Source organism: Ruegeria sp. HKCCD9138, from assembly GCF_057220975.1.
The window spans coordinates 1-115,343 of record NZ_JBWVAZ010000006.1; the positions used below are offsets into that span (position 1 = coordinate 1).

General features: G+C 57.4%; 99 protein-coding genes and 1 tRNA gene (1 of these 100 running past the window's edge). 34 read left to right on the top strand and 66 right to left on the bottom strand.

The features are described 5' to 3' along the window. Positions 1 to 152 precede the first annotated feature (152 nt). From AC2TEL_RS11920 to AC2TEL_RS11950, 7 genes are all read right to left on the bottom strand, one after another. On the bottom strand, positions 153 to 1,889 hold the full coding sequence (locus tag AC2TEL_RS11920) for a SulP family inorganic anion transporter (RefSeq protein WP_480904179.1): 1,737 nt from the start codon (positions 1,887 to 1,889) through the stop codon (positions 153 to 155). Positions 1,890 to 1,973: 84 nt separating this feature from the next. After that, entirely contained in the window at positions 1,974 to 3,653 is a 1,680-nt protein-coding gene (locus AC2TEL_RS11925; RefSeq protein ID WP_480862218.1) for a bifunctional protein tyrosine phosphatase family protein/NAD(P)/FAD-dependent oxidoreductase, read from the bottom strand. 20 nt (positions 3,654 to 3,673) lie between these two features. Beyond that, on the bottom strand, positions 3,674 to 4,558 hold the full coding sequence (locus AC2TEL_RS11930; RefSeq protein WP_480904182.1) for an MBL fold metallo-hydrolase: 885 nt from the start codon (positions 4,556 to 4,558) through the stop codon (positions 3,674 to 3,676). Between the two features lie 23 nt (positions 4,559 to 4,581). Then, on the bottom strand, positions 4,582 to 5,019 hold the full coding sequence (locus AC2TEL_RS11935; RefSeq protein WP_480904185.1) for a DUF6691 family protein: 438 nt from the start codon (positions 5,017 to 5,019) through the stop codon (positions 4,582 to 4,584). A gap of 3 nt (positions 5,020 to 5,022) precedes the next feature. Continuing rightward, positions 5,023 to 5,457, bottom strand: coding sequence for a YeeE/YedE family protein (locus AC2TEL_RS11940; protein ID WP_480841723.1), 435 nt, complete (start codon positions 5,455 to 5,457; stop codon positions 5,023 to 5,025). After that, the gene (locus AC2TEL_RS11945; protein WP_480841725.1) at positions 5,457 to 5,666 is read right to left on the bottom strand and encodes a YgaP family membrane protein; all 210 of its coding nucleotides are present in this window, start codon (positions 5,664 to 5,666) and stop codon (positions 5,457 to 5,459) included. The genes AC2TEL_RS11940 and AC2TEL_RS11945 overlap by 1 nt, the downstream gene beginning before the upstream one ends. A 102-nt stretch (positions 5,667 to 5,768) precedes the next feature. Beyond that, positions 5,769 to 6,437, bottom strand: a complete 669-nt coding sequence (locus tag AC2TEL_RS11950; protein ID WP_480904188.1) for a Crp/Fnr family transcriptional regulator — start codon at positions 6,435 to 6,437, stop codon at positions 5,769 to 5,771. A 356-nt stretch (positions 6,438 to 6,793) separates the two neighbouring features. Here AC2TEL_RS11950 and AC2TEL_RS11955 point away from each other — a divergent pair, with 356 nt between their 5' ends. From AC2TEL_RS11955 to AC2TEL_RS11985, 7 genes are read left to right on the top strand one after another with little or no spacing between them, the layout of a single operon-like run. Continuing rightward, positions 6,794 to 7,783 (top strand): AAA family ATPase, encoded by a 990-nt coding sequence (locus AC2TEL_RS11955; protein ID WP_480904189.1) that lies wholly within the window; start codon positions 6,794 to 6,796, stop codon positions 7,781 to 7,783. A 7-nt stretch (positions 7,784 to 7,790) separates the two neighbouring features. After that, on the top strand, positions 7,791 to 8,771 hold the full coding sequence (locus AC2TEL_RS11960; protein WP_480904192.1) for a DUF58 domain-containing protein: 981 nt from the start codon (positions 7,791 to 7,793) through the stop codon (positions 8,769 to 8,771). Next, entirely contained in the window at positions 8,768 to 9,244 is a 477-nt protein-coding gene (locus tag AC2TEL_RS11965) for a DUF4381 domain-containing protein (RefSeq protein WP_480904194.1), read from the top strand. The genes AC2TEL_RS11960 and AC2TEL_RS11965 overlap by 4 nt, the downstream gene beginning before the upstream one ends. Before the next feature lies 1 nt (position 9,245). Further along, a complete protein-coding gene (locus AC2TEL_RS11970; RefSeq protein WP_480904197.1) occupies positions 9,246 to 10,229 on the top strand; it encodes a VWA domain-containing protein in 984 nt (327 codons plus the stop codon). After that, positions 10,229 to 11,764: a VWA domain-containing protein gene (locus tag AC2TEL_RS11975; protein WP_480904306.1), complete on the top strand. Its 1,536-nt coding sequence runs from the start codon at positions 10,229 to 10,231 to the stop codon at positions 11,762 to 11,764. The genes AC2TEL_RS11970 and AC2TEL_RS11975 overlap by 1 nt, the downstream gene beginning before the upstream one ends. Further along, the gene (locus AC2TEL_RS11980; protein ID WP_480904199.1) at positions 11,764 to 13,050 is read left to right on the top strand and encodes a hypothetical protein; all 1,287 of its coding nucleotides are present in this window, start codon (positions 11,764 to 11,766) and stop codon (positions 13,048 to 13,050) included. The genes AC2TEL_RS11975 and AC2TEL_RS11980 overlap by 1 nt, the downstream gene beginning before the upstream one ends. Further along, positions 13,047 to 14,975 (top strand): multiheme c-type cytochrome, encoded by a 1,929-nt coding sequence (locus tag AC2TEL_RS11985; RefSeq protein ID WP_480904202.1) that lies wholly within the window; start codon positions 13,047 to 13,049, stop codon positions 14,973 to 14,975. Before AC2TEL_RS11980 ends, AC2TEL_RS11985 begins: the two co-directional genes overlap by 4 nt. Positions 14,976 to 15,020: 45 nt before the next feature. On the opposite strand, the gene AC2TEL_RS11990 is transcribed toward AC2TEL_RS11985, so the two are convergent. The 5 genes from AC2TEL_RS11990 to AC2TEL_RS12010 all read right to left on the bottom strand — a co-directional run bounded on the left by AC2TEL_RS11990 (position 15,021) and on the right by AC2TEL_RS12010 (position 23,031). Further along, complete coding sequence (locus AC2TEL_RS11990) at positions 15,021 to 15,761, bottom strand: maleate cis-trans isomerase family protein (RefSeq protein ID WP_480904205.1); 741 nt, start codon at positions 15,759 to 15,761, stop codon at positions 15,021 to 15,023. Continuing rightward, a complete protein-coding gene (locus AC2TEL_RS11995) occupies positions 15,758 to 16,837 on the bottom strand; it encodes a pyridoxal phosphate-dependent aminotransferase (protein WP_480904208.1) in 1,080 nt (359 codons plus the stop codon). The genes AC2TEL_RS11990 and AC2TEL_RS11995 overlap by 4 nt, the downstream gene beginning before the upstream one ends. Beyond that, the gene (locus tag AC2TEL_RS12000; RefSeq protein ID WP_480862221.1) at positions 16,834 to 18,483 is read right to left on the bottom strand and encodes a hydantoinase B/oxoprolinase family protein; all 1,650 of its coding nucleotides are present in this window, start codon (positions 18,481 to 18,483) and stop codon (positions 16,834 to 16,836) included. The genes AC2TEL_RS11995 and AC2TEL_RS12000 overlap by 4 nt, the downstream gene beginning before the upstream one ends. Next, positions 18,480 to 20,579, bottom strand: coding sequence for a hydantoinase/oxoprolinase family protein (locus AC2TEL_RS12005; RefSeq protein WP_480904211.1), 2,100 nt, complete (start codon positions 20,577 to 20,579; stop codon positions 18,480 to 18,482). Before AC2TEL_RS12005 ends, AC2TEL_RS12000 begins: the two co-directional genes overlap by 4 nt. A 253-nt stretch (positions 20,580 to 20,832) precedes the next feature. Further along, on the bottom strand, positions 20,833 to 23,031 hold the full coding sequence (locus tag AC2TEL_RS12010; RefSeq protein ID WP_480904214.1) for a Tex family protein: 2,199 nt from the start codon (positions 23,029 to 23,031) through the stop codon (positions 20,833 to 20,835). A 172-nt stretch (positions 23,032 to 23,203) separates the two neighbouring features. Here AC2TEL_RS12010 and AC2TEL_RS12015 point away from each other — a divergent pair, with 172 nt between their 5' ends. The 4 genes from AC2TEL_RS12015 to AC2TEL_RS12030 all read left to right on the top strand — a co-directional run bounded on the left by AC2TEL_RS12015 (position 23,204) and on the right by AC2TEL_RS12030 (position 28,944). After that, the gene (locus AC2TEL_RS12015) at positions 23,204 to 24,670 is read left to right on the top strand and encodes a DUF4153 domain-containing protein (RefSeq protein ID WP_480862227.1); all 1,467 of its coding nucleotides are present in this window, start codon (positions 23,204 to 23,206) and stop codon (positions 24,668 to 24,670) included. Next, a complete protein-coding gene (locus AC2TEL_RS12020; protein ID WP_480862229.1) occupies positions 24,651 to 25,328 on the top strand; it encodes a response regulator transcription factor in 678 nt (225 codons plus the stop codon). Before AC2TEL_RS12015 ends, AC2TEL_RS12020 begins: the two co-directional genes overlap by 20 nt. Further along, positions 25,316 to 26,281, top strand: coding sequence for a sensor histidine kinase (locus AC2TEL_RS12025; RefSeq protein ID WP_480841753.1), 966 nt, complete (start codon positions 25,316 to 25,318; stop codon positions 26,279 to 26,281). The genes AC2TEL_RS12020 and AC2TEL_RS12025 overlap by 13 nt, the downstream gene beginning before the upstream one ends. Before the next feature lie 449 nt (positions 26,282 to 26,730). Continuing rightward, positions 26,731 to 28,944 (top strand): NADP-dependent isocitrate dehydrogenase, encoded by a 2,214-nt coding sequence (locus tag AC2TEL_RS12030; protein WP_480904217.1) that lies wholly within the window; start codon positions 26,731 to 26,733, stop codon positions 28,942 to 28,944. Between the two features lie 405 nt (positions 28,945 to 29,349). On the opposite strand, the gene AC2TEL_RS12035 is transcribed toward AC2TEL_RS12030, so the two are convergent. The 12 genes from AC2TEL_RS12035 to AC2TEL_RS12090 form a co-directional block, all read right to left on the bottom strand. Further along, positions 29,350 to 30,450 (bottom strand): peptidoglycan-binding protein LysM, encoded by a 1,101-nt coding sequence (locus tag AC2TEL_RS12035; protein ID WP_480904220.1) that lies wholly within the window; start codon positions 30,448 to 30,450, stop codon positions 29,350 to 29,352. A 46-nt stretch (positions 30,451 to 30,496) separates the two neighbouring features. After that, positions 30,497 to 31,759, bottom strand: coding sequence for a substrate-binding periplasmic protein (locus tag AC2TEL_RS12040; RefSeq protein ID WP_480904222.1), 1,263 nt, complete (start codon positions 31,757 to 31,759; stop codon positions 30,497 to 30,499). A gap of 20 nt (positions 31,760 to 31,779) precedes the next feature. Continuing rightward, positions 31,780 to 32,559, bottom strand: a complete 780-nt coding sequence (locus AC2TEL_RS12045) for a PP2C family protein-serine/threonine phosphatase (RefSeq protein WP_480904225.1) — start codon at positions 32,557 to 32,559, stop codon at positions 31,780 to 31,782. Next, entirely contained in the window at positions 32,559 to 33,581 is a 1,023-nt protein-coding gene (locus tag AC2TEL_RS12050) for an FHA domain-containing protein (RefSeq protein ID WP_480904227.1), read from the bottom strand. Before AC2TEL_RS12050 ends, AC2TEL_RS12045 begins: the two co-directional genes overlap by 1 nt. A gap of 202 nt (positions 33,582 to 33,783) precedes the next feature. Then, on the bottom strand, positions 33,784 to 35,955 hold the full coding sequence (locus tag AC2TEL_RS12055; protein ID WP_480904230.1) for a serine/threonine protein kinase: 2,172 nt from the start codon (positions 35,953 to 35,955) through the stop codon (positions 33,784 to 33,786). Between the two features lie 337 nt (positions 35,956 to 36,292). Next, complete coding sequence (locus AC2TEL_RS12060) at positions 36,293 to 37,588, bottom strand: dynamin family protein (protein ID WP_480862241.1); 1,296 nt, start codon at positions 37,586 to 37,588, stop codon at positions 36,293 to 36,295. Continuing rightward, positions 37,585 to 39,624 (bottom strand): dynamin family protein, encoded by a 2,040-nt coding sequence (locus AC2TEL_RS12065; protein ID WP_480862243.1) that lies wholly within the window; start codon positions 39,622 to 39,624, stop codon positions 37,585 to 37,587. The genes AC2TEL_RS12060 and AC2TEL_RS12065 overlap by 4 nt, the downstream gene beginning before the upstream one ends. 70 nt (positions 39,625 to 39,694) lie before the next feature. Beyond that, positions 39,695 to 40,561 (bottom strand): hypothetical protein, encoded by an 867-nt coding sequence (locus AC2TEL_RS12070; RefSeq protein WP_480862245.1) that lies wholly within the window; start codon positions 40,559 to 40,561, stop codon positions 39,695 to 39,697. A gap of 24 nt (positions 40,562 to 40,585) precedes the next feature. Next, positions 40,586 to 40,987 carry a hypothetical protein gene (locus AC2TEL_RS12075; RefSeq protein WP_480862247.1) on the bottom strand — a complete coding sequence of 134 codons (402 nt, stop codon included), beginning with the start codon at positions 40,985 to 40,987 and terminating at the stop codon, positions 40,586 to 40,588. Positions 40,988 to 41,039: 52 nt separating this feature from the next. After that, entirely contained in the window at positions 41,040 to 42,692 is a 1,653-nt protein-coding gene (locus AC2TEL_RS12080) for a dynamin family protein (protein WP_480862249.1), read from the bottom strand. An 8-nt stretch (positions 42,693 to 42,700) separates the two neighbouring features. After that, positions 42,701 to 44,713: a dynamin family protein gene (locus tag AC2TEL_RS12085; protein WP_480841777.1), complete on the bottom strand. Its 2,013-nt coding sequence runs from the start codon at positions 44,711 to 44,713 to the stop codon at positions 42,701 to 42,703. Positions 44,714 to 44,715: 2 nt separating this feature from the next. Next, positions 44,716 to 45,231, bottom strand: coding sequence for a hypothetical protein (locus tag AC2TEL_RS12090; protein WP_480841779.1), 516 nt, complete (start codon positions 45,229 to 45,231; stop codon positions 44,716 to 44,718). 640 nt (positions 45,232 to 45,871) lie between these two features. Here AC2TEL_RS12090 and AC2TEL_RS12095 point away from each other — a divergent pair. Further along, positions 45,872 to 45,956 (top strand) — tRNA-Leu (locus tag AC2TEL_RS12095). A gap of 16 nt (positions 45,957 to 45,972) precedes the next feature. Here the strand turns inward: AC2TEL_RS12095 and AC2TEL_RS12100 are convergent. Beyond that, positions 45,973 to 46,590, bottom strand: a complete 618-nt coding sequence (locus AC2TEL_RS12100; RefSeq protein ID WP_480841781.1) for a TetR/AcrR family transcriptional regulator — start codon at positions 46,588 to 46,590, stop codon at positions 45,973 to 45,975. Positions 46,591 to 46,767: 177 nt separating this feature from the next. On the opposite strand from AC2TEL_RS12100, the gene AC2TEL_RS12105 reads away from it, so the two are divergent. The 6 genes from AC2TEL_RS12105 to AC2TEL_RS12130 all read left to right on the top strand — a co-directional run bounded on the left by AC2TEL_RS12105 (position 46,768) and on the right by AC2TEL_RS12130 (position 53,924). After that, the gene (locus tag AC2TEL_RS12105) at positions 46,768 to 47,697 is read left to right on the top strand and encodes an AEC family transporter (RefSeq protein WP_480904233.1); all 930 of its coding nucleotides are present in this window, start codon (positions 46,768 to 46,770) and stop codon (positions 47,695 to 47,697) included. Positions 47,698 to 47,802: 105 nt separating this feature from the next. After that, positions 47,803 to 48,636, top strand: a complete 834-nt coding sequence (gene fghA / locus AC2TEL_RS12110; protein ID WP_480904235.1) for an S-formylglutathione hydrolase — start codon at positions 47,803 to 47,805, stop codon at positions 48,634 to 48,636. 3 nt (positions 48,637 to 48,639) lie between these two features. Beyond that, positions 48,640 to 50,097 carry a Si-specific NAD(P)(+) transhydrogenase gene (gene sthA / locus AC2TEL_RS12115; protein WP_480862253.1) on the top strand — a complete coding sequence of 486 codons (1,458 nt, stop codon included), beginning with the start codon at positions 48,640 to 48,642 and terminating at the stop codon, positions 50,095 to 50,097. Further along, positions 50,094 to 50,549 carry a YaiI/YqxD family protein gene (locus tag AC2TEL_RS12120; RefSeq protein ID WP_480841788.1) on the top strand — a complete coding sequence of 152 codons (456 nt, stop codon included), beginning with the start codon at positions 50,094 to 50,096 and terminating at the stop codon, positions 50,547 to 50,549. Before sthA ends, AC2TEL_RS12120 begins: the two co-directional genes overlap by 4 nt. Before the next feature lie 189 nt (positions 50,550 to 50,738). Next, positions 50,739 to 51,833 carry an S-methyl-5-thioribose-1-phosphate isomerase gene (gene mtnA, locus AC2TEL_RS12125; RefSeq protein WP_480841790.1) on the top strand — a complete coding sequence of 365 codons (1,095 nt, stop codon included), beginning with the start codon at positions 50,739 to 50,741 and terminating at the stop codon, positions 51,831 to 51,833. Positions 51,834 to 51,887: 54 nt separating this feature from the next. After that, positions 51,888 to 53,924 (top strand): bifunctional aldolase/short-chain dehydrogenase, encoded by a 2,037-nt coding sequence (locus AC2TEL_RS12130; protein ID WP_480862255.1) that lies wholly within the window; start codon positions 51,888 to 51,890, stop codon positions 53,922 to 53,924. Positions 53,925 to 53,974: 50 nt separating this feature from the next. Here the strand turns inward: AC2TEL_RS12130 and AC2TEL_RS12135 are convergent, their stop codons facing one another. Beyond that, the gene (locus tag AC2TEL_RS12135; protein ID WP_480862257.1) at positions 53,975 to 55,213 is read right to left on the bottom strand and encodes an MFS transporter; all 1,239 of its coding nucleotides are present in this window, start codon (positions 55,211 to 55,213) and stop codon (positions 53,975 to 53,977) included. A gap of 145 nt (positions 55,214 to 55,358) precedes the next feature. Between AC2TEL_RS12135 and zapE the strand changes: the two genes are divergently transcribed. Beyond that, positions 55,359 to 56,417 carry a cell division protein ZapE gene (gene zapE, locus AC2TEL_RS12140; RefSeq protein WP_480862259.1) on the top strand — a complete coding sequence of 353 codons (1,059 nt, stop codon included), beginning with the start codon at positions 55,359 to 55,361 and terminating at the stop codon, positions 56,415 to 56,417. A 60-nt stretch (positions 56,418 to 56,477) separates the two neighbouring features. On the opposite strand, the gene AC2TEL_RS12145 is transcribed toward zapE, so the two are convergent. The 4 genes from AC2TEL_RS12145 to AC2TEL_RS12160 are packed head-to-tail and all read right to left on the bottom strand — an operon-like array spanning position 56,478 to position 62,719. Next, the gene (locus tag AC2TEL_RS12145) at positions 56,478 to 57,752 is read right to left on the bottom strand and encodes a bifunctional folylpolyglutamate synthase/dihydrofolate synthase (protein ID WP_480862261.1); all 1,275 of its coding nucleotides are present in this window, start codon (positions 57,750 to 57,752) and stop codon (positions 56,478 to 56,480) included. Next, entirely contained in the window at positions 57,749 to 58,681 is a 933-nt protein-coding gene (gene accD, locus AC2TEL_RS12150; RefSeq protein WP_480862263.1) for an acetyl-CoA carboxylase, carboxyltransferase subunit beta, read from the bottom strand. Before accD ends, AC2TEL_RS12145 begins: the two co-directional genes overlap by 4 nt. A 59-nt stretch (positions 58,682 to 58,740) precedes the next feature. After that, a complete protein-coding gene (locus tag AC2TEL_RS12155; RefSeq protein WP_480862265.1) occupies positions 58,741 to 59,640 on the bottom strand; it encodes a CPBP family intramembrane glutamic endopeptidase in 900 nt (299 codons plus the stop codon). Then, positions 59,630 to 62,719 (bottom strand): ABC transporter transmembrane domain-containing protein, encoded by a 3,090-nt coding sequence (locus tag AC2TEL_RS12160; protein ID WP_480862267.1) that lies wholly within the window; start codon positions 62,717 to 62,719, stop codon positions 59,630 to 59,632. Before AC2TEL_RS12160 ends, AC2TEL_RS12155 begins: the two co-directional genes overlap by 11 nt. A gap of 244 nt (positions 62,720 to 62,963) precedes the next feature. Between AC2TEL_RS12160 and AC2TEL_RS12165 the strand changes: the two genes are divergently transcribed. The 3 genes from AC2TEL_RS12165 (at position 62,964) to AC2TEL_RS12175 (ending at position 65,721) form a co-directional block, all read left to right on the top strand. Further along, complete coding sequence (locus AC2TEL_RS12165; protein ID WP_480904238.1) at positions 62,964 to 63,725, top strand: DUF6478 family protein; 762 nt, start codon at positions 62,964 to 62,966, stop codon at positions 63,723 to 63,725. 11 nt (positions 63,726 to 63,736) lie between these two features. Beyond that, the gene (locus AC2TEL_RS12170) at positions 63,737 to 64,096 is read left to right on the top strand and encodes a hypothetical protein (protein WP_480904240.1); all 360 of its coding nucleotides are present in this window, start codon (positions 63,737 to 63,739) and stop codon (positions 64,094 to 64,096) included. Positions 64,097 to 64,194: 98 nt separating this feature from the next. Next, on the top strand, positions 64,195 to 65,721 hold the full coding sequence (locus AC2TEL_RS12175; protein ID WP_480862271.1) for an MFS transporter: 1,527 nt from the start codon (positions 64,195 to 64,197) through the stop codon (positions 65,719 to 65,721). A 52-nt stretch (positions 65,722 to 65,773) separates the two neighbouring features. Here the strand turns inward: AC2TEL_RS12175 and AC2TEL_RS12180 are convergent, their stop codons facing one another. The 5 genes from AC2TEL_RS12180 to AC2TEL_RS12200 form a co-directional block, all read right to left on the bottom strand. Further along, a complete protein-coding gene (locus tag AC2TEL_RS12180; protein ID WP_480841811.1) occupies positions 65,774 to 67,117 on the bottom strand; it encodes a S41 family peptidase in 1,344 nt (447 codons plus the stop codon). Positions 67,118 to 67,123: 6 nt separating this feature from the next. Then, entirely contained in the window at positions 67,124 to 68,257 is a 1,134-nt protein-coding gene (locus tag AC2TEL_RS12185) for a murein hydrolase activator EnvC family protein (protein WP_480841813.1), read from the bottom strand. After that, positions 68,254 to 69,771 carry a 2,3-bisphosphoglycerate-independent phosphoglycerate mutase gene (gene gpmI, locus AC2TEL_RS12190; protein ID WP_480904243.1) on the bottom strand — a complete coding sequence of 506 codons (1,518 nt, stop codon included), beginning with the start codon at positions 69,769 to 69,771 and terminating at the stop codon, positions 68,254 to 68,256. The genes AC2TEL_RS12185 and gpmI overlap by 4 nt, the downstream gene beginning before the upstream one ends. Before the next feature lie 112 nt (positions 69,772 to 69,883). Continuing rightward, entirely contained in the window at positions 69,884 to 70,114 is a 231-nt protein-coding gene (nqrM, locus tag AC2TEL_RS12195) for a (Na+)-NQR maturation NqrM (protein ID WP_480841817.1), read from the bottom strand. 15 nt (positions 70,115 to 70,129) lie between these two features. Then, complete coding sequence (locus AC2TEL_RS12200; RefSeq protein WP_480862279.1) at positions 70,130 to 71,155, bottom strand: FAD:protein FMN transferase; 1,026 nt, start codon at positions 71,153 to 71,155, stop codon at positions 70,130 to 70,132. Between the two features lie 375 nt (positions 71,156 to 71,530). On the opposite strand from AC2TEL_RS12200, the gene AC2TEL_RS12205 reads away from it, so the two are divergent. After that, complete coding sequence (locus AC2TEL_RS12205; RefSeq protein WP_480904246.1) at positions 71,531 to 72,055, top strand: CBS domain-containing protein; 525 nt, start codon at positions 71,531 to 71,533, stop codon at positions 72,053 to 72,055. A 365-nt stretch (positions 72,056 to 72,420) separates the two neighbouring features. Here the strand turns inward: AC2TEL_RS12205 and AC2TEL_RS12210 are convergent, their stop codons facing one another. Further along, positions 72,421 to 73,179, bottom strand: coding sequence for a metallophosphoesterase family protein (locus tag AC2TEL_RS12210; RefSeq protein ID WP_480904248.1), 759 nt, complete (start codon positions 73,177 to 73,179; stop codon positions 72,421 to 72,423). A 342-nt stretch (positions 73,180 to 73,521) separates the two neighbouring features. Here AC2TEL_RS12210 and AC2TEL_RS12215 point away from each other — a divergent pair, with 342 nt between their 5' ends. Then, entirely contained in the window at positions 73,522 to 74,535 is a 1,014-nt protein-coding gene (locus AC2TEL_RS12215; RefSeq protein WP_480862285.1) for an NAD-dependent epimerase/dehydratase family protein, read from the top strand. Positions 74,536 to 74,611: 76 nt separating this feature from the next. On the opposite strand, the gene nqrF is transcribed toward AC2TEL_RS12215, so the two are convergent. From nqrF to AC2TEL_RS12245, 6 genes are read right to left on the bottom strand one after another with little or no spacing between them, the layout of a single operon-like run. Continuing rightward, complete coding sequence (gene nqrF / locus AC2TEL_RS12220; RefSeq protein WP_480862287.1) at positions 74,612 to 75,835, bottom strand: NADH:ubiquinone reductase (Na(+)-transporting) subunit F; 1,224 nt, start codon at positions 75,833 to 75,835, stop codon at positions 74,612 to 74,614. A gap of 10 nt (positions 75,836 to 75,845) precedes the next feature. Further along, entirely contained in the window at positions 75,846 to 76,454 is a 609-nt protein-coding gene (gene nqrE, locus AC2TEL_RS12225) for an NADH:ubiquinone reductase (Na(+)-transporting) subunit E (RefSeq protein ID WP_170480069.1), read from the bottom strand. Then, the gene (locus tag AC2TEL_RS12230; protein WP_171615090.1) at positions 76,454 to 77,107 is read right to left on the bottom strand and encodes an NADH:ubiquinone reductase (Na(+)-transporting) subunit D; all 654 of its coding nucleotides are present in this window, start codon (positions 77,105 to 77,107) and stop codon (positions 76,454 to 76,456) included. The genes nqrE and AC2TEL_RS12230 overlap by 1 nt, the downstream gene beginning before the upstream one ends. Next, a complete protein-coding gene (locus AC2TEL_RS12235; RefSeq protein WP_480862289.1) occupies positions 77,107 to 77,922 on the bottom strand; it encodes a Na(+)-translocating NADH-quinone reductase subunit C in 816 nt (271 codons plus the stop codon). Before AC2TEL_RS12235 ends, AC2TEL_RS12230 begins: the two co-directional genes overlap by 1 nt. Then, entirely contained in the window at positions 77,915 to 79,123 is a 1,209-nt protein-coding gene (locus AC2TEL_RS12240) for an NADH:ubiquinone reductase (Na(+)-transporting) subunit B (RefSeq protein ID WP_480841830.1), read from the bottom strand. Before AC2TEL_RS12240 ends, AC2TEL_RS12235 begins: the two co-directional genes overlap by 8 nt. A gap of 5 nt (positions 79,124 to 79,128) precedes the next feature. Beyond that, positions 79,129 to 80,472: a Na(+)-translocating NADH-quinone reductase subunit A gene (locus AC2TEL_RS12245; RefSeq protein ID WP_480862291.1), complete on the bottom strand. Its 1,344-nt coding sequence runs from the start codon at positions 80,470 to 80,472 to the stop codon at positions 79,129 to 79,131. Positions 80,473 to 80,772: 300 nt separating this feature from the next. Here AC2TEL_RS12245 and AC2TEL_RS12250 point away from each other — a divergent pair, with 300 nt between their 5' ends. Then, positions 80,773 to 81,888: a THUMP domain-containing class I SAM-dependent RNA methyltransferase gene (locus AC2TEL_RS12250; RefSeq protein ID WP_480862293.1), complete on the top strand. Its 1,116-nt coding sequence runs from the start codon at positions 80,773 to 80,775 to the stop codon at positions 81,886 to 81,888. Between the two features lie 93 nt (positions 81,889 to 81,981). On the opposite strand, the gene iolB is transcribed toward AC2TEL_RS12250, so the two are convergent. From iolB to AC2TEL_RS12275, 5 genes are all read right to left on the bottom strand, one after another. After that, positions 81,982 to 82,806 carry a 5-deoxy-glucuronate isomerase gene (gene iolB, locus AC2TEL_RS12255; RefSeq protein ID WP_480841836.1) on the bottom strand — a complete coding sequence of 275 codons (825 nt, stop codon included), beginning with the start codon at positions 82,804 to 82,806 and terminating at the stop codon, positions 81,982 to 81,984. Then, on the bottom strand, positions 82,799 to 82,990 hold the full coding sequence (locus tag AC2TEL_RS12260; RefSeq protein ID WP_480841838.1) for a hypothetical protein: 192 nt from the start codon (positions 82,988 to 82,990) through the stop codon (positions 82,799 to 82,801). The genes iolB and AC2TEL_RS12260 overlap by 8 nt, the downstream gene beginning before the upstream one ends. 7 nt (positions 82,991 to 82,997) lie before the next feature. After that, complete coding sequence (locus tag AC2TEL_RS12265) at positions 82,998 to 83,582, bottom strand: IolE/MocC family protein (protein ID WP_480904250.1); 585 nt, start codon at positions 83,580 to 83,582, stop codon at positions 82,998 to 83,000. Positions 83,583 to 83,675: 93 nt separating this feature from the next. After that, positions 83,676 to 84,677, bottom strand: coding sequence for an inositol 2-dehydrogenase (iolG, locus tag AC2TEL_RS12270; protein WP_480841841.1), 1,002 nt, complete (start codon positions 84,675 to 84,677; stop codon positions 83,676 to 83,678). Positions 84,678 to 84,964: 287 nt separating this feature from the next. Further along, on the bottom strand, positions 84,965 to 85,885 hold the full coding sequence (locus tag AC2TEL_RS12275; RefSeq protein ID WP_480841843.1) for a LysR family transcriptional regulator: 921 nt from the start codon (positions 85,883 to 85,885) through the stop codon (positions 84,965 to 84,967). 148 nt (positions 85,886 to 86,033) lie between these two features. Here AC2TEL_RS12275 and AC2TEL_RS12280 point away from each other — a divergent pair, with 148 nt between their 5' ends. The 4 genes from AC2TEL_RS12280 to speB all read left to right on the top strand — a co-directional run bounded on the left by AC2TEL_RS12280 (position 86,034) and on the right by speB (position 89,993). Beyond that, positions 86,034 to 87,050 (top strand): TRAP transporter substrate-binding protein, encoded by a 1,017-nt coding sequence (locus AC2TEL_RS12280; RefSeq protein ID WP_480862295.1) that lies wholly within the window; start codon positions 86,034 to 86,036, stop codon positions 87,048 to 87,050. Positions 87,051 to 87,123: 73 nt separating this feature from the next. After that, a complete protein-coding gene (locus tag AC2TEL_RS12285; protein ID WP_480841846.1) occupies positions 87,124 to 87,729 on the top strand; it encodes a TRAP transporter small permease in 606 nt (201 codons plus the stop codon). Further along, positions 87,726 to 89,006 carry a TRAP transporter large permease gene (locus AC2TEL_RS12290; protein ID WP_480862296.1) on the top strand — a complete coding sequence of 427 codons (1,281 nt, stop codon included), beginning with the start codon at positions 87,726 to 87,728 and terminating at the stop codon, positions 89,004 to 89,006. The genes AC2TEL_RS12285 and AC2TEL_RS12290 overlap by 4 nt, the downstream gene beginning before the upstream one ends. 21 nt (positions 89,007 to 89,027) lie before the next feature. Continuing rightward, positions 89,028 to 89,993: an agmatinase gene (gene speB, locus AC2TEL_RS12295; protein WP_480841850.1), complete on the top strand. Its 966-nt coding sequence runs from the start codon at positions 89,028 to 89,030 to the stop codon at positions 89,991 to 89,993. A 68-nt stretch (positions 89,994 to 90,061) separates the two neighbouring features. Here speB and AC2TEL_RS12300 read toward each other — a convergent pair whose 3' ends face one another. The 3 genes from AC2TEL_RS12300 to AC2TEL_RS12310 all read right to left on the bottom strand — a co-directional run bounded on the left by AC2TEL_RS12300 (position 90,062) and on the right by AC2TEL_RS12310 (position 92,485). Beyond that, positions 90,062 to 91,804 (bottom strand): cobalamin-dependent protein, encoded by a 1,743-nt coding sequence (locus AC2TEL_RS12300; RefSeq protein ID WP_480862298.1) that lies wholly within the window; start codon positions 91,802 to 91,804, stop codon positions 90,062 to 90,064. A gap of 113 nt (positions 91,805 to 91,917) precedes the next feature. Further along, complete coding sequence (gene nrtS, locus AC2TEL_RS12305) at positions 91,918 to 92,181, bottom strand: nitrate/nitrite transporter NrtS (RefSeq protein ID WP_480862300.1); 264 nt, start codon at positions 92,179 to 92,181, stop codon at positions 91,918 to 91,920. Then, complete coding sequence (locus tag AC2TEL_RS12310) at positions 92,165 to 92,485, bottom strand: hypothetical protein (RefSeq protein ID WP_480862301.1); 321 nt, start codon at positions 92,483 to 92,485, stop codon at positions 92,165 to 92,167. Before AC2TEL_RS12310 ends, nrtS begins: the two co-directional genes overlap by 17 nt. Positions 92,486 to 92,523: 38 nt before the next feature. Here AC2TEL_RS12310 and AC2TEL_RS12315 point away from each other — a divergent pair, with 38 nt between their 5' ends. From AC2TEL_RS12315 to AC2TEL_RS12325, 3 genes are read left to right on the top strand one after another with little or no spacing between them, the layout of a single operon-like run. Further along, complete coding sequence (locus AC2TEL_RS12315) at positions 92,524 to 93,477, top strand: HlyD family secretion protein (RefSeq protein ID WP_480904309.1); 954 nt, start codon at positions 92,524 to 92,526, stop codon at positions 93,475 to 93,477. Further along, positions 93,474 to 94,400, top strand: a complete 927-nt coding sequence (locus tag AC2TEL_RS12320) for an ABC transporter ATP-binding protein (RefSeq protein ID WP_480841858.1) — start codon at positions 93,474 to 93,476, stop codon at positions 94,398 to 94,400. Before AC2TEL_RS12315 ends, AC2TEL_RS12320 begins: the two co-directional genes overlap by 4 nt. Then, positions 94,397 to 95,542, top strand: coding sequence for an ABC transporter permease (locus tag AC2TEL_RS12325; RefSeq protein WP_480841860.1), 1,146 nt, complete (start codon positions 94,397 to 94,399; stop codon positions 95,540 to 95,542). Before AC2TEL_RS12320 ends, AC2TEL_RS12325 begins: the two co-directional genes overlap by 4 nt. Before the next feature lie 25 nt (positions 95,543 to 95,567). Here the strand turns inward: AC2TEL_RS12325 and AC2TEL_RS12330 are convergent, their stop codons facing one another. From AC2TEL_RS12330 to leuB, 6 genes are read right to left on the bottom strand one after another with little or no spacing between them, the layout of a single operon-like run. Beyond that, positions 95,568 to 97,118: a trimethylamine methyltransferase family protein gene (locus AC2TEL_RS12330; protein WP_480862305.1), complete on the bottom strand. Its 1,551-nt coding sequence runs from the start codon at positions 97,116 to 97,118 to the stop codon at positions 95,568 to 95,570. Further along, the gene (locus tag AC2TEL_RS12335) at positions 97,115 to 98,452 is read right to left on the bottom strand and encodes an MmgE/PrpD family protein (RefSeq protein ID WP_480904252.1); all 1,338 of its coding nucleotides are present in this window, start codon (positions 98,450 to 98,452) and stop codon (positions 97,115 to 97,117) included. The genes AC2TEL_RS12330 and AC2TEL_RS12335 overlap by 4 nt, the downstream gene beginning before the upstream one ends. Beyond that, a complete protein-coding gene (locus AC2TEL_RS12340) occupies positions 98,449 to 99,285 on the bottom strand; it encodes a 3-methyl-2-oxobutanoate hydroxymethyltransferase (RefSeq protein ID WP_480862309.1) in 837 nt (278 codons plus the stop codon). Before AC2TEL_RS12340 ends, AC2TEL_RS12335 begins: the two co-directional genes overlap by 4 nt. Before the next feature lie 43 nt (positions 99,286 to 99,328). Continuing rightward, positions 99,329 to 100,810: an aldehyde dehydrogenase gene (locus tag AC2TEL_RS12345; protein ID WP_480862311.1), complete on the bottom strand. Its 1,482-nt coding sequence runs from the start codon at positions 100,808 to 100,810 to the stop codon at positions 99,329 to 99,331. Further along, positions 100,807 to 102,468, bottom strand: a complete 1,662-nt coding sequence (locus AC2TEL_RS12350; protein ID WP_480862313.1) for a GMC family oxidoreductase — start codon at positions 102,466 to 102,468, stop codon at positions 100,807 to 100,809. Before AC2TEL_RS12350 ends, AC2TEL_RS12345 begins: the two co-directional genes overlap by 4 nt. Beyond that, positions 102,465 to 103,550, bottom strand: a complete 1,086-nt coding sequence (gene leuB, locus AC2TEL_RS12355) for a 3-isopropylmalate dehydrogenase (RefSeq protein WP_480862315.1) — start codon at positions 103,548 to 103,550, stop codon at positions 102,465 to 102,467. The genes AC2TEL_RS12350 and leuB overlap by 4 nt, the downstream gene beginning before the upstream one ends. Before the next feature lie 99 nt (positions 103,551 to 103,649). On the opposite strand from leuB, the gene AC2TEL_RS12360 reads away from it, so the two are divergent. After that, complete coding sequence (locus tag AC2TEL_RS12360) at positions 103,650 to 104,534, top strand: LysR substrate-binding domain-containing protein (protein WP_480862317.1); 885 nt, start codon at positions 103,650 to 103,652, stop codon at positions 104,532 to 104,534. 105 nt (positions 104,535 to 104,639) lie between these two features. Here the strand turns inward: AC2TEL_RS12360 and AC2TEL_RS12365 are convergent, their stop codons facing one another. From AC2TEL_RS12365 to AC2TEL_RS12395, 7 genes are all read right to left on the bottom strand, one after another. Continuing rightward, positions 104,640 to 106,373 carry a thiamine pyrophosphate-binding protein gene (locus AC2TEL_RS12365; protein ID WP_480841876.1) on the bottom strand — a complete coding sequence of 578 codons (1,734 nt, stop codon included), beginning with the start codon at positions 106,371 to 106,373 and terminating at the stop codon, positions 104,640 to 104,642. A gap of 65 nt (positions 106,374 to 106,438) precedes the next feature. Next, positions 106,439 to 107,563: an enolase C-terminal domain-like protein gene (locus AC2TEL_RS12370; protein ID WP_480862319.1), complete on the bottom strand. Its 1,125-nt coding sequence runs from the start codon at positions 107,561 to 107,563 to the stop codon at positions 106,439 to 106,441. A 33-nt stretch (positions 107,564 to 107,596) separates the two neighbouring features. Further along, positions 107,597 to 108,031, bottom strand: coding sequence for a universal stress protein (locus AC2TEL_RS12375; protein ID WP_480862321.1), 435 nt, complete (start codon positions 108,029 to 108,031; stop codon positions 107,597 to 107,599). A gap of 47 nt (positions 108,032 to 108,078) precedes the next feature. After that, positions 108,079 to 109,392: a TRAP transporter large permease gene (locus tag AC2TEL_RS12380; RefSeq protein ID WP_480841882.1), complete on the bottom strand. Its 1,314-nt coding sequence runs from the start codon at positions 109,390 to 109,392 to the stop codon at positions 108,079 to 108,081. Positions 109,393 to 109,396: 4 nt separating this feature from the next. After that, entirely contained in the window at positions 109,397 to 109,924 is a 528-nt protein-coding gene (locus AC2TEL_RS12385) for a TRAP transporter small permease (RefSeq protein WP_480841884.1), read from the bottom strand. Between the two features lie 66 nt (positions 109,925 to 109,990). Next, positions 109,991 to 110,971 (bottom strand): TRAP transporter substrate-binding protein, encoded by a 981-nt coding sequence (locus tag AC2TEL_RS12390; protein ID WP_480841886.1) that lies wholly within the window; start codon positions 110,969 to 110,971, stop codon positions 109,991 to 109,993. 59 nt (positions 110,972 to 111,030) lie between these two features. After that, complete coding sequence (locus AC2TEL_RS12395; protein WP_480862323.1) at positions 111,031 to 112,281, bottom strand: NAD(P)/FAD-dependent oxidoreductase; 1,251 nt, start codon at positions 112,279 to 112,281, stop codon at positions 111,031 to 111,033. A gap of 142 nt (positions 112,282 to 112,423) precedes the next feature. Here AC2TEL_RS12395 and AC2TEL_RS12400 point away from each other — a divergent pair, with 142 nt between their 5' ends. Next, positions 112,424 to 113,122 (top strand): GntR family transcriptional regulator, encoded by a 699-nt coding sequence (locus tag AC2TEL_RS12400; protein WP_480841890.1) that lies wholly within the window; start codon positions 112,424 to 112,426, stop codon positions 113,120 to 113,122. A gap of 46 nt (positions 113,123 to 113,168) precedes the next feature. Here AC2TEL_RS12400 and AC2TEL_RS12405 read toward each other — a convergent pair whose 3' ends face one another. The 3 genes from AC2TEL_RS12405 to AC2TEL_RS12415 form a co-directional block, all read right to left on the bottom strand. Then, the gene (locus tag AC2TEL_RS12405) at positions 113,169 to 113,930 is read right to left on the bottom strand and encodes an aspartate/glutamate racemase family protein (RefSeq protein WP_480841892.1); all 762 of its coding nucleotides are present in this window, start codon (positions 113,928 to 113,930) and stop codon (positions 113,169 to 113,171) included. Positions 113,931 to 114,037: 107 nt separating this feature from the next. Then, positions 114,038 to 114,880 (bottom strand): Rossmann-like and DUF2520 domain-containing protein, encoded by an 843-nt coding sequence (locus AC2TEL_RS12410; protein ID WP_480862325.1) that lies wholly within the window; start codon positions 114,878 to 114,880, stop codon positions 114,038 to 114,040. A 120-nt stretch (positions 114,881 to 115,000) separates the two neighbouring features. Then, positions 115,001 to 115,343, bottom strand: the 3' portion of a protein-coding gene (locus tag AC2TEL_RS12415; RefSeq protein WP_480862327.1) for a RidA family protein. Its footprint extends 53 nt past the window's final position; 343 of the gene's 396 nt are visible here — the last part of the coding sequence; its start codon lies beyond the right edge, outside the window — the gene reads right to left on this strand; the stop codon is at positions 115,001 to 115,003.

Here is a 115,343-nt window from a genome sequence, read left to right on the forward strand (position 1 = left end):
CATCGAAGAAAGCCTCGGTGAGGTTGCGGAATACGCAGGCAAGGCGATCCTTCGCTAACCCTATCGGGGCTGTCTTTTTCCAAGCGTTTTTTCGACCAAGAAAGCGCTCTTTTCACTCACAGGTTCAATAAGCGGTTTCTCGCGCAGCTTTCTTACTCCGCAGCATCTGGCAACGGAGCGGAAATGAGGTCTGTCCAAGCATCGAACTGAGACAGAAATACCCTGCCATTTAGCTCCTGAAGAAAGCGTGACCTTCCCAGGCGATCCATGACGGGTCCCTTGACCTCGGACAGGTGAAGTCCGACGCCCAGATCTTTCAGCCGGTGATTGATCGCTTCCAGGCTTTCCAGCGCTGAAAAGTCGACTTCGTTGACTGCAGAAAACATAAGGATGACGTGGCGAACGCTGCGGTCCCCTGCCACGCGACATTGTATCAGGTCTTCCAAAAATCGTGCGTTCACGAAATACAGGCTCTCGTCGATGCGCAGCGTGACAACCGATGGGTCGGTTTCAACATAATGGCGCAGGACGTTCCTGAAATGCTGGGTGCCGGGAACCAGACCTATCTCGGCCACATGCGGTCGTGACGTTTTGTAGAGATGCAGCAGAACCGAGGTGGCAACACCGGATGCAACCCCTACTTCGACCCCAAGGCCAAGTGTCAGAAGAATTGTCGCCGCCACGGCAGTGAAGTCGGCCCGGGAATAGGCCCAGGTCTTTTTCAGGATCGACAGATCAACAAGGCTGAGCACCGCAACAATGATGGTTGCGGCCAACGTTGCATTTGGCAGAAAATAGACCAGGGGAGTCAGGGCGACGGCAGCGATTGCAAGGCCTATTGCCGTCAAAGCCCCGGCCGCTGGCGTTTCAGCGCCGGCATCGTAATTCACCACCGACCGGGCGAATCCACCGGTTACCGGGTAGCCGCCGGTGAATGCAGCACCGAGATTGGCCGCCCCGAGCCCGATCAACTCCTGATCCGGGTCGATCCGTTGCCGTTTTTTTGCGGCGAGCGTTTGTGCGACGGAAACGCTTTCTACGAACCCGATGATGGAAATCAGGATCGCCGGAACAAGAAGGGCGCCTAGGAGGTCGGAGGACAACCCCGGCAGCGTCAGTGGCGGCAGGCTTTGTGGCACCGCGCCGACAATTCTCACGCCTTGGTCCGCCAAATCCAAGCCCCACACCGCGACGGTCGTGGCAATCACTGCGGCGACCGGTCCGGCTTTGGTCAGAACATTTGCCAAAGTTGTGGGCACTCCAATCCGGTTGAGAGACGGATTAAGGTGTTTTCGCGCCCAGAACAAAAATCCTGTGGCAGTGATTCCGATGAGTACGGTGGTCCAATTGACCTCTGGCAGATGCGCAACGATTGAGCCCAATATCTCCGGCAGCGTGTGCCCATGCGCATCGACGCCCAGAATGTGTTTGAGCTGGCTGGTCGCGATCAGGATACCCGAGGCCGTGATGAAACCGGCAATGACCGGATGGCTGAGAAAGTTCGCCAAAAAGCCCAGGCGCAAAACGCCCATCAGCACCAGAAACCCGCCGGACAAAAACGCAAGGGTCAGGGCGGCAATTGCATAACCCGCTGTCCCTTGTTGGGCGACTTGTCCGATTGCGGATGCGGTCAGTAGCGAGACAACCGCAACCGGACCAACCGCCAAAGATCTGCTTGTCCCGAAAATGGCATATAAGACGATAGGCACGATGGAGGCATAAATACCTGCCTCGGGTGGCAGTCCTGCCAGCAACGCATAAGCCAGAGATTGCGGTATCAGCATGATCGTCACGATCACTGCCGCGATCAGATCATTCGAAAACGCAGCGCGAGAATAGGTCCGACCCCAATCAAGAATGGGAAAAAACTGGCGGAGCTTGTCGATCATTCTGTTGTCCGGAGGCGAGGCGCGCCCGACTTAGTCGGCGCTACCAATAAGTTGTTGTGACTGGAACCTGTTGCGGCCAATTGCCTATTTTGCTGCAACCTTCAGCTTTTCTGGCCTGGCCATCCATTCTTTTCCGCGCAGCATCGCTTTCCAGTAGATCGGCGGAAGCAAAACTTCCTTCAAAAACCATGCCGCCCGGCTGGGTCTTGTGCCATCGATCAGGAACCTTGGGAAACTTGGCTTAAGGGCGCCGCCGTAGCCGAACTCGGCCAGGACGATCTTGCCACGTTCAACGGTCAGGGGGCAGGATCCGTACCCATCATACTGTGCGACCGCTGATCGTCCGGCGATGTCGGCCACGATGTTATCCGCAACTGTCGGGGCTTGTTTGCGGGCTGCGGCAGCGGTTTTGGCGTTGGGCGCGTTCATCACGTCACCCAGCGACCATATGTTGTCATAGTTTTTGTGGCGCAATGTGGCCTGGTCCACATCGACCCAACCCGTGGCGTCGGCCAATGGGGAAACGCGAATGAAGTCCGGCGCAGTCTGAGGCGGGCAGACATGCATCATGTCAAACTCGATCTCGACCGTGTTGGGGTCGGTATCTGGTTTCCTGACCTCAAATACCGCCTTCTTTGCTGGCCCGTCGACCGAAACCAGGTTGTGAAAATAGTTGAGTGTCGTGCCATATTTCTCAACGTATTTTTCCAGCGCAGGCACGTAGTCCTTGACGCCAAACAGCACGCCGCCCGCGTTCATGAATTGAATGTCGATGTCTTTCAACACACCGCGCCGGAACCATGCATCGCCTGACAGGTACATCGCCTTTTGGGGCGCGCCCGCGCACTTGATCGGCATGGGTGGTTGAGTGAAAAGGGCCCGCCCTTCCTTCATCTCCTGAACAAGCTTCCAGGTATACGGGGCAAGGTCGTAGCGATAATTCGACGTCACTCCATTTCGGCCCAAAGTCTCTACCAGGCCCTCGACCTTGCCCCAATCAAGCTTCAAACCGGGACATACAACCAGACGGTCGTACTTTACCACCCGGCATCCATCGAGGATGACCGCGTTGTTTTCAGGCTCAAAGGCTGCGACGGCGGATTTGAGCCAATGCACCCCTTTTGGAATCAGGCTGCCCATCGTCTTGGCCGTTGTCTGGACGTCAAAAATACCACCGCCAACCATGGTCCAGCCGGGTTGATAGTAGTGAATGTCAGCCGGGTCGATGATGGCAACGTTCAGGTCCGGCTTTCGTGCCTTCAAACTTGCGGCGACAGAAATTCCGCCCGCACCGGCGCCGATGATCACGACTTCGAAATGGGCATCTCCGTCATCGGTCGGGGTTTTTCCTCCATTGGCAATGCGCCGCGCGACCCCGTTCATGTCATAGCCAACCGCCTTGGTCGCCATCAGGATTTCGGCCATCGGGCGCTTCTTTGCCTCGTGAAAGGACCACAGCGTGGCCGACCGCGTTCCGGTTCGGCAATAAGCCAGAACCGGGCGTTGCAGATCTTCAAGAACATCGCCGAATGCGATGACGTCTTCGTCTTTCACCATTCCGGATTGTATCGGGATATAACGGGCTTCGATCCCTGCTGAGCGGGCTGCGGCTTCGATTTCCTTGAACGAAGGCTGGTCTGCGCCTTCACCATCGGGGCGGTTGCAGATAATCGCGCGAAAGCCCTGCGCGGCGAGGGGTTCGACATCCTCAACCGCAATTTGTGGGCTGACGGCGAACTTCGACGATATTTTCCGGATCTCCATTTCTACCTCCTATGCTTGGATCAAAGCCCGTTGACCGGCACTTTGAGCATCGGATTCCCATCCGGGTCGGTCGGAATTTCGCCTGCTCGCATGTTCACCTGCAGGGATGGGATGATGAGGTTGGGCATAGACAGCGTGGCATCTCGTTCGGTGCGGTATTTTACGAATTCCCCTTTCGTCTTGCCGCCGCCGACATGAATGTTGTGCGCCTTCTCCTCGGCCACTGTGGTTTCCCAGGCGATATCGCGCCCGTTTGGCCCATAGTCATGGCACATGAACAGGCGGGTTTCGTCAGGCAGTGCCAAAACCTTCTGGATCGAGTCATAAAGAACACCCGCGTCGCCGCCGGGAAAATCGGCCCGCGCCGAACCGCCATCAGGCATGAAGAGCGTATCACCGACAAATGCAGCGTCGCCCATGACATGAACCATGCACGCAGGCGTATGACCTGGCGTGTACATGGCGAAGGCATGCATTGAGCCTATCTTGTAGGTGTCGCCGTCTTTGAACAATGCGTCGAATTGCGAGCCGTCCCTCTGAAACTCGGTTCCTTCGTTGAAGACCTTGCCGAACGTGTCCTGCACCACGGTGATCTGCGACCCGACACCAATCCTGCCGCCCAGTTTTTCCTGAATGAAAGGCGCAGCCGACAGGTGGTCGGCATGAACGTGGGTCTCGATGATCCACTCGAGCTTCAATCCCTGTTCGGTGATGGTGCGGATCAGTTCATCGGCATGATCAAATGTGATGCGTCCAGCCGCATAGTCGATGTCCATGACACTGTCGACGATGGCACAGGCGTTCGAGTTTGGGTCCTTCACGATATAGCTGATCGTGTTCGTGGCCTCATCAAAGAAGGCCTGCACTTCGGGTTTGATCGTCATATTCACGGGATAAGTCGTCATATCAGGTCTCCTCCGGATAGTGTTCAGGCCTTGGCCTGTCGTGATGGGGTGGCTGTAGGTTGCAAAAGCTTGGCAAGGACGATCCCGACCAGAAGCGCGCCAACGAAAGCGAAGACTTCCCACCGGCCGGTGCCGAGCGCAGGCAGCGCGCCGCCGGGGCAAAAGCCGGATACGCCCCAGCCGATCCCAAACACGGCCGATCCGCCGATGAGCCTTGCATCGATCGATCGCGAGGTCGGCAGGCTGAACCCGTCTTCGAAGACAGGCGCAGATCGTCCAAAAACCAGCTTGTAGCCGACGAAAGTCGTCACCAGAGCACCACCCATGACAAAGATCAGGGAGGGGTCCCAATGTCCGAATATGTCGAAGAAATTTAAAACCTTGGCGGGGTTTGCCATGCCCGAAATCGAAATTCCCACACCAAAGACAAGGCCGATCACGTAAGTTGCGATCAGTTTCATGACCTAGCCTCCGATCACGTGCCGAATGATGAATACGGTCGCGAACGTACACGCCATGAATGTCACGGTCGCCACAATGGATCGAGGGCTGAGTCGGGCCATACCGCAGACCCCATGCCCCGATGTGCATCCTGCGCCAAAAGTTACGCCCAAGCCGACAATGAAACCGCCCAGTACAAGCGCGGTGGTTGAATTCGGAACCTGGACAGCGGGCAAGTGCCCCGTCGTCAGCGCGATGACAAGAGGACCGGATACCATTCCGGCCACCAATGACGCGCGCCAGGCAAAGTCGTTTCCGGATCGAGGTTGCAGCAGGCCCGCAAGAATGCCCGTGGCGCCCATCACACGGCCCTGAAAAAACATCAGAAACGTCGCGGAGAGTCCGATCAGAACGCCACCCGCCAGCGACATCCACGGCGTAAACGAGGTTTCGATCATCAGCGGCCCCGACAGGTTTTCAGGCCAAAAATGGTATAAAGCGGGCAGTTGCCCACAAACGCCGTCAGCGCGAAGACACCTGCAACTGCCAAAGCCAGCCAGAACAAGAGGCCAGACCCGATCGCGGGTGTGCCGAAAGCTGCAAACAGAAGAACGGCTGCCAGCACCAGGCGCAGGCCCCGGTCAATTTTACCCATATTGATCGTCATATCTCACTCCATCGAGAATCGATGGATGCAGATTTGCACGGGTCAGAAGGGATCTTTGGTGACTTGATCACCAAACATACCCGTTTCGGTGTCGGTTATGCGCTAGCCGTCTACGCCCGCCGATCTGGCGAGCCGTTCAAGGCCTGCACGGCCCGTCAATCGCACCTCTCCACGAGATTGTTCAACCCAGCCTCGCCGCTGAAACTCTGACAGAGTACGCGAGATCACTTCTCGGGCCGTACCAAGCTCGGTTCCAAGAAATGCGTGCGTTGCGTGAACAGTTCCATCCTGGTCGGCGAGCGACAGTAGACGCGCGGCAAGGCGAACATCCATGCGCTGGAACACGATATCGTCGATCAGCGTGAACAGATCGGTGATCCGCCGCGAATATGCAGTCAGAACGAATTCCCTGAACACAGGCGAACGTGCCAACAGATCGTCAAAGGCCTCTCTGGGAATGGCAACGGCGGAAACATCCGTTTCGGCAATTCCATCGGCAGAATAATCCTCGAAGGCTAGCATGCAGGCCGTCGTCAGGACGCAACTTTCGCCGGTGTGAACACGGTAGAGAAAGACCTCTCGTCCGGTGTCAGATCTCTGCTGGACCCGGACAGTGCCTTCAAGCAGAAGCAGCAGGTTGTCTGCAGATTGACCCGGTGCGAAAACCTGAGTGCCCGCGGGAACCGAAACAATCTGGCTTCGGCTTTCGAGCTCGGCACGGATATCCTCCGGCAGACGGCTCAACCCTTTGAACGTCTCGATCCACGACACTGTTTTGCTTCCTCTTTGCCAAAGCAGGTGCTTGTTCGCTCCTAGATGACACGGCTGTTTCGTGGGCGAAAGGTATTCCTGTCGCAATCCGAACCATTCAAAAGAAAAAACACTATCGGTTGAACGTTGGGAGATCTTCAAGGCAAATCGAAACGATCCCTGGTCGCCCAAATTCTGTCGCTTGGCTGGCACGGTCACATTCCGGCATTGCAATTCAATGGGGCACCCGGTTCAATGTCGATGGAGTAATCGTCGTCGCCTCAACTCCTCCGGAAACCGATCTCGACGACTTGATATTGTCACGACAGGCCTGTGCCCGTGGGCGTGGGACTTTTTTAGTATGTTTTGGAATTCCCATGGCAACAGATGCACAACAGGCGGTCGACACTCTGATTTCCCGCATGGGCAAGTCCATAATTGGACAACGAGACGTGATCGAGAAACTGGTGATCGGTCTGTTGGCAAACGGCAATCTGCTGGTTGAAGGCCTGCCGGGATTGGCCAAGACGCGCGCGGTCAAGGCGTTGGCGAAGAACTTGGAAAGCCAGTTCAGCCGAATTCAGTTCACTCCCGATCTCCTGCCCTCCGATGTGACGGGGACAGAGGTTTACTATCAGACGGACAAGGGGTCCGAATTCCGGTTTGAACCCGGCCCGATCTTCGCCAATCTGGTTCTGGCGGACGAGATCAACCGGGCCCCGGCGAAAGTGCAGGCGGCATTGCTGGAAGCCATGGAAGAGCGGCAGGTCACGGTTGCCGGTACAACTCATAAAATGCCGTCGCTTTTCATGGTGATGGCAACCCAGAACCCGATCGAACAAGAGGGCACATACCCGTTGCCCGAAGCGCAGATGGATCGATTCCTGATGCATGTTTTGGTCGACTACCCACCCGCCGACGATGAAGTGCAAGTGATCCGGCTGGTGCGCGGCGAAGAAGCTGCGGCCAACAAACCGAAATCGCCCAAAGCCGAACCGGCAGAAACGATGTCGCAAGACACAGTATTTCAGGCCCGCAGCGAAATTGTGGAAATCCACGTCTCGGAAGCGATGGAGCGTTACATGGTGGATCTTGTGTATGCGACCCGCAACCCTGCTGACTATGGCGAGGATCTTGGGCGTTGGATCGAAGTGGGCGCAAGTCCTCGCGCGTCGTTGGCACTGGACAAATGCGGTCGCACGCATGCCTGGTTGAAGGGCCGCGACTATGTCGACCCGCAAGACGTCCGTGCCATAGCGGCCAACGTGTTCCGTCATCGTCTGGGGCTGAGCTACGAGGCTCTGGGCGAAGGCGTCACTCCAGATCATGTCGTGGAAGAAATGATCGCCCAGGTCGCGTTGACATGAGGCTGTTATGATCGACCGGGCTGCCCGCATACGAACCGGGATGACACCCATCCCATCCGCAGAAACCGAATTAGACACTCGGGTTTCTGTGGACTTGGCCCATCTGTGGCGATTGCAGGGACAGGCCCGATCCCTAAGTTTTCTGCCACGTCAGCCATCCGGCAGTGCGCTGAACGGCCGTCATTCCTCGCGGATGCGGGGGCGGGGGCTGGCATTCGAGGAGTTGCGTGGCTACCTGCCCTCCGATGACGTCCGGTCTATCGACTGGAAAGTGACGGCCCGCACCGGCAAACCCTATGTCCGGGTTTTTACCGAGGAACGGGACCGGCCTGCGCTGATTGTCGTTGATCAGCGGATGTCGATGTTCTTTGGCTCTTGTTTGAACATGAAATCGGTGACAGCGGCCGAATGCGCGGCGCTTGCGGCATTTCGAATTCTGGATCAGGGCGACAGGGTCGGGGGGATCGTCTTCGGCGATGAGGCGATTGCCGAAATCAAGCCACAGCGCAGTACTTCGGCGCTGACCCGATTTCTGACCGCAATCTCCGCCGCAAACGCATTGCTTCGTGCCGATGCGCCAAATGTCGCGCCGGTCAGCCTCAATCAGGTTCTGGCTTCGGTCAGTCGGATTGCTTCGCGGGACCATTTGATACTGGTCTTTTCCGATTTCGACGTCATTGACGATCAAACGCACAAGCTGATCCGGGGGCTGTCGCGTCACAACGATCTGATCCTTGGCTTTGTGACGGACCCGATTGCTGATGACTTGCCTGAAAACCTCCGTCTGGTCATTTCCGACGGGGAAATGCAGGCCGAGATCGATACCGGGCAAATAACCGTGCACCGGCGGCTGATGGAGATGTCACGTGGCCGTTTGGCCGAGGTCCTGGACTGGACCCGAACTCTGGGTGTGCCCGTTCTGCCCCTGTCCTCTGCGCAGGATAGTCTTGCGCAGATGCGAAGACTGATGGGATTGGTGCGGCGATGAACGAGCCTGATGAAACAGCCGCCGTCACTCTGGTCGATCTGATCAACCAGCTTGTTCCGCCGCCGGAGCCGCCAGCGGTTTCCATGGCTCCGCAGACCTGGGGTTGGGTTGCGTTGGCGCTTCTTCTTCTCGGCGTGATCGCATACGCAGTTTGGCGTTGGCACCGGAACTATGTAGCGAACGCGTATCGGCGAGATGCGCTGGCGGCCTTGAAAGCGGCGGGAGAAGATCCGGCGCTTGTTGCAGAAATCCTGCGGCGGTGCGCGCTGGCGGCATTTCCTCGCACGGATGTCGCAAATCTCTGCGGTTCGGATTGGCTGGCCTTTCTGGATCGTACAGGTGCGGGCAGCGCGTTTTGCAAGGGCGACGGTCAGGTCGTTTCAAAAGCCCCTTACGCCAAGCAATCAGCAACGACACCCGAACTTATGCGCATTGCGGAACGCTGGGTTCGCACGCACAGGGCGGAGGGATGACGTGCTTGCGCTCGGCTTTCCATACGCTTTGTTGCTCTTGCCGTTGCCCGTGATTGTCTGGCGTTACTTGCCTGCGCGGAAGGAAAAAGTTTCTGCGCTCAGATTCCCATTCTTCCGAAAAATCGTTGTAGCGGCCGAGGTTAAGCCCTCACCGGGGGCGGTGATCCTGCACCGGACACGTTTGCAGATGGTGACAGCGATGGCAATCTGGGTGCTTTTGGTCCTGGCCCTTGCGCGTCCGGAAAGATTGGGCGAGCCAATTGAAATAACACGATCCGCCCGCGACGTGGTATTGGCCCTCGATATTTCCGGATCGATGGACACCGTCGATTTCGAAACCCCGAACGGAGACCAGGTACAACGGCTTGCTGCGGTAAAGGATGTCGTTCAGGACTTCGTTGCCGAGCGCGACGGCGACCGCATCGCATTGATCGTCTTTGGCACCCGAGCCTTCCTTCAGGCGCCGCTGACCGAGGATCTGGCAACGATCAGCGACCTTGTGGAACTCACCGAGGTTGGCATGGCTGGTCCAAACACGGTCATTGGAGACGCCATAGGGTTGGGAATTCGGACATTCGAAACCAGTGATGTCGACCAGCGACTGATGATCTTGTTGTCCGACGGAAGTGACACCGGCAGCCGCATGAGTCCGTTGAATGCTGCAGAGATCGCGCGCAGCAAAGGCGTCGAAATCCACACGATTGCGGTCGGTGACCCCAACGCAACGGGCGAGAATCGTGTCGATACGCAAGCCTTGACGGACATAGCCGAACGGACGGGTGGCAGTTCCTTTTTTGCGTCCGATGCAGAGGCGCTGGCGGCAGTCTACGCACGGATCGACGAATTGTCGCCACGGCTGGTCGAGCAGGTTTCGTATCGTCCGCGCACCCAGCTGGCCCCGATTGCCTTGGCGTTGGCCGCGATTCTGGGCCTGTTCACTCTGGCCGTGCTGACAATTCGCCGCGTTGGGTGGAGGGCTGCGTGATGGATCTGCTCTTGTCAGGTCTCGCACTGTTTCTGGAAGCCTTTCACTTCCTGCGACCGCTCTGGTTGCTTCTGTTGATCCCTCTGCTGGGCCTTTGGTGGATCAACCGACGTGCTGCCACCCGCACAGAGCCGATGTCGAACCGGATCGCGCCGCATCTGCGAAAGGCCCTGACTGTCGGCAATGCAGGGCAGGGGTGGTATCTGCCGATCGACCACGCCGCGCTGATACTGACCCTTGCCTTACTCGGTGCGTCCGGCCCAACCTGGACACGGCAGGTCGATCCGTTCCTGGCCAAGACCGGCCCGCTGGTCATCGCACTGGAAGTGACCCCGTCGATGATATCGCCGGATCTGCCGCCAGACCGGCTGGAGCGGGCGAAATTCAAAATTCGCGACCTGCTGGATTTACGCGCTGGCGGACGTACCGCGTTGGTGGCTTACGCCGGAACCGCGCATCGTGTTCTTCCGTTCACCGAAGACCCTCAGGTCATGTTGCCCTATCTCGAGGGTCTGCTGCCCGAAGTCATGCCCGAGGACGGATCGAATGCTCTGACGGCTCTCGATCTTGCCAAGACGCTCCTGGAGGCCGAACAGGCGGGTGGTATCCTGTTCGTTCTCGACGGGCTGAGTACAACCGATGCAAATCAGATCGAAGCTGAAGGGGATGCTATGATCGCCGCCTTGGCAATGCTGCCGGATGGCGTTGGCGACCAGGGCCTCGACCTGCTGAGTTCTGTGCCCGTGATCCGCGCGACCGCTGACGGCTCGGATGTGGCGAGACTGGACCGATTGCTCAATACGGACTATCGCCGCGCCATCTTGCAGAATGGGGACCAACCCTGGGAGAATCGCGGTTGGTGGCTGGGCGTTCCGGCGGTTCTGCTGACCCTGATCTGGTTTCGGCAGGGTTGGACAATGCGATGGGCCGCCGCTCTTGTCGCGCTTGTGGCATCGACCATCGCTCCGTCTTCCGTGCGGGCCGATGGCATCACCGATTGGTTCTGGACGCCCGATCAGCAGGGTTATCGGGCCTTCCACCAAAACGATTTTTCAAACGCAGCCGACGCATTTGTGGACCCGCAATGGAAAGGCTACGCGCTCTATCGGGCGGGCCGTTACGACGAAGCGATTGAAGTTCTTGAGCGCCTTGATACACCTGAAGCAGCCTTCACGCAGGGTCTGGCACATATCAAGAACCGGCAATATCGCGACGGTGTACGCGCCTTCGAATCCACGTTGGAACGCGACCCAAATTTCCCGGGCGCCGAGGAAAACCTGCAAACCGCTCAGGAAATCGTCGAATACGTGGAAGCCACGCGCGAAGCCTCGGATACAGGAGAAGAAGCCGGGATTGGCGCAGATGATGTGGTCTTTGACAATGAGGCCGCGCGGGGGGCGGAAACTCAACTAGAAAACCAGCCTCAGGGGGAGGATACAGTCCTTAGCACCGAGCAGTGGATGAACACCGTCGACACAAGCACCGGAGATTTTCTGCGGATGCGGTTCCAGTTCGAAGCGAGTACGGGGCAATGATGCAACTGATCAAGCCCTGCACTGCCTTTCTTCTTTTCGCAAGCTCGGTCATGGCACAAGGTGACCTCGCACCGCGCGTGTCCGTTGAACTGTCGGCGGAAGAAGCGGTACCCGGGCAGTCGATAGATCTTCGCATCAAGGTTTTGGTGCCGACATGGATGCCGAAACCGGTTGTCTTTCCCAGCTTCGAGGCTGCAAACCTGAATGTTCGCCTGCCGGAACGATCTACAAACCCAGTCAGCGAAAGTGTCGGTGGCGACACATGGTCGGGTGTCACTCGCCGCTATCGCATCATGCCAATGGCCCCGGGCCGTTTCGAAATTCCGCCGCAGGACCTGATCGTGACCTGGGCAGACCCCGATACCAATGCCCCACGCGAAGATCGCGCGGGTATCGATGCCATCATCATCACCGGAACTCTGCCGGAAGGTGCTGAGGGCATGGACCCGTTCATTGGCGCCACAAAGCTGGAATTGACACAGGAGATGTCCGGCGAGCAATCGCCGCTTTCACCCGGCGACAGCATCACACGAACAGTTACCGCCGAGATCGAGGGCACCTCTCCCATGTTCATCCCAGCGCTTGTTCCAGCCCCACCGATTGAAGGGATTGCAACCTATCCATCTGAACCGGTTTTGACCGAAACCAATCAGCGCGGCGTGATCGGAGGAACCCGGGTGGAACAAGTAACGTATCTTGCGCAAAGCGGTGGCAACGGAATGGCCGACGCTGTCGTCGTGGACTGGTTCAATCTGGACACGGGTCAGATCGAAACGGCAACCATCGAAGGGATTCCGTTGACCGTGGATGCCCCAGTTGCGCGGCCTGTGTCAGAGCTGCCCCTGCGCAAATTGCTCTGGATCGGCGGCGGGCTTGTTGCGGCGCTGGGACTTCTTTGGATTGTGTGGAAGCCGGTTTGGTCATTGTGGACGCGCCATTATGCAGCGCGAAAGTCACGCTATCTGGCTTCTGTTGAATACGCGCGTGACACCTTGCTTGCCGCTATCAAGCGGCAGGAACTTGCCGCCAGCCTGGACGCGTTGAACCTATGGGGCGAAAGGGATCGCGACTACGATCCCAGACGGGATCCGTCAATCAAGGCTGCATTGGCGCAGATCGGAGCGGCGCGTTATGGCCCAGCCAACGAAGATACGGATGAGGCTGAGGCATGGACTCTTTTGCAGGCTGCAGTACGAGGGTTTCGTACCGGCCACACGAAGCCGGGCGTCAACCGGTCGCTTCCACCTTTAAACCCCGGTCATGCAACAGGCAGGAGCATCCCATGATCCGTTCAATGATCCTGACTGTTGTTGCCGGGTTTTGGTCGATTGCGACGGCTACCGCACAAACCACTGACGAAACGGTTGACTATGTCGGGTCCCAGCAATGCAAGACCTGTCATTCAGACGCCACTGAAGCTTGGGCCGGGTCTCACCACGCGCTGGCGTGGACCATGCCGTCGCCCGAAACAGTTCTGGCCGATTTTGATGGAACGAGCTTCGAACATGACGGTGTTCGATATGAATTCTCAATCGAAGATGAAATCTTTCGCATTCGCCTGTTCGAAGCTGACGGGACGACAAGCGATTATACCGTGCATTCGGTCGCGGGGGTCGCGCCACTTCAGCAATACCTGATCGAGACAGAACCGGGACGAGTTCAGAGCTTTGACGTTGTGTGGGATGTTGAAAAAGAGCGATGGTACCACCTCTATCCTGAACAGAAGTTGTCAGCAGATGATGGATTGCATTGGACTGGTCCTTACAAAAACTGGAATGCCCGGTGTGCAGAATGCCACGCGACCGGGTTCGAAAAACGATTTGATGAACACCGTCAGTCTTATTCATCGACCCAAGCCGAGATCGGTGTAGGTTGCGAGGCCTGCCATGGCCCCGGTTCGCGGCATGTTGAATGGGCTGAAACACCGCGCGCGACAGCGCCCGCCGGCTTTGGTTTTTCGATGGATTTTCGGGCGGCGGAACCCGAGGCAACGATACAGCAATGCGCCACCTGCCATTCCCGGCGTGAGCCGTTTGGGGACGGCAACCCGTTGCCCGGCACCCCATTTCATGACGCGTACAACCTGTCTTTGCTGCGTCCGGGACTGTATCACGCTGACGGACAGATTCTGGATGAGGTCTACGTGTACGGCTCTTTCCTGCAATCGAAGATGTATGACAAGGGTGTAAGCTGCCTGAATTGTCACGACGCACACACTGCGACCCTGAAAGCCGAAGGCAACACGGTTTGCACACAGTGCCACTCTCCGGCGGGAAACCCAGATTTCCCGTCGCTGCCATTGAAAACCTATGATGACTCTTCACATCACTTCCATGCCGAAGGATCCGATAGGGCGCTATGCAAAAACTGCCACATGATCGAGCGCGACTATATGGGTATCGATGGCCGGCGGGATCACAGCTTTCGTATTCCCCGGCCCGATCTGGCGGCAACAACCGGAGCGCCCGATGCATGTACGGATTGCCACTCGGACCAGACCGCAGAGTGGGCGGCCAAGGAGATTGCAAAGCGCTACCCGGATTCCGCCTCGCGCCCGCATTATGCAGTCGCATTGGCGGCCGGACGGGCCAACCCCACCGCTGCACTGCCGGATTTGAGCGAACTGGCGCTGGACAAAAGCCAACCCGGACTTATCCGCGCAACGTCCCTGTGGTTGCTGTCTCAAGGAGCCGATGCAAACACGGCTGATGACATGGCGCCTTTGCTTGCCGACGATGACCCTCTGGTCCGGGCAGCGGCGATATCGGTCCAGCAGGCTGCACCGCCACAGCTATTCGCGCAGCGTGTGAGTGGCTTGTTGGGTGATCCAAAGCGCATGGTGCGGATCGAGGCGGCAAAGGCGATGCTGACAGCCCCGAATACCGATCTTTCAAAACGGGCTGGCGCGGATATGCGGTTGGCGATGTCAGAATGGCAGCAAACATTGCAAGCGCGGATTGATTTTCCGGAAACGCATTTGGTTCTGGGCGGCATGGCGCTGACGTTGAGAAACTTCCCTGCCGCCCAGGGTGCCTTCCGAGAGGTCGTGCGCATGGACCCGCAGCGCGAAGAAGCGTGGGTCATGCTGGCCCGGATCACCGCTGCGGTCGACGGGCGCGAGGCCACTCTGGGCGTTCTGGATGAAGCGCTGAGCCAGTTGCCGGGCAGTCAGGCGCTGAATGACCTGAAGGTTTCGATCGAGTCCCCTTAGGTATTTTTGCCGAAGGAACGGTGCAGGACTTGACGTCACCCGCACTCAATCCCGGTTTGACAAAAGTTGCCCAAATCCCTTGATAGGGTCACGGAGCTCCAAGGCTTCAAGGGCCGCAAAAAGCATCGCCTGATTTGAACTGATTACCGGTTTACCGAGAGTTTCTTCGAGCCTCTCCAGTGCCTCGACGCTGCGCATGTCGGTGCAGGACAAGACAATAACGTCGGCATCGGGGTGATCCGCCTTGCGCCCAAGGTCGAACACCGCATCAGGATCAAGCGCGCCTTGTCCGGTATTGTCGAGCGTCTCGGTCACCTCGGAGCGCTGAACGGTTTCAAACCCCAACATCGCCAGAAAGTGCACTGCCATATCGTTGATCGCAGAGACATAGGGAGAGGCAAATCCGATGCGCTTTGCATCCAGTTTGGTGAGCGCGTTTGCAAGAGCCCCCGCGGCCGTAATGGTATGGGCACCGCAACTGGCAGTGATTTTCGCCGCAAGCGCGCGGTCGAATTCCGGGCCATGCGTCAACGTTGCCGAGGTGCAGCCGTACAGTATCACATCCGGTCTTGCGCCCAACAAAAGATGCAATGGCTCATCCAGATCGGCGGCTCCAAGTCCGTGCATCTGGTCTGCATCCGGGATTTCATCCCCGTCGTACCCACCCATTCGCCCAAAATGCAGTGACACACCATCGGGTCGCATCAGCACCATGTCGGGTTCGAGGTTGGTGTTTGTAAACGGCACCAGTATGCCCAACCGGGCCCGGCCTCTTGACGCTGTCATTGGGCAGTCTCCTTCCAGTGCTTCAGACCGTTGAGTGCGGCCTCCATCGCGGGCTTCCGGCCGATTGTCATGCGCAGGGTGTGCGGCAGGCCTGCGCCGGATTGGGCACGCAGGAAAATACCCTCTTGCCGAAGCGCCATGTCTGCCGCGGCCGCAGCGTCAGCGCTGCCCATGTCGATCAGAAGAAAATTCGTGAAACTTTGGTAAGTGCGCAAACCTGCATGCCTTAGCTCAGCTTCGGCCCACTCTCGCAGGTCGGCGGTCATGGCGCAGGTCTCACGCATGTACGTATCATCTTGGACGGCCGCCTTGGCCGCAGCCTGCGTCGGAGCCGTGATTGCGTTGGGGTTCAGGACTTTACGCAATTCGGCGGCAATAGCAGGTGGAAAGTACCCCCACCCAACGCGGTAACCCGCCATTCCGTAGGCTTTGGAAAACGTCCGCAGAACCAAAGTGTTTCCGCCCTGAACCATGTCAAAGCAGCGCTCTTTCAGATCGTCGGCAAACTCGCCATAAGCTTCGTCGATCACCAACAGGATGTCAGGGCGCAAAGAGTTTCGCAGCCGGATCAGTTCTGTCTTGGATATCCGCGTGCCCGTCGGGTTTCCGGGATTGGCCACAAAGACGATCCCGGTATCCGGGCGAATGCCCTCCAGCAATGCATCAACACTGACGACCGCGTTATCCTCGGGGGCGGTGTCAAATCGGGCGTTCGCCATTTGTGCTGCCGTCCGGAAGAATGGGTAAGCGTGTGCCGGGGCCAAGACCGCACGGGCTTCGCCCGAATAGACCCGGGCAATACACCCGATCAGGTCCAGCGAGCCGTTGCCGCACAGGATCTGCTCAACCTCAAGCCTGTGCAGTTCCGCCAATGCATGGCGGAGGTCTGTCCAGTCTGGATCCGGATACAAGTTTCCTCGACCCAACGTCTCGGTTGCCGCGGCGATGGCCAGAGGGCTGGGCGGGCGCAGGCTTTCATTCTGGGACAGTGAGATCAGCGGTTTTCCAACCGGCGCGGTCAAATCGGCCAGCGCATAGGGCGCCATGTGCGCGATATGGAGGCGGGGCGTCGTCATGAGCGTCCTCCGTACACTTGGCGGGAAGCTTTTTCACTGACCAACCCGGCGTCAACATCGTTTTGCAACGCCTCTTGCGCTCGCTCTGATGGGGTGCCGAAACCACCGCCTCCGGGTGTTTCGAAAACGAGGGTTTCGCCTGCACGAATGCGAAACTCCCCTTTGCCCGGCAGAGTTTTTCCTTCCGGATCAACCCTGATACAGCCCGGTGCACCGTTCTGGCCGCCATCGCGCCCTTTGGCCGGATTAAGCACCCGCTCAACCGACAGAAACAGCATCAGGTCCTGATCCTTGGACGCGCTGATTTCGATTTGTTGCCCAAGCCCGCCTCGAAACCTGCCCGCGCCACCGGAGTCAACGCGCAGTTCCCGTCGGTGAAACAGGACTGGTGAGACTGCCTCGGTCGTTTCGACCTGACTGCCCCAGACGCCACTGGGGAAGGCCGTGGCCGAAAGACCATCCAGCGAAGGGCGCGCGCCGGTCCCGCCATTAAAAACCAGCTCGAGCGCGAATAGGTCATCCCCCCGATCCACGGCCTCGGCGGCATGGCGTAGGGGCAGGTCATACATGCAAGAGGCGCCTTCGGCCGGGATCACCTCGGGCAGGACCTGAGACAGGCACCCATAGACCAGATCAGGCGTCATCTGACCCAGCGTATGCCGCATCGCAACCGGGGCAGGGGGTTGAGCATTGAGGATACAGCCCTTGGGACCCGTAACGCGAAACGGCTCAAGCGAGCCTGCATTGTTTGGTATGTCCGCCCCGATTATGCAGCGCAGTGCAAAGACGGAATAAGCCGTGGCATAGTTCAACGGCACGTTGATCCCCTTGCCAACGCAACCGTCTGTTCCAGAGAAATCCAACAGCAGGTGATCGTCGGCAATTGTCAGGGAAGCGTGCAACTCGATTTCGCTCTCATAGCCATCCACCTTCAAAACGTGATGCCACGTGCCGTTTGGCAAAGCTGCGATGGCGTCGAGCGTTCCGCGTCGCGACGTTTCGATGATGTATTCCGACAGGACGTAAAGGTCGCTGATGCCGAATTCGTCCATCATTTGCACAAGCCGATCCGATCCAGCCTCGCAACAGGCGATCAACGCATAGATGTCGCCCTCGTTGGCAATCGGTTCTCGTGAATTGGCCTTTACGATGTCGAGCAGCAAAGCGTTGACCTGGCCCTGACTGACCAGTTTGCAGGGTGGAATCAGCAACCCTTCGTCATAGATATCGCTACCTTCCGGCCCCATACCAAGCCCGCCCAAATCGACCAGATGCGAGGTGCAGGCCGTAAATCCGATCACCCGGTCGCCGTAGAAAACCGGCATCATCAGCAGGAAGTCATTCAGATGCCCTGACGCGATCCATGGATCGTTGGTCATGTAAATATCGCCGGGTTGCATGTCGGGGACCGGAAAGCGATCACGCAGGGTTTTGACCGCTTCGGCCATCGTGTTGATATGGCCGGGGGTGCCGGTGACAGCCTGCGCCAGCATCCGGCCACGCTCGTCGAATATTCCTGCCGAGATGTCACCGCATTCGCGGACGATGGGGCTGAAAGCCGCGCGGATCAGGGCCTGACCCTGTTCCTCGACCACGGCAAGCAACCGGTTCCACATCACCTGAAGACGTGTATCGGACGGTGTCATGTTGCGGCCTCCTTGTCTCGTGTCAGCCAGATATTGCCTTGCTCGTCGATCGTGGCACTGAAATCTGCGCTGATGCAGGTCGTAGTTTGTGCTTCGACGATCAGGGCAGGGCCATTGACTTTGTCCCCGGGCTTTAGATCGTCGCGGTTGAACAATCCGGCCGCGCGCCATGTTCTGGTAACGTCGCACAGAATTTCGCGCGTTTCGCTCGCGTTCCGCAATTTGGTGGCGGGTGTTTCCGCGCGCGGTCGAAGGGCAGGTGCAGCGGATGATACCGACAGTCCCCAGTTCAGGATTTCAATTGTCATGCCGGGAACCGTCCGGCTGAATTGGCGGCTGTATTCGGCTTCGAATGCGGCTTTCAGGTCTGGCAGATCTGCAAGGCTCATTGCGCGATCAGGTAGTCGAATTTCGATCTCATGCCCTTGCCCATGATACCGCATGAACGCGACCCGCCTTTGCGACAGATCTCCGGTTGGCGCCCCGGCGCGAACGACCGCCAAAGCCTCGTTGTACATTGTGTCGAAGAAACTGTTCAGCCCTTTTACATCCAGCGTCTCAAGCCGGGCATATCGAGACCTGATGATCTCATACGAGACCGGCGCGAAAAGAAAGCCGACCGCCGACCCAACGCCAGGATCGCGTGGAATAAGGATCCGGTTCATCCGCGACCGTCGCGCCACCCGGGTGGCGTGCAGAGGACCATTGCCACCGAACGCGATCATGACGCGCTGCTCAAGATCCTTGCCGGATTCGACCGCGTGCATTCGCCCCGCGCTGGCCATGCTTTCGTCTACAATCTCGCTGACCGCAAAGGCGGCTTTGTCGGGTTGCAGGCTGAGGTGGCGCCCGACATCTTCGTTCAAAGCAGATTTAGCAGCGTCACGATCGATCGCCAGCCGCCCCTCGGCAAAGCGCGTTGGTTCTATCAGGCCCAGTGCGATATCGGCGTCGGTAACTGTCGGATGTGTCCCACCTTTGCCAAAGGCAGCAGGGCCCGGATCAGACCCCGCGCTGTGCGGCCCGACCTGAACACGTCCCAGCCGGTCAACGCGGGCAATAGACCCACCGCCTGCGCCGATCTCGATCATCTCGATAACGGGAATTCTAACCGGCATACCCGACCCTTTGATGAAACGTTCGGCACGCGAGATTTCAAATTTTCGGGCGGTCTGCGGGCGAAACTCGTCAATCAGGCACAGCTTGGCCGTCGTGCCGCCCATGTCGAAGGAAAGCACTTGGGTCTCGTCGGTTTCCTGCGCGATGCGTGCCGCAAGAATGGCACCGCCCGCAGGGCCGGATTCGACCAGACGAATTGGCAATCGCGCGGCCGTTTCGACCGTCGTCATCCCGCCACCGGCCGTCATCATCAGGATCGGGCAAGCCAGACCTATGTCCCTGAAGCGGTTTTCGAAATCCGCCAGATAGCCCGCCATAAGAGGCTGAATGTAGGCGTTTGCGATTGTGGTGCAAAGGCGATCGAATTCCCGTGCTTCCGGGCTGATTTCGTGACTGAGTGAGATGATCAGTTCTGGCCACTGTTGAGACAAAAGTTCCTTCAGGCGCAGTTCATGCGCAGGGTTTGCATAGGAATGAAGCAGACAGATCGCGACTGCCTCGACCCCCAGTTCACTGAGTTCCTGCGCTAGTGATGAAACCTGCGCTTCGTCCAGCGGCGCCAGTTCGCACCCCTGGGCATCCATACGCCCCCCAATTGTCAGGGCGTGGGTGCGCGGCACAATCAGATCGGGCTTGACCAGATTGATCGCATACTGGCTGTACCGACGTTCATAAGCGATTTCCAGAATGTCCCGAAAGCCCTGCGTCGTGATTGTTGCGGTTACTGCTCCTCGACGCTCGATCAGCGCGTTGGTGGCCAGGGTGGTTCCGTGGATCAGGCCGGTGACCTGATCCCAATGTGCGCCTGCGCTGGCAAGCACCCGGTTTGCGCCCTCCAATGCGCCTACGGCGGGCTGATGCGGGGTTGTCGGCGTTTTTGTCGTTGCCACAATTTCCGAGGCGTTGTTCATCAGCACGGTGTCGGTGAACGTGCCGCCAATATCGATTGCCATGCGCAATCCATGTGTCTGTGTCATGTGGTATCTGGTGCTGGAAGAAGAATTCAGGCCCGAAGGCGGCTCTGGCGCAAGCGCGCTAGGACCCTCGGGTCAGGCGACGAGATCGCACCCGGTCTGACGACGCATCATGGGCTGAACGGAACTGACGTGCACAACCACTGGCCTTCCTGCTGTGATCCCGGCGATACTGGGATAGCGGACGGCCTTGCGTCAATACTTGTTTTCGAGAAACAGATAGCCCCGCAATTGTTGAGGCCTGCGTTAGGTCGGCTCAGGAGAACTTGCCCCGTTTTCCGGTATGGCCCCCTGTAGCACCGCCATCTTTTCGCATCGTCAACCCAATGCGCTTGCGTTGGACGTCGACTTCAACAACTCGGACTTTGACGACCTGGCCCGCTTTGACCACGTCATGCGGATCTTTCACGAACCTGTCGGCGAGCTGACTGATGTGGACAAGACCGTCCTGATGCACACCAATATCCACGAACGCACCAAACGCGGCGACGTTTGTAACTGTACCTTCCAGTGACATCCCCGGCTTCAGATCGGTAATCTCTTCCACCCCGTCCGCAAATGACGCGGTTACGAAACTCGGGCGCGGGTCACGGCCCGGTTTTTCAAGTTCGGTAAAGATATCACGGATGGTTGGAAGGCCGAACCTGTCATCCACGAACTGCTCGGCACGCAACCGTTTCAGGACGCCTTCCTGGCCCATGATCTGACGGATGTCGCGTCCGCAGGCCGCGACCACGCGGCGGGCCACGTCATACGCCTCGGGGTGAACAGAGGATGCGTCCAGTGGTTCAGAACCGTCCCGAATGCGCAAGAACCCAGCGCATTGCTCAAAAGCGCGGGGACCAAGGCGCGCAACTTTCATCAGATCTTTTCGAGATTCAAAAGCGCCATTCACATCGCGATGCATCACGATTGCCTCGGCCAGCCCTGGCCCTAGACCGGAAACGTGGGACAGCAGTGGCGCAGACGCAGTGTTGAGGTCGACGCCCACGGCGTTGACCACATCTTCGATGACCGCCTCCAGCGATTGCGACAAACGGTGCTGGTCCACGTCGTGCTGGTACTGGCCGACGCCGATGCTTTTGGGCTCGATCTTCACCAGTTCCGCGAGGGGGTCCTGCAGGCGCCGCGCAATGGAAACCGCCCCGCGCAGGGAAACGTCAAGATCGGGAAACTCGCGCGCCGCCAGCTCCGAAGCCGAATAGACCGAAGCTCCGGCCTCGGACACGACTACCTTTGTCGGGGTCTTTACTGTTTTGGGCAACAGCTTGAGCGTATCGGCGACAAGGCGCTCTGTCTCACGGCTGGCGGTTCCGTTTCCGATGGCGATCAGCTCGATGTTATGGGTTGTGATCAGCCGGTAAATCGTGTCCTGAGTGCCGCGCAGGTCGTTCTTGGGTTGAAAGGGGTAGAGTGTATCGGTCGCAAGCACCTTGCCCGTCGCGTCGACGACCGCTGCTTTCACACCAGTACGAATGCCGGGATCAAGGCCCAGCGTTGCCCGGGCCCCGGCAGGTGCCGACAACAGCAAATCCTTGAGGTTACGCGAAAATACCTGAATGGCTTCCTCCTGAGCGCGGGCGCGCAGATCGGCCATCAACTCGACCATCATCGACAAGGAAAGCTTCACCCGCCACGTCCAGCCCGCGACTTTGCGCAACCAGGCATCACCTGGCCCATTACCGCGCGTATCCAAATGCGCGGCAACAATCGTCTCGGCCCGGGCCGCCCCGGTTTCGGGATTGGGCGCAATATCCAGCGTCACGATCCCCTCTTTCGAGGCGCGCAGCATAGCCAGTGCCCGGTGCGACGGGACCGAGGACCACAGTTCGGAGTGATCAAAATAGTCGCTGAACTTGGCACCTTCCTGCTGTTTCCCGTCGATCACCTTGGCGCTCAGCAGGGCTTCGCTTTGCATGAACTCGCGCAATTCGCCAAGCAAGGTCGCATCCTCTGTCAGACGTTCGGTGATAATGTCCCGTGCGCCGTTCAGGGCGTCTTTTATAGTCGGAAACGCTTCGGTTACATAGCCCTCGGCCAGCGTTTCGGGCTTTGCCGTTCGGTCGGCCAGAACGGATTCCGCCAAAGGTTCGAGACCATTTTCTCGCGCGATCATCGCCTTGGTGCGGCGCTTTGGCTTGAACGGCAGGTAGATGTCTTCCAACTGCGCCTTGGTTTCCGCCTGCGCGATGGATTTCGCCAAATCATCAGTCAGCTTTCCCTGATCTTTGATTGACCCAAGGATGGACTCGCGCCGGGCCTCAAGCTCACGCAGATAAGTCAATCGATCCGCCAGAATCCTTAGCTGGGAATCATCCAGCCCGCCGGTCACCTCTTTGCGGTATCGGGCAACAAAAGGAACTGTTGCCCCGTCATCCAACAGTTTGACCGCTGCACCCACCTGCTCGGGGCGGGCTTTGATTTCCGTGGCGATGGTGCTGGCGATGCGATCCAAAGGGGGCCTCCGTGCATTCGGTTGGAGGGCTGTTCTAGCCAGAGGCGCTGCCAAGGGAAAGAGCCCTCAGTCACCAAACGGCGGTCTGCACAGTTTCTGCACGTTCTCTGCGCAGGCATCTGCACCCGTTCAGGGCACACGGGACTTGCACAAAAAACTCGGAGCAAAACTAATGGGACAGTTTGTCGTACGGGGAATTCCCGGCTCTATTCTGCAGGACAGCTGGTGGCTGGACACGCCTGACGCGGCGCCGGACAGGACGTCGCGTGTGAAAGGGCGCCGTTGGCGACAGGCACTGGGGGCTTTGGTGGTACTTGTGGCCTTGGCCGACGTCCTTTTTCTGGATCACCCTCCCGGCGTGTCACTGGCCGTATTCGCTGTGGCCGTCGCAGCGGCGGTTTGCATGCAGTTGGGGTGGCGCAAAAATCTGGCAGGCCCGGCGCTGTTGCTGATTTTCAGCCTTTTGCCTGTGATCGAGTATGTACAGGCGTTGTCTGTCACGTTCCTTATCGCGGGATCATCGGTCGCCTTGTGTTGGGCAGTGCTGGGGAATTGGGATGGAGCTTCGTTGCGTCGGTTTTTTGGGTTGTACCCGGTACTGTCCTTCTTTCAGGTGGTCGAACTCGCGCAGCATGGCAAGACCGCCACGATGACAAATGGCTTCGGGCTTAGGCTCCTGCGCAGTTGGGGGTTTCCAGTTGGTGGGTCGCTGGTTCTCGCCGCGTTGATGATCTCGGCCAATCCGGTATTGTCCGATTGGGCAGATCGGTTCTGGCGGTTTGATATCCGCCTTGATCGCCTGTTGTTTTGGTTGGGCACGGCGTTTCTGATTTGGCCGGTATTGGCCGTCGCGACACAGCCCGCTTTGCTGCGCGCCAAACAAGGGCCACGGCGAAAACGGTCCCTGCCTTCTTTTGGACTGAATGCGCAATCCGTAGCGAACGCCCTGATCCTGTTCAACCTGTTGCTGTCTGTACAGACGCTGATGGATGCCGTGTACCTCTGGGGCGACGCCGACTTACCGACAGGCATGAGTTACGCGAAATATGCCCATCGCGGCGCCTACCCTTTGTTGGTGACCGCGCTTCTGGCCGGTGCCTTTGCCCTGGCCGCGCGCCCTTTTCTGGAAGAAGGCAAAGGTCTGCGCGGCTGGATGATGATGTGGCTCGGGCAAAACGTATTTTTGGTGCTGTCCTCGCTGCTTCGGTTGTCGCTTTATGTCGACGCATACGGTCTGACGTATCTGCGTGTCCACGCGGCCATCTGGATGGCCCTTGTTGCGGCCGGGCTCTGCCTGACCGGCTGGCAAATTCTACGCGGTCGCTCGAACAAGTGGTTGCTCTTACGGACGACGGGACTGGGGCTGGCGGTGCTCTATGCATGCAGTTTTGTCAATTTTGCCGCCCTGATTGCGCGGGAAAACCTGCGCCATTCAGAACTCTATGATGAATACTATATCTGTCAGCTTGGCCCGATGGCCGCCGCCGAGATCGAGGCCTCTCCACGCCCGACGGGATGCCCGGCAATCGCGCCACATATCGGCGATTGGCGGGAATGGGGGTTTCGCGCGCATCGGGTGAATCGTAGTCTGGACATCGAAACCAGGCAGGAGGCAGGTCATGAAAGTTCTCGTCGTTGATGACGACCCGCGCCTGCGCGAGCTTGTGTCGATTACACTGGAGCGAGCAGGTTATCAGGTATTTACAGCACGCGACGGTCAAATGGCCCTGACCCATGCACTCCGCGAAGCACCTGCTTTGGTGGTTCTGGACGTCGGACTACCCGAGCTCGATGGGCTGGAGGTCTGCCGTCGTCTGCGTGCGCGATCCGATGTGCCGATCCTGTTTCTGACGGCCCGCGATGATGAGATTGACCGGATACTCGGCCTGGAGCTGGGTGCTGACGATTACGTCACCAAGCCCTTCAGCCCAAGGGAACTGGTCGCGCGGATCAAGGCGATTTTGAAACGCAGTTCTGCGCAGGGTTTAGAACCGGTTCTGCGGCATGGCCCCTTGGAACTGGACGTGGCAGGTCACTCCGCACGTGTGGAAGGCGCACCGCTCGCTCTGACTGCGACCGAATTGTCCATTCTGCACCGTCTGATGCAAACACCACAGGCCATCGTTTCACGCCCGCAGCTAATCGACGCGATCTATGGCGCCGGCAGTTCGGTTGCAGATCGAACTCTCGACAGCCACTTGCGCAATTTGCGACGCAAGCTGGGCGAACAAGGTTGGGTCGGTGCGATTGACACCGTACACGGGATCGGTCTGCGGATGGGGCAATGGCAAGGGTGAAACGCAAATGGCGGCCCTCTCTGGGGTTTGTACTGGGCGGTGGTTTGGCGGGTACCCTGATCCTGTCGCTGATGGGGCTAGTCGCGCTGCGTTATCTGGGACCCGAGATCGGATATCGCAACGCAGCAACTTTGCTGGCGGTTCTGATCGGTCTGGCAACCGCTGCACTGGGTTTTCTTCTGGTGCGGCTGTTGCTGCGCCCCATTACGGCATTGGCTCTGTATTCAGCTGCAGTTCAAAGAGGAGAACACGCCGCCCCACCCGATCACTATGGCACACAGGAATTGACCCGGCTGGCGGGATCAGTCCTCGACATGGCTGAAACGTTGCAACGACGCGAAGCTTCTATCCGAAGTTTCGCCGACCATGTCACGCATGAGCTGAAAACCCCCGTCACAGCCATTCGCGCGGCAGGTGAGTTGTTGCAGGACTCCGATACGCTAAGCAATGAGGATCGCGCGCTGCTGGATCAGCTTCTAGGTGCCGGCGATCAGATGCAGAACCAGTTGAGCGCGCTGAACCGGGTCGCGGCAGCACGCTCTCCGGATCATCACGGAACATGCCGGCTTTTCGATCTGGCCCCGGATCTGCGCGCAAGTTACCCCGAGCTGGATTTGGTGATCGAAGGCGGCGAACAAGACTTGCCGTTGGCGGTCTCAGGACTTCGAGTTGTTTTGCAGCAACTGTTGGACAACGCCCGCCGGCACGGAGCCAAAAGTGTGATCCTGACATCAACTCCAAAAAACCTGACGGTCATGGACGACGGTCCCGGCGTGTCCGAGGGCAACCGCAATCGCATTTTCTCACCCTTCTTCACAACGGCCCGCGAGGAAGGCGGCACAGGCATGGGCCTGACTATCGCCGCAAACCTTTTGGGCGCGCACGGAGGCCGGATTGCTCTGGTCCCGTCCGAAACGGGAGCGCGGTTTGAGATCGTGTTTCCGATGGGGTGAGCGGACATTCTTGAACGGCCCAGGGGTGGATAGTAAGCGTTGGATCAATCTTGATTTGCTGTGCCTAAACAGGCCCATGCGGCATCAAGCACTGATATCGACAAGGCTATTGCGGCCTTCGCTGAATGCATCCGAACCAGGATGGGTACGAATACTTAGTGACATACGGTGTTGAAATCCAAGACTTATGCCCCTGTGCCGTCAGTACCCTGCAAGATACTATTTTAGGAAAAAACGGCTTTCAAAATGCCTGGGCTGCGCACAACCCGTGTCAATATGCGCGCCTATATACGATTGATCCCGGGCCAATCCTGATTTATGGGAGGCCCTGTCAAATCAGAGTCACCCGTGGGGCTTCATCGTCCCGTTACGGCTCGGTGCCAGTTTTGGACTGTGGCACACACTCTTGGATCGCACGCCCCTGAAAGGCTTAAAAAAGGTAAGGGAATATGGCAGAAAAATCGAACTTCGATATATTGTATACCATTGTAGACGAAGCGCCGGAGCTGGCGAGCGCCTCGTTCCTGCCCATCATCCGCAAGTTTGCCTCGGCGGCGGGTGTCAGCGTTGGCACCAAGGATATTTCGCTGGCAGGCCGCATTCTGGCGACATTCCCTGAAAACCTGACCGACGACCAGCGCATCACCGATGATCTGGCCGCCTTGGGTGAGTTGGTTAAGACACCGGATGCCAATGTGATCAAGCTGCCGAACATCTCGGCCTCGGTCCCGCAACTGGTCGCTGCCATCGAAGAACTGCAGTCGCAGGGATATGACATTCCGAACTATCCTGAAGAGCCCTCGACCGATGAAGAGGAAGCGATCCGCGCACGGTATGATGCCATCAAAGGGTCGGCCGTGAACCCGGTTCTTCGCGAGGGTAACAGCGACCGCCGCGCGGCGCGAGCTGTAAAAAACTATGCCCAGAAGAACCCGCATTCGATGGGGGAATGGTCCGCGACGAGCCGGACCAAAGTGTCATCCATGCCCGGCAGCGATTTCTACGCGAATGAAAAATCAGCCACTATTACTGCTGCTCAGGCCGGTGACGCAAAGATCGAGTTCGTCGGCAAGGACGGCAATGTGACCCTTCTGAAGGACGGTTGGTCGCTGGACGAAGGCACCGTGGCGGACGCGACCTTCATGTCGGTCAAGGCTCTGTCTTCCTTCCTGGCAGACGCCATCGAGGACACAATGAAAGACGGCACCATGTTCTCGTTGCACATGAAAGCAACCATGATGAAGGTATCGGACCCGATCATCTTCGGCTATGCCGTCAAGGCGTGGTTGGCTCCTGTCTTTGAGAAATTCGGCGCTGAACTGGATGCTTTGGGCGTAAACCCGAACTCGGGCATGGGTGACCTGCTGGAACGTGTCAAAGACAATGCTGACATCATGGCGGCCATAAATGCGATCAAGGCAGATCGTCCATCCATGTACATGGTTGACAGCGACAAGGGTATTACCAACCTACACGTGCCGTCGGACGTCATCATCGACGCCTCGATGCCCGCCGTGATCCGCGCGGGCGGCAAGGGCTGGGATGAAGCCGGCGCCAAGGGCGACACCAACTGTGTGATCCCCGACCGCTGCTATGCGCCGGTTTATGACGAGACCATCAAGTTCTTCAAAGCCAATGGCGCTCTGAACCCGGCCACCGTGGGGGCCGTCGCCAATGTCGGCCTGATGGCGCAAAAGGCCGAGGAGTATGGTTCACATCCCACCACATTCCAGGCACCGGCTGATGGCACTATCCGCATCGTTCTGGCAAACGGCGACGTGTTGCATTCCCATGACGTCGAAAAGGGCGATATCTGGCGTTCCTGCACAGTGAAGAAAGCACCGATCGAGAATTGGATCCAACTGGCGATGGACCGTCAGCGCCTGACCGGTTCCGAAGCGATCTTCTGGCTTGACGCAAACCGCGCGCACGACGCGGAACTGATCAAATACGTCAAACCAGTGCTCGAAGCGGCAGGAGTTGCGGACAAGTTCCTGATCATGGCACCACGCGAAGCGACCCGTCAGACGCTGGAGACTATCACTGCCGGCAAGGACAGCATCGCCATCACCGGCAACGTGCTGCGGGACTACCTGACCGATCTGTTCCCGATCCTTGAACTGGGCACTTCGGCAAAAATGCTGTCCATCGTCAAGCTGATGAATGGCGGCGGCCTGTTCGAAACCGGCGCCGGCGGTTCAGCCCCGAAACACGTTCAGCAGCTGGTCGAGGAAAACCACCTGCGCTGGGATTCGATGGGCGAGTTCTGCGCGCTTGGTGAATCACTGAATTTCCTGGCCGACAGCAAAGGCAATCCCAAGGCTGGTGTTCTGGGTGCGGCAGCCGAGGCCGCAACACAAGGCATACTGGACAACAACAAGTCGCCCAGCCGGAAAGTCGGTCAGCCAGATAACCGCGATAGCCACTACTGGTTTGCGCGCTATTGGGCCGAAGCTCTGGCGACACAAACAGACGACGCAGAGCTCGCTGCGGAGTTTGCACCGGTTGCCAAGGAACTGGCCGACAAGGAAGGTCAGATCCTGTCCGAACTGGCGGCGGCGCAGGGCGCGCCTGCCGATCTGGGCGGGTATTATCACACTGATCCGGTCAAGGCCGCAGCCGTCATGCGCCCGAGTGCGACGCTGAACGCAATTATCGACTGATCGTGTTGGGGTCGGGCCCTGCGGGCCTGACCCATTGTCCAGCGGTGTCAGAAACAAGCGGACCGGTCGCCAGGCCGGTTTTTTTGTCCCAGAAACTAAGAAAGGGGCCGGCCCCCATGCCCGCCCCTTTCTGAGTGAGTGGTGTGGCTTGCGCCTCACCGGTGTAGTTGAGTTTATCCTACCTTGAATACTCGCCCTGAATATTGGGGGATTCCCGTAGTAAGTCCGTTTTTTTTGCTTACATACCGCGCATTTTAGATGATTTGTACATACAAACGTTGAAATAGCTGCACTTGACCAGAGAGGTGGTCCACGAGGCAATGCCGACGGTGTGAGAAACTGCTCGCAATTGTAGAAAAAAGGGCTGGTCGGATGACCAGCCCAGTGCCCAGGTGAACCGAGGGATCAGTTCGACGCTGCGTTCAGTTTTTCATTTTGTTCGCGAAGAGTGTCCGAGATGATCGCGTACCATTCTCCGGACTCGCGCATCTCGTTCAAACCTTTGTTCATCATCGCGATGTATTCACGTGCAAAGGGGTTGGTGCGGTGCGCGAGGAAGCTCATGGACGACAAAGTGGATACGTACGGGTTTTCGACAATGTCCGACGAAGTCAAACCCATGTCCTTCATTGTGGATGCGAAAAGCTCAACTTCAAACGCCGCAACATCCGCTGTGCCGGTCAATACGGCGTCGAGGCACTCACGAGCCGAATTGGGTTGAACAACCGTTGTGTTTGTGCGGTTCAGCCCGACTTCTTCAAGCACAACCATGCTCCATCCGGCCATACGGCAAATGGTTGCGCCTTCGAAGTCAGCGAATTCTGTCGCCGTGGCGAATTCGTTCTCCGGCAAGGTAAAGAAGCCACCGACGACATCATAAACCGGAACCGAAGCAACAAACTGAGTGCATCGGGCTTCAGTTTCTGCAGACCACTCATAGGAGCGGTTGGTACAATCCGGTACAGTCCATGCGATAGAAATATCGAAGGCACCAAGTGGCAGCAGAGTGTCTAGGTGCGAACTCCAGTCGTCGACAAAACTGACCGAGTAATCGCGGCTATTGCCGGCACGCTGAAGACTGGTCGTAGCCAAACGGGTCATGATGCCGCCACCACTCAGCGCTTCAGTTGTAAACGGCTCCCAACCATTACCAGCTACCATCTTGATCGGCGGCGCGTATACATTTGAGCGCTTGATGCTGGCTGCGCGCTTTTCTTCCGCTGCAATTAATTCCTGCGCGCTCTGGCCGTTGGGCAGGCTACCATCCTCACAGGGCAGGGCCAGAACCAGACCGGGTTCCAACACGCCCGGGTTCGAAATAATGTTCCGGTTTGCGTTAAAGATCGGCTGATAGTTTGACGTTCCATAAGCCGCGATCGCGATAGTTGCCAATGTGTCACCGTCTGTCACGGTGTAATTCGTACAGGCCTCTTGCGCGGCGGCGGCCCCAGCGCTCACGGCGGTGAAGGCAACGACCGACATCGCGATTTTCTTCAGATCAAACATTTTCCACTTCCTCCAGTGATTTGTGTTGTCAGGCTTCTTCGGAGCCTTATCCATTTTCCATTTGATGACGCAGGGCTGTGGACACGATGTCCCGCCATTCGCCAGATTGCTGCATGATCGCCAGACCCTGATTCAGCGTCTCGAGGATCGCTTCCCCATCAGGATTGTCTTTGTGGGTCATGACGTTAAGCGACTTGATCGCCGCCAGGTTGGGGTTTTCGATGATTTGGTGCTCGTATCCGAGACGGTTGATGGCTTCGACGGCCAGATGCGCTTCGATCGCGACGATATCGGCCTTTCCTTCCATGACCGCGTGAAAACAGTCGTCCGGGGACACCGGTCGCATCAGGGTTACGACGGGTTCATAGAGGCTAACCGCGTTCATATGAGACAGAGACCAGCCTTCTGGACGGCAGATCGTGGCACCGGCAAAATCTGCATAGGTCAGCGTATCAACATAGCCTGAGCCGTCGCGCGCAAAGAACGTGTCCACAACTTCGTAGAACGGGTTCGAAAAGTTGTAGGTCTCGCACCGGCTGCGATCGGAATCGGACAGGGCTTCGGCCGCCTCGCATTCTGGGCGAGACCAAGGGAAAGTCGCATCAAAGGCCAGCGTCGGCATCAACAGGTCCAGATGGGAAGACCAATCGTTGACGAACTGGATTTTGTAACCTTGTTCCGGAGCTGCCCGCAGGAAGGCTGTTTCCACCAACTCGGTGTAAAGGCCGCGCTGAGGCAGGTTCTCATCGGTAAACGGGGCATAGTTGCCACCGGTAATCAAAAGCAGCTGGCGGTCGCGAATTTCCGGGCGTTCACCGTCATCTGCATTGCGGATCAGCGCTGCGCCTTCTGCCCGGGCGGCTTCGATCTCCTGCTTGGCCGCGGCCCTGGCGGCAAGCACAGCCTCTTCGTTTGCCTTCTTGGCTTCCGCTTCGGCCTCGGCTACCCGGGCTTCGGCCTCGGCGATGGCTCTTTCTGCCCGTTCCTCAGCGGCCTTGACCAGTTCGGCGGCCATTTCCGCAGCCATGCGGCCGGCTTCGGTGTCCGGCAGCTCGGGTGCGCGCCCAATCTCATCGAGGCAAGGGAAGGTCAGAACATCGCCAACACGAATGATGTTCGGGTTCGAGCCGATTATGTCGCGGTTCGCGTCGAAGATAATCCGGTAATCTTCGGTTGCGTAGACGGCAATCGCCAGTTCTCTCAGGCTGTCGCCGCGCTGAATCTCATAGGTCGAGCACGCTTCCTGCGCCGAGGCTGTACCCGTCGCGGCCGCAAGGGCCAGGCTGGATATGATCAGATGTTTTCTCATGGGTCCTGTTGCTTTGCCTTTTATGGTTTCGCCGGTTTGACCACGGCGATTGAGATGTTGTCCTGATCCGGATCGCCCTTCGCCTGCAACGCTTGCAGCAGGGCATCAGCGATATCGCGAGCCGGGGATTGAACGTGGATGCGCATGACGGTCTCGATCTCGGCGTTGCTGAGATATTGAAGACCGTCACTGCCCAGGATCAGTATGTCAGCCGGTCGCAGAGCAAGGGGCTGTTCGGGGCAATCTACTTTGGGAATTGACGCGCCCATGATGACTGAAGTCAGCTGATTGCGGTCCGGGTGTTCCATGGCTTCGTTCTCGGACAAGGTGCCGTCGGCAACTTTCGCGTCGATCACTGGCGCCATCGAGTGGTCTTCATTGATCTGCGTCAGTCTGCCGTCGCGGAACAAATACAATGGGCTATCGCCGATCGATATCCAGAATACCCGGCGACCCAGCATCAGCATGCCCAGCAAGGTGGACCCCAGATTGATCCCGTGTTCTTCGCCGTGGGTCGCCACGGCAGCGTTGGCCTGCATTGCCGCCAACGGCAGGGCGTCGAGCAGATCACCCTCTACAAGGTCCGGCCCATTGATCTGAACGTCCATCGCGTCTCGCCATGCAGAAATGACCAGGTCTGACGCGATATCTCCCGCATCATGACCGCCCATGCCATCGGCGACGACGACATATCCCGCGCTGGCCGAGTCCGAAACCCGGGCTGCAATCGCGTCTTCCTGCGCATCGCGCTGACCCTGATTCAGAATCAGGGCGATGTCATATGCAGGGGTCGCCAGCATTAGTCGGCATCCCGCCAGTCAAAGCCGTCGTCACAGAAGGCGGTGAACCGGATCGAGGTTTCGCTGATGCGGATCACATCACCATTGGACAGGGCTACGGTGCTGAGGACAGGTTTGCCGTTCAGGCGCACGAGATTGGCCTTGCCGCCGTGACCGAGGTAGCATTTGCGATCCTCAGGGTCATAGGCGATCACGGCATGGTTGCTGCGCGAAATTCCGGTGTCGCCAAAATCCAGCTGAATGGCCTGATCGTCATTGCGACCGATCTGCATCAGGCCTTCGGTCAGCGTGACGCATGAACCACGGCCCGGCCCGGCAGTCACTACCAGCCATCCCACAGGGTAGGTTTGCTGAGTGGTTTCGGTTTTGGCAACAGGCTCCGATGTTTCCATCATCTCCTGAACATGCGTGTCTGCACGCTCAAAACCCAGGAAGGTCGTCTTCACGCGGGAACGGCGATCCGTAGCAGGCGCCGGTGCCGGTTGCTCGGAAGCAACCGAGACTGGTTCCGGGGTCAATTCAGCGACGGGTTCAGGCGCCGGTTCCGGAGCGGGTTCAGGGGTGATCTCATCGGCCACGACTGTTTCGGCAGGTGCTTCAGACTCCTCCTCCACAGGCTCGGTGGCGGCTTCCGCGACCGCGGACAGCATGTCTTCCTCTGTGTCCGACGAGGCAGTTGAACTCAAATGCAGAGTGACGATCTGATCCTCGTCCTTTTCCGCCTCTACCGCCGGGGCTTCGGCTTCGACCTCTTCAATATCGGTCTCTGCCTCTGCCTCAACCTCATCGCCTTCGGCAAATTCGGGCATCTTTTCTTCGGGGATCAGTTCATCTGCTTCTTCATAAGTCTCTGCAGCCGTATCACCGCCACCCAATGCCTGACGTAACGCCGCGAAATCCGCAATCGGAGCGGGCTTTTCAGCCTCTCCGGTTTCGACGGCACTGGTTTCCGCGTTGTCTTCGTCTTTGTGTTTACCGGCACCTTCGAGAAGCCGGCTGAGAGGGCTTTTGTATTTGAACATGGTGTCGACACCTTTTCGAATTCTGGCACGGGGTTCATTCCGCGGGGCTGCTACACACCTCTGCACTGAGCGCAGGGGCACTGATGAAGGGGAAACAATGACACTGTTTTACTTCGCGACGGGCCGGCCCCCGACTGGGTGGCGGTATGGACGCCACTCACAGCAAACACACACTGGCGAATTTCACTCACACCGGTCAGATCTACTCCTGGGTTAGCTGCATAGTTGCAGCCGTTTCGGTGCCGTTGCGCAGAACAGTCAGTTCCGCTTGAGGCGATTTTTCGGAAACAAGGGTCGCCAACACTTCATCCAGGCTTTCAGGAGCATCAATCGCCGCTCCTGACTTGGCTTCCCGCAACAGAACGTCGCCTTGCTGGAGGTCACCTGCATTCTGCTGCGGCGCAGTTGTAACAACCGTCTGCCAGCCGGCATCGCCTGTGTGGCGTGCTTCGAACGTATAGCCATTCTGCAACCCAAATGCGCGGATAGCTGGCAGGGCCAACAATCCATTCTGCGCACGTGTTTGTCCCAATTTGCGGTAACGTGCAGCAACGCGGATATATCCGTCGGGATCAACGGAGAACCCGTCCAGAACCTGTGCCGCCAATGAAGCATCCGCACGCACAGGATTGCCATTGAGAGTGAAAATAGTCGCGCCACGCTGCACCCATTCACCGATCACAGACATATCCCGACCGGCGTCAACACCAGTGACGGCAAGAACGTTTCCGGTCGTGCCGCGACGCTTGGATGTTGTAAATGGAACCTCAACATCCCAATGGCCAAAAGCAACCTGGTTCTCGGCCAGTTCTACCGGGGTTTCGACCTGTGGCGCGTTGGTTTCAACGGGTTGAGCCTCGATTTCAGCGGCCGTCGGTTCGGCCGTTGCGACTTCGACGGAAGTATCCGCCGCTGCCGGTTCTTCGGGTTGCACGTCGACCTGCTCGATAGGCTGTTCCTGTACAACTTCCGGTTCTGATGCCAAAGCTGGTTCGGCCTGTTCCGGCTCTGTTACGGCTTCAGCGGTCTGCTCGACCGGCTCCGGTGCAGCGTCTATGGGTTCCGGAGTGGTCGGAGCCTGCGCTGTCGCCGGGCTTGCCTCGGGCGGGGTCTTGTCGCCCGACATTACGAAATATCCACCAGCAGCAAGTGCGACCAGAGCGACCCCGGCAAACAGGATCATCTTGCTGCTGCCACCCGAGCCGCTTTGTACGATGGTATCAACGGCAACCGGGGCTTCTTCCTTGGGTGTGAATTTGGCCAGATCTTCTTCTGGTTTGTCCTCATTTCCCAATGCCAAATCCGCATTGCCGGCAAGCAGTGCCGTAACCACGGCTTCGGCGTTGTCGCTCTCTGCTTTGATGCGGGCTTTCTCGGCTTCTTCGTCTTTGCGATCCATTCCGACGATGACCGAAACAGGGCGATAGGCAAAGGTTTCGAACATAACGTCCGGACCCCGGAACATACGCAGCCAATCCAATGCGGATTGAAGCCTGTCGGTGGTGTGGACCTCCATCGCCTTGTCGATCGCTTCCAGAAAACCGTCAGGATACCCTTCAATGCGACCGGCCAGCGGCGTGTACGGATCGGTTTGACCGTTGTTGAATGCGTTCAGGCGGGTCTGACCGTCGATCGGCCGCTCGCCGCTGATGGCGTGATACAGGGTCGCCGCCAGCACATAGAGATCGCTGCTGGGGCCCTGGTCCGCGCCGCGGACATAGAATTCATGAGGTGAATAGCCATCTTTGATCACGCGCAAGGTCAGCAGGGCGGCGGATTTATGAGCCGCCTGCTCGCGCGCTGCACCGAAGTCGATCAGGATCGGCTCACCATGTTCGTCGATCAGGATGTTGTCGGGCGAGATGTCACGATGCAACATACCGCTCTGGTGAATGAAGGACACCGCCGACAGCATCTTTTCGGTAACCTGGACGATGAAGCCGGGCCCGCTTTCATTATCGGGATTGTCAATATAGTCCAGCAGGTCGCAGCCGCGGATCAGGTCCATCGCGATGTATGCGGTGTTGTTGTCCTCGAACACCTGATGAACATCGACGATGTTGGGGTGCACCAGCCGGGCGTGATTTCGGGCTTCCTGAATGAACAGGTCGATGATCGCGCGCAAGTCGTCCTTGTGGTCCGGATTGGACGGCTCGACCAGATCGCCGTTGCGATGGCACAGCGCACCGGGATAGCACTCCTTGATGACGACATCACGCTCCAGGCTGTCGCGCGCAAGATAGGTAATTCCGAAACCGCCATTGCTCAGAAATCGGATGATCTCGTACTGGCCGCGCAAGAGTTTTGCGCCTGGTTTCAGGCCTTCGATTTGAGGTTCGTCGTGCGTCGCGCCGACCGCCTGGTTGTGGCTCATGTCTTCCCGCCCATTTAATTCACAATGCGGTACAAAAAACCCGGACAATCAGCCCGCACACTCACAACCAAAACAACCGCAGGACACTTAAGACGGTTAGACGTTTCAAATTTGACTTTATTGGGGCCGCCTCATGGCTTCACTAAGGATGTCGATTCTTGAAATCGCATATATTGTTACCAACAGGCTCGGCGCACCTACATGTGGTAATGGCAGGTGAATCGCCACGCGCTTATTCCTGAAATATTGCGGTTTGGTCTACGAAATCGAAACAATAAACGGGCGATTCTGGGACGCCCGATTCGACCTGCAACTACTCAATTTTAGCGGGAAGACGTCAGGTTCCGGTACGCGGCGGAGCAGAAGCAACGGTACTGCCGGCCCAGGCGAGGTTGTCGCTGAGTTGCGCCAGAATACTGACCGCATCCTTTAGCGGTGCATCACCGCTTTCGAATTGCAGCAGCAGCAGCAAGTCGGTCGCCTTTTCAAACTCACCGGGAATCCAATCTGCCTCGGGGTCGATTTCGCTGCCAGACTCCAGACGTTCGGCAAAGTCCTCGACGATCTCCTGGCAACTCTGCAGGAATGCCGCAGGCTCCATATCTGAGGATTCCCGCAGATCGTCGTAGATGCTGGCAATGGCTGCCAACCAGTCTTCGAGGATCGGATTATCCAGAGGGGGCAGAGTAGCACCCAAGCTGGATTGGACCGCCTGCATATGGGTTTCAGCCGCTGCACCCGACTCCTCTTCGGCGCTGTCGAGGGTCGCCAGATAGGGTAGAAAATGATCCTTCAAGTCCGATCGTGCCGCGTCAAGATCGTGCAAACGAAGGCGTGAAGCAACCTCAAGCACATGTTCGGCCAGGTTCTGACCTCCGCAGGAATTCCACAGATCGAAATCCGGCTCAGGTTCCTTTGCCATGGCTCGCACAGCGACCGGAGTACCAATGGGCACAACAGCCTGGAACAGGTCACCTTTTTCCTTCTCCAGACGTTTCACGACCCGATCAAGCGCAGACCCTTCGGTCAGAAGATCCGCATGAGTCACCGCCAACAAGCTGTTATCACGCAGTTTTTGCGGGACCTGTGCCCAAAGATGCCGCTCGGTCTCGCGCCATGCGGTGGTGCCGTTTGTGCACCAGATTGCGCAATCAACATATTCAAGCAAATCCAGTGTCTGCTTGTACGTATCGTCGAGCGCACCGGACCCGGGCAGGTCATAGAGCGATATTTCTTGCAGGGCAGGGGTATTCACCCCGACCGAAATAAAGTCCGGATCGTCAGCAGCCGCTTTATCCAGCGCAATGCCGGAATAGACCTTGGGTTCTTTGTCCCACCATCCAACTGTGGTCTCGGGTTCCTCGGCAAAAGCCACAATGACCAGCGGCAGTTTCAGGTGATGTGGGCCAGTTGGCAGAATATCTGCCCCCGCCAACATATTGGCAAGACTTGACTTTCCAGCACCAAACTCGCCGGCAAAACCGATTGCCACTGCATTGGACAAGCGCTCGGCATGGGCGAGGGCACGCGCGCGCATCTCGTCCAGTTCGGGCGATACGGGTGTCTTTTCAGTCGCGGTCAGAAAGCGCTCGAGTTGGCGCACTTCCTTCTCGGTTCCGGGGAATTCGATCATTCTGCAGCCTCTGCCTGTCGATTATCTTCTGGGATGGGCCCAAGCACGGTACTCAACTCATCTGTGATGCGGCGGGCCTGATCGACCGCATGCTGAGCCTCGGTACGCTCGTTTGAACCAACTTCACCAGCACGGTGTTCCAGATGACCCGCCAGCAGCGCCAGATAGTGATCCACAACGGTTTGCAATCGTTCGGACAGGTCACTGCGTGCGGTGTCGATCAGATCATCGCCGATCATCTCGAACTCTTGCACGATCATCCGTTCTGCCCGGTTTACAACGCTCTTGCGCGAGATCAAGCGAGACAACCACGTGACGCGCAGTTCAACGGTGATGCCGCGGGTCAATGCCGTCATGTCAGGGCGGAACCAACGCACTGCGCTTGTGTTCATTCGGTTGTCCACAGGCTCTTGCCAGCCGGGCAGGGCACGCAATGCAGCATTGCTTTGCAGATCGATGGCATAGAGCTCGCTCAGCATACGCTGCCGCACCACCTGTGTAGCCCCTTGAACCAACTCTCGCATGCGTTCGCGCAAAGGTGAAAAGTTCAGCTCGGTCTCGCCATTCTTTGCCAACAGGGGCGACTGACCATCGGGGCCGCGCACCACGATCGAAACAGCCTCGGCCACAGTGTCGTCCATGACACCGCGCAGGTTAGCCAGGACATCATCCATGTCGTTGGTGATCGTTTCGGTCTTTTCCGCAACCAGCGCGCGCAGGTCTGAAAGGGTCTTGTTGTTGTCGGCGTCGCTAGCGCTTGGTCCTTCTTCGGCTTCCAGCGCGCGCAGCCTTGCAGCGCTGCGTTCCAACTCACCTTGCGCAAAGCTGTTCAGGTGTTGCCAGGCCATGCGCATTTGTTCATTGCGCGGGCCGTTGGTCAGGGCCTGAGTCACGTGACGCCGCAGATCCGGCAGGCCCGAGGCGATCATCGCCGCAAACCGCAGCACGGCTTCGCGGCTGATCGGACCGGGGCCCTGCTTGATCTCTTCGACGCCATCCAGGTATTGCTTCATCTGCTCGGGGTGAGCCCGCAGCCAGGCCAGAATTTCGTCGTGGTTTATCCCGGCGTCGTCCCCGGTCAGCGCGTAGTGAGCCCACTGGGCACTGCCCATCAGGACATCGATATCCGAATTGCCAAGCGCCCGCTCCAGACCGTCCAGCACGTCGAGGCGCACCTTGGCGGCATCTTCAGCACCACCGCCCAGTTCATCCACGCGGTTGATGAACACAACGATCTGCCCCAGTTCCAGTGCCTGCATCAGGCGGAACAGCTTCAGATCGGCCCGAGACAGGGCCTGATGTGCGGACAATACCACGACGAAGAAATCGGATTCCTTGAGATACTGACGCGAAATTTCCTCCCGGATCAGCAACGGATCATTGACGCCGGGCGTGTCGGTCACGGTCAGCGGATACGGGAAATGGCCGATATCGAAATAGACCTCGGCCTTGCGGGTAATGTCGCTGTACAGTCCCCGGTCCGAACCGGGGTCGTATTCGCCGTCTTCGGTCGGATCGTCACCTGCGCAGACATATCGCGCCAGATCGTCCGAGGTCAGTTCGTCCAGATCGTGATGCTGACCCAGCAAGTGCTTATAGCTTTCACCCAGTCGCAGCTTGGCGCGGGTTTTCATCGCCTCGACCTGCTCTTCGATCATTTCGCGCTTATAGCTGTCCTCCTCATCGGGGAACATGTTGCGCAGCTCTTCCCCCTCGGCGATCAGGGATTGCCACTGGCGATTGTCGAAGAAGTGAAACTCGGCACCCGATGTCCGCCCGGACGGGTGGCCGAAATGCATGTCGGTAATGACTGTGGTCCAAGGGTTCACATCCGAAGGCAAATACTCTGCCTGACCGGTGAAGCCATTGATTAGACGCGATTTTCCTGCCTTGATCTGACCGACAAAAGCAATTGACGGCTTGAGATTCGACAAATCGTCTATGATGCGCGTGATGAATTGACGGGTCTCGTCATTACTCATCCCGTTCATCTCTTCGGCGATGCGGATCAGTTCACGGCGGTTAAACTCACTCATTATACTTACCTTGATAACTCGTATTCTCAGATTGACATAACAGAAAGGAACTTATTGGGCAGGAACGCGGTCATTCGACGGCGGTTTTTAAGGATTTCCACAAATTGACAACGGCGCCCAGCTTGCGGGCATTGTGCAGGGTCGCAACTGTTTGGTGACCGTCCCGCAACAGGGCAAGACCCATGCCTTGCCCACCAGAGGGGCGCAATACAACCAGCTGGGGCAGGGTGAGGGAGGATTTTGTGTCAGCGTCCCAACCCGCCAAATCACGGGCAAAGCGTTTCAAAAGATCGCTGTCCGGATGCGCTGGCTGGTCCGGGGTACACAGGCCATCAAACACAGGTTCGGAAGCACCCTGATCGTCGAACAATGCCTGTCCCTGCGAAAACGACGCGGCTTCGTCGAAAAACTGCCGGGCCAAGCTGGTTTGATCCGCAATATCCTTCTCTCTTGGTGAAGCTGGCTCTTCCGAACTGTTGGGAACGATGGAAACGTGCGGCTCATCGGCTAATTCAATCTGTGCGCAGGCTGTTTCGATCTCGGAATACGTGATGCCGACATCGTCTGCCTCAAGCGCGGTATCCGGGCGCACCGAAACCAGTTCCAGCGGCCCCGGTGCAACTGCAATGTCCGATACCAGCTGAGCCAGCTTTGCCGTAAGTTCGGCGCGGGGTTCAGTTTCAAAGTCCGGCAAGGGGCCAACGCTGCTGCGGAAGATGTCAGTGATACGGGAACTGTTGACCTCGATTGCCAGACAGTCGCCATTTGAGGCGGTGAATTCCAACCGGCGCGGCAGGATCGTGCCCCGAATTGTGCTCAGCACTTTCCGGCGCCGCTCGCTCGCTGTTTCGCCCGCAAGGAATACCGCAGGTGACAGCCGTGCGGTCGCGGATCGCCCGATGTCTTCGAGCATCTCCAGTATGTCAGTGTCCATCATATACGTGACCCCCTCTGGTCCCGTCTAAACTGCTGCTGCCACGGGCCCAAGGCTCAGATGCGATTTCGTCAGGGCCAACCCGACATTTGCGCTGTCACGGCAAATGTAACAGACGACATGATCGGGATAATCCTGCGTACGCAGAAAAATATGCAAATGGTTGTTTGAAAACACCGCGATTTCCCCAAACCCCGGATGCTCTGAGTCATCTTCACCTGCAGCATTCAACAGTTCTTCGAAGGCCCTGACACCGCGCCCCTGAAACAGGTTCGCGACGGCTAAAGCCAGGTTTTCCAATACGTTGGAGTGTTCAGCCTCTTCGGCCTGCACCCCCAGCAACATTCCAGTCTCCATATCGACATACCCGGCTGCGATGCAGTCGGGTATGGTCTTCATGGCCGAGGACAAAGCTGTTTCTATCGACATCTCTCAAACTCGTTCGAAATAACGAGACCCAAGATCTGTTGGTACAGGGCTGTTACAACACATGCCACTCTGCTCCGCCATTTTCTTTGAGTTTCGGGATCGGACGCTGCTCATTTTCCTTGGCGTTGCTGTGTTCACGGGCGATCTGATCGAACTCGGTGAGAAACGCGGTGAAGACGCTTTGCAGGCCTTGCGCATCCTCGGGCAAATTCTCGTTCGCCACGACCTCACGCCACATATCCGACGCGCTGAGCGGAACACCGGCCGGAACGTTCAGCAGGTTTGACAGCTCCGGGGCGGTTTCGTCGGTGGTGGTCGCGTCTTCCGCCTGATCGCTTTCCTCGCTGGCGATCTTGACCACGTGTTCCGGTGTCAGAGCATTCGACTCCGGTTCCGGCTCGTATTCCTGATCGGCGTTCCGTGACTGTTCCGACAGCAAAGCCGTGATTGACGAGACTGAGCTTTCGATTTCCGAAGCAGTTTCTTGTTCGTCAGCCTTGGAGTCTTGTTGTTCGGCTTCAAGCGCGTCATCCGCGTCATCTGTCCCGATGACAATCAGTTCGGGTTCATCATCCTGATCTTCATCGCCAAGAAACTCGAACTCGTCCACGTCATCTCCGGGACGTGCCAGAATGTTCAGATCCAGCGGATCATCGGATGTATCCCGAAAATACGCGCGCAGTTCATCGCCGGATTCGTCCACTTCGGGCACCATTTCAGCACGCAATTTCTCGGCTTCTTCAGCACCGATCCGGGTGCGCCCGTGCTCCTCTTCTCGCCGCTCGACACGGGCCGGGCGTACAGGGAAGCTTGTAACAACGTCGCGCTCCGCGGGATCCTGATCGGCCGTTTCGACCAATTTCAGCGTGGTCACCTCGGGCTCGCCGCTGCGTGTCGGGCGAACGGGCTGCACTTTGACGCCAGTTTGCAGGGATTTGTCCACCTGATACCGGGCCAGCATTTCCGCACGGTGGTCCATTATCTGTTCTGTGATCTCCAGGAAGCTGTCGACCATCTTGCCGCCACCACTGCGAGCCCACATTTCCGCATCGCCGGTTTTGTCTCGGGCAACGATTGCATCGCGCGCCGAAAACAGGATTGAACGGTTAAACAGGTGGCCGGCTTCGCGATTCACGCGGCGCAGCACTTTCTGCCGGTCTTTCTGGTTCAGCGCATCCGCGCGCGTCACTAGCAACAGAGAGTTATGCTGAAGTCGTTCCGGCAGGGAAACCCAGGTCGCCCGTTCGGTTTCCCGCCAAGCCTGGGTCGAATGCGTGCACCACAAAACACCGTTGGCCTGACCAACCGCACGCCGCCAAACATCGGTTGAAATCTTGGGATCCGAGATGCCGGGTGTGTCGATCAGGTCCACGGCTTCAAGAATGTCGGCCTCGAGAAAAATGCGAACGAACTGCACATCATTCACACCAACTGAATCCAGCTGATCCAGCTCGATCGTCTGCTTACTGCCATCATGACGTTTGACGTAGGCGGGCCGTCTTCCCCAACTGAACCAGATCGGTGGCAATTGCGTTGCCGTCACCTGCGTCGGCAAGGCCTGCTTGCGCAAGAGAAAGTTCATCAGCGTCGATTTGCCGGCACTGAATTCTCCCATAAGCGCAAACACAGGTTTGCGGCGGGACCACTGCTCGATGCGTTCCCATGCTTTAGGAGAGACGAAGCGGGGTTGAAAATCTTTTACCATAACTCTTCTTATGCTGCTTCGTTGCTGAGGTCTTTTAGGATGTCGCCCAAGATGTCATCGCGCGACTTTTGCGGCTGCATTCCAGCCATCAACGCCGAATTTCGGGCCGGGTCGTTCTCGGAGGACTGCGAGATGTTCAAAAGGGTTTCCTTCTGCTCCCGCATGAAATCCGCCAATGTTGCCCGGACGTTCTCCAGAACGGCGGCGATCTGGTTTTCCTCGATGTCCTTGGTGATCGAGTTTGCCTCGGACGCGATCAGGCGCGTGTAGTCCGCGGCATAGGCTTCGAATCCTTTTCGCCGCTGCCACCATCGCCGCCACCAGGTGCTCTGCAGGTCCAGCGCAATCGTGCGGCCAATTCCCAATGGTGGCGGAACCCGCGGGACAATCGGCGCTTCGATGTTGAATTCGCCCAGGTGGTTCCCCAACAGTTTGTGATACAGCGCGCCGATATCGGCAGCGGCAGCTGTGTACAGCGCGCCGGCCTCTTTGCGCATGGACCGGGCAAAGCTGAAATAGGCAGCCTTTTGCAAGGTCCGCAGGCCTGCCGGATCATATTGCCAGGTGCCCTCTTCCCCGTTTTGCTCCAAATGCGCGATCAACGAGTCCGTTGCGCGTTTGACGAAGTTGGATTCAGCGGACGCCAAACGCTCCAGCACTTTGCCCCGCAAAGCGGTTGTCAGTTCGGCCACTTTCTTTTCGTATTCGTCAGCAACGGTTGCGATGGCTTCTTCCGGAGCAACTCCATCCAGATTGCGCACCACACCTTCGCCGCCGGCCAGGTTCTTCGCGACGGCAGTGGCGCGGATCTGGCTGGCGATATTGCGCGCGCGGTGGCGGACGCGATCCAGCAACCGGCCTCCGGCCCCTTCCGCGATGCGCTCATTCATCGCTAGAAGCAGATCCGGCAGGCCCGAGAGTGCCCAGATCTTATCCAGCGACGCGGCCTGATCACCGAAACCGGCGGCCAGATAGAAGGTGTTCAGTGCCTGACGCGATTCCTCGGTCAGGATGTCCGGATTGCCGGTCAGCGCGGCCTCTGCCCATTGCGCGCTGCCAAAGACGATGCTGGTGCTGGTGTCGATGTTGTTCTGTTTCAGGGTGTCCTGAATACGGTCTCGGATTTCGGGCACCTGGTTTACAGGGTCTGAAAGTTCGTCAATGCGGTTCACGAACAGGATGATCTGACGGTTTTCGAACTGGGCGATGATCCGCATCAGCGCCATATCCATGGTCGTCAGCGCCTGGCTGGCCGCCAACACGACGATGCAGACTTCCGAACCGCGCAGACTGCGCAATGTAATCTGTTCGCGAACCATGAACGTGTCGTTCACACCCGGCGTGTCGCAGAGTTTCAGTGCGATCGGATATTGCGGAATATCCATGAACAACTCCGCTGACTTGGTCACGTCGGCAAAACGGCCCGTCTTGGGATTGATGTCCGGATCGTCCTCATCTCCGAGACAAACATATCGCTGGATCAGTTCTTCATCAAAATAGTCATATTGATGACTTTGCCCGAGGATCAGGTCGAAATGCTTACCGAGCCGCTCTTCGGATTTCGCTTTCATCTCTCCGATCTGGCGGCGAATATCGTCCATTTCGTCATCGGCGCCGGCGCGATTGGCCAGCTCACCCAGCCGACCACCGCCGACCATAAGATTGTCCCATTCTTCCTGTTCGAAGAAGGTGAATTTGGATCGGGTGTCGCCTTGGGTCCGAGTGTTGATGTTCAGCGTCGTTACGACGGATGTCCACGGGTTGACATCGGACGGCAACAGGTTGGGACGGCCCGCCAGAATGTTGATGATCGACGACTTCCCGGCTTTGACCTGCCCCACCAGAGTGACGCTGGCCGTAAAGTTCTCCATGCGGGTTTTCAGTGTTGCCAGACGCGCCGAAGAGCGCGCATCTGCCACCTCTGTCAGCTGGTCGATCTGCGTCGTCAGCGAAGCCATCGCCTCGGTCATCGGCGACAGGGCTTCGTTTCCTACAGACAGAAGGTGATCGTTGCGCGCCATAGTCAGCCTCCGGTTCCTGTTGCGGCGATTGCAGCTTGTTTACCTTCCGGCAAACCGCCCGCAGGACTGCCGGGCAACTTGTCGATGCGCGCGATCAGGTCCAGTGCATTACCCAGAATCGCCGCTTCGGTTTTGGGCGAGATTGATTCATAGGCGAAAGAATCTGCCAGAACCTCGATCGAGCTGAAGTGCTCGCCGTTTTCCAGGCAAGCGACGCGGCGTCCGGTTGGGAAGTCCTGAGATTTGTTGGCGGGCAGCGGCATGCGGGAATTGGCCAGCAGGTAACGATTACCCGAATGAGTTTTTAGCGCGATGCCGAACCCCGTGCCAGGATGCTGGCTGTTCAGGGTTTTCAGCTCGCCAACGAAACTTTCACGTGCAAGATCAACAGCATCTTGCTCGCAGGCAGCGAAATTTATCTGGTTGGTCACGACAAAGACCCTTGCTACTGGAGTTGAGCTGAAACTCGTACAATGCCAGGCGGCGAAAAGACTCATTAACTCCGTGTGCTCAATCAACAACGATCACCACGGTCTTATTTTGACGCGAATAAGATTTTTTGGCGTTTGAAATGTGGCGCAATTATGATGTCGGCAGCATACTAATGCCTCAACCTAAGAGGGAAACTTTGCTCAGTTTGATTGCTAGGAACATTACCCCAAGCATAGGATCGCATCAGAATCACGGTACCGCGCTTCAGGCAAATCTCAACTGGTCTATATGATTTTACTAAATATTTTCCATTGCCCTGGTAGACGCTCTACTCACTAATCGGCAGAAGTCCTTCCGGCTGCAATCCAGGTTCGGAACAGCCTCCGACAGGATCCACTCAACGTTTACGTGTTTACATATTGGCATCAAAAAAGCTGGATCGTTTCCTAATTGGAAACCCAAAGTGCGGAAATTGAGACAGACTATTTAATTGGGCGCAAAAGCAACCATGCAGCAGTTGCAACGTCGACCAATTCGGCCAAAAACTCTGGCCCGTCGTCCGGCTTAGCGCCACTGAAAGTTCCCGGCGCGGCACGAGTTCAATCTGAAAATATGAAAGCGGCAGGCATGTTGGAGATAATCTTTGGGTCAGACCAATTTTACCTCTCGCGCTCGAAGACAAGCTTTGCTATTGAGCGCGTCATTCCGATGCCAAGGCATCAGGTTGCGGGTGTGGCGAAATTGGTAGACGCACCAGATTTAGGTTCTGGCGCCGCAAGGCGTGGGGGTTCAAGTCCCTCCACCCGCACCAACAAATCATAAATCGATCAGGTGCCGTAGCGCGCCATGAACATGTCCACTGCCTGCAGGGCGACTTCATCAATCTCTTCCTTGGAAAAGGTTGTCTGAATTCCAAATGCGGCGCGATTCCAGATGCGAACCTTGCAAAGCTCGGACATCTGAGCCGCAGCAATCTGAACGTCGTCTATGGCCAGCTCGCCTTTGGCGACGGCTTTTTCAAGATACGCAGCCATATGGCACTGCCCGTTTTTTGGTCCGGACTGATAAAAGGCGTGTCCCAGCTCTGGGAAACGGTCGCGTTCCGCAACACAGATGCGAAAGACCTGCTGTGCAAAATCAGAAACCAGAAATGCGGCAAGCTGCGTGGCCGCGATGGTCAGAACCTCGCGGACCGGCTTGGTCTCATCAATCATCGAGATCACGCGATCGGCCATCCGGCTGCATTCTGTCTGTGCCACTTCCATGAACAGCAGACGTTTATCGGGGAAATAGCTGTACAGCGTCGCCTTCGAAACACCTGCCGCGCGGGCAATGTCATCGACGCTTGCGCCTTCAAACCCATCCGCCATGAACACCTCTCTAGCGCCACGCAAGACCTGATCGAACTTACGTCCTGTGCGCAGAATGGTGGTGGCTTGGGTCATGACATCTCCTTGAGTGGTGTTTCTACTAAATTATAAACCGATTGGTTCAGTTTCAACGATTCGCACATGGCTGCGGGTGATACAATCCCACGACAGCACAGAAAAGCTGCCTGAAAGTGTCCTGGAACTTGGGTCCAATGCCTTGCGGGCAGCACAAACCGTGGTACGACTTCGGCCATGGTCGAAGTCTTTCTGCGTACCCTGCCCTTTTTTGCGATCATCGGCCTGGGATATTCGGCCGGTCGCAGCAGGTTTTTTCCGGAAGAAGCCACAGCCTATCTGACCAAGTTCGTGTTCTATTTTGCGCTGTCCGCGATGCTGTTCCGGTTTGCAGCCACACTACCGTTTGCCGAGATATTCAACGGGCGACTGGTCATGGGCTATCTGCTTGGAACTGCCGGGGTTTATGCTTTGGCCACGTTGGTCGCTAATCTTCGCGGCCTGGACATACCGACCGCTGCGGTCGAGGCTCAGTGCGCTGCGATTGGGAACGTCGGTTTTCTGGGATTGCCGATGCTTGCATTGCTTTTTACCGAAGCGGCGATAGGTCCGGTCATGCTGGTTTTGACGGTCGACCTGGTGGTGTTCTCTTCTCTGATCGTGATCCTGATCAACGGTGGCCGGGATGGGCGGTTAAGCCTCGGCACGCTGCGACAAATTGGTATCGGTTTGCTTAAAAACCCGATGATACTTTCAATCTCCGCCGGGTTGATCTGGTCGGCCCTGCGGATTCCGGTTCCGCTACCCCTGGCTGATTTTCTCACAATCCTTGGTGGAGCGGCCACACCCGGCGCTCTGTTTGCGATCGGCGCCTCGCTGGCCGGAAAGTCCGCCGAGCGGGTTCAGATCGCGGCCTGGCTAAGCCTGTGCAAGCTGGTAATTCATCCCCTTTTAGTCGCCGTGATGGTGCTTTGGCTGATCCCGGTCGCCATGTTTCCCGCGACAATCGCCATAGCAGCCGCAGCTCTGCCCGTGGCAGGAAATGTCTACATGCTGGCGGCCAATTACGGGATCGCGCCCCAGCGCGCGTCGGCGGCCATTTTGCTGTCGACCATTGCCAGTATACTGACGGTGCCGCTGGTCATTGGTTGGGTCGGCGCGCTCTGACCTTTCACCTTTTCGAAAAATGCTCACACCGGAAGGCCCACGGACTTTACCTCGGGCGTGCAGATCGTTAGCCATGGCACAAACCCACTGCAAGGATTAAGCCAGATGGAAACCCTTTCGGAAAATGCATGTTTTGGCGGCGTGCAGGGCGTCTACCGCCATGCCTCACCGGCCTGCAAGTGCGACATGACCTTTGGCCTGTTTTTGCCGGCCGAGGCAAAAGACGGCCCTGTTCCGGTTCTGTGGTATCTGTCTGGGCTGACCTGTACGCACGAAAACGCGATGACGAAGGCTGGCGCGCAAGGCTGGGCCGCCGAACAGGGAATTGCGCTGGTCTTTCCGGACACCTCACCGCGCGGAGAGGACGTGGCCGATCACGAGGATTACGATCTGGGCCAAGGCGCCGGGTTCTACGTCAACGCAACGCAGGAGCCCTGGGTACCGCATTTCCAGATGTGGGACTATGTGGCCGAAGAACTGCCCGAACTGTTGGCCCAGAATTTTGCCATCGACGCTGATCGCCAGTCAATTACCGGCCATTCCATGGGAGGTCACGGCGCACTGACGCTGGCAATGTCGCTGCCCGGGCGCTTCCGCTCGGTTTCGGCCTTTGCACCGATTTCGAATCCTACGCAAAGTGATTGGGGTCGAAAGCAGCTGGGCGCGTATCTGGGCGATGACGAGACCCTGTGGGCCAAGCATGACGCCTCGTTGCTGATGAAGGATAAGGGGTTCGCTGGCCCGATCCTGATCGATACAGGCACCAAAGACCAATTCATGGATCTGCTACGCCCCGAAGCGCTGGCCGGTACCATCGCCGAGCGCCGACAGCAGGCCGTCAACCGGATGCAGCCCGGCTACGATCACTCCTACTTCTTCATCTCGACGTTCATGGAAGACCACGTGTCGTTCCACGCCGAAGCGCTGTACGGAGACTGAGGCATGAGCAAGTATGACTACGATCTGATCATCATAGGCTCCGGTCCCTCGGGCCGATCCGCCGCGATTCAGGCAGGCAAGCTGCAACGCCGCGTTCTGGTCATCGATCGCAAGGACAGGTTCGGCGGCGTTTCAGTACATACCGGCACTATCCCGTCCAAAACACTGCGAGAAACCGTATTGAACCTGTCCGGCTGGCGTGAACGCAGCTTTTACGGACGGTCTTATCGGGTCAAGGACCAGATTCGCGCCGAAGACCTGAAGGCGCGTTTGCATATGACGCTCGACCACGAGGTTGATGTTCTGGAGCACCAGTTCAACCGTAACCACGTGGAAACCATGAACGGGCTGGCCAAGTTCCTCGGTCCGCACGAGATCGAGGTTGCCTCGGATGCAGGTGAAACCACCCGGCTGACAGCGGCCAAGTTTCTGATTGCAACCGGCACCAAGACCTATCGGCCCGACTATGTTCCTTTCAATGGCAAGACCGTCGTGGACGGGGACGATTTTCTGGAAATGGACGAGATTCCGCGCTCGCTTTGCGTGATCGGCGCCGGAGTGATCGGCGTGGAATACGCCACAATGTTTTCAGCGCTGGATGTGCGGGTGACGCTGATCGAACCGCGCGAGACATTCCTGGATTTCATCGACAAGACGCTGATCCACGACTTCACTCATCAAATCCGCGAAAACGGCGTCGATCTGCGGCTGGGAGCAGCCGTCGAGAAAATCGAGGACGCAGGCGGGCATGTCGAAGTTTCGCTGGACAATGGGCGCCATGTTCGTGCCGAAATGCTGCTTTTCGCTGCGGGCCGAATGGGCGCGACGTCGACACTGAATTTGCAGGCCGTGGGTATTGAAACCGATCATCGCAACCGCATCAGCGTTGACCGCAAGACCTATCAGACATCGGTTCCCCATATCTACGCCACCGGGGACGTGATCGGGCACCCGTCGCTGGCCTCGACCTCTCTCCAGCAGGGTCGCGTTGCCGCTTGCCACGCGCTTGAGACCCCCACCCTGCCAGAAAGCCCCTGGTATCCTTATGGCATCTATTCGGTGCCCGAGATCTCGACCTGCGGGATGTCAGAAGAAGAACTGCAGGAGCGCGGGATACCCTATGAGGTCGGCGTAGCCCGATTCCGCGAAACATCACGCGGGCATATCATGGGGTTGGAGCACGGCATGTTGAAAATGCTGTTCTCACTGAAGACCCGCCGGGTTCTGGGCGTGCAGATCGTGGGCGAAGGCGCAACCGAGTTGATCCACATCGCGCAAGCGGTGCTGAACCTGAAAGGCACGGTGGACTACTTTGTACAGAACACGTTCAACTATCCGACATTGGCCGAGGCCTATAAGATCGCGGGTCTGGACGCCTTCAACCGGATGCCGATCCCGGACGAGTTCAAGGTGAAAAAGAAATCCGCTGCTCCTGCAAAGAAAGAGGCGAAAAGCGCGTGACAACCCTGTATGTCGATGGTGACGCCTGCCCGGTCAAAGCCGAGGCCGAGCGCGTGGCCACCCGGCACAAGATTCCGATGGCTTTGGTGTCCAACGGCGGGTTGCGACCTTCTGCGAACCCGCTGGTGCAGGTGATCATCGTGGCAGAGGGCGCCGACGAAGCGGACAAATGGATCGCTGAACGCTGCGGCACCGGCGATGTGGTAGTGACCTCAGATATCCCGCTGGCAGCAAAATGCGTCGAAGCCGGCGCGCGTGTCCTGCGCCCGAATGGAGAGGCTTTCACCGCTGCAAATATCGGCCAGCAACTTGCCATGCGCGATCTGATGGCTGATTTGCGCGCGGCCAATCCGCTGGGCACAGGCGGCGGAGGGCAACCTTTCGCTAAAGCGGATCGTTCGCGGTTTCTGGACGCGCTCGAGCGGGAATTGCGCGCGGCCAGACGGAAATAACTGCCCACACTTAAAGGAACTCAATACCACGTTTTACTTGCGCTGGTGATCGACAATCGAAACACTTGAGACGCGGCCAAGGGCTTTCAGCCGATCCTCGTCTTCATGATTGGTCTGTAATCAGGCTTCAAAACCGCAAATGACATTGCAAAGATCCAAATGGGCGCATGCGATTAGGGAGATCACATTATGAAAGTGAAGGGCGATCATTACCGGTCGATCTGGTGGGACAAGGCGGCGGGCGAAGTCCGAATTATCGATCAGCGGTGGTTGCCTCATGAATTCCGTATTGTGACTCTCAAAACGCTGGACGAGTTCGCAGCGGCAATCCGGGACATGTGGGTCAGGGGTGCGCCGCTTATCGGTGCAACGGCTGCATTCGGCATTGCCGAGCAAATGTCCCGCGACAGTTCGGATGAGTCATTCAATACAGCCTACGAAGTTCTGAACGCGACACGACCAACGGCAATCAATCTCCGCTGGGCGCTCGACAGATGTCGCGAGGCGTTGATGCCGTTGTCCGTCCGTGACCGGGCGGATCAAGCCTGGAAGCTCGCTCAGGAAGTCGCAGACGAAGATGTCGAGATCAACGCATCGATAGGCCGGCACGGTCTGGACCTCATCAAGAAAATTGCCGCCGGCAAACCCGAGGGCGAACCCGTGCGCCTTTTGACCCACTGTAATGCCGGGTGGCTCGCAACCGTGGATTGGGGCACGGCAACCAGCCCCATGTATCACGCGCATGAGGCGGGTATTCCGGTAGAAGTCTGGGTTGACGAAACCCGGCCGCGTAATCAGGGCGCGCTGACATCCTGGGAACTTGGCGAACACGGAATCCCGCACCGCTATATCGTGGACAATGCCGGGGGGCATCTGATGCAGCACGGGCTGGTCGATGCCGTCATTACCGGAACGGACAGGACAACTGCGCAAGGGGATGTGTGCAACAAGATAGGCACATATCTGAAAGCTTTGGCGGCCCGCGACAACGGTGTACCATTCTACGTCGCCCTACCCTCGCCAACCATCGACTGGACCGTTCGTGATGGAGTTCAAGAAATCCCGATTGAAGAACGAGATCAGCGGGAAGTAACGCATGTTCTTGGGGTTGGCGGCAAAGGCGGCGTTGCGGATGTTCGGGTCACGCCGGAAGGAACCGAAGGCGGTAATCCTGCCTTCGATGTTACACCCAATCGGCTGGTGACGGGCCTGATCACGGAACGTGGAGTGTGCGACGCCTCAGCCGAAGGTTTGGCTGCGCTGTTCCCTGAGCGGGCCAATTAACCCTTTGTTAAGGTGCATCCGGGAAACGTCGCCCGATCTCAAAAGGCAAGAACAATGATTGAAAACTGGTACGACTCCCAAGACGCGCAAAAATGGCGTCGCGAGGCGGGTATGGATCCCGCTGATCAGGAACTGGGCGAACGCGTTTATACCTCTCGACTGATCGGGCAAAACCCTGATCTGTTGATGCATGGCGGAGGCAACACGTCTGTCAAACTAGAGCGCCCGGATATTTTCGGAGAACCTCAACGGGTACTTCATGTGAAAGGGTCAGGCTGGGATCTGGATACGATCCAGGCGCCGGGCCTGCCCGGTGTCTGGCTGGACCCTTTGATGAAATTGCGGGCGCTGGACCACTTATCCGATTTCGACATGGTCAACATCCAGCGCGCCAACCTGCTGGATTCGGGCTCGCCCAACCCTTCGGTCGAAACACTTCTGCATGCATTCCTGCCTCATAAATATGTGGACCACACACACGCCACACCGTTCCTCGTTTTGGCGAACCTTCCCAACGCAACCGAAGTCTGCCGCGAGATATTTGGCGACCGTTTGGGCATCGTGCCCTATATCATGCCAGGGTTTGGGCTGGCCAAAAAGGCTGCGGAAATCTTCGAGGAAAACCCGGAGGTCGAAGGACTTTTGTTGTTACAGCATGGCCACTTCGCCTTTGGTGAGACGGCAAAGGAAAGCTATGACAAGATTGTCGCGCATACCAACGAGGCAGCAGCCTATTTTGGTATGAATGACCTTACCCCTCTGGGTATTCGCGAACCTGCAGAAAGCCTGGACATACTACCAGTTCTGCGTGGAGTTATTGCCGAGGCATCAGTGGATCGCGATGACCCGATGCCGGTCTTCGATTTGCGCAACTGTTCGGAGGTTATGGAGTTCTTCAAGCGCCCGGATATCGAAGCGCTGGCAGCACGCGGTATGGCTTCACCAGACCACGTGCTGCGCACGAAAGGCTGCCCCCTGGTGCTGCGCTCGGATGACCTCTCCGGAGGGCGCGCGAGGTTGAAGGAAAAGGTGGAAGAGTTTTCTGCCACTTATCGCGATTATTTCGAACGGCAGGCGGCGCAGGCCGATGAACCCAAGAAAATTTTGTCGACCGACCCCAAACATGCCTGGATCGAAGGAGTCGGTGTGATAGGTATGGGCCCAAATGCCAAGGCAGCCTCGATCGCCGCAGACCTGGCAGAACAAAATTTGAGGGTTCGCGCGGTCGGTGAGGATGCCGGCGGGTATTATCCGCTTGGCGAAAAAGACCGGTTTGATTGCGAATACTGGTCTTTGGAACAGGCAAAGCTTGGCAAAAGCGCTCCGCCGCCTTTTCAGGGCAAGATTGTGATGATCACGGGTGGCGCCGGGGCCATTGGTCTTACAACGGCCAAAGCCTTCGCAAGCAAAGGCGCCAATGTTCTGCTGGTAGACCAAGACGAGGCCGCTTTGGGCCGGGCGACCGACACTCTTGGTTCGTGGCATGCTTCATTCACTTGCGACATAACCGAGGATGGCGCGGCGCAAGCGGCCATGGACGCCGCCATTCACCGGTTCGGCGGGCTCGACATACTGGTTTCCAACGCGGGCTCGGCAACCGGCGGAGCGATGCTGGAATTGGACGACAAGGCGTTTCGCGCTGCGTTTGAACTGAACTTTTTTGCTCATAAGGCCTTTGCCCTTAACGCCGCACGCGTAATGCAAGCTCAGGGACGAGGTGGGCAAGTTCTGTTCAACATTTCCAAACAGGCGGTTAATCCGGGGCGGAATATGGGCGCTTACGGGACGCCAAAGGCCGCAACGTCGTTCCTTTTGCGACAGCTCACGCTGGAACTGGCTGAGTTCGGTATTCGTGTGAACGGCGTCAACGCCGACCGGATTCGCTCGGGCCTGCTGACTGACGACTTCATCAGGGAACGCGCCGACGCACGTGGTGTAACCGAGGAGAAATACATGGAAGGCAATCTGCTGGGTCGCGAGGTAGAGGCCGTGCATGTTGCAGATGCCTTTGTCGCCCTGGCATTGATGGCGCGCACGACCGGTCACATCATGACGGTTGACGGAGGGAACACCGAAGCGGAACTGCGCTAGATCAGGTCATCGCTCTTCTCATCAGCGAGGTTGGCGACGCTAATATTCTTTCAGGCCGCAACCGCTGCGGTTCTGTTCTCGCGAATGGGCAGGTGAACGATTGCACTGAAAGCTCCGATGGCGACGCCGATCCACCAGACAAGGGTGTAGTCGCCATATTGATCGTACAAGCGCCCACCCAGCCAGACGCCCAGAAAACTGCCGACCTGATGGCTGAAGAAAATAATGCCATAGAGCGTTCCCATGTAGCGCAGCCCATAGAGATGCGCGACAAGACCAGACGTCAGCGGCACCGTGGCCAGCCACAGCGACCCCATCACAAGCGAAAATGCTATCACAGAGATCGGGGTTATCGGAAAGACAATGAAAGCCGCGGCGGCAATAGTCCTGCCGATGTACACCGAAGCCAGCAGATACTTCTTGGGAAAGTGATTTCCGGCCCAACCTGCAAGCAGTGTCCCGGCAATATTGGCCAGGCCGATCAGAGAAATCGAAAGCGCGCCCAAAGCGGACGTGGTGGTGATGCCCATCGAATGCAGCACACCGCCGGGTTGGATCGGGCCGCACATTTCGGTCACGAAGGCCGGGAAATGGGCCGTCACAAATCCCAGTTGATACCCGCAACTGAAAAAGCCCAGAAAGATCAGCGTGTAGGACGGATCGCGAAACGCCTTCCCTAGAATTTGGCTCATGCTTTCGTCCAGCTCGGCCTTTGTACCCTGTTGTGGGGCCCGCATGAACGGTAGCGTCAGGATCAGGGCGAGAATAGCCACCGCGAAAATGATGAAGACCTGTTGCCATGGCAAAAAGCTTAACAGCCATTCCGCGGTCGGCGCGCCGATCACCTGACCGAAACTGCCTGCGGCCGTGACGATCGCCAGAGACATTGACCGGTTTTCATCGGATGACGCGCGCCCGACCACAGCCAGAACAACGCCAAACCCGGTGCCCGCGATACCGAAACCTACAAGCCAGGCGTACATCTGATGCCCAAACGGGTTTACGGACCAGGCTGAAAGAACCATACCCGCGGCATAAGTCAGGGCACCCAGCAAAATGGCCCGGCGGTCCCCGACTTTTTCGGCAATGGCAGCAAAAATCGGCTGTCCAATTCCCCATGCAAGGTTCTGAATGGCAATTGCCAGCGAAAAATCGGTGCGCAACCAGCCGAATTCATCGGCAATGGGAATCTGAAAAACTCCGAATGATGCACGCACGGCGAAGCTGACCGTGATGATGATGCATCCAACGATCAGAATCGGGTTCAGCAAACGAGCCGATTGCAGCATGAGGCCTCCGCCATGAGTTCCATGGAAAACTAGCCAGAATGCAGAATCCGTCAATTCAGGAGTTTTGCGGTTACGGTTAACCAATTTTGATGCTTGATTGGAATGCCCACTTTTCAAGATGCGGAGCGAAGGTTATGGCTCGGGAATGACGGATTTGATTTCGCTTTACGAATCCCGCATCGCGGATGGCACTTTGACGCGAGACGACGCGCAAGAGGCGGTTCTTCCGGAATTCGAACGTATTCGCAGCGCGCTGGCAGAGCCAGTCAAGCGTGGGTTGTTTCGAAAGGCACCACCGCCACCGAAAGGGTTGTATCTTTGGGGCGGCGTCGGCCGAGGCAAGTCAATGCTGATGGACATGTTCATCGAAACGCTGGGCGATATTCCGGCGCGACGCGTTCATTTTCATGCGTTTATGCAGGAGATACATTCAGGTTTGCACAAAGCCCGTGAGGAAGGTGTCGAAGACGCATTGGCGCCGGTGGCTCAGCGGGTCGTCAAATCAGTGAAGGTACTGGCTTTTGACGAGATGCAGATTACCGACATCACCGATGCAATGATCGTTGGCCGGTTATTCGACATGCTGCACGAAGGTGGGGTTGTCGTGATCACGACTTCGAACCGGCACCCTGACGATCTGTACAAGGATGGGCTGAACCGGCAGCTGTTTCTGCCCTTCATTCACCACATAAAGGAACAATTGAAAGTGTGGGAGTTGATCTCGCCCACGGATTACCGGCAAAACCGGTTGGAAGGTTCCCCGATTTACTTTTCTCCGATCGGACCCGAAGCTCGGGCAAAGATCAGGGCGGTGTGGGGCGATCTGTCAGGGGGTCCTGCCGAACCTCTGGGCCTAAAGGTCAATGGGCGCGAGGTCGAACTCCCGGCTTTCCGGAATGGTGTGGCGCGGGCAACTTTCTATGACTTGTGCGGACGAATGCTGGGGCCGGCGGATTACCTGGCCATCGCCGAAGCCGTCAAGGTTCTGGTACTCGAGGACATTCCGCGCTTGTCGCGGAACAACTTCAACGAAGCCAAACGCTTCGTGACGTTGATCGACGCCCTCTATGAGGCACGCGTTCGGCTGATCTGCTCGGCCGCAGCAGAACCCGAGATGCTGTATGTCGAGGGTGAAGGAACTTTCGAATTCGAGCGCACGGCCTCTCGCCTGCGCGAGATGCAGGGCCAAAATTGGGGGCACTAGGGTGCGCCCCTACGTCGGCCCGTCACTACCTTTCGCTGTATTCCCCCTGCCGCAGAATGCCTATCCATTCTCGCGCAAGATGTTTCCGGCCAAATATAGTGAGCCGCAGATCAGAACTCTGGCGTCCGGGGTTTCCGCAATGATCGATGACAGCGCTTGCGGGACACTATCCGCTGTCGTTGCGGTCAGATTTACTTTACCAGCCGCAGCGGCGGTTTCTTCGGCGCTGAGCGTATTGGCCTCACCCGGAATGGATACCGCCGTCAGGCTTTGGACTTGCTTGGCCAATGGCGCCAAATAGCCGGTCACGTCTTTTGTGTTAAGCATACCGCAAATCATATGGGTCGGGCAGCTTGGCAATTTGGAAAGAACTTCGGCCAATGCCACCCCGGCGGCGGCATTGTGGCCCCCATCCAGCCAGAGCTCGGCCTGCGGGGCTTGTTCCACCAGGGGGCCTGTCTTCAAACGCTGCATCCGGGCGGGCCATTCGGCCTTGCTGACCGCAGCCTCATACGCCTCATCGCCAAGCTCAAGATGACGTAGAACAGCAACAGCCGCACCAGCGTTCTGTATCTGATGCGCGCCCAGCAGGTTGGGCAATGGCAGGTCTCGGAGGCCGGTTTCGTCCTGATAGACCAGCCTTCCGTTCTCCTCGTGCACATGCCAGTGCTGGCCGTGGACAAGAAGAGGCGCCCCCAGGCGCGCTGCAGTGTATTCGATAACCTCCAGCGCTTCGTCCTGTTGCGGGCCTACAATACACGGGACTCCGGGTTTGATGATGCCCGCCTTTTCCGCCGCGATCTTGCCCAGAGTGTCGCCGAGGAATTGTTCGTGGTCGATCGAAATCGGCGTGATCACCGTAACGGCAGGCGTACCGATCACGTTCGTGGCGTCGAGCCGACCGCCCAAACCGACCTCAAGAAGCGTGTAGTCCGCCTTCACGCGCGAAAAAGCCAACAAGGCCGCGCAGGTGGTTATCTCGAAATAGGTGATATTCTCGCCGCCGTTGGCTGCGTAACACTCATCCAGCACCGCTGTCAGGTCAGGCTCCGAGATCAGCTCTCCGGCCAGTCGAATGCGTTCGTGAAACCGGGCAAGATGCGGCGATGTATAAGCGTGGGCACTCAGACCTGCGCCTTCAATACCCGCGCGGATCATCGCCTGGGTTGAACCTTTGCCGTTTGTGCCCGCGATATGAATGACCGGCGGCAGTTTGGCTTGCGGGTTGTTCAACGCGGCCAGCAAACGCCAGACACGATCCAAAGTCAGGTCAATGATCTTTGGATGCAGCGCCATCATCCGGTCAAGGATGATGTCCGAGGATTGGGTGGTCATTTCTCGTCCGTATCTTCGGCAGGTGGTTCTTCCGCAGCGTTTTCAGGACCGGGCGCTGGCAGGTCACCTTTGACTGCCGGCGGCTGGTTCATCAGCATGCGGGTGATGGTGATCAGTTCATCGCGCATCTCTGTGCGCTTGGTCACGCGGTCAAGCATGCCGTGATCCAGCAGATACTCGGCCCGCTGGAACCCGTCGGGCAGCTTTTCGCGGATGGTCTGCTCGATCACGCGCGGCCCGGCAAAGCAGATCAATGCATTGGGCTCCGAAATATGCACGTCGCCCAACATCGCATAGGACGCGGTGACACCACCTGTTGTGGGGTGAGTCAGCACGACAATGTAAGGCAGATTGGCCTCTTTCAACATTTCAACGGCCACCGTGGTGCGTGGCATCTGCATCAGGCTGAGAATGCCTTCCTGCATACGTGCGCCACCTGCAGCCGAAAAGAGGATCAAGGGCCGTTTCAGCCTCACTGCCTCTTGCGCGGCTGCGATGATGGCATTGCCCACATACATGCCCATCGAGCCGCCCATGAACGAGAAATCCTGCGCGGCCGCAACGATCGGCGTGCGGCCAATCTCACCTGTTGCGACCAGCATCGCCTCTTTCTCACCGGTCTTTTTCTGCGCCGCCTTCATCCGGTCAGGGTATTTCTTCTGATCCCGAAATTGCAGAGGGTCTTCTTTCGGGGCAGGCACCTTCACTTCGGCAAAAATACCACCATCGAAGAGGTGACTGAAACGCTCTCGCGGAGTGATCGCCATGTGATGATCGCACTGGGTACAGACATTCTGGTTTTCCGCCAACTCGCGGTGGAACAGCATCGTTCCACACTCGTCACACTTGTGCCAAAGGTTTTCAGGCACTTCCCGGCGCGAGAAGATCGAGTTGATCCGGGGGCGGACGTAGTTTGTGATCCAGTTCATGTCGGAACCTTGCTAATACGGCGTTGACGTCAAATAAGACGCAACGGAAGGAATTGCAATCAACGCCTGAGCGCAAGTCTTGCCGTCATCCAACCCACAATCATGATGGCGAAATCCACATACAGCCATTGCCGGACGATACCGGTATCCGACATGGTGTACGGCAAATGATACAATGCCAGCCCGCTGAGGCTGTCAGGTATGGAAATCAGAAGAAGAGCCGAGAAATTATTGAAAAAATGCAATGCAATCGCGGGCCCCAACGTGCCGGAACGAGCCGTCAGATCGGCTGACAGCAGACCAAAGATGCAGGCCCAGGCGGTGATCAGAAACGCATTGTCGCCGGCTGCGATAGGTGTGTGATGCCCAAGGGCAAACAAGGCCGAAGGCAGCACCATCCAGATCAGCGGCGACCGGAACCGGGCCGCCAGGCTTTGCTGAATGTAACCGCGAAACAGGATTTCCTCGGCGCTGGTCTGAACCAGAACGGCGGGGATCGACAGGGGTAACAGCACCAACCACATGGACCATGACAAGTTGGGCACCAGGGGAGCCCCCATATCATAAGGGGGTAGGATCAGCAGGACAGCTCCCAGCAGAATCAAGGCCCGCAGTACCCGCCAGAACTGCCAAAAGGCTTCGATACGGTCTCCGACGATGGAACCAAGCGTCCGATGCTGCAGTTGCCAGGCGGCGATGCCAACTCCGAGCGTCGCAAAGGCAAAGCTGAAAAGAACAACAAGCAGAGAAATCGGTGTCGCGCCGTTCAGAAAATCCGCGACCCAGTCCGGAGGACCAAGACTTGCAACGGTAATGAACAGCACGGCGTTCATGGCAAGTATGATGACTGTAACGACCACCAAACCGACGACCAGACGCCAGATTTCCGGGTAATGTCGGGCGTCCGCGACCAGCTGCTCGTGGCTGGCGTATACCCTTCCTGTCCGGTCAGCCAGCATCTTGAGACTCCGAAATCTGTGTCTCTTCTCCAACAGGCATATTTGATTCGCGCACCCGTTCTGCAAGGAGCGTCAGGTATCCCGCAACGGTTTCGAGCAATTGCATCGCCACAGTCGCATCACTTTCAATAACCGCCCGCAGTTCCTCGGCCCCGATCCTGAGGAAGGTGCAGTTTGTGGTGGCAACCAAGTCCATTTGGCGCATCTCACCCGTAATGATCGCGAGATCGCCAATTAGGCGGCCAGGTTCGACTGTGGATATCAGTCGTTTTTGACCATCCTGACCTTGCCAATACAGATTTGCCTCGCCCGAGATGCAGAGATAGGCAGCGTCCGGGGCCTGACCACGCGCAAAGATGATTTGATCGGCGGCGGCTTCGTACCATTGGGCAGAAAACGCCAGCAATCTCTGGTTTCGACCGTCCAGGCGCGAGAAGAGCTCGGTAGACGATATAATCTTGAGTTTGCGGCTCAGATCATCCGAGCCGCTGTCGTCGGTCTCGATCCGCGTGCGCGAAACACCGTCGATGCGGCCGTCCTTGATTTCTACGAACAGGTCATAGGCTTCGGGATGGGCAAAGTGATCTTCCATGAAGATCATGATGGAATCTGGCAGCAATTCCCGCAGCTTTAGTCGCGTGCGCAGGCGGCTTTCAGAATCGTGACTGGCCAGCGCCTTGTCGAGAATCAGGACATCGGGGCGTTTGATTCCGGCCCGCGAGAACGAGGCACGTTCCTGAAACACCGTCGGAAGGTTGTTGCCACCCAGACCTGACGGCAGATCATAGATGATAGCGGCTGCACGTCGACGAAGCCCAGCCTCGTTCATGACTTCGGCGACAAGGTCTTCGATTGCTTCGGCATGCGAACCAGCCATTATGGAAACCCGCCCATACAACGCATTTTCGAGCGCAGTCAGGCGCGGCAGATAGGCTTCTGGCGAAACGGGAACGAACATCCCGCCCATGGCGTTTCTCAGGTCTTCGGCCTGGTTTTGGCGAATGGCCAGAATTTTTTCTTTGTACTCCTCCGGGAAACTCGGTCCGATCTGTTCGGCTGTCAGCATGAAAGGCACGGTCAGCAGCAACGCGCGGTCTTTGTCACTAAGGTCGGCCTCACCCTTTGTCCTGCGCCGCTCCCAGATGTCCAGAAGGCGGTGAAACATATCCTTTGACAAACCCAGCCGCAGGAAAAGCGGATGGTCAGCACCATCGCGTCCAAAGGTCTGGTTCAGCGTTTCCAGGACAGCTTCGGAAATGCCAAGCGCATCATCGTCCAGCCCGTGCGCGGTCAGCAAAGACAAGAAACGCCCGTCCCCGGCCAGCAAATCCGGAGAAATGTCATGGGACGGGGCCGAAAACAAAAGATTTCCACCCAAAGGAACCGCAGGGTTAAAGGCAGCGGGATCAAATCTGTAAACGTATTTGTCCAAACCTTTTTCCCGCAGACGATCAGCCACGATGCCTCGGAGGTTTACGATTTCCTGCGCCAGAACCGGATGCAGATCAGGGTCAAACTGCGACCGCAGGGTGCGACGGAACATGAACTCGTCAATTCCCATCGCTTCGACCAGTTTGAACCACCAGTCGCGGATATCCTCAATATCCTCCAGTCCGGCCAACCCCGGATCGACCCATTCTTCGCTTAGTGAATCGGGTGAGTTTCCGGAGCGCACGGCTTCGATCTGACGCCGCGAAGGGACTTTTAAGGCATCATCTTCGTGGTGCGGATGGGTGCGCAGCGGCATCAGCAGGTTATCACCCAGCGTACCGTCAAACAGATACGGCCGGGAATAGGCGTAACCGATGCGGGCTGCGATTACCTTTTGATGCAGGTCGTTGAGGTTATGGCCGGCCATGATGACCTCGCCCTGCGCCGGCATCAACTCGCGCGTCAGCAGCTGTGCCAGAGCACTGCGTTCGGACGCATGCGTGGATTGAATGGCCACACGCGCACCCTGTGGGATGGTCAGATCGATGTCTTCCAGGATCGTCTTGCCGTCATCATCCCGCACGGTCACATTGCGCAGTTCGATTTCGCCGGTCAGACGGGGAATGGTCTCGGGCTCGCCGTCAAAAAGCTCTTCCGGGATCATGTTCGAAGGGGCGAAGCGTTCGGTGACGATCTCCCACCGAAGGGACATATCCTGAACCTGGTTGTAGTAGGTCAACAGGTCTTTCCACGGACCACTCAGATCCTTGTAGGCCCCCAGCGCGGCCACCAGGGCGCCCACCGTTACTTCACCCGTGATCGCCAGATAACCGCCCACCGAATAGAATAGGAACGGGGTTATCTGAGTGATCAGGTTGTTCAGAAATTTCATGAAAAATTTCTTGTTGTAGATCTTGTACCGGATCTCAAACAAGGTGCCCAACCGGTGGCTGAACTGGGCCAGACGATAGCGCCATCCACCATTGGTGCGCAGATCGCTGATGCCCGCGGCACTTTCCCCGATTTCAGAGCTCAGCCGCCGGACTTCCTGAATGCGGTCCTTGTTCAGCAAGTTGATCTGACGTTGCAACTTGGGGATCAGCCATGCTTGGAGAGGGATCAGTGCGATACTGGCGAGGCCGAACCACACACTTTGCATGAACAGAAACGTGACAATGGTCATCATCTGGCCGAACTGGAACACCGGCTGCGCGATGGCGTCGCCCATCAGCCCCCCCATCGGTTCCGCCTCGGAGGTGATCATCGAGACAAGTTCGCCCTGGCTGGTGGTGGCAAAATAGGACTTAGGAAAGCGCATGGACCGGCTGATCAGTGTGAACCGCAGGCGGCGCAGCATGCGTTCGGCCAGCACACCTTTCATCGTATTGATGCGCATTTTCATGAGGCCGCTGGCAATCACGGTAGCCAGAAAGGCAAAGCAAAGGATCATCAGGTACTGAACCTGAGTTACGGTCCATCCGAATATGGTTACCGTGTTGGTAGGCGCACCAATCGCATCATTGATAATCTGCTTTGGCAACTCCAGCGAGGCGTACAGAAACGGGAAAGACAGCACGGTCAGCACCAAGAGGACCAGTTGCTGTTTTTTTGAGTACTTCCAGATGAATGAAAATAGGGTGGGTTCCATGCCCTGCCTTATCGCCTGTTTCGTTGACCTGCGGCACCATGTGAGTATGCCTACGACCAGAGCGCAGACGGTAAGCCGCGTATCACCCTATTGCAAGAATGCGGGCTATGAGAAATCCGCAAAATACCTGCGCTGGTATCCGACCCATTCACAATTCAGGCATTTTCCGAAAGTAATTTATCAAGACGGGTTTAACCCGCGCCTGATCTTTGACTAAAGAGGATCAATTACGGACGATAACAGCATGGGCAGACTTCTGGACCGTTTCTTGAACCATAAGGTTCTTTCACGCTGGCGCCTGGCGGGGCAACAGGCAGACAAGGCCGCATTGCCCACGCTGCGTCGTCAGCGCGATGCGGCTCGGGTGCTGCGGGTACAACTGGATCGTTTGATCCAGAAGGCAGATGGTCGGTTGCTTCGTCCAATGATCGGTTCAACGCAATTTCCCAAACCCCTGGGCACGGATTGGTCCTGGCGCCCGGATCTTTGGCGTGGGCCTTTGGCCCGACCGGGCATAGCGTCGGCTTCGCGCAAGGCAGCGATGGACGGGCAAGCGACACTGTTTCACGATTGTGACCTGGCAGAGATTGCCGTGCGGCAAATCCGGAACCGAAGGGACAAGGATCTGGCGCCTTTCAGTCTAGCGCTTGAAGCATTCGAGTTTCAGGGGACTTTTTTGTCCCTGTCCATCGAGTTGCCGACCGAAGCCGCGGCGGGATTGACCCGGCAACACCTGATGCGGGTCGATGCGGTCATCGAGGCCGAACGACCCACCGGAGGTTTTGCCCGGCTAAACATCCAGCACGGGCCCAACACCGAGCAGGTCCTGAGGGAACTGGAAATGACCAACCCAGACGTTTCGGTGGATTTTGATCTCGCGCACCTGAACATCAACGAGCGCAGGATTGAAAAAGTCTGGCTGGACCTGATCCTTGACCGGCCAACCATGAACCGGATAGTCCTGCGCGATCTGACCTTCTGTCGCCATCACCGGGCGGACATGTAAATGGAAAACCCATGGCCGATATCACATTGACCCCGACCCGGTTCGAAAACGGTATTTGGGAAGGACATCTGTCCAGCCCAAAAACCCCAGTGATTGAGGTTCTGTGCCACAGCGAAACGATTCCGGGCATTGAGGTCGCGCCAGTCAGCGACGGGTGGAATTTGCGCTTTCCCGTTCCGGTTTCGGCCTTGTCCGAAGGCATTCATACCTTTGTTATCTGCGATGCCACCTCGGGTCAGAAACTGGAGTCCTTTTCAGTAATTGCCGGGTCTCCTGCAGCGGATGACCTGCAAGCCGAGGTCGCCCTGTTGCGCGCCGAGCTGGACATGCTGAAACGCGCTTTCCGTCGAATGCAAAGCCAGGATCGGTGAACACTTTGGGGTATCAGTGACGGCCCAGAAGGAATTTTCCTGTTATTTCCGCATTTTCCGTGCATCATTAAAGGATCGGGATCAAGCGGGGTAACCCAATGGACCGCACGAGCATCGTAAAGGTCATCACTCTGATGGTGACGGCATTTGGCATCGGCATCGATTTCACGGGCGCGCTGATGCTGGTCCCGGCCATTGAGAACAGCTTTGATGCGGATATCACCAGTACGCAATGGGTGCTGAACATCTACGCGCTGTTCTTTGCGATGACGATGGTTACCGGTGGACGCCTTGGCGACATGTACGGACATCGCAAAGTGATGATCATCGGTCTTTCGATCTTTCTGTTTGCTTCGATTCTTTGCTTTGTGTCGCCGGGGCTGGACTATCTGATCGGTGCCCGTGCGTTGCAGGGGATCGGCGCGGGATGCGTCTGGCCCTGCACACTGGCTTTTGGCGCGACCAAAGTGTCCAAACCTGAACACCGGGCGATGGTGATGGGGCTGATCCTTGCAGGCGTGACCACCGGCAATGTCTTCGGCCCGATGATCAGCGGCGCGGCTGTCGACTTCGGTGACTGGCGGTTTTTCTTTCTGGCGAATGTCGTGTTTTCGAGCATCTCGATAACGACAGCGGTCCTGCTGATGGAAAAGGAAACTCAGCACAAGCAGGGCGAGCATATCGATTTCGCCGGATTGGGCGTTCTGTCCTTTGCGGTTTTGCTGTTGCTCTACGGCCTGGATGTTGGCGCGGATTGGGGATGGACCTCTGTTCCGTTGCTCCTGTTGTTCTTCGTCAGCGCGGTTCTCTTCGTTCTATTCCCAAGGGTCGAAAAGCGGGTAAAGGAACCGCTGCTGCTGCCTCAACTGATGCAGAACCGAGAATTTCTGATCACGCTGGGGCTGAATATGTTCAACGTTTCAGCGGCCTTCGTTGCGCTGCTTTATTTTCCACAATACATGCAAAAGGTGCTTGGCTGGTCGGTTTTTCAGTCCGCCTTAGGGCTTGCGCCGTTGACGGTATTGCTGGCTGTCGGGTCCATCATCTCAGGTACATTGTACAATGACTTCGGCCCCAAACGCCTGCTGTTTTGGGGCTATATTTGCGCCACCGTGGGCGCGGCAAGCATTGTGGTGATGCCGGAAAGTCTGGGCTATTTCCAGATCCTGCCGGGCATGGCGCTGATCGGGCTTGGCGCAACCCTTACTGTGGGTCCGTCGGGCACTGCAGCGGTTTGTGCTGTAAAGCCCGAGCGTGCAGGACTGGTAGGCGGCCTCAGCTTCATGACGCATCTGGTATACGGTGCAATCTCGGTCGCGTGCGCTACTGCCATCATGTATGTCGCCAGCCTGTCCAGTCTTCGCAATCTGCTCAGTGAAGCTGGCATAAAGATGTCCGAAGCCGATCAGAAAACCATAAACGGCGGTACACTGGACACGGCTTCGGCGCAGGTAGTCATGCAGAAACTGAGTTCAGCCGAGGCTGAAAAAGTCAAAACTGCAATCGCGGCCGCATTTGATACCGGCATGAACATGGCTTTTGTCTTTGCCGCATTTTCGGTCGCGTTCGGGATCGTACTGGCGTTGATGTTGGACGAAAAGAAATTGCACAAAGTCGAAGGCTGAACGCCAAAAAAAAGGGCCGCTTCATGCTGCGGCCCCCTGATCGTGTTCCCGGTTACTGCGAGGGCCCGGTAGGATTCATTGCCGCCAACCCTTTCAGGATGTCGATGGCATAAGCCAGTTGATAATCCTCTTTGCGCAATTCGGCGGTTTTTTCCGCTTTGGCACGATCTTCTTCGATCTGACGAATTTCATCGTCGCTGAGGCTGTCATTATTCAGGCTGCCCCGCAGTTGCGCCTCGGAGCGGGTGCGGGCATTCGACTCGTCTTCCTCTTCGTTTGCAGGCGCGGGGCGCGGTTGTTCGACGATAATGTCGGGGCTGACACCCAATGCCTGAATCGAGCGGCCAGACGGAGTGTAGTACCGCGACGTGGTAAGCCGCATGGCTCCATCGCCGCGCAGGGGCATGACTGTCTGGACCGATCCCTTGCCAAAACTCTTAGTGCCCACAACGATGGCCCGGTGGTGATCCTGAAGCGCACCGGCAACGATTTCCGAGGCCGAAGCCGAACCTCCGTTGATTAGAACCACAATAGGTTTGCCTTCAGCCAGATCGCCGGGTGTTGCGTTGAAACGCTCGCCATCCTGGGGATCGCGACCACGGGTCGAGACAATCTCGCCCTCATTCAGGAAGGCATCGGACACTTTGATTGCCTGTGTCAGCAAACCGCCCGGGTTGTTTCTCAGGTCCAGTACGATCCCATTGACGTTTTCGATGCCGCCGGCCTCTTCAATCTGTTCCTCAAGCCCGGATTCCAGATTGGGAAAGGTCTGGTCGTTGAAAGTGGTCACACGCAAGACAACGCTGGTACCTTCGGTGCGGGCCCGAACAGCAGTCAGCTTGATTGTGTCTCGGATGATGGTGATATCGAAAGGTTCCTGTTCACCTTCGCGCACGACGGTGATCACGATCTCGGACCCGACCGGCCCGCGCATCAGTTCCACCGCCTTGTCCAGCGTCAAACCCAGAATGCTCTCGCCATCCACATGCGTGATGAAATCACCCGCTTCGATCCCCGCGGCGTCTGCTGGCGTGTCATCGATGGGAGAGACGACTTTGACATAGCCCTCTTCCTGTGTGACCTCGATACCCAGACCGCCAAACTCGCCGCGAGTCTGCACGCGCATCTGCTCGGCATCATCAGGCGACAAATAGCTGGAATGCGGGTCCAACGAGGTCAGCATGCCATCAATTGCGGCTTCGATCAGTTCTTCCGGCTCTACCTCTTCAACGTATTGGGCGCGTATGCGTTCGAAGATGTCTCCGAACAGATCCAGTTGTTCATAGACGCTGGCCTTGTTTTCAGCCTCCTGCGCAAGCAACGGTCCCGCGATCTGAGTTGTTGCGATCATCCCTGCCAAGGTCCCGGCTATTCCGGCGATCAGAAATCTTTTCATACTCGTCTATCCATTCCTATCCGTCTGAAACCACGCTTCCGGGTCAACGGGAGTGTTATCTTGTCTTACCTCTATATAGAGCGTTTCTGACCGATCAGTTCCAGTGCCATCACCGCTTGTTGACATAATTGCGCCGATTCCGGGTGTCTCTCCGGGCATCAGGCCCACCGGAGTGCCTTCGGGAATCACCTCTCCGGCCTGACCATAGACCTCCTGCAGGCCCGAGAACACAAACAACAAACCCGGTTGAGGCTCGAGGATCACAAGATTGCCCAGATCCAGCAACGGGCCGCGGTATCGGATGGTCGCCGCTGTTGGCGTGGTAACCAACGCCCGCGGGCGTGTGCCAAGAAGAAGTCCGGGCCGCGTGACGCCCGCGGCGTCCGTTTCCCCGGCCCTATGCAGCAACACGCCCTGTACCGGCAGCGATATGCCGCCCTTTCTGTCTGAAACGCTGGCGTGCGACTCGATTATCTCACCGGCTGAAATCTCTGACAATCCGCTTGCAAACCCATCGAGCGTTTCCGTGGAAGAGATCAGGATTGCCGTGCGCACCGGATCTTCCACAAAGCGGCGTGGAAGGTCAGTCCGATCCGCTATGGCTTCGCTTAAGCGAGTACGGGCGTCCTGAACACCGGTCAGGCCCTCAGTCAGGGTCTTTGCGGCGCTTTGCTGCAACTGGCGCAGGGTTTTGACTTCGTTCAGATCATTTGACAGCGCCTGTGCCTGCGCAGACAGACCGGGCGTGACTTCAGATAGCATCATCCCTGTACGCGCTGCACCCAATGGCCCGGACGGGTGCAACATCAATACAGGTGGCGCGGTCGTTTCGATCGTTTGAAGTACGCCCAGCAACTGCGCAATGTCCTTTTCGCTGGCCCTCAGTTCGGCGCTGAGTTGCGCTTCGCGCAGGGTTGCCTTTCGCAAACCGTCCCGCATGACTGTCAGTCCGGCCTCGAATGCCTGGATCGTTTCTGTCAGGGCGCGCACTCGATCCCGGGCGCTGTCGGCCTCGGTCAATGCGATCGAAGCTTTTTCCAGCATCCGCGCAGCTTCCAAAGCCGCCTGAGACGGGTCACTTTGAGCCTGAGCGGGAACCGCCCAGAGAAACAAAGCTACGGCAGCGGCCGTTACCCTCATGTCAGCAGACTTTCCCCGTTCATTTCCGGCGGTTTGGGCAGACCCATCAGTGCCAACAAAGTGGGTGCCAGATCGGACAGGCGACCGTCCCGCAAGCGCGCACCCTCTGGCCCGCCGACCAAAGCGACAGGTACCGGATTCAAAGTATGCGCCGTATGGGGACCCCCCGTATCAGGGTCCACCATGACCTCGCAATTGCCGTGATCCGCGGTAACGATCATCGCGCCGCCAGCCTTTTGCAGGGCGGCAACCACCTGGGCCAGACCCTTATCCACCGCCTCGCAAGCTCTGATGGCGGCCTGCAGATCACCGGTATGCCCAACCATGTCCGGGTTGGCATAGTTGGTGACGATCAGATCATATCCTTCCCCAATCGCCTCGACAAACTTAGCCGTGACCTCGGCCGACGACATCTCGGGCTGCAGATCATATGTCGCCACTTTCGGCGATTTGGGCATATAACGGTCTTCACCTATTTCAGGTGTTTCCTTGCCGCCGTTCAGAAAAAAGGTGACGTGCGGATATTTTTCGGTCTCGGCGAGCCTGAATTGACGAAGACCCTGTTTCGCAACCCACTCGCCCAGAGTGTTGACGATGTCGCGTTTGGGAAACACAGTCGTCATATAGGCATTGTGATCGTCAGAGTATTCAACCATGCCCAGCAAGGCCGACAGGTGTGGGTGCGCACCCGTGTCGAATTCGGCAAACCCAGGCTCACCAATGGCGCGCAGTATTTCACGGGCGCGGTCAGCGCGGAAATTGAGGCAGAAGAACCCGTCGCCATCCAATAGGCCGTGGTAACCATCCAGAACGCTCGGGGTAATGAACTCATCGGTCTCGGACTGGTCGTAGGCGTGATCGACTGCGGAATGAGCGTTCGGAACCACACGCCCCTGCCCTTTGACAATGGCATTGTAGGCTTCTGACACCCTCTCCCACCGATTGTCGCGATCCATTGCGAAATAGCGTCCGCTGACCGTGACAACCCGCGCGCCTTCAGGCAAGCGGTCTTCCAGTTCCGCAATGTAGGAAAATGCAGATTTCGGAGCCACATCGCGCCCATCGGTGATCGCGTGCAAAACAACCGGAACGCCTGCGTCGTCAATGGCATTGGCCGCTGCAACAATGTGGTTCAGATGCCCGTGGACACCACCGTCCGAGACCAGACCCATAAGATGCGCGGTACCTCCCGCGGCTTTCACCTTAGCGATGAATTCCTTCAGGGCCGCATTGTCAAAGAACGTCCCGTCCTCGATTGCCAGGTCGATTTGTCCGAGATCCATCGCCACCACGCGACCAGCGCCGATATTGGTGTGCCCGACTTCGGAATTCCCCATTTGCCCGCTGGGCAGACCCACATCGGGCCCGTGGGTGATCAGTGTCGCATGCGGCCCATTGGCCATGATCGCGTCAAAAGTCGGCGTATTTGCCAGAAAGGGCGCGTTGGCCGCGGTGTCATCCGACAGGCCCCAACCATCGAGAATGCACAAAACAACTGGCTTGGGCGCGGTCATTGGGGACTCCGGTTACTGCTCTTGGCCATCTTCTACCCCCTGCCCGCCTTGGCGTGAACCGCCTTTCGGGCAATCGGAGAGGAATTGTGTGGCTGGTCTGGCAGCCCCAGCCTTAGCTTTCCATCTGCTGCAGTATCTTCTTGGCGCGTTTGCATTGCAACTGATCGCGCAGGGGACTGTCGGGATCGATGTCCTTTTTACAGACCACGCATTTGTCGGCGCCGGAAATCGCGTTCAAACCACCGCAGCTGCCCTTGATGGTTTTGCCCATCAACAGCACACCCAAGGACATACCGACCACAATGATCAGCAAAAGGATGAATGCCAGAATAAAGGTGCTCATCTCGGTATCCGCCCCTCAGTTCGATCCCAGTGTATCACTGAATGCGCTGCTTTGTACCGTGATATAGGCATCATCTCCAGCATTGACATCTCGCGAGATGAAGAACACGGCAAGATCATGCTCTTCGGCCAGTTCCAACCCTTTTTCCTGCCCCAACGCCAGCATCGCCGTCGCCCACGCGTCAGCCAGCATTGCATCTTCCGCCAGAACCGTGACTGAGGTTGTCCTGTGGGTGATCGGACGGCCAGTGGTTGGGTCAATGATATGCGAATACCGAATGCCATCCTGTTCGAAGAAATTCTTGTAGTCGCCCGAGGTGGCCATGCCCAAATCGTCCAGTGGCACAATCAACTGAATGCTTTGTGAGCCGGTTTCGGGTTTTTCCACGCCAATACGCCAGCTTTCGCCTTTTTCGTTTTCGCCCTTGGCAACCAGATCACCACCGATCTCGACCATGTAATTCTCGACCCCGGCTTCTTGCAGGGCAGCCGCCACTGCATCAATGCCATAGCCCTTGGCGATAGCCGACAGGTTGATGCCAACGGCCGGATCGGATTTCGTCAGGGTGCCGGCCTCACGGTCGAGATTCAGCAGACGCGCCTGCCCCACCGATTCCAAGGCCGTGCGTATATCGACCTCGGCCGGAACCGGATCTTCGGGCTTGCGCGGGCCAAACCCCCACAGCTCGATGAGCGGGCCAAGCGTAATGTCGAATGTTCCGTTGCTTTTGGCATGCACGTCGTTCGCCGCTTCGATCACCAGCGCGAATTCGTCGGAAACCGCAATCGGGCCCGTGTCTTTTGAGGCTGAGAATGTCGAAACCTCGGAATTCGGATCCCAGTTGGACATCTTTGCATTAACGCGCGCCAGCGTGTCCTGCACGGCGGTTCCAAGCGCGGTTTCGTCCAGATCATCTCCAATAGCGGTGATATTGAAGGTTGTTCCCATCGTCTCACCCGACAGGCGCACGACATCGGGTTCTTTGTCGAACAGGCAGCCAGAAACAAAAAGTGCATAGGCCAGAGCCGTCAAAAGGCGCATTGGGCGTTCTCCTGGAAAAAACCGTGCCCGGCATATGCCAGCGGCCCCAATCAGAGTCAAACCGGCCTAGAGTTTCAACGGCACGAACCCGAGTACAAGTAGTCCGAGGGCCGCCGGAACTCCGAACAGCCATGCACGCTTCTGCCATCCAGGAGGCTGCTGTTTCCACAGCTTCCGAAAATTGTGCCCACAGATCACGACGCCGAAAAAGATCAAAGCGGCTATGGGAGGGGTGAGATACAACTGGCTCACGTGGCCGGATTTCCTTGTAAAGTGGCGGAGTTGCGCCAGTTTATGAATTTGCACCCTATACAGAGTTTGTCCCTGCGCTAAGGTGAACCAGACAGCCAAATTCTGTGAAAGAGGAGACCGCCAATGGCCCCAAGCTCTTACCAGCCCCCGACACGCGGCGACAAGGGCGAGCCCGCCACCCGCAGCCAAACCGTCGAGTCGAATTTGTCGCAGACACAGTCAACCGTGGCCAGGCTTCTGGAAGGCAAGGGGGATGCGGTTTTTGCCGTTCGGCCAAACGACACAATTCATGCTGTCGTGGATATTTTGAAGGAAAAACGTATCGGTGCCGTTGTCGTGACAGATCAGAATGGCGCACTGCAGGGCATTTTGTCGGAGCGCGACATCGTGCGGCGCATGGCAGACACGCCGGGGCAAACCCTGCCGCAATCGGTCGAAGACCTCATGACGCACGAGGTGCATACCTGCGCCCCCGAGGATCGGCTGATGGACGTACTGAAAACCATGACCGAAGGACGTTTCCGCCACATGCCGGTGCTCAGTGATGGCCATTTGCGTGGAATAATAACCATAGGCGACGTGGTGCATTTCCGGCTGAAAGAGCTGGAATATGAAGCCCTTAGAATGAAGCAGATGATCGTTGGCTAGTTAACCTCGGGCTCCAAGGAGCTGAGACTACGCGCTCCAGGCATTGTCCTGGTGCCAAATACAGCATCGGTCAAATAAATCGCAACACCAGCCTGCGCGATCACCGATGCATCGTGCAGTACCAGACGAAACGATCGTTTCTTGGCAAATTGGTTCTCAGGCCATCCTCGCACAGAATTGGGCTTGAGACAGATGACCCGGCATCCGGTGATCTGTCGAGGCCTGAATCTGCGTGGAAAGCACATACGGCTGACACGCTATTGCACATTCAGGTCCAAATCTCATGGATTTCGCGTTCTCGCGGTTTGCGGCCCATCACCCAACGCTTGGCGTTTTGAATGACAACTGGCCACTACAACCGTTCATCAGCCTGTTGAAATGAACCGAGCGTTACCGACGGAAATTTCGACCGCTGTCAGACGTCCGGTCGCGAACGCGCCCGTGTCGATGGAAATGACGCCGTTTGCAGCACTTAGGTCCGCGACGATGGTATGGCCGTGAACCACCCATTGTCCGTCGCTGCGTCGGATCTGCGAAAACTGGCGTCGACCCCATAGGCATGTTTGCCTGTGCTGGTTCTCAATGGGACGGGCCGGATCAAGGGCCGCGTGAACCGCCGTTACATTGCCGCTGGTCCAAATCAGCGGGCGCTTTTGGACCCAAGTCAAAAGCGTGCCCCCCATTGCCTGTCGCAACCGGGCTGCAACATCGACGAATTCTTCGTCGTCCAGCGCCTCGTCGATCCCTGTCACACCAAAGGATGCCAGGGTTTGCACCCCCCCGTTTCTCAGCCACAATCGGCTGCTGTATTCGGGCGTATTCAGAAATTGCAGCATCATTTCCTCATGGTTTCCCATGAGACAGACGATCCGCCGATCGGTTTGCGTGTCGAGGTTATGCAGGAACCGAAGAACTTGCGCACTTTGGTTCCCGCGATCGATGTAATCTCCGACAAAGACAAGAGGGCACCCGGGATCCAAACGGTCCAGAAGCGATTGAAGAAGGTCAAACCGCCCATGAATGTCGCCAATTGCAAAAAACCGCTCGTCAGGCGCAAGCGCCGACAATTCCTCACTTTCTGGTGCCGGTTTACCGAACAGTTTTTTGAACCAAGTCAGTCTCATTAGATTTGATCAGTACCTTGGTGCGCATCCCGGGGCAATTGTCCCCTGGGGCTCGGCGTGTACCGTCCGTTGCGCAGATTTCGGGCAAACCTCGTTCAGTCAAGCATAACGTTTGGCTTGCCAACTCAATCCCGACCGTTGGTGATGCGGAACAAGTCGTTCAGAATGGTGGGTTCATATGTGGCTCTACGGGGACTCCGAACCCGTTGACGAAAACGCAGAAAGGTCACCAAGCGCCGCTGTGGATCTGGCGAATGGCTGACAAACTGGGAAAACCTCTTGACCTTGCTCAAGGGAAAGTATCCCTGAGAACCAAGAGTAAGTTATGCATCCGAGGGTTACATGAAACGAGTTCTGGTCACTGGTTCAGCGGGATTTATCGGGTTTCACCTTGCCGAGCTGCTGCTGTCAGAAGGGTACCGTGTGCATGGCTACGACGGAATGACGGACTATTACGATGTCGCACTCAAACAGCGCCGCCATCAGATGCTGTTGCAAAAACCCGGCTTCACCGCCACCGAAGACCTGCTGGAAAACCACGAGCGCCTGATGCAGGTGGCCGAGGAGTTTCAGCCCGAAGTGATCGTTCACTTGGCCGCACAGGCCGGAGTACGCTACAGCCTTGAACACCCGCGCAGCTATATCGACTCGAATGTCGTGGGCACCTTCAACGTTATGGAGATTGCCCGACAACATAAGGTGGATCACCTGCTGATGGCCTCGACTTCTTCCATCTATGGCGCCAGCGAAGATATGCCCTTTACCGAAGTGCAGAAAGTCGACAACCAGCTGACCATCTATGCCGCGACCAAAAAGGCGAATGAGGCGATGGGCCATTCCTATGCCCATCTTTGGGACCTTCCGACAACCATGTTCCGGTTCTTCACGGTCTACGGCACCTGGGGCCGGCCTGACCTGGCCTATTTCAAATTTGTGGCGGCGATATTGGATGGCCGCCCAATAGACATCTACAATCACGGCGACATGTTTCGCGATTTCACTCATGTGGAAGACCTTGTACGCGGCATCCGGTTGTTGATGGAAGTTCCCCCGGTCCGGCCGGCCAGCAGCGATGAAATTGAGGAAGGCGACAGCCTGTCCCCGGTCGCGCCCTATCGCGTCGTCAATATCGGCAATGGCGACAAGGTGCGCCTGATGGATTTCATCGAAGCCATCGAAGATGCGGTGGGTCAGAAAGCCATCCGGAACTATATGCCGATGCAGTTGGGTGACGTACCGGCAACCTGGGCCGATAACAGCCTGTTGCAACGACTGACAGGGTACCGGCCGCAAACTGCGTTCAAGGACGGTATTAACGAATTCGTCAAATGGTATCGCGACTATTACGGCAAGTGACGACGTTCGAAACCGGACCTTCCGGCCCCTCACCCCAAAAAGAAAACCGGCGCTTTATGTGCCGGTTCCTTTTTTCTTATCCGCCAAAATCGTCGAGCATGATGTCTTCGCGATCCACGCCCAGATCCAGCAACATGTTGATGACCGACTGGTTCATGATTGGCGGGCCGCACATGTAGTATTCGCAGTCTTCCGGCGCCGGGTGGTTCTTGAGGTATTCCTCGTACAGAACATTGTGGATGAAGCCGGTGTAACCTTTCCAGTCATCCTCGGGCTGCGCGTCGGACAACGCGACATGCCATTCGAAATTCGGGAATTCCGCGGCAAGCTGGTCGAAGTCCTCGACAAAGAACATCTCTTTCTTGGAACGCGCACCGTACCAGAAGGTGATCTTGCGATCCTTGTTCTTCAAACGCTTGAGCTGGTCGAAGATGTGGCTGCGCATCGGCGCCATGCCGGCACCGCCGCCGATGAAGACCATCTCTTTGTTGGTCTCGCGTGCGAAGAACTCACCGAACGGACCCGAGATCGTGACCTTGTCACCCGGTTTCAGGTTGAAGATATACGAGGACATCTGGCCCGGCGGGATACCTTCCGAGCCCGGAGGCGGTGAAGCGACCCGGACGTTTAGCATAATCATGCCCTTTTCGTCCGGATAGTTGGCCATCGAATAGGCACGCTCGATCGGTTCGTTCACCATGGACTTGTATTGCCACAGATTGAAGCGATCCCAATCTTCGCGGTACTCCTCTTCGACATCGAAATCGGTATAGGCCAGCTGGTGTGCAGGCGCTTCGATCTGGATGTAGCCACCGGCGCGAAAGTTGACGTCTTCGCCTTCAGGCAGGTCCAGCGTCAGCGCCTTGATGAAGGTCGCCACGTTCTCGTTCGAACGAACGGTGCATTCCCACTTCTTGACGCCGAAGACCTCTTCGGGAACTTCGATGTTCATATCCTGCTTGACCGCCACCTGACAGGACAGGCGGTCGCCACAGGCGGCCTCGCGCTTGGTGATATGGCTTTCCTCGGTCGGCAGGATCGAGCCGCCACCCGAGTGCACCCGAACACGGCATTGGGCGCAAGTGCCACCACCGCCGCAGGCGGACGGGACAAAGAGTTTCTCGGCCGCAAGCGTCTGAAGCAACTTGCCGCCTGCAGGAACCGAAATTGTTTTCTCACCGTTGATGGTGATGTTGACGTTTCCGGTCGACACCAGTTTGGACCGGGCGGCCATGATGATCGCCACCAATGCCAGAACGATCAGCGTGAAAAGGATGACGCCTAAGCTAAACGTTTCCATCGGCCCCTCCTTACAGTTTCACGCCCGAGAAGGACATGAAGGCCATCGCCATCAGTCCCGCGGTGATGAAGGTGATCCCCAGACCCTGAAGGCCATCGGGAATGTCCGAGTATTTCAGCTTTTCCCGAACGCCCGCCATCGCGGTGATTGCCAGCGCCCAGCCAAAGCCGGAAGACAGACCATAGGTCGCGGCTTCGGCAAAGTTATAGTCGCGCTCCACCATAAACAGCGAACCACCCAGGATGGCGCAGTTCACCGTGATCAGCGGCAGGAAGATCCCCAGCGCGTTGTAGAGCGGCGGGAAATACTTATCCAGGATCATCTCGAGTATCTGAACCATCGCTGCGATCACGCCGATATACGAGATCAGGCCAAGGAAGGTCAGGTCCACATCGGGGAAGCCGGCCCATGCCAACGCACCCGGTTTCAACAGGTAGTTCAGCAGCAGATTGTTGGTCGGCACAGTGATCGCCTGCACCAGCATCACCGAGATACCCAGACCCAGCGCGGTCGAAATCTTCTTGGACACGGCGATGAATGTACACATGCCGAGGAAGAAGCTGAGCGCAAGGTTTTCAACAAAGATGGCCTTTACGGCCAGAGAGATGAGCCCTTCCATCAGTGCGCCTCTACCTGCTGGATTTTGTATTCACGCTCTTCCACCTGGTTCGGCTTCCATGTGCGGAATGCCCAGATGATCAGACCGATGATGAAAAACGCCGAGGGCGGCAGCAGCAGCATGCCGTTGGGCACGTACCAGCCGCCATTGTTCACGGTCTCGAGGATTGTCACACCGAACAGGGATCCCGCTCCGAACAATTCGCGAATAAAGCCGACCAGCAGCAGGATCAGGCCGTAGCCCATTCCGTTGCCCATGCCGTCGATAAACGACGCAACCGGTGGGTTCTTCATCGCAAACGCCTCGGCGCGTCCCATCACGATACAGTTGGTGATGATCAGGCCAACGAAGACCGAGAGGGTTTTCGAAATCTCAAAAGCGTAGGCCTTGAGAATCTGATCCACCAGGATCACCAGCGAGGCGATGATCACCATCTGCACGATGATCCGGATCGAACCCGGGATCTGGTTGCGCAGGCACGAGATGAAGAAGGACGAGAACGAGGTCACAAAGATCACTGCCAGCGCCATCACGATGGACACTTGCAGCGAAGAGGTCACCGCAAGCGCCGAACAGATGCCCAACACCTGCAGCGTGATCGGGTTGTTGTCGACAAGCGGGTCGACCAGCATCTCTTTCTTGGTCTGAGACATCAGAATTCTCCTGCTTGCAGTTTGGCCAGGAACGGAGCGTAGCCCGCGTCGCCCATCCAGAATTTCACCAGGTTATCGACACCGACCGAGGTCAGCGTGGCGCCGGCCAACGCATCGACATAGAATTCGGGTCCGGCGGCGGGTTGCGATTTGGCGACGGTAATCTGAAGATCGCCGGCATCGTCACGCAGTTTCTTTCCGCTCCACAGTGCTTTCCAGCGCGGGTTGTCCACCTCGGCCCCAAGGCCGGGGGTTTCGCCATGCTGATAGAACTGCAGGCCGAAGATATCGTTGCCGTTGTTTTCCAGCGCGATAAAGCCATATAGCGTGGACCACAGGCCATAGCCGTGCAGTGGCAGGATCACTTTGTCCAGATCACCAGCGTCGTCGCGCAGCAGATAGATCACGCGGTACTTGGACTTGCGGCCAATGCCCGCTGGATCATCATCGAGTGCCACGCTCAGCTCAGGATCGCTGGCTGCGGCAATATCGTCGAACGTCGCCGGGTCGAATTGGTCATCGACGAATTCGCCAGTGGTCAGTTCCAATACGTGTGGCTCGAACGCTGCGAAGGCTTCGGTTACGTCGATGCCGGGTTCATAGACACCGGCCACCTGCAATACGTTGACCTGCTTGTCCTTTAGCGCGTTGGCCTCCTGCACCGGGCGCAGGCTGACCGCAGCGGCGGACACGATCATCGACGCGACAAGGCAGACGGCGACGGCGATAAAGATCGTCTTGCCGACGGAATCCGGCGAAGCCGCCAGAAACTTGGCAATCGCGCCTTTGGGTTCCGGGGATTGCGTATCAGACATGGCGACGCGCCCTCCGTTTGATGTTTGCCTGCACGACGAAATAGTCGATCAGCGGTGCGAAGACGTTGCCGAACAGAATGGCCAGCATCATGCCTTCGGGGAAGGCCGGGTTCACCACACGGATCAACACAACCATGACACCGATCAGCGCGCCGTAGATGTAGCGGCCCATGTTGGTGTGGCTGGCGGAAACCGGTTCAGTCACCATGAAAGCCAGACCAAAGGCGTAACCACCCAATACAACATGCCAGTACCAAGGCATCGCGAACATCGGGTTGGTATCTGATCCGATCAGGTTCAGCAGCCAGGTAAACACGATTGTCCCGGCCAGACAGCCGACGATCAGGCGATAGTTGGCAATCTTGGTGATCAGCAGGAAGGCAAGGCCGATGATACAGGCCAATGTCGAGGTCTCACCAAAGCTGCCCTGAATGGTACCATAGAAGGCGTTCCACCATGTGATGCCGTCGGCGGCCAGCGCCTGATATCCATCTGCTGCCGAAACAGCCAGTGCGGTTGCGCCCGAGAATCCGTCAACAGGTGTCCATATCGCATCGCCCGACATTTGTGCCGGATAGGCGAAATACAGAAAGGCACGACCCACAAGCGCGGGATTGAGGAAGTTCTTGCCGGTGCCGCCGAACACCTCTTTGCCGATCACTACCCCGAAGATGATGCCCAAAGCGACCTGCCACAGGGGCGTGGTCGCAGGCATAATCAGCGTGTAAAGCATTGAGGTAACAAGAAAACCCTCGTTCACTTCATGGCCGCGCACGGTGGCAAAGATAACCTCGAAGATACCGCCTGCGACAAGCGTGACTATGTAGATCGGCAGAAAGTACAGCAACCCGTGCACCACGTTTGCAAAGATACTGGACGGGTCCAGAGAAATGCCGAACAACTGCAAAAGGGCGATCCGCCAGCCGGTGGCCGAGTCCGGACCCAGCGTGGCAATGGCCGAATTGGCCTGATAGCCGGTGTTCCACATCCCCCACAAGATACAGGGGATCGTCGCGATCACGACGTAAGTCATGATCCGCTTCATATCCACATAAGACCGCGCGTGGGGGGCGACAGTGGTTACGGTTTTCGGAGTATAGATGAAACTTTCCACCATCTCGTAGATGGGGAAAAACTTCTCGTACTTGCCGCCCTTGGTAAAGTTCGGCTCGATCCGGTCAAAGAAGTTGCGCAAACCCATTCGGATCAGCCCTCCTTTTCAATCTTGGTCAGGCAGTCGCGCAGCGCCAACCCGTATTCATATTTCGCCGGGCAGGCAAAGCCGACAAGGCCCAGATCCTCTTCGTCCAACTCCAGCGCACCCAGCGCCTGTGCGGTGTCGGTGTCCATCACCAGCAGCGCGCGCAGCAACTGCGTCGGCAGGTAATCCTGCGGCATCAGCTCCTCGAACGTGCCGGTGGGCACCATCGCCCGGCGGCCACCATTCAGGTTACTGGTGAAAGCAAACAGTTTCTTGGCAAAGGCCGAGCCCAGAACCGGCTGCACGGCGTATTTCGATGGCATCGGACGAATCCAGCCCATCGGGATCTGGTCGGGGTCCTCGCGAATGATGGTGATCTGGCGCGCAAAACGCCCCAAATACGCGGTCGGTCCTTCCGCATGCTGCCCGGACAGGACCGATCCCGAAATAATGCGCGCCGCCCCGTCAATATTGACCTCATGACGGGTCAGATCCTCGGTCGAGGCCCCCATAACGGTTCGGATCAGGCGCGGCTGCCGGGCACCCGGCCCTGTCAGGCCGATCACGATGTTCGGATCCAGATGCCCGGATTGCATCAGGCGACCAATGGCGACTACGTCCTGATAGCCGACGGTCCAGACCTGCTTATCCCCGGCCAGAGGCTCAAGAAAATGGATATGCGTACCTGCCAGCCCTGCAGGATGAGGGCCGGAAAACCCGGCTGTTTCGACACCCGGCAGATCGGCGCCGAGGATCGCGGCACCGTCCTTCTGGCAGAGATAGGTCTTGCCATCCGTCAATTGCGACACGGCAGCTAGACCCGCTGCGAATGCCTCACCGGCATCAGCGATAATCAGGGCTGCATCAGGCGCCAGCGGATCGGTGTCCATGGCAGTGACGAAGATCGAAGCTGGTTTACTACCGGGTTCCGGCATTTTCGAGTACGGTCGGGTCCGGAAAGCCGTCCACAAACCGGCGGCACAGAGTTTTGCGGTAACGCCTTCGGCACTGCCCGCATCGCCGGTGCCCGAGAAATCGACGCCTGGGTCATTGGCGTCGGAAACTTCGATCACAACGCTTTGCAACACGCGGCGGGCGCCGCGATTGATCGCGACGACCTTGCCGGTAAGGGGCGCGACCATCATAGCGTCCGGCGCATCCTTGTGACAGAACAGCGGAGTGCCGCGCTGAACCTCGTCGCCTTCCTGCACCAGCATCCGGGGTTTCAGGCCGATGTAATCACCGCCCAATACGGCCACCGTGGAAAACTCCGGTCCTGGCTGGATGGTCTGATCGGGTGCGCCTTCTATCGGCAGGTCCAACCCTTTTTTCAGTTTGAAAGTTTGCATGTGGCTACGTTCTTCCAAGCTTTTTTCCTGCGCCCGCTGATTGCGACGTCCCGTTAGGGGTCATCCAATAGCTTGGCTTTTTTCGGCAACGGTCGCAAAAGCGGCGAAAACCGTCCAAAATCCGTAGGCGTTATTCCGATTACGGCTCCTTTACGCGGGGATGGGGCCAAACGCAAACCTGTTACCGCAGAAACTGGTGGCCGATCAGCATTTTTTCTATGGATATGCCGCGATTCCGGGCTGTTTGACCACACTCATTTGCCGGTCGCACCCAATGGCTATCCGGTGTAAGCAGCCAAAATGGAAAATGCCGATGAACAAGAGATATTCCTGATTGCCACACCAGGGCTCGAAGCGCCTTTGTTCGCCGAAACCGTCCAAAACGGATTCGCCGCTGCGCGGATCGTTCCTGGCGGTGTCGTTTGCCGGGGAAGCTGGCCTGAAGTCTGGCGGGCAAACCTTGTGCTACGGGGGGCCAACAAGGTTCTCGTTCGTCTGGGCAGTTTTCCGGCCGTGCATCTTGCGCAGCTTGATAAGCGCGCCCGTAAGTTTCCCTGGACCGGCGTGTTGCGCCCCGACATCCCGGTCAAAGTAGAGGCGACCAGCCGAAAATCACGCATCTACCATGCCGGGGCTGCGCGTCAGCGCGTGGAAAAAGCCATAGCTGAGACGCTCGGCGCTCCCATCTCGTCCGATGCCACATTGCGCGTCCTGCTGCGAATCGAAAAGGACATCTGCACGTTCTCGGTCGACAGTTCGGGCGAGCCTTTGCACAAACGAGGTCACAAATCCGCGGTGGCCAAGGCACCGATGCGCGAGACCATGGCGGCGATGTTCCTGCGTGAGTGCGGGTTCGATGGGACCGAACCTATTCTGGATCCCATGTGCGGCTCGGGTACATTTGTGATCGAAGCGGCCGAGATTGCGTCCGGCTTGGTTCCCGGCCGGTCTCGCCACTTCGCCTTCGAAGATCTTGTGACGTTTGACGAGCAGGGCTGGCAGGGCATGCGGCGCAACGCAATCGCGAGTTCGACAGACCTTAAATTCTGGGGGTCGGATCGGAATGCAGGCGCCGTCGAGGCATCGTCGACCAACGCCTCGCGGGCGGGTGTTGCGGAGATTACCCGTTTTCAGCAACGTTCAGTCGGTGATCTGAAACCGCCAGAGGGACCGCCGGGCCTGGTCATAGCCAACCCGCCCTATGGCGCGCGGATCGGCGACGAAAAACGCTTGCGCTCGCTTTATGGCAGCCTCGGAAAGGTTCTGATGAGCCGTTTCCACGGCTGGCGCGTCGGGATTGTCACCAGCAATAACACACTGGCCCGCGCGACACGGCTGCCCTTGCTGCCTCCCGGCCCGGTTGTTGATCACGGGGGCACAAAAATCCGTTTGTACCGAACTGACCCCTTGCCCTGATCAAGGTCCGGCCCAGAACACAGATCTGACCGCTAACCGGAAGTGGATCGGGGTGTGGCCTTCGATTCAGACTGGGGGCAAACGCGCCCTGGATCACGCATCGCGCTGAGCGATCCAGTCATGATCAGGATCGTTTTTGAAGCGCCATTTACGCAGCGGTCCGGCCATGACGTTCAGATAATACATCTCGTACCCGTAAGGCGCCCCACATGGATGGTGACCGCGTGGGACAAGCACGACATCGCCATCCTTGACCGCCATGGTTTCGTCCAGGCTGCCATCTTCGGAATAGACCCGTTGAATCCCAAAGCCCTGCGCGGGGTTCAGCCGGTGGTAATAAGTTTCCTCCAGATAGGTCATGTTGGGAAAGTCATCCTCGTCATGACGATGGCTGGGATATGATGACCAGTTGCCATCCGGTGTAAACACCTCGGTCACCAGCAGGCTGTCGGCCACATCACGACCCTCCATGGCGATATTGTTGATATAGCGCATGTTTTGACCGGTTCCGCGGGGGGTCAGCTCGATACCCTCCGGCCCGAGACACCTGGCCGGGTAGTTGCCCTTGCCCGGCGCGCTGCACACGGCCAGGACGCATCGTGTGGTGGCAGTCGCGGACCACGCATTTTCATTCGGGACATACGCGCAGTGCGGCGGTGTCTTTTCAAACACGCTCATCCGCCCGCCCATTTCTCCAAAATCCAAACTGTCGCAGGACAGTTTCGCCTTGCCTTCGACCAAGACCAGAATGACCTCGCGGTCACCGGTCGCCTCGGACACGGTTTCGCCCGGTTCAAGATGATAAAGGCCAAATCCGACATAGCTCCAATCAGGACTCTGCGACCCTTTTGCGTTGGCCGCGGTGATGTCATGCACTTTGCCTGTGGACGACGTTGGTTTCCGCAGCAGATCAGTCATCCGAGTTCTCCGGTTTGTAAGTCAGCAACAGAGCGTAGACGCACCACGCCCCTACCCCTCCAAACACAAGCGCCCATACCGGAGCGCCAATTAATAATTCAAGTACCGCCCAACCCAGACAGGCCACAACCAAGGCGACCCGCACCCAGAGCGGTCGAAACCAGGGGTGAGACGTGTCGAACATTGCGATCTCAGCTCCGATCCAACCCGAGGTCGTGGGTGGCTTGTTTCAGCCCGGCCAGCCCCATGGACTGATCGCCAAACGTGTTTTGAACCTCGGGGGCTTCACAGGCTCCGGAATTGCAATGAGCTAAGCAGAACGGCAATCTAGGCGCCGGACCGGTAGCGATCATGAAGGCGTCGGTCTCGTCCACAGATTCCACCTTAGTTCCCATGTGGTGATGATATACCGGATCAAGCTCTTGTTCCCCGCAGTATTGAGCAAACTTTTCGACTTTTTCTCCAAACTCCGCCATCTCATTCGCGCCCGGAACCGGTGCGTTGTCTATGGGTGCATCAAGCGCCTTCGCCAATTTCGCGGATTTCCACACATTGCACGGTTTGCCGCCATTGTGCTTGTTCAGATGCGGCTGAATTGCGGCCTTTTCACCCTCAACCGAATGCGCCAGCAGGTTCAGAGAATGACAGCCCGAAATGAGCTTCAGCCCATGCGCGCCCAACACTTGTTTCAGTGCTTCGAATAGGATCATGTGACTGTCCGACTTAACATCCAGCTCATGTGCGCAAGCGTGTTTGGCATTTCTGGCGGACCTCATTCCGTTCGTCCCTGTCACTGAGATCGTGCACCGTACAGATCCACCAAATAACTGTTAATGGCGATAGAATTGAATGCCCAAACTGCGGTTCGCTCAGAGGATTTCGCTCATCGCAACGACACGACCTTCCGCCACGGACTTCAACGCCGCTTCCGACAGGGCCAGCGCCATCATTCCGTCATAGCCTGATGGCGAAGCGACCGCGCCGTCGCGAATTGTGGCGACAAAAGCCGCGATTTCAGCCGCATAGGCTTCGGTGTAGCGAGTCATGAAGAAATCGTGCAGTGGCGGGCGTGTGTACCCGCTGCCATTTGCGATCTCGATCGAAACAGGTCGTTGGTTTTCAGCCGAGACCATACCTTCGGAGCCGAACACCTCGATCCTCTGGTCATAGCCATAAGTGGCGCGGCGCGAATTCAGGATAGTACATTGCTTTCCCGTTGCGGTTGTCAGAACCACAGTTGCAGTGTCGAAATCATTGTGTTCGGCGACCTTGGGATCGACCAGAACCGAAGCTGTGGCCTGCACCGTCGCGATTTCTTCGTCCAGCAGGAAACGAGCCATGTCGAAATCATGAATCGTCATATCCCGGAAAATACCGCCGGAGACATCGATATATTCGAAAGGAGGCAAACCCGGATCGCGCGAGGTGATGGTGACCTGCTCGACTGCACCGATTTTGCCATCGACGATTGCCTGTTTCACGGCACCGAAATGGGGGTCAAAGCGGCGGTTAAAGCCAAGCATCAGCCGGGCATCGTTTTCCTTAGCAACTGCGAGGCAAGCCTTGACCCTGTCCAGGCTCAGGTCCACCGGCTTCTCACAGAAGATCGCCTTACCGGCTCGCGAGAACTGCTCGATCAGGTCTGCGTGCGTATTGGTGGGCGTACATATTATGACCGCTTCGACGGCTTCATCACCGGCGATTTCATCAATGCTGCAAACCGCGCAACCGTACTGTTCAGCGATAGCCTGCGCAGCCTGCGGATATGCATCCGAGACCGCAACCAGTTCAGCATCGGGGTCGCCTGCAATTGCCTGAGCGTGAACCCTTCCGATCCGTCCAGCACCAAGCAGAGCCATTCTTGTTGTCATTATGAACCTCATCGTTTCACCCGGCGGCGCCGGGACTGATTGTGTGCTTCTTTCATCATGCCCGTCCGGCATACCGAAGACCGCGGATCAGAGTTTGTCTGACGCCAGGTCGATTCGAATCATGACACCACCGCACCAAGATCGGCCACCAAATCGGACAGGATTCAATATCTGTTTCTGACCACGGTCGTATAGCTCAGGACGAATGTGAAGGACATGACGATCTCTGCCTGTTTTGCGGGCGGTCAACAGCAAGAACAACTGTCAGGACCAAATAAACCAAACGGCTATGGCTTCACATCTTCCTGGCGACCGCTGCCTTCGCTCGCATTGAAGTGAAGCATGTCTTCAACAAACAACTCGACGGCCCGCCGGCTCGCATGCGCCAATCGGGTTGCAAGAAAAAAGGTCGAGTTCCAATTCAACCGCTCCGGGGCAAGATCCCTGAGCTTGCCGTTGTGTTCCCAGCTCTGCGCAAAATGCACAGGAAGTGTCCCCAGATAATGACCGGTCTCAATCAGTGCGGCCATTGCCTCCATATTTGCTACGACGGCAGGCAATTCAGAGGTTGCCAGTTCCGGTGAAACGAACATGTCGTAGGAGCGTTGGCAAATCTGGTACCGAGACAAAACTTCCGGGCCGATCTCCTTGTCCGGCGTTTCGAAAAGTGGATGACCGCGCCCGCAATACAGCCGGTGTTCCTCATGGCAAAGTTCGATGTAGTTGAGCTCGGGCACCTGATTTCGGAACGGCGCAACAGCGACGTGCAGGTCGCCAGTGATCAATCGCTGGGTCAGTTCGGTTGGCGAGGCGACCACGATCTCCAACCGAACCTCGTTCGGGCGATCCAGAAATCTCTGCAAAGATTTGGTCAGGTGCAGGTCTGCCAGTGTACTGACCGTATCCACCACTCCAATGCGCAAATCCCCGGTAATGGCGTCGCGCAGTTCCAGCAGCTCTGCATCGAAATCCCGAACGTTTCGCAAAATCTCACCCGCTTTCCTGTATGCAATGTCACCTCGTTCAGTCAGGCGAAAGCCACCCCGTCCTCGCTCGCACACACGGTAGCCGAGCGCTGCTTCCAGATCACGGATTCGTATGCTGATCGCCGACTGGGTGATACCCAACGCATATTGCGCATCCGTGAATCCACCACATTCGACGACAGTCACGAAGGTCTCCAACAACGTATTTCTAAGCAGTTTCAACAGGTATTCGCCCTTTAAGATCTTTCGTTTTAGTTACATGAAAAGTCCTTATGTGAACATAATCAATATGATATTTTTTTGTGTAAATTTCTGTGCTGTCCTGACCCTCGATCTCCAAACCGCAATTGATCAATGGGAGGAAACCAGCATGACATTTACCCTTCGGTACGTAAGAAACTCCGCTGCCGCCACTCTGCTCAGCCTGGCGCCGCTGACCGCAGTGGCCGAAGACTGGAAATTCGCCATCGAAGAGATTCCAGGCTCGATCATGGACGCCTATGCACAAGAGTTCAAATCGCGCATCGAGGCCGCCACGGATGGCGAAGTGACCGTGACCGTCTATCCGATGGGCACCTTGGGCACGCCGACCGAGACGGTCGAGCAGGCCGCCGATGGCGTCATCCAGTTCACCAATGTCTCGATCGGAAATCTGGGTACCGTTGTGCCTGAAAGTCAGGTCTTTCTGCTTCCCTACCTGCTGCCGTCCGATCCGGCTGCGATCTCGAATATTCTCAGCAGCTCGGAAACCATCTATGGGCCGCTGAACGAAGATTTCCGCAAGCGTGGTCTGGAGGTTCTGACCATGTATTCCGAAGGTCCTCAGGTCTGGACCACAAACCGCGAGATTCGCACGCCCGAAGACTTCGACAACTTCAAGATGCGCGTGATGGTGTCGCCGATCCTATTGGAAACTTACAAGAACATGGGCGCCAGCCCGACACCGCTGCCGTTTGGCGAAGTGTTCGGTGCGCTGCAACTGGGTGCTGTCGACGGTCAGGTCAACCCGATCCCGACCATCGAAGAGATGAAGTTCTACGAAGTCACCAGCCACCTGATCTGGGCTGGTGAGCAAGAGCTTGTCACCACAGTTGTAGCCGGGTCCGACTGGTTCGAAACCCTCAGCCCCGACCGTCAGCAACTGGTGCGTGACACGATGGCCGACATGACCGGCTTCATCGACGGTGTAGTTACCGATTTCAATCAGCAGCGTCTGGACATCATCAAGGAAGCCAAGCCGGATATCGGTCTGGTCGTCCTGAGCGAAGAAGAGCGTGACGCGTTCCGCGAGCGCAGCACCGGCACCTCGGCGGCCTATGTCGAGACCGTCGGCGACCGCGGTCAGGAACTGCTGGACGCGCTGCAGGCGGAACTGTCGGGCAACTGATCCCTCCCCCACCACTTACGCAAAGCTTCCTCACGCGCCCTGCGCGTGAGGCATTCAAAAAAGGGAGGACACCATGCACAGCAGCACTGCCACTCCCTTCGGCTTTCTGGGAAAGATTGACGCCGTCATCGAACGGGTCGAAGTCTGGATCCTGGGCTGGGGGATCATCCTGATGGCCGTCAACACCATCGCCAATGTCTTTGGCCGGTATGTGTTCAACCAGTCCATCTATTTTTCCGAGGAACTGAACGAGTTTCTGATCGTCATCGTTACCTTCATGGGGCTGGGCTATGCCACCCGCAAGGGCATCCACATCCGCATGTCGGCCATCTATGACGCACTGCCGATCAAGATGCGCAAGGGGCTGATGGTGGTGATCGCTGCAACAACTGCCGTCGTCATGGCCGTTCTGGCATGGTACGCGCTTGAGTATGTTCAGAAAGTCGCTTCGCGCGGACGGATCACCCCGGCGCTGCAACTGCCACTCTATTTAACCTATGTCTGGGTGGTTATCGGTCTGGCACTGGCCTCGTTCCAATATCTGCTGACGGCGATCCGAAACCTGAATTTCGCCGAGGAGGAGGTCTACGTCTCCTACCTCGAAGTCGACAGTTACGAAGATCCGGAAACCGCAGCAGCTATCCAACGCTTTGAAGAATCCGCGGAGGCAGACAAATGACCGAGTTGATGCTGGTCGTCATGATCGTCCTGCTGCTGGCAGGTTTCCCGATGAAAATGCCGCTGATCGCGGCGGCGGTGCTGGGATTCCTTGTTTATTTCCCTGACATGAACATGCAGATCCTGATCCAACAGATGATCGGCGGGGTGAAACCCGCCGCGCTGATCGCGGTGCCGATGTTCATCCTGGCCGCCGACATCATCACACGGGGACATTCCGCCAACCGACTGATCGATCTGGTGATGAGCTTCATGGGTCATATCAAGGGCGGGCTGGCGATTTCGGTCACCAGCGCGTGTGCGCTGTTCGGCGCGGTCTGCGGCTCGACCCAGGCCACGGTTGTGGCCATCGGTGGCGCCATGCGGCCCCGGATGCTGAAATCGGGTTACAGCGACAGTTTCTCGATCGGCCTGATCGTAAACGCCGCTGACCTTGCCTATCTGATCCCGCCCTCGATTGGCATGATCATTTATGGTGTGGTGTCAGGCACCTCGATCTCTCAGCTGTTTATTGCTGGCATCCTGCCGGGTCTGCTGATCGTGGTCCTGTTCTCAGCCTATTGCATGGTCTACGCCTATCGCCATGACATACCCGTCTTGCCCCGCGAGGGCTGGGGGCAGAGATTCACAGCCCTGCGAAAGGCACTGTGGCCCATGGGCTTTCCTGCCATCATTGTTGGCGGCATCTATGGCGGCGTCTTCTCTCCGACCGAGGCGGCGGCGATCTGTGTGCTCTATGCCGTCGTGCTGGAGGTTGTGATCTTCCGCTCGATTAAGGCTGGTGACCTTTTTGATATTGCCTTGTCCACCGGAGCAATCACCTCGGTCGTCTTCATCCTGATCGCGGCAGGTGCGGCGTTTAGCTGGACGCTCAGCTTTGCTCAGGTGCCACAAACCATCATCGCCGCGCTGGGGCTCGAACAGGCAAGCCCGCTGATGGTGCTGCTTGCCATCAACGTGGCCTTTTTTGTCGGTTGCATGTTCGTGGACTCGATCGTAGTCATCCTGATCCTCGTCCCGATCTTCGCCCCAATGATCAAAGCCAGTGGTTTGGATCCGGTATTGGTCGGCGTCCTGATCACGCTTCAGGTCGCCATCGGAGCGGCCACACCACCTTTCGGCTGCAACCTGTTCACCGCCATCGCCGTCTTCCGCCGCCCCTTTGTCGAGGTCGTGCGCGGCGTGCCCCCGTTTCTTATCATCCTTTTGATTGTGACGGGCTTGCTGGTAGCCTTCCCTCAAATCGCCCTGTTCCTTCCGGAACTGGCCTATCGTTGAACCACAATAAACGGAGAATTCATGTCGGGACATGGTTATGAATCTGGTCGCCTGAACCTGCCCTTCGTCGGCATCTCGACCTTTGGCAAGAAACCCTATGTCGAGAACTGGGACGAAATTGATGCGGATGTCGCGATCCTTGGTGCACCGTTTGACTTTGGTTGCCAGTTCCGATCCGGCGCACGGTTCGGGCCGCGGTCTGTTCGCGAGGCTTCGACCCTGTTCAGCTTTGGACACGCCGGAGCCTATGATCACGAGGATGACGCCACCTATCTCGGCAGTGATGTGCGTATCGTCGATCTGGGCGACGCCGATATCATCCACACCAAGACCGAAGAAAGCCACGCCAACATAGAATACGGCGTCAAGAAGATCCTGGATGCGGGCGCCATCCCGGTCACGATCGGCGGAGACCATTCGGTCAACATCCCCTGCATCAATGCCTATGCCGAGGATTGTGCCCGGAACGGTCCGATCCACGTCGTCCAGATCGACGCCCATCTGGATTTCGTCGATGAACGTCACGGCGTGACGGTCGGACACGGCAATCCGATGCGGCGCGCGATCGAAAAAGACTATGTCTCAGGCATGACGCAGCTGGGGATTCGCAACGTCTCGTCCACCGCGAAAGAGGGCTATGATGATGCCCGCGCGCGCGGCTCGGATATCCTGTCAGTGCGCCAGGTGCGAAAGCTGGGTACTCAAGGCGTACTGGATCGCATACCGGCAGGCAGCCGCTATTACGTGACAATCGACATTGATGCCTTCTGCCCATCAATTGCCCCGGGCACCGGGACGCCCAGCCATGGTGGGTTCCAGTATTACGACGTACTGGAAATCCTGCAGGGCCTGACCAAACGCGGTGACGTCGTCGGCATTGATCTGGTCGAAGTCGCGCCGGCTTACGACCCTGGCGAGAGCACTCAGATACTGGCCGCGCAGCTATTGTTGAACTTCATCGGGTTCATCTTTCACAATAAGACCTGATCGGGCAATTCCAGCCATCCAAACAAGGCGTTTCGTGCGCCTTGTTTTACTTCCAGAGTTGCATGTGACTATGAGGCACTGCGCTTACTCAGGATTTGAAGGGCCTGCAACATATCATCCAGCCCGTGGCAAGGCTTTACCCCAAGGGCCGTCAGCTCATCCGAAACGTCCACAGGCATATCCGAGTTGGAATTGTCGGCAATCTGGTTCAGTTTACCTCCGATCAAAACGGGCATCACCTGCCCCCGACGGCGAAGCTGGTTCTGAACCTCATTGGCGTAGCCAAGCGCGATTCCGTTATAGGTGCTGACCGCAATTACATCTGCCTCGGCCTCGCAAGCGCTGGCCACAAGTATTTCCGGGTCCAGCGCAACTCCAGCATCCGTGACCCGCACTCCCAGTCCTTCGAGCGCTTGCCGCACTAGATAAGCCCCATGCTCATGCACATCTGTTGTTCCCAGAACCACGTGTATGCCTTTCAGACCTTCGCTCCGCTGGAGGTTCCTACGAACCCAACCCCGCGCCATTTCATCCAACTCCCGTGCCCAATCCGCCGGGACGAGCGGCCGGTGGTTGGCATCGGTCGGATGCCCCTGCCCCCACAGCGCTTCCATCCGTTTGGCACCCAGCCTGCGAATGGCCAGCATCAGAGCAGCGGGGTCCGAGATGTCGACCCCACGCTCGGTCAGACCAGCCAACGCTGCCCTTGCAAAACCACGCCCACCCCGGACCAGTTTTTGTGCCATGGCATCAACCAACGCACGATCAATCAGTTGTGCGTGGCCCGGAGCGTGTTCCACCAGCCGCGCCGCAAGAGTTTGCGCATCCAGAATCTCATCCACATCCGGAATCCGGATATTTTCCGTGACCGGAACCGGATTGATCGCGTGACCGGTATGAGCATTTGTCAGCGCACAAATATCGGTCAGCAGGTAATTGGCGAGGCTGGCATAATTTGCAGCCGGTTCGCCTTGATAAGCGACCGTGTTGCCAAAGATCATCGTACCCGGCGTTTCAATCTCTTGCGCCAACGCGGCGTGAAAGGCCGACCGTGTCAGCGGGTCGCAAAAGTGGTGCCCAAAACAAAATGAGGCCCGGGCTCCGATCAGATCTTCGACGATGTACTTTTCGACCAGCATCATGCCAAAGGCACTTGTCACGTCCAGAAACAGGCCCGCAAATCCATCATCCAGATTGGAATGCACCAGAATTTCAACCGGTTGCGCGGCAATCAGCCCAAGCGATGTGACGGTTGCCTCGGTTGTGGCCACCTCGTCGTCCCAGAATGGCAGTCGAAACGTGAAATACTGCCCCAGATTGCCAATGGCTGTCACCCCGGCTGCGATGGCAGCTTTTGTGTTTTCCAAAGCCCCGGGTAACCCAAGCATGAAATCTCCGAAATGCGCGGCGGCGGGGCTGGCATTGGCGATCCGTTCGAAATCCTCGGGTCCGGACAGCACGATGCCGGTACCCCGCCCGGCGGTCGCGCGATGCTCGGGCGGATAGCCCATCGACCAATCCAACGTAATGCCGAAACGGTCGATCTCTAAACCACGCGCCAAGCCCATCTCGTGCAATCGGGTCATCGCGTTCACCGTGCGGTCAATGCTGCGAAATCCGATATGGGCGTGTTGCATGATGCAACCTTTGGCGGCCTGTGCGCGTTTGTACTCTGCTTCGGATTCCACATTCTTGCTGTCCAGAAACGGGTTTCGACCCAGAGCCCACTCTGCGGCCATGGCTCGGCCCCGCTGTAAAAGTACCGTGCCCGGCACCATCTGCTCGGCAATCAGTTCCGGATCCGATGTCACGAATGCCCCCTTTGGCTGTCTGAGCCCTCCTGTCGAGACAGATCCACTGTTTCACGTCAATGCAATAAGCGTAAACCGCAAAACCAAGCATGGATTATCATCCGGAACGGCTCCTAGTCCGGCGCGGGCTCCACTCGCTGCAACCTCTCGCGAACGGCCAGAACCGAGGAATACGTCGATACGCAATATGGCACGACAAAGGTGAGGGCAATTTTTAGGATCACCCCCGCATCGACGGCCCCCGTTAATACCCGGTCTCCGTGATTGATTACTGCCAGTACGGCACCAACAATGAACGCAATTCTAAGCGCCCGCATCACCACGCTGCGCTCGGTGGCAATATTCCAGAACCCTTCGACTTCACCACTGTTGGACATTTTTCGATCCTGACCCCTGGAGTCTTGGTTTTGCGATCACACCGCCGTTCGATAGCAGCTTCACAGAATTGATCCAAGTTTTGGCAGGCAATGTGACTTGATGAAAAATCTCGCCGGTTTTGCTGAGGTGTCGCGTTTTCAGCACCAGCGCTTTGGCACGCCAGACCCCACGTTCGGCCGCCAATGTCGCTTGGATTTCCAGCACGGTCGAAACCCTAAACCGTACAGGAATAGGGAAAATCTGCGAAACTGGTATATACAACTCGAAAATCACGATTGTATGTTTGGGCATCGCCCCGACCATTGTCGGTGCCCTGCCATAGGAGGTGACCCGTGCTGAATATGACGCTCCCCATCCCTCTGATCCTCGCTGCCGCGCTGCCGGCGGTTCTGGAGCGATGTTCCGGAACGGACACGAGTACTGCACTGGGTGTTCTGGCGCGTGACAGGGTGGCACTGACAGCAACGGCCAACGAAATTGTCGTGGACCTGCCCGTTCCCGAAGGGACGTTGGTCAAGGCGGGCGACGTTCTGGTTCAGCTTGACGGTACGCTGCAGACTGCAAAGCTAAATCTGGCGCAGGCAGAGCTTGAGAAGGCAGAGGCCACGCTTCTCAAGCTTCAGGTTGGTCCGCGCGTGGAAGAGATCGCAATTGCCGAGGCAAAGGTCGCTGGCGCCGTCGCACGGTTGGTCGATGCCGAAGCCATTTACGACCGAAACTCCAAACTGGTCGAGAATTCCGTCGTTACAGAAGCGCAAGTCGCAAATGATCTGGCCTTGCGGGATTCTGCGCGGGCTGAACTGGCCAGTGCGCGGGAGTCTCTGAAGGAACTGCAAAACGGCACACGCCCTGAGGATCTTGCCGTGGCCGAGGCAAATGTCCGGGCTGCGAACGCATTGGTCGAAGCCGAGCAAAACGTGCTCAACGACCTGACCGTGGTTGCAACCCGCGAAGGCGTGCTGGACTCCCTGCCCTGGAACCTTGGCGAACGGGTCACCATGGGCAGCCCGGTTGCTGTCGTGGTTACCGGTCAGACGCCTTATGCCCGTGTTTATGTTCCTGAGCCGCATCGCGTGAACATAAAAACGGGTGACAGTCTTGAGGTCCGCGTCGATGGGTTGGATGACCCGCTGGAGGGCATCGTCCGCTGGATCAGCGATGATGCCTCTTTCACCCCATATTACGGGCTGAACAAAGATGACCGGAACCGCCTGGTTTATCTGGCGGAAATCGACCTCCCCGGCGCCTCGCCGGATTTACCGGCCGGAGTCCCGGTGCAGGTCAGGATGCCATGACGGATCTGGTGGTCTCGACGCAAGGTCTGACCCGGCAGTTCGGGGAAAAGACGGCCGTCAATAACCTGGATCTGGAAATCAGAACCGGCCAGATCTACGGGTTCCTCGGGCCCAACGGCTGCGGCAAGACCACAACAATGAGAATGCTGACGGGCTTGCTGACGCCGAGCAGCGGTTCGGTTTCGGTTCTGGGCAAATCGATGCCCGAGGCTGCTGAGCCGCTGAAAAGCGAGATCGGTTACATGACGCAGATCTTTTCGTATTACCGCGACCTGACGGTGATGGAGAACCTTCGGTTTGCAGCCGAGATTTACGGCATTCCCCGGAAAAAAGCCGCACCCCGGATAGATGAACTGCTTCACACTTATGACCTGACCGACAACGTCAATCAGCTAAGCGGCAGCATGAGTGGCGGGCAGCGTCAGAAACTGGCCCTTGCGGCGACGGTCATGCACCACCCGAAGCTGTTGTTTCTCGACGAACCGACCTCGGCCGTTGACCCGGAAACCCGCCGCACTTTTTGGGAGCAGTTGTTCGATCTGGTCGACGACGGCGCAACGATGATCGTGTCCACACATTTCATGGACGAAGCAGAACGGTGTCATCGGCTGGCCATCCTCGAACATGGTGTCAAAAAAGCCGATGGCTCACCCCGGCAGTTGATGGAGGACCTGCAGGCCGTTGTCGTCGAAGTCGAAGGCCCGAACCTGCGAAAGGTCAAGCACGAGCTGGACGGCAAATCCAAGGTTCTGTCGACCGCTCAGGTCGGATCAAGATTGCGGGTCCTGGTCGACAAATCCGAATCCGAACCGGTTGCAATGCTGCAATCGCTTCTCGGTGCGTTTCCGGATCTTTCGCTGACCCCCCAGCGTCCAAATCTCGAAGACGTGTTTGTCAGCGCGACACGAGGGGTGGCGTCATGAATTCTCTGCGCCGCATCACCGCTGTCCTGCGGAAAGAGCTGCTGCAACTGCGCCGCGACAGGATGACTTTCGCGATGGTGATCATGATCCCGCTGATCCAGTTGTTGCTGTTTGGATATGCAATCAACACCAATCTGCGCCACGTCCCGGTTGCCGTTGTCGACCAGGCCAATACAGAGTTGTCCCGAACCCTGGTGCAACTGGTTCAGGCCACGCAAGTTGTGACCGTGACCGAACAGCTCGTAAACCCGCAAGAAGCTGAACAGGCAATCACGGAATCCCGAGTGCGCGCTGCCTTTATTATCCCGCCGGACGTGGACAACCGGATCGCGCGCAGCCCCTCTGTCGGACTGGGTCTTCCTGATGCAACGGACCTGACCAGCAGCCGCCCGGTCGCACATTGGATCGTCGACGGCTCGGATACGATGGTGGCCAGCGCGATCAAATCCCTGCGCGTGATGCCATTGACCGAGTTGCTGAAAATGCCACCGAACCGGCAGGTTCCGACATTCGAGGTCACGCTCTATTTCAACCCCGAGCAAAGATCTGCGGTGAATATCGTACCGGGTCTAGTCGGAGTGATCCTGACGATGACGATGATCCTGTTCACCTCGGCCGCGATCGTTCGGGAACGCGAACGAGGGAACATGGAGATGCTGATCAATACGCCGATCCGATCGATTGAATTGATGATAGGAAAGATCATCCCTTACATCTTTCTGGGCCTGATACAGGTCGTGATCATTCTTGGCCTCGGGCACGTGCTGTTTGCCGTCCCGATCAATGGCGGGCTCGGAGCACTTTTTGTGGTGACGCTGTTGTTCATCATTGCCAGTCTGTCTCTGGGGTTGGTCATCTCCACCCTGGCCCAGAACCAGCTTCAATCGATGCAGATGACCATTTTCGTGTTGCTGCCTTCGATCCTGATGTCGGGGTTCATGTTCCCGTTCGATGGAATGCCAAAACCCGTACAAATCATCGCTCAGATTCTGCCGGCAACACATTTCATGGACATGATCCGAGGAGTAGTTCTGCGGGACGCGTCCCTTTATGCCCTGCGTTGGGAAATCCTCTGGATGATTGGCTTTGCCGTCTTCGGCTTGCTGGCAGCAACACTCAGATTCAAGAAGCGCCTGGGCTGACCAGCGTGCAATCTGTATTGCATGACTAGCCGACTGCGGTGTTCCCGAGCTCTCGGATTGGAAAGCAACGCCGGATTTCGCGGTCCAAGTCTTCCGGGATATGCGACGGCGGCGGATTAGACAGAAGCTCGCGCGTACGCGCCCGAGCGCGTTCCAGCAGATCTTTGTCCGGTGCAGCGGCCCACTCTTGCGGGGTGCGCCGGTCCGCAAGCGCGGGGTAGAAATAGTCGCTTTCCATACGGTTCATCGTCTGATCGTGCCCGAGGAAATGCCCCGGCCCGCCGACGCACACATCCCGGATGGTTTCCAGTGACAGCGTTTCTTCCGTCACCTCGAAACCGCGTACCGCCCGCATGACCGAGCCGATCAAATCATTGTCCAGCACAAAGCTTTCCAATGAGCAGCCCAAAAGTGAGCCGTACATCCCGGCAGCTTCGTAGACAAGATTGGCACCGGCGAGCGCGGCCAGAAGCTCGGTATAGCCTTTCTCATATCCGGCCTGAAAGTCCGGCATCTTGCTATCGGTCATACCTGCGCTGACGGAACAAGGGATGTCGTAGAACCGGGCCATCTGAGCACAGGCCGCCATGAGCAATCCCTGCTCGGCTGATCCACCAGACATGGCGCCCGTTCGCAGATCGCTGACGAAGGGAAGCCCGCCGAACGTGGCCGGATGGCCGGGGTTCAGTAAGTTGACGTATACGATCCCTGCCAGCACCTCGGCCGTTTGTTGTGCAACAGCTCCGGCCAGCGGCGCCGGGCTGGTTGCACCCGCCTGCCCGGCTGATACCAGCTTGAGCGGCATGCCGTGACGCGCGGCACATTCAATCACACCTAACGCCTCTTGGGCGAAAGTGAGCGGCGGAACAATGAAACAGGTCGAAACGCAAAGTGGAGGGCGGGCTCGCAATGCATCCGGGCCACCCATGATGATGGTCATCATTCCAACAGCTTCTTCCATCACCTCGGCTGAGCCGAAGGACGTGCCGGTGGGCTTTGCAGTACCTTTGAGACAGGCATAAGCGGTGTTGAGGTCCATCTCACGCGGGTCCGAGATATCCCGCGCCACAACCGTGCGCTGGAACATGTGAACATTGGGCAACTGATCGGCAAGCCTTGCCATGTCGTACAGATCGCGCAGGGTCGTATCGCGGATCTGGCCAGTTTCACTGTCGATGATGTGCACAGCTGCGCCGGAAGTGCCAAAATGAATGCGCGACCCGGAAGGGTCGATGTCATGTTTGTGCTTCAACCCGCACAGTTTGAAACCACGCCCGGCTGTCTTCAACACCTTGCGCACGAGGATTTCGGGCAACAGCAGCCTTCCGTCGTCCGTCAGGGACCCGCCCGCGGTACAAATCGTATCCACGCAGGTTTGCGTCGCTCCTTTGAGGCCAATCTCTTCGAGAATTCGCATTGCTGTCTGGTCGACCATGGCGAGTTGAGCATCAGTCAGAGGCCGGTATCGCCCGCCTTCAATCCCAGGCCAGATTGCCGTGGTCGGCCCCGAACCGGCCCCCGCAACCCTTGCCTGCCTGCGCGCGGCGCGCCCGCCTGTGCGTTTGCGGTCTGTCATCTGGACATCCTTTGAAAAAACTCTGCAATATCGGCAGCGTGAGGCCAGTCGAGCAACTCTGTGAAGCCTTCGGTCGGGCGGTTAGTCAGGGCAGTAAACTTTTCACCCAACTGCACACTGTTCATTGGGTTTTGCGGCGCGCCGAGCGGATAGGCACAGGTGGTTTCAAGCACATCCCCACCTTCCAAAGTAATGCGCAGGATGTCCGGCTGAGCCGGGTCAAAGTTCAGGGCGCGGTTTCGGGCCGGTTCCGGAATGACGGTCGTAGACTTGATTAGCCGGCGTACCAACGGGTCAAGCCAGAACGCGCGAGCGCTGTCGCCGAGGGTCAGCCCTGCGTTGACCAAAACCTGAGCAACACAAGCAGGGGCTGAAAACAGAGCCTCGTTGCGTGTGGTGGGCGAGTTGAACGGCAGGATTTCAGCGTGAAAATCCGGAAGATACGCCTGAATCGCGATCACCCTATCCAGTCTGCCCGACAGTTTGGGCCGCAACTCCAATGCTGCCGTCATAAGCCGATGCGTGTATCCGCAGGACGGCCAGGGTTTTAAGATCAGGCCATAGTCGTCAATCGCCCAAGGTAACCCCAAGCGGGACAGGGCACGACAAAACCGATCCGGTTCGGGGCTACCCATCAATCCTGCAAATCCCCGTGGATGGTCCAGCACATGGAGCTGCGCCGAAACTCCTTGCGCAGCCAGCAGCGCGGCTTCCAACCCGTTGCGCGCAGCCCACCCCGCCTGAAGCGGTTTGGCACTTGAACCAAATTGCAAGGTATAACCGGTGGCTTGTGACACGGACAAAGCCATCGCGTGGGCGGCCTGTGTTTCTGACAACTTCAAAAGCCGCGACGCTGCTCCGGCCACGCCGATTGCCCCAAGGGTGGCCGTCGAATGAAACCCACGCGCGTAATGATCCAGCGTCAACGCCTCGCCAAGGCGCATGATGATCTCTGCCCCCACGGCGTAAGCGGCAACAAGTTCAGTGCCACTCGCCGGTTTCAGATGCGCGGCCGCCAGAAGAGCGGGCAATAGAACAACCGTTGGATGCGTGTTTCCCGGCTCCTCCCAATCATCCAGATCCCAGGCGTGGCCGGCCACAGCATTGACCATCGCCGCATAGGGGGCGTTCAGCCTCTTTGTGTGACCATAAAGTGCAACCGGCCCGGCACCAAAAGGCTCCAGCGCAGAACGCACCCGACTGGCAACTTCACCGTCCGCCCCGGCGAGAATGCACCCAAAGCAATCTGCTACGGCTGGCGCGATCACATCGGTCAACTCTGGTCCCGGATCAGCGGAAACAGCAAACCGGGCCAGCCGCTCGGCAGCAGTCACGACACCTTGTCCAGCGCTTCGAGAAACTTGTCCTTTTCCTCAGCATGCATGCGGATGTTGTTTTGCGGATAAGGGAAACTACCGTCCTTTACCGCGCTACCGAAGGCGGACATCGCCGCAGTGCGTTCGCTGCGGATCTGATCGTGCAATCGCTGCAAGTTGCCGAACGCGTGGGCGTGCTTTGGCGGCTTGTCCTCTTCACTGGCCTCCCCGCAAATATCTTTCACAAAGCTGAAGATCGCATCACCCGCATTACCCGAGCCCAGAGAGAACGTGACGATTGAAGTTTTGTCGTTCACCGCCTCCAGCACTTCTTCGGCGATACATTCAGCCTCAACCGCGAAAACGCCCACGTCTTCCATGCGTTTGAGCGTGCGATATATCTCCATCGCCTCGCCCGCCGTGCGGCCCCAACCGCGCAGCCCCCCGCAATAATGGCTGAAGGTCGGGATCAGCCCAATATGCGACTGCACCGGAACGCCCTCCTTGGCCAGGGCCTCCATCACATCGAAGGAGCGCAGGGTGTAATACATGTCCGCGCCCTTTCGCATCATGTCAAAGGCGTGGTCCATGATCTCCTGCGTCGATCCGAACTCCGCCCAGGTGCTGCCGACCCCGGCAAATATGTCCGGCGCGACCTCGCGGGTGTGTTCGATATGTTCGTCCCAGACCACCAACAAGTCGATGCCTGCGTCCAAACAGGCCTGAAGCTCGTCCGGGGTAGACGGGTTCGACATCGACAGTTTCCGGCCTGTACCTTTAAGGGCTTTCAAGTCGGCAATCGTGTAATTGCGCGCCGCCGGGCGTCGCCCGAAGTCATAGATACGTTTCATACATTCTCCTCCCTCATTCTTCGGTTGCGGCGCCTTTGCGGGCTCAGGCAAATGGGTCGGGTTGCTGGGGATTTGTGGACAACCAGACGGATTTGGTCTGCAGAAAGCAGCGCATCCCTTCGAACCCGTTTTCGCGGCCGTAGCCCGATTGTTTCATGCCACCGACCGGCGATTGTGTGGCAGCGTTGAAATAGTTGTTGATATAAACCGTGCCGGCCTCGATCCGGTCGGCAATGCGCATCGCTTTGGCGACATCGCGGGTCCAGATACCTGCGGCAAGCCCGTAGATAGTGTCGTTGGCGATGCGAATTGCTTCTGCCTCGTCCTCCCAAGCCTCGGTGCTGACCACTGGCCCAAAAACCTCATTCTGTGCCAGATCGGAGGTGTTGGGGACATCTGCGAAAATCGTTGGCCCGATGTAATAACCGCTATCCCGGCACGCGGTCCGACCATCCAGCAACAGCCTGTGACCCGCTTGCTCGGCCGCAGAAATGCGCGCCAGAACGGTTTCGTAGTGCCGCCGGTTGGCCATCGGCCCGATCTGCGTTGCCGGATCCAGAGGATCACCCACACGGGCTTTTTTCGCCACATCAACCAACCTTTCGGTGAAGTCGTCGATGATGTCGCGATGTACAAGCACGCGTGAACCCGAGATGCAGCTTTGCCCACCCGGAGGGAAAATTCCCGCAGCAACCCCGTTTACAGCCAGCTCGAGATCGGCATCGGGAAAGACAACTTGCGGCGACTTGCCACCAAGCTCCATCACCACCGGCTTAACTTGCTGCGCCGCCGCGATTGCGGCCGCTCGACCGCCCGCTGTACCGCCCGTGAAACTCACCATCCTGACATCCGGGTGTTCAATCATCGGCTGGGCCGTCGTCGCCCCTAATCCGGTGACCACATTCAACACCCCGGGCGGCAGATCGGCCTCGAGCAGAACCTCCATCAGCTCCAGCGTCGATGCGCTGGAATGTTCCGAAGGTTTCATTACGACCGTATTTCCCGCCGCAAGACAGGGGGCGAGTTTCCAGAACAGGGTTCCCAGCGGCGAATTCCAGGGCAGTACCTGAGCGACAACGCCGAAGGGTTCCCACTTTACGTAGTTGTGGATGTCGGGTGCTTCGGCGGGGATGATCCGGCCCTCAAACTTGTCGCACATACCGGCGTAATAGTGGAAACTGTCAACCAGCCACTGACCCGCGCGCAATCCCGGAGTGATCATCGACGGCAGCTTGCCGTTGTCGCGGGTTTCGATCGCCCCCAATCGGTCGGCATGGCGAGAGATCACGTCACCCATGCGTCGCAGTAGCCTACCCCGTTCGGCTGGCTGCATCCGGCCCCAATGACCTGCGTAATAAGCTGAATGCGCCGCACCCACAGCGAGATCGACATCCGCCTGCCGACAGTCGGGGATACGCGCCCAGACTTCGCCGGTGGCAGGGATTTCACTGTCGATATATCCCCCGCCTGCGGGTGCGTGCCATGCGTTGCCGGCAAAGAAATCGAAGGTGCGGATGTCGGTCATCGAGTGTGCTCCGTTGGGTATTCCGGTGGCAATGGTGGGCGGCCAAGGATCATGTCGGCAGCCTTTTCCGCCATCATGACCACTGTGGCATACAGGTTGCCAGTGATTTGCATCGGCATCGCCGAAGCGTCGCAAACACGCAGCCCCTCGACCCCATGCACCCTTAATTCATGATCCAGCACGTCGCCCATACGTGCGGTGCAGGCCGGGTGGTGACCCGTATAGGCCGTCTGACGGATCGCCTGAACGATCGCGGCATCGGTGTGGGCGTCTTTCCAGGGCCCAGTCTCACCCGAAACCAGGCTTGCAATCGGTTCCTGCGCCATCACGTCTCGCATAACCTGAACACCGCGTTTCAGATGTTCGGTATCCTGCGGATCCGCGAAATAGTTTGGATCGATCAAAGGCTTCTCACTTGGGTCGGCGCTTGCCAGGCGAACTGTCCCAACCGAGCGGGGCCGCTCAAGGTTTATGTCTATTTGAACACCCGGTTTCGCCACCTTGCGACCGCGTACCAAAAGCCTGCGACCAAGCCGCTGCGTCAGCGGCGCGCGTTCTTCGCACCCATTGCCAAGGTTTTCTTCGACAACCATCGGGGTCATGAAAACTTCTAGCTCGGGCAGCGCAGGGTTGTCGAAGGCATGGAACAACACTGTCGAAAAGAATGCTCCTCCGCCGGGGCCTGAACCGTTCAGCAGCCATTTCCCCATCAGTAACGCCGCCCTGTCCAGCCTCTGATGCCGGGCATGACTGAGATCCGGCCGGTCCGAAGCGTATTGCATCGAAACATCGGGATGATCTGACAGGTTCGCCCCCACAGAGGGTAGATCAGACACAACATTAATCCCGTGCTGATAAAGATGATCGCCCGGCCCGATGCCGGACAGCATCAGCAGATGTGGCGTGCCGAAACTGCCCTGACAGACAATCACCTCGCGACGCGCACGGATCACTTCGCCATCAAGTGTTTCCACACCGATCGCACGCCGCCCGTCAAAAACTATTCGCGCAATCTGGCGCCCGGTGCAGAGTGTCAGATTCTTCGGTGGATTTTTCAGATATGCGATGGCCGCCGACTGGCGAACACCTCTCCAGACAGTCGAGTCATTTCGCGACACGCCTGTCCGCTCGGGCCCATTGAAGTCACTGATCTCGCGATGCCCGGCAGCCCTGGCCGCCGCTATGAATGCGCGCTCAAACTCTCCGAAATTTCTGGCGGGCTCGGTTTTCAACGGGCCGTCGCGCCCATGCCAATCGTCACAGCGGTCGCGTGCGCCCTCTGAGCGGCGGAAATACGGAAGAACGTCCGCATAGGACCAGCCCTCAAGCTCCGACTGCCGCCACATGTCGTAATCCGCCGCCACACCGCGCATGTAAATCATGCCGTTGACGATGGAGGATCCTCCCAAAGCCTTACCACGTGGATAGTAGATGCTGCGACCATTCAATCCCGGCTGTGGCACAGAATGATAACCCCAATCGAGCCTGGGGTTGCCGAAGACGAACCCGTTCCCGGCTGGCATCCGGATGAACAGGTCTCGACCCCGACCACCGGCCTCGACCAGACAGACCGAAACCTTCGGGTCTTCCGCCAGCCGTGCCGCCAATACGCAACCGGCCGAGCCGCCCCCAGCGATTACATAATCGAACGCCTTCACCCCGAGAGCCTTTCGAGAATGGCATTCGTCATCTCGGCCCCGGTGGCCTGCCCGCCCAGATCAGGTGTCATGATGCCCACGTTCAGCGTGGCTTCGACTGCGGATTCCAGCAGACTGACGACATGGGGCTGGTCAAAACTGTATTGGAACATCATCGCGACGGACAGGATCGTGCCCACAGGGTTGGCAGTACCCAGACCTGCGATATCCGGCGCGGACCCCGCGGTGCTCTCATACATGCCGAATACTGGTCCGTCCGCCGGGTTCGCAGCCAGACAGGCCGAGGGCAGCATACCCAGTGAGCCCGCATATACTGCCGTCAGGTCGCTCAGCACGTCGCCCATCTGGTTGCAGCCGATCACCACGTCGAAATCCTCGGGCCGCCGCATCAGCTGATACGCGCAATTGTCCGCAAACATGTTTTCGAAGATTACATCCGGATATTCTTGCGCAACCTCGGTCACGACCGTGCGCCAAAGTTTGTAGCTTTCCATAACGTTTGATTTGTCACAGCTCACCAACCGACTCCGTCGCGACCTGGCCAATTGAAACCCGCCATGCGCAAACCGAGCAACTTCGGCCTCATCGTAGGCAGTCATGTCATAACCCTGCCGCAGACCATTCACCCGGCGTTGCCCCCTTTCGGTGGCAAACATGGCGCCACCACACATCTCGCGCAGGATCAGAACATCCGCGTTCTCAGCCAGTCCGGGTCGAAACGGGGTTTTGGACATGAGCGGCACCCAAGCACGGGCCGGGCGCAACCCCAGATAGGTTTGCAAATGATGGCGCAAATACATCAAACCGTCCTGACATTCGGCGCCGCCGGGCACCCGGATGCTGTCCCATTTCGGGCCGCCGACTGCCCCAACCAATATCGCGTCGGATTTACGCGCCTGATCAAGCACCTCTGGGGTGCAAAAGCTTCCATGCACCTCCCAGGACGCGCCGTGCAAAAGGCCGTGCCGAACGGACAAACTGATGCCTGAAAGTTCTGCCAGCCGTCCGGCGACGCGCAATCCCTGCTCCAGGATTTCCGGACCAATCCCATCGCCACCAAGGGCCAGAAGTGTCTTTTCCACCGATCATTCCTGCTTTGACGCCAGCAGCAGGATTACGTACTTGATGTGATCGAAAAAGACGGAAATGGTGAATGACAATCATTCGCCAAAGGTATGATGATGTCACGACCGATTCCGGTACCTCAGATCAACGCGTTCGAGGCAGCGGCGCGACGCCTGAGTTTTTCGCGTGCAGCGGAGGAGTTGAACGTACAGCAACCCGCCATCAGCCGGCATGTCTCGGCATTGGAGGCCGAGCTGGGGCTGAAACTCTTCCTGCGCAGCAAGCCGCGCCTGACCCTGACCAAGGAAGGAGCAATTCTGGCAGAGGCTGTGTCACAGGGATTTGACGCCATACGGAAAGGTTTGGAAACTCTGCGCGCGCATAAAGATGACGGGACAATTATCGTCAGCGCCAGTATCGGATTCACCAGCCTTTACCTGTTGCCTCGACTGGCGGAGTTTCAAAGCCAGTATCCAGACACCAAACTGCAAATCATCACCCGGGATCAAAACGCCGATTTCGACGCCGGTGCATGTGATGCAATCATTCTTTTTGGTCATAGTGGCCTGGAAGGCGCGGCCAGCAGGAAAATCTTTGGGGAAAACATGGTTGCCGTCTGCCATCCCGGTCTTCTGGAAAACGGTCGACCATTCACCCGATCGGAATTGGCCGACCGCAAACTCATTCACTTGTCCGGCCCGGATCACAATGGCGACTGGAAGCGATTTTTCGAGGGAACCGGGATAGACATTCCGAAACCGCCACCACACGACAGCTATCTAAGCTACATGGTTTATCTGCGGGCAATCCAGAACGGTCTGGGCATCGGTATTGGATGGCGCCCTCTGCTGAACGAGTATCTTGTCAACGGCTCACTGGCACTGGCCTGCGAGCACGAAAACAAAACCAACCGAGGGTATTTCTGTTCGGTTACCACATCGGGCGCTGCAAGACCCGGAGCCAGTCACTTTTTGGACTGGATCGGACAGAACGGGCCGTGATCTGTCAAGGATGACCGATCACCGTTGCACTGTTTGCCAGACAAAATAGGCATCTGCCGGCAGTTGAGACCGCAGAGCAACCTGCGATCCCAAAACCGGACTTGCTCAGTAAAAGTGGGGCAGGTTTTTTGCACGCGCGGCACGAACCCAGTTGGGCACGAATGGGACGATCTTGTCCTGCGACGGCACCATCATCTCGATGAAATTTGCACCGGGATTGGCGATGGCGTCTGTCAGCATCGGTTCGATATCCGCCTCGCTTGTTATGCGCGCAGCCTTGAAGCCGAAACCCTCTGCCACCTTGACATAATCGACGCGTCCGAAATCGGTCGACCAGGGTTCGTCAACGTCATCCAGCAATATCGCTTCTCCCCGGATCCAGCCGAATGTATCGTTGCGGGTCAGGATCACCGTGATGTTTTTGCCGCTGCGCTTCAGTGTCTCCATATCTCCGATTACGAACCCAAGGGAACCATCGCCCGTGAAAGAGATGATCGGCCCGTCATTGGCGTAGGCAGCGCCCAAACCTGCCGGAACCGAATACCCCAAAGCCCCCATCGAATAGTTGGTGATGTAACGGCGGCCGGGCTTTCGGAAGGTCAGCAAGGCGGAGGGGTAGATCGCGCTGACACCCGGTTCGGACGTCACCACGGCGTCCTCAGGCATGATCTTGTCCAGAACCTGAGACAGTTTCACCGGTGAGATCGTGCCTTCTGGCATTGGAATGTTCGAGTTGAACACCTTGTTCAGAGCGGTTTGCTTGACCGGGTTCAGATTGATCGGGTCGCGAGAAAGTGCCGTGTATTCCGACCTTAGAATCGCGACCATGTATTCCACGCTGGCGCGAGCGTCGCCAACCAGCCCGACCTTGACCGGGAAATTGTTGCCGACATGTGCCTCGGCAATGTCCAGATGCAGGAAAGTTTTATTTCTGGGGTCACCATAAAGCTTCCAATGATCCGTCGCCGCGCTATCCGTGTTCGAACCAATAAAAAAAATGGTATCCGCATCGAATACGTACTGGTTGGAATATTCCATGCCACCACGGCCTCCGATCACCCGCAGGGCAAGGGGGTGGTCTTCCGGAATTGTTCCCTTGCCCGGGGTGGTGGTGCCAACCGGTATTTGTAACAGCTCAGCCAGCTCCAGAATCGCGTCCGTCGCATTGGAGATCAAGGCGCCCTGCCCGCAGACGATGGCAGGCTTTTTTGCCGCGAGCAGAACATCTATGGCAGCCCGGATCTTGGAGTGATCGGCCACCGGCCGGTGAGCCGGGTAAAAGCTGTAATCCGGTTCGGCATAGAGATCCCCGACCTCAGCTTCTTCGCCAAAGATGTTGATTGGGACACGGATATGTACCGGCGCCGGCCGACCTGAGGTCGCAACACGAAACGCTCGGCGCATCAGGAAGGGGATTTCTTGCGCATTGGTCAGCACAAATGACTCCTTGCAGATGCTGTCGTAAAGTCTGGTCTGATCAACACCGGTCAGCCCATGTTTTTTGTCCTGATTGATTGGGATGTCGGAACTGAAAAAGATTACTGGAACAGAGCTGAGGAAGGCCTCGGTGATGCCAGGGGTACAATGGGTCACGCCCGGACTGGGTGCCTCGAGCACACAAGGCCGACCGGTAATTTTGGCATACGCTTCAGCGGCGAAGGAGGCTGTGCGTTCATCACGGGTTAGCACGAATTCGATGTCGCTGTGCTCGCGCCATTCCTTGTACCATCCTATTGTTGTTTCGCCGGGCAGACCAAACACGTGTTTGACGCCATGAAGCTCAAGCATTTTAAGGATGATCTGTGCGCCGTTCATGCGTTTGGATTCTGAGTTTTCCATTGGTTTGCACCTTTCCGGGGCGAACTGCATACAATTTGGTATGCAGATTTTTCGCAGTTTTTTAGTTAAGCCAGTGGGGTGTCCACGGCGTATTTCTCGAGCATTTCGGGATCGACTTTCACGCCCAGACCAGGACCGGTAGGAACGTGAACCCTTCCGTGTTTGACGGGGAAAGGCTCGGTCAGGATGTCTTCGGCGGCGTAGTAAGTTGCCATGTAGAATTCGCATTGCAGCAGAAGGTCCGGCACCGCCGCCATCAAATGCGCGCCAGCCGCATGGGCAAGTCCGGTTTCAAACATGCAACCGCCGTAGACTTCGATCCCGGCCGCCCTGGCAATTGCCGCAACTTCCAGCGCCCGGCGGATGCCCCCGGATTTCATGATCTTCAGCGAAAAGATGTCTGCGATCCTGTACTGGACACCATAGAGCGCGCCCTTGGGGTCGAACACGCTCTCATCCGCCATGATCGGTGTGTCGATCACATGGGTGATATGGGCCAACACCTCGCGTTCGTGCATCCTGACCGGTTGTTCCACAAATGTCGGGCGGAATGCTTCCAGATCGCGAATACATCGAACTGCATCATAGGCCGGCAAACCCTGGTTATAGTCGATGCGGATATCTACCTCGTCGCCATAGATTTCGCGCAGCTTTTCGCAACGCATCAGGTCGAACTTGTGGTCTGCGAAACCCGTCTTGAACTTGAAGATTCGAACACCGTCTTCCCACATCGCCGCGATGTCATCGAGATCGGCATCAAAATCCGGGTTGGCGACAGAAAAGCTCATGCCCATACTGTCGCGCATTCGGCCGCCGACCAGTTCACTGACCGAAAGGCCGGAGATCTGACCGGTGATGTCCAGCAACGCCATTTCCAGCGCGGCCTTGGCCTCGGGATGACCAACCACCACCTTATCGGCCATGTTCATGTGCTTTTCGACTCGCACCGGATCCTGACCGATCAATTGTGGCCGCAAGTGAACGTGCAGGGCTGCGGCATTGCCCTCGGCGGTTCCGGTAAAAACCGGCCAGGGCGAGGCTTCCCCCCAACCGGTGAGGCCCGTGTCCGTCACGATTTCCACAATCGCTACGTTGATCCCCGCCACATCGCCGCTGCCGTGGGAGTGGACAGCCTTGGCCGGGATCGAAATTCGGTGAACGCGAATTTCCTCTATCTTGTGATCGCTCACACTGGTCTCCATCAAGAATAAGCGGGGTGCGGTTTATTGCGGCCGGACAACCAGAACGCTGCAGGATGCGTAACGAGAAACACGCGCCGCATTCGGGCCGATAAACAGATCCGTCACCGATGGCCGGCTGGCACCGATGACAACAAAGCTGGCGCCGACTTGATCTGCATGCTCAATCAGCTTTTCATAGACCACTCCGCGCAAAACCTGTGCGTTGTGCTCCACCCCGTGCCAGTCAAAGGTCTGGCCATAGCTCTGAAGGTCATCCAGCGCCTCAACTAGCACTTTTTCCCGCATGTCGGCCGGAATGTATTCCTGAACGTAACTGTTCTGCTGATCCGGGATCACAAACACCAGCTCGACCTTGCTGTCATGGGTTCGCGCCAGCGAGATTGCCTCTTTGACAACAAGACTGTCTGCGTCTTTGTGGACCAGATCCACGGCCGCGAGAATAATGCCTTTGGTCATCTTACCGCCCTCTTGATGCCGATTATTCCGAGAAGGGGGCTGGCCGACTAGCGGCCAACCGAGTTTACCATGTTATCCGGCAGATAGGTCGCCAGCTCGGGGAAGCCGATCAGGACGAACACCATCACCACCATGATCAAGAAAAGCGGCAGCGCGGTTTTGGCTATGTACCCCATTTCGTGTCGGGTTATCCCCTGCATGACGAACAGATTGAATCCGATCGGTGGGGTGATCTGTGCCATTTCCACAACCACAACGATGAAGATGCCGAACCAGATCAGATCGATCCCTGCGCCTTCGACCATCGGCTGAACGATCGCCATGGTCAGAACCACCGAGGAAATTCCGTCGAGGAACATGCCCAGCACGATGTAGAACAGCATCAAGGCCAGCAGCAGCGAAAAGCGCGACAGGTTCAGGGCTTCGATGTATTCCGCCAATGCACGCGGCAGACCGGTGAAACCCATGGCCAGTGTCAGAGCAATCGCACCCATCAGGATAAAGGCGATCATCGCCGATGTCCGCGTCGCACCCAGCAGGCTTTCGATAAAGGCTTCCTTGGTCAGCGATCCCTGCAAACCGGCCAGAATGAAGGCGCCGACAACGCCGATGGCCGCGGCTTCGGTCGCAGTGGCAAAACCGCCATACATCGAACCGATGACAACCAGGATCAACAGGATGATCGGGATCAGAAACCGGCTTTCATTCAGCTTTTGACCAAAGGTCATCTTGTCGGCGATCTCCGGCACTTCCTTTGGCCGGATGAACGACCACCCGGCGACATAGGCCATGAACATACCGGCCAGAAAAATACCGGGCAGAATGCCCGCCATGAACAGCTTCGAGATCGATTGCTCGACCGCAACACCGTATACAATCAAAGTCAGCGACGGAGGGATCATAAGACCCAGCGTTGCCGCGCCGGTCAGCGTTCCGATGATCATGTATTCCGGGTACTTGCGCGCCCGAAGCTCCGGGATTGACATCTTCCCAACGGTGGTCAGCGTCGCTGCGGAAGAACCGGAAACAGCCGCGAATATCGTGCATCCGACGATGTTGACATGCACCAGACCGCCTGGCATGCGCTGCATCCATGGGCTGAGACCGCGGAACATATCCTGTGATAATCGACTTCGAAACAGGATTTCACCCATCCAGATGAACAGCGGCAAAGCCGTCAATGTCCAACTGGACGAGCCGGTCCAGATGCGGGTTAGCATTGCGTCGCCCGCAGGGCGGGACGTGAACATTTCAAGGCCCAGATAAGCGACCCCAAACAACGCCAGTGCCACCCAAACGCCAGTTCCTAGCAGAAGAAACAGAGCGAACAGGAAGATGAGTACGAGGTAAACTTGATCCATGACGTCACTCCGCGTGCGCGTCGACCCCAAGGGATCGAATGTTGTCCTTACCCGCGAAGAGGGCGCAGATCAGATTGTCCAAGGCACAGATCGCCAACAGAACCGTGCCGATCACCATTGACATCTGTGGGATCCAGATCGGCCAGGCATCCTGACCCTGGCTGATGTCGTTGAAGCGGTAGCTTTCGTAGGTCAGTTTGATTGCGTAACGCGCGAACAGGAAAGTCAGGTAGCTGGCGATGGCCCAGCACCAGATCTCGCCGTATCTGCGGTATCTCCCCATCACATTGAGCAACAAATTCACCCTGATATGGCTGCCGCTGTTCATGGCGTAGGGCAATGCCAGAAACGACGCCGCCGCCATGCAATACCCAGTGAAATCAGGCCCACCGACAACAATCTCACCGACCCAGCGGGACACCATTTGCATGGAGACGAAACACAGGATCAGGATCAAAAAAACAGCTGCAACGTATCCGGCCCATCGATAGATGGTGTCCAATACAGTGCGCAGAAGACTGAAAAACGTCACGACCACCCTCCTTTATGTGTGCCCCGGCATCGATCCGGCACCGGGGCAATTATCAAGTGGTTGGGTTTATTGGGCCGCTTTGAAGGCGTCGACGATCTGCTTGCCTTGATCACCCGCCGATTCCAGCCATTCGGCAGTCATGGTCTCACCAATGTCACGCAGCTCGGCCGCAAGCGCGTCACCCGCGGGGCCAGTGGTCATCCCGTTTTTCGCCAGTTCGTTCACGGTGAACTCGGTATACTGGATCGAGCGCCAGTCCCCTGCATATTCGGCAAGCACGGCACAGCCGTTCACGACGTTCTTGGTGGCCTCGTCCAGACCGTTCCAGGCGTCCATGTTTACCATCACGTAGTTGCGGGGCATCCATGCGTCCACGCCATAATAATGCGAGAGGCTTTCCCAGACTTTCCGGTCGTAGCCGGTGGACCCCGAAGATACCATCCCCTGTGCGACACCAGTAGCGAAAGCCTGGCTGATTTCGGCGGCTTCGATCTGCACCGGCAGCATTCCGGCCAGCTCGGCCAGACGGGCGCTTGCCGAATTGTAAGCACGGAATTTCAAGCCTTCGGCATCCGCCAACGAGTTCACTTCACGGTCGAAGTAGAGCCCCTGCCCCGGCCACGGAACGGAATACAGAAGATGCAGATTTTGCTCGGCCAACAACTCTGTCAGCGGACCTTTGGCGGCCTCCCAGAGTTTTTCGGAGTCGTCAAACGAAGTTGCAAGAAACGGAACCGAGTCAAATCCGAACAGCGGGTTTTCATTCTGGTGACCGGACAACAGGCGTTCACCAATGTTCACCTGACCGGTCTGAATGGCGCGTTTGATTTCCGCACCGGCATAGAGCGAACCACCGGGATGGGTCTGAATGGTGAGCGCACCACCTGTCCCGATCGTCACGCATTCCGCGAATTCCGCACCTGTTGCCGAGTGAAAGTTGGTGGCCGAATACGCCATTGGCATATCCCAGGTTTCCGCCGACGCAGCAACGCTTGATACGGTGACGACAGCGACGCTGGCGGCGAGCTTGGTAAGTGTGGTTGACATGTTTGGCTCCCTTGTTGCCTTGGTTTTGCTCTGCTGGCAGAGCATTCTTGATTATTCAGTCAGAACCGCATCGGATCATAAGAACTCAGGTCGATATTGGTGCGGTCGTTGGTGATCAGTCCTGCCAGAATCCGGCCCGTCTTGGGCCCGGCAGTAAGACCGATGTGATGATGCCCGAACCCGGCCAGAACGCCGGTTTTTCCAATTTCCCCAATCAGCGGCAGGCTGTCGGACGGAGCCGGGCGATGCCCAAGCCAGCTGGTTTCGCTTTCGAATTTCAGGTTCGGGAAACTCTCCAACACCTTGCGTTTCAAGAGGTCCAGCGGCGCTTTTGACGGCCCCGCTTCAAGACCGCCAAATTCGACCACACCGGCGCATCGCAACCTGCCTTCCATCGGTGTGGCTACGAATTTGCCAGTGGTCACCATCAGCGGGGTCGCCGGGCCGTTTTCTGGTGCGGTAAATTCCATGTGGTAGCCGCGCTCGCTTTCGATCGGCACGGAAATCCCAAGCTTCTTGGCCAGCGGCTTGGACCAGACACCTGTCGCCAGAACGACCTTGGTGCAGGGCAATCTGCCGTCTTTGGTCACAACAGCCGTGACCTGCCCATCGGTCAGCTCAAAATCTACAACTTCTGTCTGGTGAAAAATGGCACCAAGCCTTTCGGCCTCGCCGGCCAATGCAGCGACATAGGCACCCGGATTTCGGCTGAACCCATGATCATGCATTACCGCGAGCAAATTCAAGTTCGGGGATAGGTTGGGCTCGAACTCCCGAACTGCTGAACCTTCCAGAATCTCGGGCTCGAACCCTGCTATCCTGCGCAGCATCCAGGTGTAGTCGTCATCCTCGAACGCCTCCCGCGTCGGGTAGACAAAGCTGTAGTCGCTGGTCTGAATCCACTCCGCCGCCCCAGTATCCTTGGCCAGGGACAAATGTTGTTCGACCGAGTCACTGGTTAGCGGTGTAAGCCCCTTCGCAATGCGCCGCGTATCCTTGTCGTTGGCATTCGACATATACTTCAGAAGCCAGGGCAAAAGGCGCGGCAGGTAGGACCAGCGCAGAAACAAAGGGAAATCTGGATCCAACGCCATCCGCGGGCCTTTGAGCATCAGGCCCGGCGCCGTCACTGGCGCTACGGAACAGGCAGCCAATACGCCGGCATTTCCGTAGGAGGTGGCTTTGGCATCGCCAGGGGGGTTGCGATCAACGATGGTGACATTGACGCCCTTGCGCCGCAGCCAGATGGCCGTCGACACGCCGACGATCCCGGCACCGATAATGACCACTTGTTCGCCGCTGAAGCTCATCATCCCTCACCGTACCCAGAATCATTTGGGCGGGTACTATATTCTGTCCTGTATACAGACTTGTAGGATTCTGTGAAGACAATTGTTTATTTCGCGGCGATCTCTGTTAAATAAGGGCAACTGAGACCAGCCAGAGAGTACGATGTCCAAAACGGAAGGCAGTGTTGAACGGGCCTATGAGGCGCTGCGCAAAATGGCGATTAGTTTCGAATTCAAACCGGGCGAACGGCTGAATGAAACAGCGCTGACAAAACGGCTGGACGTCAGTCGGACGCCGCTGCGCGAAGCGCTTAACCGGCTGGTATCCGAAGGTTTTTTGACATTTGAGCTTGGCAAGGGTTTCTTTTGCAGACCACTGAGCCCCGATAAGGTGTTAGAGCTATACCAGCTGAGATGCGCGCTTGAGACCGAGGCGTTGATCCGCGCAATCGAATCCGCCGCAGAACAGGACATCGACTCGGTTGTGGCCTATCTCGACGAAGTGGAAAATTCCTATTCAACATGTCGTGATTTGGATGAGTTGCTGCGGATGGACGAGGAGTTTCACATCAAACTGGCCTCCCTTTCCGGAAATCAGGAACTGATAAGACTGCTGTTCAATGTTAATGAGCGCATTCGCTACGTCAGGTTTATCAACCTCCGCCTGCTGCAAAGTCGACGTGACAAAGCTGATACTGATCAGGCCTCGATGTCAGCACACAGGGTCATTTTGGACGCCGTCAAAGCGCGGGACAAGGATCGAGCAGTGGCGGCCTTACGCGGCCACATTGAACGGCGCAGCGAACAGACTGTCGAATTGGTCCGTGTCGCCTATTCCCAGCTTTACGTACCGGGTATTTAAACCGGCCTTGGTCTCGAACGGTGTTGCAGTTCCAAAAGGAGTCACCTCAGGAATTGCGCCCGGCCAGACCAAGCAACGGATCATCGAGTTCGCTCGGAAAGCGATCCGGTACCAACGCCTGGTGGAACCATCGAACGAAACTGTAGATTGAAAACACCGGCAGTCCCGTCAACCTGCGAACGTCGGCGGCGTAAGGTGTCATGTTGGTGCATTCCAGAATAATGGCGCCAATTCCTTCGTGCTGTGTCATCAGTTGCCGCGCAGCATCCAGCATATCCTCACGACAGGCTGTAAAGTCGATTTCGGGCGCATCGCCCAGAATATCGCGGGTAAAGACGCGCCCGCCCTCTGTCCCGACGATCGGCGTATCCAGTGGAACATTCGCTGCCTCCAGATGCTCCAGAGTCAGAGTTTCTTTCGAAATGGTCAGAATACCGGGCCGCTTGCCCGGTGGCAGCATGGCTTGCACCATCGGGGTTTGCATCAGGGATGAGGTTGCAACAGGAACAGGGACCGCTTTGGCGAGTTGATCCTGCACGATGGAAAGAAACCCGCAATTTGTGGTGATGCCGTCGCAACCACTTGCGACCAGATCCTGCGCGGCGTCGATGAAAGCATCAACAAGTTCGCGCGCATCGTTGCGCACGACGCGATCCGGCGTCGCGCTGCGCACGATGCGGTATTGTACGGGAAAGGGCCATGTCGTGGCGTTGCCGATATCTCCGGGAATTCTCGGGAACTGAGTTTCAAGCATGAGGATGCCAAGATTGGCGCCATAAACGGTTTTGCCGCCGTGACAGTTGTGCATTGAGGCCCTGCCTTCTTCATCGAAGATTTGTAGACATTTCTGTATACAGTTCTGAACGGAGTCAATCTGAAATCGGCCGCCCTATCGGCCACAGTGAAAACGTGCGGTCAGTCGCGTGTTTTGCCTGTCTCCTTGAGGGCCCGTGCCAGAGCGCTCATTTCCTTGTAAATCGACCCAGCGACCGGGTGCCACGCGCTGACATCGCGGCCTTGTTGGGTCACGACATGTTCATCACCTCTGGACGCAGGCCCCGTCAACGCCTTTTGCGGACCGAATGACATCACATTGTCGGCCGCGCCCTGCAGCAACGACTGATTGAGTTGTTCTGCGATGTGGTCTGGCACCCCGGCTTGAGCCCAAGCCTCGCGTGCAACTGATTGCAGGACAACCGTGAAGTTATTCGCGAAAACGGCGGCTGCATGGTAGAGACTTTTCTCTGCCGACTGGATGTCAAAGCACCGGGCGCCCAGATGCTCAAAAACAGGGCGGACAAACACCTTGGCGTCTTCGTCACCCTCCAATCCGCAAAGAGCACCCTTGAACTGCTCCCTGGCGGTTGCCGGATCAGCAAAGGACATTGCGGGGTGAACACTTGCCAGCCGCCACTGCAAATCTTGCAGAGGAGCCATTTCCGACGCGGGGAAAAAACCACTGCAATGAATGACGACTGCGCCACGTTCCTCCTTTCCTTGTCGCGCTCTGGCGAGGTCAGCAGCGACAGTCCGGATTTGACCGTCGGGCACTGCCAGAATCCATAGATCCGCGCTTTCAAGCTCGTGAAACCCCGAGACTACGTGCCCCGACCCCGCCAATTGCACTGCTTCATTTGCTGATCTGGGGCTTGAGCTCAGAACTGATTGAATTTCACAATTCGGATCGTCGCTCATCAAACTGATCAGCGTTTTTCCGACGCGTCCTGCGCCAATGAGGTTTACTTTGATCCGAGACATTGCGCGGGGCTCCCATTCGGATGGCTCGATTGAAAGAATGCACTAATGGCTGGCCCAGCTTACGTCACTTTGTGCCATCCCGCTCGGCTACAAACGCATTTGCCCAACAACCCGGTCCGGTTATGTCAGATGAGCTGTCGCTTCGATCTCGACCAGAGCTTCATCCTCGACCAAGCCTGCAACGATAATCATCGACATGGCCGGGAAGTGCCTTCCAAATACTTCCCGATACGCCGCACCTACTTCGGCTTGACGGGCGAGGTACTCACTTTTGTCAGTCACAAACCAGGTCAACCGGGTTACGTCAGAAACCTGCCCTCCTGCTTCTTCGACAATGGCCGCAATGTTCAAAAGGGCCTGCTTCATCTGTTCGATGAATCCACCTGGCACGAAGTTCTTGTTGGCATCCCAACCGATCTGGCCGCCGATATGCAGGGTTCCGTCTTTGGTCAGGATACCGTTG

Bases quoted from the DNA above. Each gene is read 5' to 3' on its own strand.
- gpmI (WP_480904243.1), bottom strand. From the start codon at position 69,771: ATGACCGCGCCCAAGCCAGTTGTTTTGTGCATTCTCGATGGTTGGGGC.
- AC2TEL_RS12210 (WP_480904248.1), bottom strand. From the start codon at position 73,179: ATGAGACTGACTTGGTTCAAAAAACTGTTCGGTAAACCGGCACCAGAA.
- zapE (WP_480862259.1), top strand. From the start codon at position 55,359: ATGACGGATTTGATTTCGCTTTACGAATCCCGCATCGCGGATGGCACT.
- iolG (WP_480841841.1), bottom strand. From the start codon at position 84,677: ATGACAACAAGAATGGCTCTGCTTGGTGCTGGACGGATCGGAAGGGTT.
- AC2TEL_RS11920 (WP_480904179.1), bottom strand. From the start codon at position 1,889: ATGATCGACAAGCTCCGCCAGTTTTTTCCCATTCTTGATTGGGGTCGG.
- AC2TEL_RS12135 (WP_480862257.1), bottom strand. From the start codon at position 55,213: ATGCTGCAATCGGCTCGTTTGCTGAACCCGATTCTGATCGTTGGATGC.
- AC2TEL_RS12235 (WP_480862289.1), bottom strand. From the start codon at position 77,922: ATGTCTGATACGCAATCCCCGGAACCCAAAGGCGCGATTGCCAAGTTT.
- AC2TEL_RS12280 (WP_480862295.1), top strand. From the start codon at position 86,034: ATGACATTTACCCTTCGGTACGTAAGAAACTCCGCTGCCGCCACTCTG.
- AC2TEL_RS11995 (WP_480904208.1), bottom strand. From the start codon at position 16,837: ATGACGACGCCCCGCCTCCATATCGCGCACATGGCGCCCTATGCGCTG.
- AC2TEL_RS12185 (WP_480841813.1), bottom strand. From the start codon at position 68,257: ATGAGGGTAACGGCCGCTGCCGTAGCTTTGTTTCTCTGGGCGGTTCCC.
- AC2TEL_RS11975 (WP_480904306.1), top strand. From the start codon at position 10,229: ATGGATCTGCTCTTGTCAGGTCTCGCACTGTTTCTGGAAGCCTTTCAC.
- AC2TEL_RS12055 (WP_480904230.1), bottom strand. From the start codon at position 35,955: ATGAGCCACAACCAGGCGGTCGGCGCGACGCACGACGAACCTCAAATC.
- AC2TEL_RS11960 (WP_480904192.1), top strand. From the start codon at position 7,791: ATGATCGACCGGGCTGCCCGCATACGAACCGGGATGACACCCATCCCA.
- AC2TEL_RS12165 (WP_480904238.1), top strand. From the start codon at position 62,964: ATGGGCAGACTTCTGGACCGTTTCTTGAACCATAAGGTTCTTTCACGC.
- AC2TEL_RS11940 (WP_480841723.1), bottom strand. From the start codon at position 5,457: ATGATCGAAACCTCGTTTACGCCGTGGATGTCGCTGGCGGGTGGCGTT.
- AC2TEL_RS12200 (WP_480862279.1), bottom strand. From the start codon at position 71,155: ATGCGCCTTTTGACGGCTCTGGCCTATGCACTTTTTGTTTCTGGCTGC.
- nrtS (WP_480862300.1), bottom strand. From the start codon at position 92,181: ATGTCCAACAGTGGTGAAGTCGAAGGGTTCTGGAATATTGCCACCGAG.
- AC2TEL_RS12320 (WP_480841858.1), top strand. From the start codon at position 93,474: ATGACGGATCTGGTGGTCTCGACGCAAGGTCTGACCCGGCAGTTCGGG.
- iolB (WP_480841836.1), bottom strand. From the start codon at position 82,806: ATGACTGATCTGCTGCGGAAACCAACGTCGTCCACAGGCAAAGTGCAT.
- AC2TEL_RS11990 (WP_480904205.1), bottom strand. From the start codon at position 15,761: ATGACAGCGTCAAGAGGCCGGGCCCGGTTGGGCATACTGGTGCCGTTT.
- AC2TEL_RS12005 (WP_480904211.1), bottom strand. From the start codon at position 20,579: ATGACACAGACACATGGATTGCGCATGGCAATCGATATTGGCGGCACG.
- AC2TEL_RS12020 (WP_480862229.1), top strand. From the start codon at position 24,651: ATGAAAGTTCTCGTCGTTGATGACGACCCGCGCCTGCGCGAGCTTGTG.
- nqrE (WP_170480069.1), bottom strand. From the start codon at position 76,454: ATGGAAGGGCTCATCTCTCTGGCCGTAAAGGCCATCTTTGTTGAAAAC.
- AC2TEL_RS11965 (WP_480904194.1), top strand. From the start codon at position 8,768: ATGAACGAGCCTGATGAAACAGCCGCCGTCACTCTGGTCGATCTGATC.
- AC2TEL_RS12340 (WP_480862309.1), bottom strand. From the start codon at position 99,285: ATGAAACGTATCTATGACTTCGGGCGACGCCCGGCGGCGCGCAATTAC.
- AC2TEL_RS12050 (WP_480904227.1), bottom strand. From the start codon at position 33,581: ATGTTCAAATACAAAAGCCCTCTCAGCCGGCTTCTCGAAGGTGCCGGT.
- AC2TEL_RS12375 (WP_480862321.1), bottom strand. From the start codon at position 108,031: ATGACCAAAGGCATTATTCTCGCGGCCGTGGATCTGGTCCACAAAGAC.
- AC2TEL_RS12175 (WP_480862271.1), top strand. From the start codon at position 64,195: ATGGACCGCACGAGCATCGTAAAGGTCATCACTCTGATGGTGACGGCA.
- AC2TEL_RS12265 (WP_480904250.1), bottom strand. From the start codon at position 83,582: ATGAGGTCCGCCAGAAATGCCAAACACGCTTGCGCACATGAGCTGGAT.
- AC2TEL_RS12325 (WP_480841860.1), top strand. From the start codon at position 94,397: ATGAATTCTCTGCGCCGCATCACCGCTGTCCTGCGGAAAGAGCTGCTG.
- AC2TEL_RS12230 (WP_171615090.1), bottom strand. From the start codon at position 77,107: ATGTCTCAGACCAAGAAAGAGATGCTGGTCGACCCGCTTGTCGACAAC.
- speB (WP_480841850.1), top strand. From the start codon at position 89,028: ATGTCGGGACATGGTTATGAATCTGGTCGCCTGAACCTGCCCTTCGTC.
- AC2TEL_RS12035 (WP_480904220.1), bottom strand. From the start codon at position 30,450: ATGTTTGATCTGAAGAAAATCGCGATGTCGGTCGTTGCCTTCACCGCC.
- AC2TEL_RS11935 (WP_480904185.1), bottom strand. From the start codon at position 5,019: ATGAAACTGATCGCAACTTACGTGATCGGCCTTGTCTTTGGTGTGGGA.
- AC2TEL_RS12310 (WP_480862301.1), bottom strand. From the start codon at position 92,485: ATGGTCGGGGCGATGCCCAAACATACAATCGTGATTTTCGAGTTGTAT.
- AC2TEL_RS12365 (WP_480841876.1), bottom strand. From the start codon at position 106,373: ATGGAAAACTCAGAATCCAAACGCATGAACGGCGCACAGATCATCCTT.
- mtnA (WP_480841790.1), top strand. From the start codon at position 50,739: ATGAAAGTGAAGGGCGATCATTACCGGTCGATCTGGTGGGACAAGGCG.
- AC2TEL_RS12245 (WP_480862291.1), bottom strand. From the start codon at position 80,472: ATGCAAACTTTCAAACTGAAAAAAGGGTTGGACCTGCCGATAGAAGGC.
- AC2TEL_RS12130 (WP_480862255.1), top strand. From the start codon at position 51,888: ATGATTGAAAACTGGTACGACTCCCAAGACGCGCAAAAATGGCGTCGC.
- AC2TEL_RS12330 (WP_480862305.1), bottom strand. From the start codon at position 97,118: ATGACAGACCGCAAACGCACAGGCGGGCGCGCCGCGCGCAGGCAGGCA.
- accD (WP_480862263.1), bottom strand. From the start codon at position 58,681: ATGAACTGGATCACAAACTACGTCCGCCCCCGGATCAACTCGATCTTC.
- AC2TEL_RS11945 (WP_480841725.1), bottom strand. From the start codon at position 5,666: ATGACGATCAATATGGGTAAAATTGACCGGGGCCTGCGCCTGGTGCTG.
- AC2TEL_RS12060 (WP_480862241.1), bottom strand. From the start codon at position 37,588: ATGATCGAATTCCCCGGAACCGAGAAGGAAGTGCGCCAACTCGAGCGC.
- AC2TEL_RS12105 (WP_480904233.1), top strand. From the start codon at position 46,768: ATGGTCGAAGTCTTTCTGCGTACCCTGCCCTTTTTTGCGATCATCGGC.
- AC2TEL_RS12260 (WP_480841838.1), bottom strand. From the start codon at position 82,990: ATGTTCGACACGTCTCACCCCTGGTTTCGACCGCTCTGGGTGCGGGTC.
- AC2TEL_RS12315 (WP_480904309.1), top strand. From the start codon at position 92,524: ATGACGCTCCCCATCCCTCTGATCCTCGCTGCCGCGCTGCCGGCGGTT.
- nqrF (WP_480862287.1), bottom strand. From the start codon at position 75,835: ATGGAAACGTTTAGCTTAGGCGTCATCCTTTTCACGCTGATCGTTCTG.
- AC2TEL_RS12215 (WP_480862285.1), top strand. From the start codon at position 73,522: ATGAAACGAGTTCTGGTCACTGGTTCAGCGGGATTTATCGGGTTTCAC.
- AC2TEL_RS12345 (WP_480862311.1), bottom strand. From the start codon at position 100,810: ATGACCGACATCCGCACCTTCGATTTCTTTGCCGGCAACGCATGGCAC.
- AC2TEL_RS12395 (WP_480862323.1), bottom strand. From the start codon at position 112,281: ATGAGCTTCAGCGGCGAACAAGTGGTCATTATCGGTGCCGGGATCGTC.
- AC2TEL_RS11925 (WP_480862218.1), bottom strand. From the start codon at position 3,653: ATGGAGATCCGGAAAATATCGTCGAAGTTCGCCGTCAGCCCACAAATT.
- AC2TEL_RS12075 (WP_480862247.1), bottom strand. From the start codon at position 40,987: ATGTCGATAGAAACAGCTTTGTCCTCGGCCATGAAGACCATACCCGAC.
- AC2TEL_RS12180 (WP_480841811.1), bottom strand. From the start codon at position 67,117: ATGAAAAGATTTCTGATCGCCGGAATAGCCGGGACCTTGGCAGGGATG.
- AC2TEL_RS12160 (WP_480862267.1), bottom strand. From the start codon at position 62,719: ATGGAACCCACCCTATTTTCATTCATCTGGAAGTACTCAAAAAAACAG.
- AC2TEL_RS11930 (WP_480904182.1), bottom strand. From the start codon at position 4,558: ATGACGACTTATCCCGTGAATATGACGATCAAACCCGAAGTGCAGGCC.
- AC2TEL_RS12410 (WP_480862325.1), bottom strand. From the start codon at position 114,880: ATGTCTCGGATCAAAGTAAACCTCATTGGCGCAGGACGCGTCGGAAAA.
- AC2TEL_RS12030 (WP_480904217.1), top strand. From the start codon at position 26,731: ATGGCAGAAAAATCGAACTTCGATATATTGTATACCATTGTAGACGAA.
- AC2TEL_RS12080 (WP_480862249.1), bottom strand. From the start codon at position 42,692: ATGGTAAAAGATTTTCAACCCCGCTTCGTCTCTCCTAAAGCATGGGAA.
- AC2TEL_RS12015 (WP_480862227.1), top strand. From the start codon at position 23,204: ATGGGACAGTTTGTCGTACGGGGAATTCCCGGCTCTATTCTGCAGGAC.
- AC2TEL_RS12290 (WP_480862296.1), top strand. From the start codon at position 87,726: ATGACCGAGTTGATGCTGGTCGTCATGATCGTCCTGCTGCTGGCAGGT.
- fghA (WP_480904235.1), top strand. From the start codon at position 47,803: ATGGAAACCCTTTCGGAAAATGCATGTTTTGGCGGCGTGCAGGGCGTC.
- AC2TEL_RS12400 (WP_480841890.1), top strand. From the start codon at position 112,424: ATGTCCAAAACGGAAGGCAGTGTTGAACGGGCCTATGAGGCGCTGCGC.
- AC2TEL_RS12045 (WP_480904225.1), bottom strand. From the start codon at position 32,559: ATGCTGGCGACCCCTGCATATGACATCGCCCTGATTCTGAATCAGGGT.
- AC2TEL_RS12155 (WP_480862265.1), bottom strand. From the start codon at position 59,640: ATGCTGGCTGACCGGACAGGAAGGGTATACGCCAGCCACGAGCAGCTG.
- AC2TEL_RS12145 (WP_480862261.1), bottom strand. From the start codon at position 57,752: ATGACCACCCAATCCTCGGACATCATCCTTGACCGGATGATGGCGCTG.
- AC2TEL_RS11980 (WP_480904199.1), top strand. From the start codon at position 11,764: ATGCAACTGATCAAGCCCTGCACTGCCTTTCTTCTTTTCGCAAGCTCG.
- AC2TEL_RS12390 (WP_480841886.1), bottom strand. From the start codon at position 110,971: ATGTCAACCACACTTACCAAGCTCGCCGCCAGCGTCGCTGTCGTCACC.
- AC2TEL_RS12380 (WP_480841882.1), bottom strand. From the start codon at position 109,392: ATGGATCAAGTTTACCTCGTACTCATCTTCCTGTTCGCTCTGTTTCTT.
- AC2TEL_RS12360 (WP_480862317.1), top strand. From the start codon at position 103,650: ATGTCACGACCGATTCCGGTACCTCAGATCAACGCGTTCGAGGCAGCG.
- AC2TEL_RS12040 (WP_480904222.1), bottom strand. From the start codon at position 31,759: ATGAGAAAACATCTGATCATATCCAGCCTGGCCCTTGCGGCCGCGACG.
- AC2TEL_RS12250 (WP_480862293.1), top strand. From the start codon at position 80,773: ATGGAAAATGCCGATGAACAAGAGATATTCCTGATTGCCACACCAGGG.
- AC2TEL_RS12240 (WP_480841830.1), bottom strand. From the start codon at position 79,123: ATGGGTTTGCGCAACTTCTTTGACCGGATCGAGCCGAACTTTACCAAG.
- AC2TEL_RS12000 (WP_480862221.1), bottom strand. From the start codon at position 18,483: ATGACACCGTCCGATACACGTCTTCAGGTGATGTGGAACCGGTTGCTT.
- AC2TEL_RS12085 (WP_480841777.1), bottom strand. From the start codon at position 44,713: ATGGCGCGCAACGATCACCTTCTGTCTGTAGGAAACGAAGCCCTGTCG.
- AC2TEL_RS12065 (WP_480862243.1), bottom strand. From the start codon at position 39,624: ATGAGTGAGTTTAACCGCCGTGAACTGATCCGCATCGCCGAAGAGATG.
- nqrM (WP_480841817.1), bottom strand. From the start codon at position 70,114: ATGAGCACCTTTATTCTGGCATTCATCCTTTTGCTGATCATTGTGGTC.
- AC2TEL_RS12170 (WP_480904240.1), top strand. From the start codon at position 63,737: ATGGCCGATATCACATTGACCCCGACCCGGTTCGAAAACGGTATTTGG.
- AC2TEL_RS12025 (WP_480841753.1), top strand. From the start codon at position 25,316: ATGGCAAGGGTGAAACGCAAATGGCGGCCCTCTCTGGGGTTTGTACTG.
- AC2TEL_RS12405 (WP_480841892.1), bottom strand. From the start codon at position 113,930: ATGCACAACTGTCACGGCGGCAAAACCGTTTATGGCGCCAATCTTGGC.
- AC2TEL_RS12285 (WP_480841846.1), top strand. From the start codon at position 87,124: ATGCACAGCAGCACTGCCACTCCCTTCGGCTTTCTGGGAAAGATTGAC.
- sthA (WP_480862253.1), top strand. From the start codon at position 48,640: ATGAGCAAGTATGACTACGATCTGATCATCATAGGCTCCGGTCCCTCG.
- AC2TEL_RS12070 (WP_480862245.1), bottom strand. From the start codon at position 40,561: ATGATGGACACTGACATACTGGAGATGCTCGAAGACATCGGGCGATCC.
- AC2TEL_RS11955 (WP_480904189.1), top strand. From the start codon at position 6,794: ATGGCAACAGATGCACAACAGGCGGTCGACACTCTGATTTCCCGCATG.
- AC2TEL_RS12100 (WP_480841781.1), bottom strand. From the start codon at position 46,590: ATGACCCAAGCCACCACCATTCTGCGCACAGGACGTAAGTTCGATCAG.
- AC2TEL_RS12205 (WP_480904246.1), top strand. From the start codon at position 71,531: ATGGCCCCAAGCTCTTACCAGCCCCCGACACGCGGCGACAAGGGCGAG.
- AC2TEL_RS11985 (WP_480904202.1), top strand. From the start codon at position 13,047: ATGATCCGTTCAATGATCCTGACTGTTGTTGCCGGGTTTTGGTCGATT.